The organism is Flavobacterium johnsoniae UW101 (genome assembly GCF_000016645.1).
In the GTDB taxonomy this organism is placed as follows: domain Bacteria; phylum Bacteroidota; class Bacteroidia; order Flavobacteriales; family Flavobacteriaceae; genus Flavobacterium; species Flavobacterium johnsoniae.
This window is the reverse complement of the sequence record NC_009441.1, coordinates 5,765,688-5,881,030: the sequence shown is the minus strand read 5'-3', so window position 1 is coordinate 5,881,030 and position 115,343 is coordinate 5,765,688. Positions and strand designations below refer to the sequence as shown.

The 115,343-nt window shown below is 33.7% G+C and carries 94 protein-coding genes and 1 other RNA gene (2 of these 95 cut by a window edge); 44 read left to right on the top strand and 51 right to left on the bottom strand.

Going from position 1 to position 115,343, the window contains the following annotated elements; translation table 11 throughout:
- Positions 1-382, bottom strand: partial view of a DeoR/GlpR family DNA-binding transcription regulator gene (locus FJOH_RS25115; RefSeq protein WP_044048597.1) — the 5' portion only. 368 nt of this gene lie to the left of the window's left edge; only the first 382 of its 750 coding nucleotides appear in the window; it begins with the start codon at positions 380-382; the stop codon falls past the left edge of the window.
- 88 nt (positions 383-470) lie between these two features.
- Here FJOH_RS25115 and FJOH_RS25110 point away from each other — a divergent pair, with 88 nt between their 5' ends.
- Positions 471-1,004 carry a 5' nucleotidase, NT5C type gene (locus FJOH_RS25110; protein WP_012026824.1) on the top strand — a complete coding sequence of 178 codons (534 nt, stop codon included), beginning with the start codon at positions 471-473 and terminating at the stop codon, positions 1,002-1,004.
- 74 nt (positions 1,005-1,078) lie between these two features.
- On the opposite strand, the gene FJOH_RS25105 is transcribed toward FJOH_RS25110, so the two are convergent.
- From FJOH_RS25105 to FJOH_RS25015, 16 genes are all read right to left on the bottom strand, one after another.
- A complete protein-coding gene (locus FJOH_RS25105; RefSeq protein WP_012026823.1) occupies positions 1,079-2,833 on the bottom strand; it encodes an ATP-binding protein in 1,755 nt (584 codons plus the stop codon).
- A gap of 56 nt (positions 2,834-2,889) precedes the next feature.
- Complete coding sequence (locus FJOH_RS25100) at positions 2,890-3,072, bottom strand: hypothetical protein (protein ID WP_044048143.1); 183 nt, start codon at positions 3,070-3,072, stop codon at positions 2,890-2,892.
- Positions 3,073-4,080: 1,008 nt separating this feature from the next.
- The gene (locus tag FJOH_RS25085; RefSeq protein ID WP_012026822.1) at positions 4,081-5,433 is read right to left on the bottom strand and encodes a GH1 family beta-glucosidase; all 1,353 of its coding nucleotides are present in this window, start codon (positions 5,431-5,433) and stop codon (positions 4,081-4,083) included.
- Between the two features lie 210 nt (positions 5,434-5,643).
- Positions 5,644-5,853: a hypothetical protein gene (locus FJOH_RS25080; RefSeq protein WP_012026821.1), complete on the bottom strand. Its 210-nt coding sequence runs from the start codon at positions 5,851-5,853 to the stop codon at positions 5,644-5,646.
- Positions 5,854-5,863: 10 nt separating this feature from the next.
- Entirely contained in the window at positions 5,864-6,274 is a 411-nt protein-coding gene (locus tag FJOH_RS25075) for a hypothetical protein (protein WP_012026820.1), read from the bottom strand.
- A gap of 37 nt (positions 6,275-6,311) precedes the next feature.
- A complete protein-coding gene (locus FJOH_RS25070) occupies positions 6,312-6,677 on the bottom strand; it encodes a DUF4359 domain-containing protein (protein WP_012026819.1) in 366 nt (121 codons plus the stop codon).
- A 126-nt stretch (positions 6,678-6,803) separates the two neighbouring features.
- Complete coding sequence (locus FJOH_RS25065) at positions 6,804-7,010, bottom strand: hypothetical protein (protein ID WP_012026818.1); 207 nt, start codon at positions 7,008-7,010, stop codon at positions 6,804-6,806.
- 111 nt (positions 7,011-7,121) lie between these two features.
- Positions 7,122-7,631 carry a hypothetical protein gene (locus FJOH_RS25060; RefSeq protein WP_012026817.1) on the bottom strand — a complete coding sequence of 170 codons (510 nt, stop codon included), beginning with the start codon at positions 7,629-7,631 and terminating at the stop codon, positions 7,122-7,124.
- 2 nt (positions 7,632-7,633) lie between these two features.
- Positions 7,634-9,376 carry a hypothetical protein gene (locus tag FJOH_RS25055; protein WP_012026816.1) on the bottom strand — a complete coding sequence of 581 codons (1,743 nt, stop codon included), beginning with the start codon at positions 9,374-9,376 and terminating at the stop codon, positions 7,634-7,636.
- A gap of 3 nt (positions 9,377-9,379) precedes the next feature.
- Positions 9,380-10,924: a DUF4407 domain-containing protein gene (locus FJOH_RS25050; protein ID WP_012026815.1), complete on the bottom strand. Its 1,545-nt coding sequence runs from the start codon at positions 10,922-10,924 to the stop codon at positions 9,380-9,382.
- Positions 10,908-12,152 carry a DUF4407 domain-containing protein gene (locus FJOH_RS25045; protein ID WP_012026814.1) on the bottom strand — a complete coding sequence of 415 codons (1,245 nt, stop codon included), beginning with the start codon at positions 12,150-12,152 and terminating at the stop codon, positions 10,908-10,910. The genes FJOH_RS25050 and FJOH_RS25045 overlap by 17 nt, the downstream gene beginning before the upstream one ends.
- Positions 12,153-12,764: 612 nt before the next feature.
- On the bottom strand, positions 12,765-13,046 hold the full coding sequence (gene yidD, locus FJOH_RS25035; RefSeq protein ID WP_012026812.1) for a membrane protein insertion efficiency factor YidD: 282 nt from the start codon (positions 13,044-13,046) through the stop codon (positions 12,765-12,767).
- The gene (locus tag FJOH_RS25030) at positions 13,043-13,276 is read right to left on the bottom strand and encodes a hypothetical protein (RefSeq protein ID WP_044048134.1); all 234 of its coding nucleotides are present in this window, start codon (positions 13,274-13,276) and stop codon (positions 13,043-13,045) included. The genes yidD and FJOH_RS25030 overlap by 4 nt, the downstream gene beginning before the upstream one ends.
- Before the next feature lie 155 nt (positions 13,277-13,431).
- On the bottom strand, positions 13,432-14,100 hold the full coding sequence (locus FJOH_RS25025) for a response regulator (protein WP_012026811.1): 669 nt from the start codon (positions 14,098-14,100) through the stop codon (positions 13,432-13,434).
- A 6-nt stretch (positions 14,101-14,106) separates the two neighbouring features.
- Positions 14,107-15,813: a tetratricopeptide repeat-containing sensor histidine kinase gene (locus tag FJOH_RS25020; RefSeq protein ID WP_012026810.1), complete on the bottom strand. Its 1,707-nt coding sequence runs from the start codon at positions 15,811-15,813 to the stop codon at positions 14,107-14,109.
- Between the two features lie 63 nt (positions 15,814-15,876).
- On the bottom strand, positions 15,877-16,074 hold the full coding sequence (locus FJOH_RS25015) for a hypothetical protein (protein WP_044048132.1): 198 nt from the start codon (positions 16,072-16,074) through the stop codon (positions 15,877-15,879).
- Between the two features lie 354 nt (positions 16,075-16,428).
- On the opposite strand from FJOH_RS25015, the gene FJOH_RS26385 reads away from it, so the two are divergent.
- Positions 16,429-17,538, top strand: a complete 1,110-nt coding sequence (locus FJOH_RS26385; RefSeq protein WP_012026809.1) for a hypothetical protein — start codon at positions 16,429-16,431, stop codon at positions 17,536-17,538.
- 133 nt (positions 17,539-17,671) lie between these two features.
- Positions 17,672-18,088, top strand: a complete 417-nt coding sequence (locus FJOH_RS25005; RefSeq protein WP_012026808.1) for a lipocalin family protein — start codon at positions 17,672-17,674, stop codon at positions 18,086-18,088.
- A 78-nt stretch (positions 18,089-18,166) separates the two neighbouring features.
- Here FJOH_RS25005 and FJOH_RS25000 read toward each other — a convergent pair whose 3' ends face one another.
- Positions 18,167-22,186 carry a PAS domain S-box protein gene (locus FJOH_RS25000; protein WP_012026807.1) on the bottom strand — a complete coding sequence of 1,340 codons (4,020 nt, stop codon included), beginning with the start codon at positions 22,184-22,186 and terminating at the stop codon, positions 18,167-18,169.
- Positions 22,187-22,197: 11 nt separating this feature from the next.
- The gene (locus FJOH_RS24995) at positions 22,198-22,647 is read right to left on the bottom strand and encodes a response regulator (protein WP_012026806.1); all 450 of its coding nucleotides are present in this window, start codon (positions 22,645-22,647) and stop codon (positions 22,198-22,200) included.
- Positions 22,648-23,197: 550 nt separating this feature from the next.
- Here FJOH_RS24995 and FJOH_RS24990 point away from each other — a divergent pair.
- A complete protein-coding gene (locus FJOH_RS24990; protein WP_012026805.1) occupies positions 23,198-24,634 on the top strand; it encodes a glycosyltransferase in 1,437 nt (478 codons plus the stop codon).
- A gap of 77 nt (positions 24,635-24,711) precedes the next feature.
- Here the strand turns inward: FJOH_RS24990 and FJOH_RS24985 are convergent, their stop codons facing one another.
- On the bottom strand, positions 24,712-25,455 hold the full coding sequence (locus FJOH_RS24985) for a hypothetical protein (protein ID WP_012026804.1): 744 nt from the start codon (positions 25,453-25,455) through the stop codon (positions 24,712-24,714).
- 299 nt (positions 25,456-25,754) lie between these two features.
- Between FJOH_RS24985 and FJOH_RS24980 the strand changes: the two genes are divergently transcribed.
- From FJOH_RS24980 to FJOH_RS24925, 12 genes are all read left to right on the top strand, one after another.
- Complete coding sequence (locus tag FJOH_RS24980) at positions 25,755-26,144, top strand: hypothetical protein (protein ID WP_012026803.1); 390 nt, start codon at positions 25,755-25,757, stop codon at positions 26,142-26,144.
- Positions 26,145-26,336: 192 nt separating this feature from the next.
- Positions 26,337-26,639: an urease subunit gamma gene (ureA, locus tag FJOH_RS24975; RefSeq protein WP_012026802.1), complete on the top strand. Its 303-nt coding sequence runs from the start codon at positions 26,337-26,339 to the stop codon at positions 26,637-26,639.
- A gap of 18 nt (positions 26,640-26,657) precedes the next feature.
- Positions 26,658-27,026, top strand: coding sequence for an urease subunit beta (gene ureB, locus FJOH_RS24970; RefSeq protein ID WP_012026801.1), 369 nt, complete (start codon positions 26,658-26,660; stop codon positions 27,024-27,026).
- Between the two features lie 2 nt (positions 27,027-27,028).
- Positions 27,029-28,750: an urease subunit alpha gene (gene ureC / locus FJOH_RS24965; RefSeq protein WP_012026800.1), complete on the top strand. Its 1,722-nt coding sequence runs from the start codon at positions 27,029-27,031 to the stop codon at positions 28,748-28,750.
- A 149-nt stretch (positions 28,751-28,899) separates the two neighbouring features.
- On the top strand, positions 28,900-29,397 hold the full coding sequence (gene ureE / locus FJOH_RS24960) for an urease accessory protein UreE (RefSeq protein ID WP_012026799.1): 498 nt from the start codon (positions 28,900-28,902) through the stop codon (positions 29,395-29,397).
- A 29-nt stretch (positions 29,398-29,426) separates the two neighbouring features.
- Positions 29,427-30,113 (top strand): urease accessory protein UreF, encoded by a 687-nt coding sequence (locus tag FJOH_RS24955; protein WP_012026798.1) that lies wholly within the window; start codon positions 29,427-29,429, stop codon positions 30,111-30,113.
- A gap of 70 nt (positions 30,114-30,183) precedes the next feature.
- Positions 30,184-30,822, top strand: coding sequence for an urease accessory protein UreG (gene ureG / locus FJOH_RS24950; protein WP_012026797.1), 639 nt, complete (start codon positions 30,184-30,186; stop codon positions 30,820-30,822).
- 33 nt (positions 30,823-30,855) lie between these two features.
- On the top strand, positions 30,856-31,689 hold the full coding sequence (locus tag FJOH_RS24945; RefSeq protein ID WP_012026796.1) for an urease accessory protein UreD: 834 nt from the start codon (positions 30,856-30,858) through the stop codon (positions 31,687-31,689).
- Positions 31,690-32,391: a membrane protein gene (locus FJOH_RS24940; RefSeq protein WP_012026795.1), complete on the top strand. Its 702-nt coding sequence runs from the start codon at positions 31,690-31,692 to the stop codon at positions 32,389-32,391.
- Between the two features lie 12 nt (positions 32,392-32,403).
- Positions 32,404-33,264, top strand: a complete 861-nt coding sequence (locus FJOH_RS24935) for an urea transporter (protein WP_012026794.1) — start codon at positions 32,404-32,406, stop codon at positions 33,262-33,264.
- 34 nt (positions 33,265-33,298) lie between these two features.
- Positions 33,299-34,561, top strand: coding sequence for a hypothetical protein (locus tag FJOH_RS24930; protein ID WP_012026793.1), 1,263 nt, complete (start codon positions 33,299-33,301; stop codon positions 34,559-34,561).
- A gap of 29 nt (positions 34,562-34,590) precedes the next feature.
- On the top strand, positions 34,591-36,837 hold the full coding sequence (locus FJOH_RS24925) for a TonB-dependent receptor (RefSeq protein ID WP_012026792.1): 2,247 nt from the start codon (positions 34,591-34,593) through the stop codon (positions 36,835-36,837).
- 68 nt (positions 36,838-36,905) lie between these two features.
- Here the strand turns inward: FJOH_RS24925 and FJOH_RS24920 are convergent, their stop codons facing one another.
- The 5 genes from FJOH_RS24920 to FJOH_RS24900 form a co-directional block, all read right to left on the bottom strand.
- Positions 36,906-37,796, bottom strand: coding sequence for a helix-turn-helix domain-containing protein (locus tag FJOH_RS24920; protein ID WP_012026791.1), 891 nt, complete (start codon positions 37,794-37,796; stop codon positions 36,906-36,908).
- Between the two features lie 325 nt (positions 37,797-38,121).
- Positions 38,122-38,517, bottom strand: coding sequence for a DUF5367 family protein (locus FJOH_RS24915; protein ID WP_012026790.1), 396 nt, complete (start codon positions 38,515-38,517; stop codon positions 38,122-38,124).
- Positions 38,518-38,522: 5 nt separating this feature from the next.
- On the bottom strand, positions 38,523-39,353 hold the full coding sequence (locus FJOH_RS24910; protein ID WP_012026789.1) for an NAD(P)H-binding protein: 831 nt from the start codon (positions 39,351-39,353) through the stop codon (positions 38,523-38,525).
- Between the two features lie 74 nt (positions 39,354-39,427).
- Entirely contained in the window at positions 39,428-40,306 is an 879-nt protein-coding gene (locus FJOH_RS24905) for a helix-turn-helix domain-containing protein (protein ID WP_012026788.1), read from the bottom strand.
- Between the two features lie 50 nt (positions 40,307-40,356).
- Positions 40,357-41,847 carry an aminotransferase-like domain-containing protein gene (locus FJOH_RS24900; RefSeq protein WP_012026787.1) on the bottom strand — a complete coding sequence of 497 codons (1,491 nt, stop codon included), beginning with the start codon at positions 41,845-41,847 and terminating at the stop codon, positions 40,357-40,359.
- A 66-nt stretch (positions 41,848-41,913) separates the two neighbouring features.
- Here FJOH_RS24900 and FJOH_RS24895 point away from each other — a divergent pair, with 66 nt between their 5' ends.
- Positions 41,914-43,779 carry a TonB-dependent receptor plug domain-containing protein gene (locus tag FJOH_RS24895; RefSeq protein WP_012026786.1) on the top strand — a complete coding sequence of 622 codons (1,866 nt, stop codon included), beginning with the start codon at positions 41,914-41,916 and terminating at the stop codon, positions 43,777-43,779.
- A 107-nt stretch (positions 43,780-43,886) separates the two neighbouring features.
- Here FJOH_RS24895 and FJOH_RS24890 read toward each other — a convergent pair whose 3' ends face one another.
- The 7 genes from FJOH_RS24890 to FJOH_RS24860 form a co-directional block, all read right to left on the bottom strand.
- Positions 43,887-45,158, bottom strand: a complete 1,272-nt coding sequence (locus FJOH_RS24890) for an acyltransferase family protein (RefSeq protein WP_012026785.1) — start codon at positions 45,156-45,158, stop codon at positions 43,887-43,889.
- A gap of 83 nt (positions 45,159-45,241) precedes the next feature.
- A complete protein-coding gene (locus FJOH_RS24885) occupies positions 45,242-48,235 on the bottom strand; it encodes a glycoside hydrolase family 3 N-terminal domain-containing protein (protein WP_012026784.1) in 2,994 nt (997 codons plus the stop codon).
- A gap of 77 nt (positions 48,236-48,312) precedes the next feature.
- The gene (locus FJOH_RS24880) at positions 48,313-49,818 is read right to left on the bottom strand and encodes a sodium:solute symporter (RefSeq protein WP_012026783.1); all 1,506 of its coding nucleotides are present in this window, start codon (positions 49,816-49,818) and stop codon (positions 48,313-48,315) included.
- A 328-nt stretch (positions 49,819-50,146) separates the two neighbouring features.
- A complete protein-coding gene (gene murQ, locus FJOH_RS24875) occupies positions 50,147-50,974 on the bottom strand; it encodes an N-acetylmuramic acid 6-phosphate etherase (protein WP_012026782.1) in 828 nt (275 codons plus the stop codon).
- Between the two features lie 131 nt (positions 50,975-51,105).
- On the bottom strand, positions 51,106-52,305 hold the full coding sequence (locus FJOH_RS24870) for an exo-beta-N-acetylmuramidase NamZ family protein (protein WP_012026781.1): 1,200 nt from the start codon (positions 52,303-52,305) through the stop codon (positions 51,106-51,108).
- A gap of 257 nt (positions 52,306-52,562) precedes the next feature.
- Positions 52,563-54,296, bottom strand: coding sequence for a RagB/SusD family nutrient uptake outer membrane protein (locus FJOH_RS24865; RefSeq protein ID WP_012026780.1), 1,734 nt, complete (start codon positions 54,294-54,296; stop codon positions 52,563-52,565).
- 24 nt (positions 54,297-54,320) lie between these two features.
- The gene (locus FJOH_RS24860; RefSeq protein ID WP_012026779.1) at positions 54,321-57,608 is read right to left on the bottom strand and encodes a SusC/RagA family TonB-linked outer membrane protein; all 3,288 of its coding nucleotides are present in this window, start codon (positions 57,606-57,608) and stop codon (positions 54,321-54,323) included.
- 274 nt (positions 57,609-57,882) lie between these two features.
- Between FJOH_RS24860 and FJOH_RS24855 the strand changes: the two genes are divergently transcribed.
- The 10 genes from FJOH_RS24855 (at position 57,883) to FJOH_RS24810 (ending at position 75,269) form a co-directional block, all read left to right on the top strand.
- The gene (locus FJOH_RS24855) at positions 57,883-58,548 is read left to right on the top strand and encodes a DeoR/GlpR family DNA-binding transcription regulator (protein WP_235023038.1); all 666 of its coding nucleotides are present in this window, start codon (positions 57,883-57,885) and stop codon (positions 58,546-58,548) included.
- A 193-nt stretch (positions 58,549-58,741) separates the two neighbouring features.
- Positions 58,742-60,670, top strand: coding sequence for a glucosamine-6-phosphate deaminase (gene nagB / locus FJOH_RS24850; protein WP_012026777.1), 1,929 nt, complete (start codon positions 58,742-58,744; stop codon positions 60,668-60,670).
- Positions 60,671-60,904: 234 nt separating this feature from the next.
- On the top strand, positions 60,905-63,820 hold the full coding sequence (locus FJOH_RS24845) for an FAD-binding and (Fe-S)-binding domain-containing protein (RefSeq protein ID WP_012026776.1): 2,916 nt from the start codon (positions 60,905-60,907) through the stop codon (positions 63,818-63,820).
- 138 nt (positions 63,821-63,958) lie between these two features.
- Positions 63,959-64,780, top strand: coding sequence for an alpha/beta hydrolase (locus FJOH_RS24840; protein WP_012026775.1), 822 nt, complete (start codon positions 63,959-63,961; stop codon positions 64,778-64,780).
- 281 nt (positions 64,781-65,061) lie between these two features.
- Positions 65,062-66,543: a glycoside hydrolase family 10 protein gene (locus FJOH_RS24835; protein WP_012026774.1), complete on the top strand. Its 1,482-nt coding sequence runs from the start codon at positions 65,062-65,064 to the stop codon at positions 66,541-66,543.
- Positions 66,544-66,555: 12 nt separating this feature from the next.
- Positions 66,556-69,060 (top strand): beta-N-acetylhexosaminidase, encoded by a 2,505-nt coding sequence (locus tag FJOH_RS24830; RefSeq protein WP_012026773.1) that lies wholly within the window; start codon positions 66,556-66,558, stop codon positions 69,058-69,060.
- A gap of 3 nt (positions 69,061-69,063) precedes the next feature.
- Positions 69,064-70,368, top strand: a complete 1,305-nt coding sequence (locus tag FJOH_RS24825) for a serine hydrolase domain-containing protein (protein ID WP_012026772.1) — start codon at positions 69,064-69,066, stop codon at positions 70,366-70,368.
- Between the two features lie 293 nt (positions 70,369-70,661).
- Positions 70,662-71,801, top strand: a complete 1,140-nt coding sequence (locus FJOH_RS24820) for an exo-beta-N-acetylmuramidase NamZ family protein (protein ID WP_012026771.1) — start codon at positions 70,662-70,664, stop codon at positions 71,799-71,801.
- Between the two features lie 900 nt (positions 71,802-72,701).
- Positions 72,702-74,108, top strand: coding sequence for an MFS transporter (locus FJOH_RS24815; RefSeq protein ID WP_012026770.1), 1,407 nt, complete (start codon positions 72,702-72,704; stop codon positions 74,106-74,108).
- A gap of 48 nt (positions 74,109-74,156) precedes the next feature.
- Complete coding sequence (locus FJOH_RS24810) at positions 74,157-75,269, top strand: acyltransferase family protein (RefSeq protein ID WP_012026769.1); 1,113 nt, start codon at positions 74,157-74,159, stop codon at positions 75,267-75,269.
- A gap of 90 nt (positions 75,270-75,359) precedes the next feature.
- Here the strand turns inward: FJOH_RS24810 and FJOH_RS24805 are convergent, their stop codons facing one another.
- From FJOH_RS24805 to FJOH_RS24780, 6 genes are all read right to left on the bottom strand, one after another.
- Positions 75,360-76,391 carry a hypothetical protein gene (locus FJOH_RS24805; protein ID WP_012026768.1) on the bottom strand — a complete coding sequence of 344 codons (1,032 nt, stop codon included), beginning with the start codon at positions 76,389-76,391 and terminating at the stop codon, positions 75,360-75,362.
- Complete coding sequence (locus FJOH_RS24800) at positions 76,382-77,605, bottom strand: hypothetical protein (RefSeq protein WP_012026767.1); 1,224 nt, start codon at positions 77,603-77,605, stop codon at positions 76,382-76,384. Before FJOH_RS24800 ends, FJOH_RS24805 begins: the two co-directional genes overlap by 10 nt.
- A gap of 330 nt (positions 77,606-77,935) precedes the next feature.
- Positions 77,936-78,652, bottom strand: coding sequence for a 6-phosphogluconolactonase (pgl, locus tag FJOH_RS24795; protein ID WP_012026766.1), 717 nt, complete (start codon positions 78,650-78,652; stop codon positions 77,936-77,938).
- Complete coding sequence (gene zwf, locus FJOH_RS24790) at positions 78,636-80,165, bottom strand: glucose-6-phosphate dehydrogenase (protein ID WP_012026765.1); 1,530 nt, start codon at positions 80,163-80,165, stop codon at positions 78,636-78,638. The genes pgl and zwf overlap by 17 nt, the downstream gene beginning before the upstream one ends.
- 33 nt (positions 80,166-80,198) lie before the next feature.
- Entirely contained in the window at positions 80,199-81,608 is a 1,410-nt protein-coding gene (gene gndA / locus FJOH_RS24785; RefSeq protein ID WP_012026764.1) for an NADP-dependent phosphogluconate dehydrogenase, read from the bottom strand.
- A gap of 432 nt (positions 81,609-82,040) precedes the next feature.
- Entirely contained in the window at positions 82,041-82,394 is a 354-nt protein-coding gene (locus FJOH_RS24780; protein WP_012026763.1) for a helix-turn-helix transcriptional regulator, read from the bottom strand.
- A 377-nt stretch (positions 82,395-82,771) separates the two neighbouring features.
- Here FJOH_RS24780 and FJOH_RS27115 point away from each other — a divergent pair, with 377 nt between their 5' ends.
- From FJOH_RS27115 to FJOH_RS24735, 9 genes are all read left to right on the top strand, one after another.
- Positions 82,772-82,948: a hypothetical protein gene (locus FJOH_RS27115; RefSeq protein WP_159436637.1), complete on the top strand. Its 177-nt coding sequence runs from the start codon at positions 82,772-82,774 to the stop codon at positions 82,946-82,948.
- A gap of 217 nt (positions 82,949-83,165) precedes the next feature.
- On the top strand, positions 83,166-84,722 hold the full coding sequence (locus tag FJOH_RS24775; RefSeq protein ID WP_012026762.1) for a vitamin K epoxide reductase family protein: 1,557 nt from the start codon (positions 83,166-83,168) through the stop codon (positions 84,720-84,722).
- 11 nt (positions 84,723-84,733) lie between these two features.
- Positions 84,734-85,564: a DUF6625 family protein gene (locus FJOH_RS24770; protein ID WP_012026761.1), complete on the top strand. Its 831-nt coding sequence runs from the start codon at positions 84,734-84,736 to the stop codon at positions 85,562-85,564.
- An 11-nt stretch (positions 85,565-85,575) separates the two neighbouring features.
- The gene (locus FJOH_RS24765) at positions 85,576-87,801 is read left to right on the top strand and encodes a peptidase domain-containing ABC transporter (RefSeq protein ID WP_012026760.1); all 2,226 of its coding nucleotides are present in this window, start codon (positions 85,576-85,578) and stop codon (positions 87,799-87,801) included.
- Between the two features lie 3 nt (positions 87,802-87,804).
- The gene (locus FJOH_RS24760; RefSeq protein WP_012026759.1) at positions 87,805-89,097 is read left to right on the top strand and encodes an HlyD family secretion protein; all 1,293 of its coding nucleotides are present in this window, start codon (positions 87,805-87,807) and stop codon (positions 89,095-89,097) included.
- 430 nt (positions 89,098-89,527) lie between these two features.
- Positions 89,528-89,812, top strand: a complete 285-nt coding sequence (locus FJOH_RS24750; protein ID WP_073408601.1) for a hypothetical protein — start codon at positions 89,528-89,530, stop codon at positions 89,810-89,812.
- A gap of 33 nt (positions 89,813-89,845) precedes the next feature.
- Positions 89,846-90,451, top strand: a complete 606-nt coding sequence (locus tag FJOH_RS24745) for an RNA polymerase sigma-70 factor (RefSeq protein ID WP_202944871.1) — start codon at positions 89,846-89,848, stop codon at positions 90,449-90,451.
- A gap of 17 nt (positions 90,452-90,468) precedes the next feature.
- Positions 90,469-91,422, top strand: coding sequence for a FecR family protein (locus FJOH_RS24740; protein WP_159436638.1), 954 nt, complete (start codon positions 90,469-90,471; stop codon positions 91,420-91,422).
- Between the two features lie 11 nt (positions 91,423-91,433).
- Positions 91,434-93,197, top strand: a complete 1,764-nt coding sequence (locus FJOH_RS24735; protein ID WP_012026754.1) for a peptidase associated/transthyretin-like domain-containing protein — start codon at positions 91,434-91,436, stop codon at positions 93,195-93,197.
- A 42-nt stretch (positions 93,198-93,239) separates the two neighbouring features.
- On the opposite strand, the gene ssrA is transcribed toward FJOH_RS24735, so the two are convergent.
- Positions 93,240-93,637: a transfer-messenger RNA gene (ssrA, locus tag FJOH_RS26690) on the bottom strand.
- Positions 93,638-93,792: 155 nt separating this feature from the next.
- On the bottom strand, positions 93,793-94,995 hold the full coding sequence (locus FJOH_RS24730; RefSeq protein ID WP_012026753.1) for a serine hydrolase domain-containing protein: 1,203 nt from the start codon (positions 94,993-94,995) through the stop codon (positions 93,793-93,795).
- Positions 94,996-95,236: 241 nt separating this feature from the next.
- Between FJOH_RS24730 and FJOH_RS24725 the strand changes: the two genes are divergently transcribed.
- Complete coding sequence (locus FJOH_RS24725; RefSeq protein WP_012026752.1) at positions 95,237-96,439, top strand: NAD(P)-dependent oxidoreductase; 1,203 nt, start codon at positions 95,237-95,239, stop codon at positions 96,437-96,439.
- Positions 96,440-96,552: 113 nt separating this feature from the next.
- Here FJOH_RS24725 and fumC read toward each other — a convergent pair whose 3' ends face one another.
- Complete coding sequence (fumC, locus tag FJOH_RS24720) at positions 96,553-97,938, bottom strand: class II fumarate hydratase (RefSeq protein WP_012026751.1); 1,386 nt, start codon at positions 97,936-97,938, stop codon at positions 96,553-96,555.
- A gap of 346 nt (positions 97,939-98,284) precedes the next feature.
- Here fumC and FJOH_RS26755 point away from each other — a divergent pair, with 346 nt between their 5' ends.
- Positions 98,285-98,458, top strand: a complete 174-nt coding sequence (locus tag FJOH_RS26755; protein WP_044048118.1) for a hypothetical protein — start codon at positions 98,285-98,287, stop codon at positions 98,456-98,458.
- Between the two features lie 123 nt (positions 98,459-98,581).
- Here FJOH_RS26755 and FJOH_RS24710 read toward each other — a convergent pair whose 3' ends face one another.
- Positions 98,582-101,050, bottom strand: coding sequence for an outer membrane beta-barrel family protein (locus tag FJOH_RS24710; RefSeq protein WP_012026750.1), 2,469 nt, complete (start codon positions 101,048-101,050; stop codon positions 98,582-98,584).
- A gap of 93 nt (positions 101,051-101,143) precedes the next feature.
- Positions 101,144-101,488 (bottom strand): arsenate reductase (glutaredoxin), encoded by a 345-nt coding sequence (arsC, locus tag FJOH_RS24705; protein WP_012026749.1) that lies wholly within the window; start codon positions 101,486-101,488, stop codon positions 101,144-101,146.
- Between the two features lie 111 nt (positions 101,489-101,599).
- Here arsC and FJOH_RS24700 point away from each other — a divergent pair, with 111 nt between their 5' ends.
- Both FJOH_RS24700 and FJOH_RS24695 read left to right on the top strand, forming a co-directional pair.
- A complete protein-coding gene (locus FJOH_RS24700; RefSeq protein ID WP_012026748.1) occupies positions 101,600-102,553 on the top strand; it encodes a CPBP family intramembrane glutamic endopeptidase in 954 nt (317 codons plus the stop codon).
- Between the two features lie 8 nt (positions 102,554-102,561).
- The gene (locus tag FJOH_RS24695; protein ID WP_012026747.1) at positions 102,562-103,608 is read left to right on the top strand and encodes an AMP-binding protein; all 1,047 of its coding nucleotides are present in this window, start codon (positions 102,562-102,564) and stop codon (positions 103,606-103,608) included.
- Between the two features lie 183 nt (positions 103,609-103,791).
- Here the strand turns inward: FJOH_RS24695 and FJOH_RS24690 are convergent, their stop codons facing one another.
- The 3 genes from FJOH_RS24690 to FJOH_RS24680 all read right to left on the bottom strand — a co-directional run bounded on the left by FJOH_RS24690 (position 103,792) and on the right by FJOH_RS24680 (position 108,543).
- Complete coding sequence (locus FJOH_RS24690; RefSeq protein ID WP_012026746.1) at positions 103,792-105,006, bottom strand: RsmB/NOP family class I SAM-dependent RNA methyltransferase; 1,215 nt, start codon at positions 105,004-105,006, stop codon at positions 103,792-103,794.
- Between the two features lie 150 nt (positions 105,007-105,156).
- Complete coding sequence (locus FJOH_RS24685; protein ID WP_012026745.1) at positions 105,157-107,130, bottom strand: KUP/HAK/KT family potassium transporter; 1,974 nt, start codon at positions 107,128-107,130, stop codon at positions 105,157-105,159.
- Positions 107,131-107,265: 135 nt separating this feature from the next.
- Positions 107,266-108,543: a hypothetical protein gene (locus FJOH_RS24680; RefSeq protein WP_012026744.1), complete on the bottom strand. Its 1,278-nt coding sequence runs from the start codon at positions 108,541-108,543 to the stop codon at positions 107,266-107,268.
- A 239-nt stretch (positions 108,544-108,782) separates the two neighbouring features.
- Here FJOH_RS24680 and FJOH_RS24675 point away from each other — a divergent pair, with 239 nt between their 5' ends.
- Positions 108,783-109,844 carry a WD40/YVTN/BNR-like repeat-containing protein gene (locus tag FJOH_RS24675; protein WP_044048588.1) on the top strand — a complete coding sequence of 354 codons (1,062 nt, stop codon included), beginning with the start codon at positions 108,783-108,785 and terminating at the stop codon, positions 109,842-109,844.
- A 74-nt stretch (positions 109,845-109,918) separates the two neighbouring features.
- On the opposite strand, the gene FJOH_RS24670 is transcribed toward FJOH_RS24675, so the two are convergent.
- The 4 genes from FJOH_RS24670 to FJOH_RS24655 form a co-directional block, all read right to left on the bottom strand.
- Positions 109,919-110,377, bottom strand: coding sequence for a hypothetical protein (locus tag FJOH_RS24670; protein ID WP_012026742.1), 459 nt, complete (start codon positions 110,375-110,377; stop codon positions 109,919-109,921).
- A gap of 19 nt (positions 110,378-110,396) precedes the next feature.
- Positions 110,397-110,810 carry a hypothetical protein gene (locus FJOH_RS24665; RefSeq protein WP_012026741.1) on the bottom strand — a complete coding sequence of 138 codons (414 nt, stop codon included), beginning with the start codon at positions 110,808-110,810 and terminating at the stop codon, positions 110,397-110,399.
- Between the two features lie 33 nt (positions 110,811-110,843).
- Positions 110,844-111,386, bottom strand: coding sequence for an RNA polymerase sigma factor (locus tag FJOH_RS24660; protein WP_012026740.1), 543 nt, complete (start codon positions 111,384-111,386; stop codon positions 110,844-110,846).
- Between the two features lie 75 nt (positions 111,387-111,461).
- Positions 111,462-112,643, bottom strand: coding sequence for an SRPBCC family protein (locus tag FJOH_RS24655; RefSeq protein ID WP_012026739.1), 1,182 nt, complete (start codon positions 112,641-112,643; stop codon positions 111,462-111,464).
- 345 nt (positions 112,644-112,988) lie between these two features.
- On the opposite strand from FJOH_RS24655, the gene FJOH_RS24645 reads away from it, so the two are divergent.
- From FJOH_RS24645 to FJOH_RS24635, 3 genes are all read left to right on the top strand, one after another.
- Positions 112,989-113,369 (top strand): pyrophosphohydrolase domain-containing protein, encoded by a 381-nt coding sequence (locus FJOH_RS24645; protein WP_012026738.1) that lies wholly within the window; start codon positions 112,989-112,991, stop codon positions 113,367-113,369.
- A 255-nt stretch (positions 113,370-113,624) separates the two neighbouring features.
- Complete coding sequence (locus FJOH_RS24640; protein WP_012026737.1) at positions 113,625-114,002, top strand: hypothetical protein; 378 nt, start codon at positions 113,625-113,627, stop codon at positions 114,000-114,002.
- 3 nt (positions 114,003-114,005) lie between these two features.
- Positions 114,006-114,371 carry an Imm8 family immunity protein gene (locus FJOH_RS24635; protein WP_012026736.1) on the top strand — a complete coding sequence of 122 codons (366 nt, stop codon included), beginning with the start codon at positions 114,006-114,008 and terminating at the stop codon, positions 114,369-114,371.
- A gap of 53 nt (positions 114,372-114,424) precedes the next feature.
- Here the strand turns inward: FJOH_RS24635 and FJOH_RS24630 are convergent, their stop codons facing one another.
- Positions 114,425-115,343, bottom strand: the 3' portion of a protein-coding gene (locus FJOH_RS24630; RefSeq protein ID WP_012026735.1) for a branched-chain amino acid aminotransferase. 152 nt of this gene lie beyond the right edge of the window; only the last 919 of its 1,071 coding nucleotides appear in the window; its start codon lies beyond the right edge, outside the window — the gene reads right to left on this strand; its stop codon occupies positions 114,425-114,427.

The following is a 115,343-nucleotide window of genomic DNA, read 5'->3' as shown; positions in this document are numbered from 1 at the left end:
CCAATGTCGCAACCGGAAAACTGTTGGTAATTACGGTTAATTTTAAATCATAAGGAAAACTGGCAACTAATGCTAAAGAAGTCGTTCCACCGTCAATAAAAACAACTTGTCCGTCTTTTAAATAAGAAATCGCTTTCTGCGCAATAATCTTTTTGTTTTCAATATCATGCTTTTCTCTCTTTCTGTAATGTAATGGAATAGGGGAAGGAGCAACCGCACCGCCGCGAACAGCTTTTAAAAGTCCCTGATCTGAAAGTTCTTTTAAATCACGTCTGATAGTATCTTCAGAAACACTTAGGTATTCGCTTAATTCTATGGAGGTTACACGATGTTCTTTAGATAAATATTCTAAAATTGCCTTTTGACGTTCTTCCTTTTTCATTTTATTTGCGGTTTTATATTGCAAAAATAAGTTAAAAATTGCAATAATTTGCAATTTTTGCATAATTTTACCGCAAAATAGAATTACAATGAAAAAGAAAACAATTGCAATAGATATGGATGGTGTTCTCGCTGATGTCGAATCGCAGATAATAGACCATTACAATAAAGCCTACGGAACCAATTTAACAAAAGAAGGTATTCAGGGATTAAGTGAAGAGGAAGCTTTTAAGGAAAGAGAATTGTTATTTGAAATTCTAAACAAGGATAATTTTTTTAGAACACTGCCTGTAATGCCAGATGCTGTTGAAAGTGTGCGTGAACTGCAAAAGAATTTTGAGATTTTTATAGTTTCTGCTGCAACAGAATTCCCAATTTCATTAGCTGAAAAAGTAGCCTGGCTTGGCGAACATTTTCCTTTTATTAAATGGGAAAACATTGTTTTATGCGGCAGTAAAAGAATCATCAATACTGATTATTTAATAGACGATCACTGCAAAAACCTAGATTACTGTATGGGTAAACCTATTATGTTTACTGCATTTCACAATATAAACCAAACGCATCATTTAAGGGTAAACAACTGGAAAGAAGCGGTTGCAGTTTTAAACGAAACATTATAAACTGAAAGGGTTATAATAGTTGTTTTTTGAAGATAAAGGCCTTTCGGGAATTCCTGAAAGGCTTTTTTAATTTGCTAAGAGGCAAACTTTTCTTTTACTTTAATATGAGTTTGCTGAGGCATGGATATTTTCACTTTAAATCCTTTACCGGGTTCTGTGTCAATATCAATAGTTCCATTAGCAGACAGGATGCGGTTTGTCATGTTTTGAAGACCGTTTTGCACGATCATGTTTTTATCACAGCCTTTGCCATTGTCCTTATAATTTATTGAAATTGATTTATGATCACTTTCAAATTTTATGACTACAATTTTTGCTTCACTGTGTTTTTTCATATTTACCATTAATTCCTGTAGAATTCGGCTGATGGTAATCTTTTTAATATCGTCAATGTTTTCCCAATGTATGTTTTCTAAATTGGTTGCCATGATATTTCTTTCACGTGTGTTATAAGCTGAGAGCATTTCTTTTATAGTGCGTGTAAAATTTGCTCCGGTATCTATACTATTATTCTCTCTGGAAATTCCTCTTACGCGGCTGTAAATATCATCTAATTTTTGCAGCAGATTTTCCTTGGTATTTTCTGCAGCTAAGGGCTGAGATTCAGTAAAAGCAATTACCTGGAAAACATCGTTTGCTAATTCATCGTGGATTTTTTTAGCAATTCGGGTTTCTGTGTTGTACGAAGTTTTAAATTCGATGGCTTTGTTTTTATTTTTATAATAGCGTATTAAGATCACTATTAGAATGACTAAAAAAACAAAAACAATCGCAAAAACAATTCTCAGATACTTGGCTCTTTGAAGTGACAATTGATTTTCTGCTTTTTCTAAACGAAGTTTTTCGTTTTCATCTTTTTCTTTTTTGGCATCATATTTAATTTTAGCAGACTTGTTTTTAAAATTATTTCGAACCTTGATGATGCTGTCATTTAATGTAAAGTACTTCTGAGTATACTTTGGAGTATTAGAAGTATTGTCGTTTGAAATTAGTATTTGCAGTGCTTCTAATCTTTCGTCAATGCTGTTCAGTTTTGTAGCAGCTTTGTAGGCTAAAAGAGCATTTTCATCCGATTTTTGAATATCTTTTTTAGAGTAATAATCGGCAAAGTGCAGATAGCTTTCTATGCTACCGTAAGTATCATTATTTTCAATTCTGTTTTGCAGACCTTCATTCATCAAATTGAGTCCTTTAACTTCGTCTCCGTTTTTAAAATAAGCATAACCCAAATTATCAAGTAGTACAGATTCATCACTTGTTTTAACTTTCTCCTTTAAATCTTTACTGGAAAAAGATTGTAAAAGAGAATCTAATATAAGGATAGCTTTATCGTACTTTTTTTGGTGAATGTAAACAGCTGCAATATTTTGTATAGGTGCTTGCTTTAAGAGAGGGTCAGTATATTCACTTGCTGCTAGTTTGTAGTAATAAATGGCATCATCATAAAGAGAAAGTTCTTTGTCTGCAACTCCAAGTTTGGTATTAATGCTGGCAGTGTAATCTCCCTTTTTTTTAATATATGGTAATGCTTCGGTGACAATCTCTTTACTGCCATAATAATCACCATTAATCTGATGAATTTCTGCAATTCGAATAAGTATATAGGAAATATTAGCACTGTCTTTTATGGTTTCATAAAGAGCTTTTGATTTATTAAACTGATAAAAAGAAGTATTGAATTTCTGTTGATCAAAACTTTCAATTGCTTTATTTCGCAAAGCAAAAGCCTCCTTTTGTATAGATTTATTTTTAAGGTTAATGGTTTCTTTTTCTTTGCAGGAAAAAAGAAAAAGCAAAATAAAAAAATAAAAAAACGGGGATCGTAACATTTAAATTTACTTTCCCCGAAAATAGTAATTAATTTGATACTAAAAATATTTTTTTATCATGGAGCTGGTGGAGGTGGAGGCGGTGCTCCACCTGGAGTATCACCAGGACCATTGGGCTCGTAAGCCGATGGTGTACCAACTTTTTCATTTTTTTTTGTTGTAGTCTCATACTCATCAGGAGTACAAGAAAATATCGTGAACAATAACGCAAAAGCGATAAATAGTATTAGTTTTTTCATTTTGATTTATTTTAAGAAATTAGACATAGGTATTGCTGTCCGGAATGACCCAGAGGCTTTTGTGACAATACCAAATTGATTTTGGGAAGTGCAGTGTGCAGAACAGTAAGACGTTATTTATACTTCCCGAATAAACTCGGTCTTACGGTTTTTTACACTCTTAATTAGAACTAGTTTTAACGATTGTTTTAGTCTGCAGACAAAACTTGAACTAATTTCTTGGTGCAAAGTAAAGGCGGTTTCAGGCCTTTACAGGCAAGGGATTCCCAGAATTCCCGCGTTTTCCCGGGATTCCCGGAAATTCCCGCAAAAAAGGATACAAAGTCTAGTTTAAATTATTAAATGGTATTTAAGCTTAAATAAATCTCTATACTATATAGATGGAATAAGTCCGCTAAAAGTTGGGTGCGAACGATTAAAAAATGCAGAAATAATACAGAATTAAAGTAAAAATTGGAGAGGACGATAAGAAGTTAATTTCAGAAACCGTAAATATTGGCATATAGAAATAATGTTTTGGTGAAAAATGAAAATGAAGACTCGAAAGAGATTCCTAAAAAGGAAGTCTTTGGGGGAAATTTTAAAATCTGTTTTCTAAAAAAAGCTCAGAAAATAGATTTCCGTAAAATAATTATAATTACGGACAGAGTTTGTCCCGATGTTTTCTGCGTGATTGTATTTTACGCAGACGAAAGATTAGAAGAAATAATTTCGAAATGAAATTCGAAGGTATTTTAAAAAATAAAATGCTTGAAGAGATAAAAAGAATAATTTTTTGAAGTGAAATTTTGGCATGTATTTGTTGTTATTTACATAATAAAGATAAGAAAAAAATACCGAAAAACCTAATAAAACCGGTGGTTTTTGTCGTTTTTTTGAGTCTTTTTCTAATTTTATATTCACCTTATTTCATAATCAAAACGTATTATCTTAAAAACAAAAAATCCCGCCTATTAACAGCGGGATTTTTTGTTTTTCGATAAAATGAAATATTTTTATTGACAGAGTTTAAGATAAAAAATCTTTAAACCATAATCCTGAGTTTTTAATGGTTCTTTTTTGAGTTTCGAAATCGACATGAATTAGTCCGAAGCGAGCGTTGTAGCCTTCGGCCCATTCGAAGTTATCAGTTAAACTCCACACAAAATACCCTTCTACATTTAGACCATTTTTTTTGGCCTTTAAGATTTGTTCTAAATGGTCCTGAATATAATGTGTTCGTTTAATGTCGAATACTTTTCCGTTTGTAACCGTATCTGGAAAAGCCGCGCCGTTTTCGGTAATAATGATTTTTTTGATTTTATCGTATTTATTGAATTTCTCCAGAACATGGTACAATGCCGGAGGATATACTTCCCAGCCCATTTCGGTAGAAATTACATTCCTTTTTTCGGCACTCACTAATTCGGCACCAATGTAGGGAGTAAGGATAGAAGATTTTACAACTTCGCGGGTATAACACTGTAATCCAATAAAATCAAAGTCGAAATCGAGATTGTTTAAATCGTCTTCTAAAATATAATTGTTGAGTTTTTTAAGTACCGGAAGATCTTTTTGCGGATATCCTAATCCTAAAATAGGTTCGATAAATGTTCTGTTGAGTAAAGTATCGACACGTTTTGCGGCTTCAACATCTTTCGCGCTTTCTGTTGCCGCTTCAATATGCGTACATGAAAAAGTCGTTCCTATGTTTGCTTCTGGAACCTTGTTTCGTAATATCCTGGCGCCGGCAGCTGTCGCTAAAGTAACGTGATGCATGGCTTTTAGATAATTTGTGATTCCTTTTTTTCCAGGAGCGTGAATTCCTAAGAAATAACCAGCTCCGGTAAAAACAGATGGTTCATTGATTACCATCCAGTTTTTGACACGATCACCAAAATACTGCGCACAAACTTCTACATATTCTGAAAACCAGTTAACCGATTCACGGTTAGTCCAGCCTCCTTTTACTTCTAGAGCGTGCGGTAAATCCCAGTGGTAAAGCGTTATCCAGGGTTCGATTCCAGATGCCAGCAGAGAGTCTATAATTTTATTGTAATAATCAATTCCTGCCTGATTTACCGGATGAACTCCAGTTGGCATAATTCGGGGCCAGCTTATAGAAAACCTAAAATTTGGAATATTCAATTCCCGAATCAAGTCTATATCATTTTGGTACGAGTTATAGAAATCGCAGGCAGTCAGGGCATGATGTCCGTTTTTTATTTTTCCTTTTTGAGAAGTAAAAACGTCCCAAATAGAAGAACCTTTTCCATCAGAATCATGTGCTCCTTCAATTTGGAAAGCAGCGGTAGAAACACCCCACAAGAAATCTTCCCCAAATTGGTTTTTGTTCAAAAATGAGTTTTCAATTTTATTCATTCAATAGTGCTTTCCTTTATTTTTAATGGCTTATTAGTGTAGGAAAGAAGATTGCATAGCTCTTAAAAAAAGCCATTCTTTGAATGATACCAGGAATTTTAGATTAAAGAATTTCATAACGATTAGTTTTATATCAAATTAATAAAATCAATGTGAATTTATTGTAAAGTCATTATTATCAAATAATTAAATATAAAAATGGGAAGATAATTAATCTTCCCATCCGCATAATGTTAAACCAAGCCCCTGAGCTTGTTTAAGCGATGTTTTTACTATTTCGCTGCGACAGCTCGATAAACCCCGGCAGTTTTCTTTTAGATGATATTTTTTTGCTCCGGTCGATCCGCAGATAAATACGCTGGCTGGCGGCGGAGTAAAAGATACGGTAAAAACAAAAAGTAAGAGTAAAGTGTATTTCATGAGATCGTTTTTATTTTACGATTAAATTGTATTCGTTTCCTTTTTTATCGAGCGCTTTTAATTTTCCGTATGAAATCCATTCGGTATTAATTTCAATCTCGGCAACGGTGTCGCCAATTAAAATTCCGGCGCCGTATTTTCCCTGAACATTTATATTGCCAAAAACCGAATCGCCATTGATGTTTATTCCTTTTACATCATAATTGTATTTATAATTTCCGGGATTTCCGGTTCGGTATTCGTACTTGTAAGTGTTATTAACATGATACGTTTTGGCTTCTTCCGGCGTAATCGTTTTACGGTCATCTGCTGTAATTGCTGATTGGTAAAAAGTATTTATCTGGGCTGGAAGAGGAGCAGATGCTTTTTCGCAGGAATAAAATATAAAAAGCAACAGTAAGATGAGGTAGTTTTTTTTCATAGGCGCTTGTGGTATTTGGTTAGTTTTAAAATCTTTTTTACTGTTTTATTGCTTCATCAATTTTACTAGATAAAAAGATATTTCCTAAAATACCAAAACCAATAGTTTTAGTTTTTCCTTCAACGGTAACATTTGTTGTAGAAAAAAGGATGTAATTTGAAGATGAAACCATATTATCTACCATCATGTTTATCATCGATTTTGCTAATGCATTTCCCATTAAGCTGCCAGCTGCGGATAATTCATCATTTTGATTCGTTTTTTCTTTGCTCATTTCTTTTTCCAGAAACGCATTCATTTTCAATTTTACTTCTTCTTTGTGTTTTTCAGTACTTGGGTTTGTTAACGCTGTAATTAATAAGAATATACAAACTCCGATAATTGCATAATGCTTCGTTTTCATGGTGCTTTGGTTATAGATTAGTATTTCATTATATCAATAAATCTCTTTAACTATAAATTTAATATTTGAGAGATTTTCTTCCCTCTCATGTTTAATTTAAGAGGGAAGAATAAAGTTCATTCTAGTTTAACTAGTATGACATTCTTTGCAACAAGTTTTACATCCATTTGATTTGGTATAAGTTTTTTTTGCTTCAGTAACAGCATCCTTACAGTTCGAAAAGATTCCTAAATATTTTCGATTTTCAGGTAATGGTAAATAAATACAATCTCCAGTATGAACTTCGTGATCACCATTTGATTGAGCGTTTTGATTTACATAATAATTTTTCATGATTTTAAAAATTTAATTAAAAAAATATTTGTTTTATTCAAATGTAAAACCGATTAAAATCAGTATTTTATGGAAAACCATAATGTGATAAATTTACCACTTCATTTATAATTAATGATAAAATGGAGCATCTACAGTTGGAACAAACCATTTTAAGAAATGTTCGAAAATGCTAATTAGAGAAAAAGTAAATAGGATCAATAAAAATCCTTTTATAAGGTAATAACCAATGTTTTCCTTTTCAATCTCAATACTGTCTAATCTTTTACCAAATGATAATTGCTGTATTTTTTCAACTGTAAAATAAGATGTGAAAGTGAAGAAAAATGTAAAGCCAATAAAAAGTGTAATTTTTTGCATTGATGTCAAAAATGTATTTTCTATTGTTTTAGAGTAAATGATTATTTCAATAGAATTTTCAATTAATTCTAAAGCCACTTTTAAAAATAGAAAATAACTAATTAAAATAGAGACATACCATATTGTGTATGAAATTTTTATTTTTTCTTGTTCCTCATGTTTAATATTTAATTTTTTGGTTAAAAATTGGATTGACATTAACATTAATAAAGTTGAAACTATTGCTACAAGGCAAGTGAAAAATAAACTTTGTTTGTCCATGATTATTTTGATTTTAGGGAGATTCTCCAGTTATTTAAATTTGAAATTTCATTTGGTATATTTCCGGGTTTAGCATTTGGAGCTGTTGTTTCCCACAGAATATATTTTTGGCCATTATAGTCATAGGTAGCACCATTAATTGGTAAATTAATCCCAATTATTGAGTGTCCGTAAAATTCACTACTCATAAGTGCAATATCATAATTATAATGGCTTAAAATACCGTATAATAATAATGTGCGTGTGTCGCAATCTCCTTTTAGATTGACTAAAAATTCTATGGGAGTATTGATCCCGAACCGTTGGTTTCCACTGCAATCTCCTTTATTGTTTAAAAGATAATTTTTTGTAAAGCGATCACTGTATAAATTAGAATTGCAGTCTTTATCAAGTACTATAGCATATGGTATATCTTGAACAAATGTTACAATCATTTCAGCAAATTGTATCTCGTTTAATTTTTTTGCTTTACCAATACTATCAAAAAGTTTAAATAGACTATTAAAATTATTTTTATCAAATTCTTTTAAATCAAAAATAACCTTATCATAAGCATTTATAGTATTTGAGCTTAAAGGAAGACTTTCTTTGAACAAATGTGCTTTCTTATAATCGCTTAACTTGATTTTATATTCACCTTCATATTTGTTTCCAGAATAATCTCTCCAAGATCTATATCTTGTTATGATACTATCATTTTCAATATTTTGGTCTTCATGTCTAGTTTCGTCAATAGGAATATATGGGGCTACTTCTCTTGGTGAATCAACAATTAGAGGTTTTGGATTATATGTATGTGATTGTTTACTAATAGAATGGATTAGAGAGGCAATAAATCCGATTAAAAATAATATTCCAATTATTCTAAAGAATGGTTTGAAAAATGATACAAGATTACCCAAAACTAGAATAATTATGAAAAGAGCAATAATATATAAAATGCTTGGTAATATAAATATAAGAAATGCTAATCCGAATAAAATACCAAGAATTCCAAAACCTTGACTTGCACACCCTGGATTGCTGTTAGTATTATGAGCTCTAAAATTTAATGGTTGACTATTTTTTAAATATTGCCAATTACCCCAAACATTATGATTATGATTTTTGCATTTATATTCTCTTCGGATATAATTGTTTTTAATTTCTGTTCTGCCTGTTTCAATATTACTACATACACAAATTGAGGGAGATTCTGAAATACTAGTTACTTCATCTTGAACTAAAATAACTTTCTCTTCAATTTCACTTGTTTCATCAATAATATATCCTGTAATGTAAGCATTAAATGATCCAAAAATTTCATCACCTTCTGTTTGATGAAGTTTTCTTATTATTTCAAATTCAAATAATTCAGGTTCTAACAGATTTACTCCAAATAACTTTTCATTCGCATTTATTGTTACGGCAAGATCTCTAGGTAATTTTTCTTTTGGAAATTTTTCACCTTTTATTCTTTTCCTCTTAATAACATTTTCAAAATCTTTAGGAAAAATGAAAGGTTTGTTAGCTCTAAAGTCATCTCGACTTTCAGTTATTACATTTGCTTCATAAATTTCAAAATCAAATAAATCAGCTTTTTCATAATCGTCATCGATTTTAATCCCTCTGTATTTTCCTGAAATAATTCCTTTCAAATATGTTTTTCTTGGTATTAGAATTTCATATGTGATTTTTTTATAGGCTAGATTATCTTCTCCTATAAAAGTTTCTTCATTGATGATATTTACTATTTTATCTAGCATTTTCTAATCGTTTTCAGGTTTTTGATCGTAGAGGAAGTCTAGTAGTCCTTTTTCATTATTTGAAATCTTTGTAATTAATCTCATTTTAGTTCTAAAAGGAGAATCTAACCAATATTCATATTTACGCATTTCTTCATCAGTATATTCTTTATTAATTGATCTTTCGATTACACTATACTTTTGAAAATTAAAATGCTTTAATTTGTCTAATAATGGCCTTAGTCTTTTTAAAGATTCTTTGTTGAAAGATGATATATTATGAGAGAGGATTTTTGTAAATACCTTTTTTGAATTTTCGTACTCTTCTAGAATAATTCGATGCTCGATTAACATTCGTTGGAAATAATAATCTGACGTATTAATACTGTTTATATTAACTGATTTTATTTTACTTTCTAGCCAATTAAAATCTGTTGTCTTTATAAGTTCTTCTCTTAATTTAACAATATCACGTTCATTTCTTTCATTGGTTTTAAATATTCTCGAACATAAATTACGTGCTTTGTATTTAGAGTAAATTGGGAAAACAAATACTAAACAAACAATTACTGTAATAATCCATGAAATTGGATTTCCAGTAAATAACAATTGAATTGTTTTTACATAAAAATTGCTTTTATTTAAAAGATTATTTAAAGAATTATAGTTATCAATCTTATTTGTGACTAAAGTATTTAAATTGTTTTTGAAATTATCAAAATCTGATTTTAGTGAACCACCTATAGCTATAGAATTAATATCTATTATAAAATTCTTATCTGATGTTAATTCATTGGCTAATAAATTTTCGAGGTCATTTAATATTTTTATTTTCTGTAATTCCTCTTTATTACTTAAACTAAATTTTCTGTCAATTTTATTAAATTGAGTTAATTTCTTTATTGTGTTGATAACGAATAAACTATCTGTTTTAATTTTTGAATTTATTATGCCAATTTGATTTTGAAGGGATTTTGTTTCTGCATAATTTAACTGACTAATAACCTTGTTATTAAATTCTTTTCGATTAATAAGTTCTTCTTTAATTAATTGACTGTTTGTTAATGTGTATAGTTTAATTCTTTCCGAGATTTTATGTTTTTCAATATCATTTTGTACGGAGTGTGAGAGCAGATATACGCTTAAAGGTTGAGCAATAATGATCGCTAATAAAGTCATGAAGCCAATTCTCAAAATCATGGAAAGATTTACAAAACTGTTTTGGTTCGTATTTATTTCGACATTGTTATTGGAGTTTTTGCTCTTTTTTCTTTTTGATGATAAAGGAATTATTGCTGGTGAGATAGTATGGAGTAATAATAAATACATATTTACAACTACTGCTCCCCAAATAAAACCAATTGTGATGCCAAAAAAATGAGCTCCATTAAATAATGAAATAATAAAAAAAGTTGCACTGAAAAAACATCCAATAAATATTAGAAGAACAAAAAAGCCAAGCAATGCAAATCTTGTCTGGATTCGTTTATTACATCTTTTTAAAATGTAATTATCTTCTCCAGAACATGTAAATAAAAAAAGCCGAATTTCGTTAACTGCTTTGTTCATTTTTTTCGATTGAATTTATATAAGCATCCAGATTGTTATCTATTTTACTCATTTCTCTTTCTTTATACTTTTCAACAGCATATTTTGTAAGCTCCTTTTGAATTTCTGTAACTTTCATTTTTTCAAAAATTAACTTTTCAGCCTCATGATTAATCACTAAATGTTTTTCTACTCCCTGTTTATCTTTGTAGTAATCATATTTTACCTCAATTCCGTATTCTGCCTTAATTAATTCATCACGGTTTTCAGCCAAATAGTCATAAGTCGTTTTGGTTAACATTAGCTTGAAAAAAATAGGAGTAAGTTCTATTGCCATGAATAGTAAAGTGATAAAAAGAGAAATCCAAAAACCGGCTACTTCATGAGCAATTTTTATGCGTTCAAGTAAACCATCGAGACCATTCGCTATTTTTGTATTATCTGCTCTGGCTTTGTCTTTTTCTATTCTTAGAATATCTTTTCTTTTATTTAGTTCAGCTAAATCTTTTCCATTTTGTTTGTCAAAAGTTGCTAATTGATTGGTTAGATCATCTAATTGCGATTTTAATGCTCGTGATAAAGGGCCATTTCCAGCGGGTACTTTTTCTCCTTTACCCATTAAATTATCAGTATAAGCTTGTTCTGCAGCTTTAATTCGTTCATTTAATGCAGTCCTTTCTTTCGCAATAGTTCCAAATTCTGCAGTTAATAATTTTTCTCGATCTGAATAAGTTTTATCTACTTTTTTTTGATATTCAGCTTGTTGTTCAAGTTGTTTTTCTCGTAGTTTTATGTCAATTTCGGTTTTAAACATTCTAATTTCAACAGGTTTTGAAATTGTCATAGCGATGATCATTCCCATTAAAATTCTAGGAAGTGCACTTTTTAGTTCGCCTATAGTAATAGCTTCAGTTCCATCTCCTTTACCAGTACTTGTCACAATGAAACGATCAATGTTGAATATCATTAATCCCCAAACAATTCCAAAGAAAAATGCTATACAAATAGTTTGTAAATCAATAGGATTATCAATTGCAGATCCTCTTGGCTCAAATATGGTATAAAAGGCATACCCGCCTGCAATCCCAGCCAAAGCTCCAGTTGCAAAAACAATTCCTCCCAAACACATGTATTTTATTTGGTCAGAATAGGTAGCTCTTTCAAGTAAATAACGATCTCCTCCAGCGCATTTCCACAGAAATCGCATTATTGCACTAGACTCAGGTAGTTTGTAATATTCTCGTGTCATATAAATTCGTTTTGGTTATAAGTATTATGATTGAAATTGACTGCTTGATTTTTTATACTAACTTTTGATGTTTTTATCTCCGGTTTTGAAATAGAAATCTCTATTGAAGGATGAGTTAATTGAGGAATTTGATTATGTTTCAGATTTAAAGAAAGATTTGAAAAATTCGTTTTGAAACTTTGATTTTCTATTTTTAAAGAGGGCTCAAATGTTAACGAATATTTCTTTTTCCTAAAGAAACCATGAACTATTATATCCATGTTTGGAGAGATATTTTCAAGATTGAAAATTTTGATGCTTTTTTCTAAAGTTTTTTTATTGTTAAATGAATACCACAAGGCATTATTGAAATCGTACTCAATGATAATAAAACTGTTTTTGAACAAGTAATTTGTTCCGTAATTCAATTTTAAAAGTTCAATATTTTTATTTCTTTTAAAGAGAACAATAAAGAATCTTACCAATACTATTTTAGTAAAGGTGATCTCTTTGAATAAATATTTTAGATATTGTGAAAGCAAAATTTCAAAGCTTTAGGATAAATGATATTCGATAAATCTAATTAGAATTGGCTCCTGCTGAAAGAGTACAAATACCTGATTTTGTTTGGACTTAAGTAATTAATCTTTCGGCAATTTCTTCCTTCTCAATTATTATTTGTGAAGGAAGAATCATTTGAATTTTGTTGTTGATTGGATTTTGAAAAATTGAAAAATTTCCTCTACAGTTTTTGTATCTAAATTGAAATGCTTTTATGCCTTTTAAGAATCCTTCTTTTCTGGTTGTTTCAAATACATAATGGGAACAAGATTTTTTAAAAATGCATTTTCTTCTGCTCGATTGTGGAATTAAAAACCAATACAATCGAATAATTAATAGAATTAAATATTTCATTTTTTCTGAAAAACAACCATTTGGCTATTTGTTGTGTAACCTGGTTTGGCTCCAAATCCAAAACAGCCATTATCTGGGTGGACAAATGTTGATACGCTTTCTAAACGTACATATTCCCAACTTTGATTTGTGTAATTTTTTATTAAGCTTTCAAGTTGCTCAGCTACGTGATTTGAAGTTCCTTTTTTTGGATCGATTGAAGCTACGAATGGTACTACTTTGTATTCCATAATTTTTGATTTTAATTAATATTTAAATTGTTTTGTAATTCAAAAGTAAAACCAATCAAAACCAGTATATTACGGAAAACCATAATCTGAAAATTTTAAATTTCAGGAATAAAAAAAGCTCCCGAAGGAGCTTTGAAAATGAAGTAATTGGGAGTTTAAATAATTCCCATATCTTTTGTAATCGAAACCAAATGAACGGTATTATTGGCTTTAAAAAAGTCTTTGAGTTTTGCTAATCTTTTTTCCATGGCACTTTTACTGTTTGGTTTTACATCGCTGTTTTTAAAAATTTCGATAATTTCATCCTGCGACGTTCCGGCTGATAAATATTTTAGAATTTTAATATCGACATCGTCAATTTCGAAATTGTTTTTTTCCAGTAATGCCGAAGCAACTTCCGGAGAAATAAATTTTTGATCGGAAGTTGAAATAATACTAATCGCTTTTTTTAACTCTTCGATACTATTTAAACCTTTTAATACAAAAGCATCTATTTCGGCATCTTCAAAAAGTGATTTAATGCGGTAACTTTTATCTTCTACCGAGTAAGCAATGATTTTAATATCCGACTGCAGTTCTCGAACTTTTTGAACCAGTTCGTCTCCACTGGTAATGTCAGATTTGCGATGATCTGTTTTAAAAGAAAGATCGCTGATTAATAAATCATAAGGTTCATTTTGCTGAATTGCAGCGCGTATTTTTAGAAATGCATCATCGCAAAATCTGGAATGTTGAAAATTGACAATATTTAAATCTTTTAAAACTTGTTGAATTCCTAAATTCATTGCGTCGATATCTTCAGCAATTATTACTTTTTTAAACATAGGCTTTTATTTAGGCATTGTTATTTTTACTTTAAAACCTTTATCTGGTTCAGTTTCAAAAGTAATAGTTCCCTTTATGGCTAGAATACGGATTTCCATATTTTGCAGACCATTTTTGATAATTTTTGATTTTTCGCAGCCTTTTCCATTATCCGAGTAATTTATAAATAAGGTATTTGAACTGCTTTCAAATTTTATAACAACGATAGAAGCTTCGCTGTGTTTTTTCATATTAACCATTAATTCATGTAATACACGCTGAATGGCAATCTTTTTTAAATCTTCAACCGAATCCCAATTTATTTTTTCGATACTATTAATAATAACGTTTGTTTGAGGACTATTATAGGTAGAAAGCATTTCCTTTAAATAATTGGGGTAATTAGGTCCGGTATTGATATCATTATTTTCACGAGAAATTCCGCGTACTCGTGAATAAATATCATCGAGTTTTTGTAACAGGTTTTCTTTGTTATTGTCGTTGGTTAAGGGCTGAGTTTGTGTATATGTTATCGCATGAAAAACATCATTTGCTAATCCGTCATGAATGTCTTTGGCAATTCGGGTTTCGGTGTTATATGCTGTTTTTATAGCAACAAGTCGAGTTTTGTGTTTGTAACGTTTTCTTAGATAAAGACCTAATGACACAAGAGAAATTAAAGTGGCAATTATGGTGGCAAATAAGATTACTTTATCTTTTTCGGCTTCTTTCAGCGCTACTAAATTTTCAGCTTTTTCTAGTCGAAGTTTTTGGTTTTCATCTTTTTCCTTTTTCGAATCGTATTTAATTTTTGCGAATTTGTTTTTAAAGTTGTTGCGGATATTTGTGATGCTGTCGTTTATTGCTATATATTTTTTTGAATATATTGTACCTGATCCATTAGAAATTAAAATTGCGAGCGATTTTAGACGTTCATCTACGCTGTTTAATTTACTGGCTGTTTGATAGGCCTTTTCAGCATATTTATTTGATTTTTGGAGATCGGTTTCTGAGTAAAATTCTGCCAGATGTAGGTAACTTCCAATACTTCCATAAGAGTCATCAGCTTGTATTCTTAATTTTAATGCTTCATTTAGAAACTGAAGACTTTTATCCTTAATTCCTTTTTTAAAATAAGCAAATCCAAGATTGTCCATAACTCTCGATTTACTTTTTACAAATTCATCAAGTGCTTTTGTGTCTAAAATGGATTCTAAAATTTTAATTGCCTTATCGTATTTTTTCTGCTTAATGTAAATAACGGCAATATTGTTTAACGGAGATTGTCTTGATGCCTCATCTTTAGCATCTTTTAAAGCTTCATTGTAATAAAATACGGCATCATCATAAAGTGAAAGTTCTTTGTCTGCAATACCAAACAGATTATTAACTGGAGCTTTATAGTCATCGTTTTTTTTAAAGAAAGGTAATGCTTCGGTTAAAGTCTCTTTACTGCCATAATAATCACCATTTATTTGTTGAATGGTGGCCATTTGAAGTAAGTTGAAAACTATATTTGAGCTGTCTTTTGCGGCTTCAAATATTACTTTTGATTTATTAAAATAATAAAATGAGCTGTTGTAATTACTTTTTTCAAGTTCATTCAGTGCTTTTTCCTGCATAAGTTTAGCCGTTTTTTTGGAGATATTGGGCTTAATCAATGCAGGTGTTTTCTCTTTGCAAGAAATAAAAGAGAGTATAATAACTACATAAAAAAACGGGGAACGCAGCATAAAAGTTACTTTCCCCGAATTTAACAATATTTAGTAATTAATTTAATATTGCGGCTTTATTTATTATTTTTTTGGTGGTTTAACATTAATTGGATCATCATCTGGTCCTGGAGGAGGTGGATCGCTGGCTTGACCGCCATTAGGAATTACCTCTTTTTTTACCTCAGTCTTTTTTGTTTCATTTTCGAATTCGTCAGCAGTACAAGAAAATAATGTAGTTGACAACAGCGCGCACGCTCCCAATAGATATAATGTTCTCATTTTTTTTAATTATTAAAGGATTAAACATTGGGTATTGCCTGCCGGAACTTTTCCGGATTTTGTGTTAGGAGCAATACCAAATTTGTTTGGGAAGTGAAGTGCGTAGAACTATAAAACATTATTTATACTTCCCGGATAAACTCCGTTTTACGGTTTTCCACACTTGTTGATTGAACTAGTTTTGTACATTTGTTTTTGACCTGCAGATCAAAACGTTAACTAATTTTGTTGAAGCAAAGTAACAACGGTTTAGAGCCTGTATTGATACGGATTTCCGGGATTTCCTGATTCTCCGATGACGTCCGATAAAAACTTGAAAAAACCGATAATAAATCCTGAAAATCCTAATAGCTTATGAGAAAAATTACTCAAGATGATATTCAAAGTGACTATAAAGAAGCGATTCGAGAGAAATATAGAGTTGAAAAAAATGAAGGAAAATATTCTGATTACTTAAGCAATCCTTCACAAGCAGCTTTAAGAGATTTATGCTGGGAAATTTTCAATTTAGAACCTACAGTCGATGACCTTGCAGTATATCGTAACTTTTTTAAAGCTGATTTTATCCCAAGAGAGGTAGATACTTCACAGCAATACACAGATAAGTTTAAAAAGGTAGGTGCTTTTTTTAAAGCGGAAAGAGAAACAGCTAAAATTAGTACGGTTGAATTAGCAGCAATTTTGGTAGATTTTCAACCTAGACCTTTTAATAAGTTTAGAAAAGAAATTGATCCACAGAATTTGAAATTGATAGAAGAACTAAGAAAAAACAAACATTACAAGCCTGAAATTTCTTCTAATGGTTTTATTGATGAGGTCGAAATTAAAAAAAAAACTAATTTAAAAACCGAGGAAACAGAAAAAGAAAAAACATACGTGCCTCTCCCATTTATAGCAAAAGACAGTTATGGTGCTAATATAAAAGAATATGAAATTACACAGACTTCTCAATCTGAAACAAATCCTACCGAGAGTAATTGTGATGAAACAGATAAATCTAAAGCACAGGAATCTAAACCAAAAAGGGAAAAGCTTTTTAGGAGAATTAGACAGATTTTATTTGAAAATTTCCTAAAACGATTAGGAAAAACAGCTGCGGTTATTATTTTAATTTTTTGTTCAATTGGTGGAGTAGTTTATTTTGCCTTCTTTAAAAAACATTGTATGCAGTGGACAGGTGATCATTATGAAATTGTAGATTGTTCTTCTAAAATAACACCAGGTTCTTGTGTAATAATTCCACTTGATGAAAGCCTATTAGATTTTAGAAAATTAAATGCTTGTGACACTACAACTTGTTTTAAGAAAAATGGAGAAGCTTTTGTTTGGTATGGGAAAACAGCAAATGGTGTTGATTTTTTTAATGATAATGGCAACGGAAGACATCCAGAAACAAATGTATCTTTAAGACCGGTAACAAATTATATGTTTAATAAATATTTAAAGGGCAAGCCATGTGAGTAGCAATTTTTAAAAATAATTTTATAAATCTCTAAAATGCGATTTATGTAATAAATTCTTTAAATCATGAAATTTTTTGTAAGTATATCCTTTTAATTTAGCATTATTAAATTAAATCAATAAAAAACAAATCAACATGAAAAGTAGAAGTATATTATTCGTATTAGCCTTAAGCGTGGGAATGTTCGCAACATCTTGTAGTAACGATGACAATGAAGGAGAAACAATAGTTCCAATTCAAGGGAAATATAACTTGCGCCAAACAGGGACAATTATTAATGGACAGGAAGTTTTGGTAGATGCACCGCAAAATCAAAGTGGATGTCCTGGAGATTATTTAGATCTAAGATTAAGTAATACTGCTGTAATGGGGGATTATAATGGGTCTGATTGTGCTTTAACAGAAACTACAGGTACTTATGTAAGATCTCATAACGATTTAACGATTACTGTTGGTAATGTAAGTTCAACAAGCGATATCATGAATTTAACTAATAAAGAGTTAAAAATTAAAGACAAAACTACTGGTGTAATTACAGTTTACAGCAGATAGTTAGATTGAATTAGTGGAAATAAAAAACGGAAATAACAATAAAGTTATTTCCGTTTTTTTATGATTTATATTTTAAGATTATGATACCGGAATATAAATATCAAAAGATGCTCCTTGGTTTTGTTCGCCTTTGGCAGTTATAATTCCGTTGTGGTTTTCAACAATTTTTTTTACGATTGCTAGACCTATTCCGGTTCCGTTATATTGGTCTCGTCCATGTAAACGCTGAAAAACATCAAATATTTTTTTACTGTACTGCGGTTCAAAACCAATTCCGTTGTCAGAAACTTTAATATGGCAATATTGAGTTTCACTTTCTAATGACTTTTCTTCAAACTCAGAACCTTTTGCGATTTTGCTTTCAATTTTTATTAAAGCAGGTACATCTGGTTTTGAAAACTTAAGCGAATTGCTGACCAGATTATAAAGCAGCTGTCTAAACTGAAATGGTATAATACTTACATCTGCAATTTCGTTACTTTCAATTACGGCATTTTTTTGTTCGAGTTCTTCACGGAGATCTTCCTTTACTTCTTCAATAATTTTAGAAAGACTGGTTTGCTCAAAAGTTCTATCCTGAATGTTTGTTCTTGAATACGATAACAAATCATGAATTAAAGTCTGCATGCGTTTAGCCGCATTTTGCATTCTTTGAAATTTATCTTTTCCAGAATCAGATAAATTTTCAAATTCTTTTTCAATAATCTGCGAAGCAAAAGTCTGAATTTTTCGAAGCGGTTCCTGTAAATCATGGCTGGAAATATAAGCAAAGGACTGAAGTTCTTTGTTCATGTGTTCCAGTTCTGCATTTTTTTGTTCCAGTTCGAGAGCATTCAGTTTTATTTTATCATCGGCTCTTTTTTTCTCGGTTAAGTCATGCGTTACTTTTGAGAATCCAATAACCTCATTATCTTTATTATGAATGGCTGTAATTACTACACTGGCCCAAAATAAAGTACCATTTTTGCGCACGCGCCAGCCTTGCTGAACTGCTCTTCCTTTTTCTCTGGCGAGTTCTAGTAAAGTACTTGGAATATTGTTTTTTTGATCTTCGGGAGTGTAAAATATGCCAAAATATTTTCCGGTAATTTCCTGTGCTTTATAACCTTTAATTTTTTCAGCACCAATATTCCAGTTTTCTACTATTCCGTCGCGGCTTAAATATAAAATGGCGTAATCTTGTACTTCTTCGACCATTAAATGGTAACGTTCTTCGCTTTTTTTAAGCGATTCGTACATTTGGCTTAATTCCCGCGTTCTTGCTGTAACTTGTTGTTCCAGCTCGTTTGTAAAAGCTTTTTCGGTATGAATATCAGTAAAGGCGCCAACCCATTTTACAATTTTATTATCGGCATCTAAAACTGGTTCACCCAATACGGTATGCCATCTGTAACTGCCGTCTTTTCTAAGTACTCTGACATCAGATCTAAAAACTTGTCCTGTATGCAAACTATGATTCCAGATTTTTATATTTTCTTTAAAATCTTCGGGATGAATCATAGATTTCCATTCAGCATCGCCAGTTGGTTTTATTCCGGTATATTCAGCCCATTTTCCAGAGGCAAATAAACCATTTCCTTTTTCATCGGTTTCCCAAATTAACTGTGGAATACTTTCGGTTAAAGAACGGAAACGCTTTTCGCTTTCGGCGATTTTGTTTCGTGCCTGGACTTTTTCTGTTACATCAACAATTGTGGCTCTAATTCCGGATATACTATTATCGGTATCGTACATTGGAGCATATTCAAAATCAATATAAAACAAATGCTCACCATCGTCGCCATTGATAAGAATAGGAGATTCTATTTCAGAATGTACTTCTCCGGAAAGATATACTTCATTTAATATTCTGCCATATTTTTGAGAAGAGAGTTCCGGAAAAATTTCTAAGAGTTTTTTACCCTGAACGTCGCTTTCTTTTTTCTTCCAAATGTTTTTAAGCAAAGCTAAATTGGCTATTTCAATAACCATATCGCTCCCTTTTAAAATGGCTTTTGGGATAGGGGACTGCATTACCAGATTTCTAAATCTTTTTTCGCTTTGTTCTAATTCCTGCTGATGATTTTTTTCGCTTGTAATATCGCGTACCGTTCCAATTAACTTGTCGGGATTATCATTTTTATCATAAAAAACTTTTCCTTTTCCTTCTACCCAGTGAATAGAATTGTCCGGCCAGATAATTCGAGCTTCATAATGAAGATTTCCGGATAAAATAGCTTCTTTAAAAGCTGCATTTCGAATTTGCATATCATCCGGATGCAGGTGTTTTAATATTTCTTCGTGAGATAATATAATAGGATCCTTGTAATTGCCCAGAATTTCCAGATATCTTTGAGAATAATGAAGTTCGCCGGTTTTTACGTTTAAATCCCAGGTTCCTAATTCGCTGGCTTCAACTATAATATTTAAGCGGTCTTCGTTTTGCTCGATTTTTTTTCGGGCATCGACTTTTTCGCTTACTTCTGTTACCGTTACAATAATTCCGGTTATTTCGCCGTCTTCTTCTCTAAGCGGATAATACAGAAAATCAAAATACCAGATTCCTTGTTTTCCATATCGATTTAAAGGAACAGGAACTTCATTTCCATGATAGGGAATACCCGTTGTTAAAACATTTTTTAATAAAGAATCTACCGTTTCTCTTACTTCTGGAAGAGAATCAAACAAAGGTTTTCCAACAAAACTATTTTCTTCTTTGTCAACTAATTTTAGATACGCTTCGTTTGCTGATTCTACAATATATTCTGGTCCGCGGAGAATTGTAATTCCAAGAGGCGCTTGTTTTACGGTATCACGGAAACGTTTATCGGCAATTTCAATTTTTTTAGATGCCAGATGCAAATCAGTAACATCGGCTGCAGTGTTCATTACAGCATATACTTTTTCGTTTGTGTCAAACAAAGGCGTAAAACTGTAATTGAAATAAAAAGTTTCTAGTTTATTGTTAATCATTATATCAATCCGGGCATTTTTGTTGTGAAAAGATTTTCCGGTATTTAAAACACTTTCAACCTGTTCAAAAACCGATTGATTATTAAGTTCTGGCAGAATTTCTCTGTATGATTTTCCAATAACATCCGGACCTTTTCCCCATACTTTTATGATAGAATCGTTGGCAAGTTCGATACGCATTTCTCTGCCAACATAAACTCCAATAGGAAAAGGAGCATTTTCTACAAGCTGTCTGATTTTTTGTTCACTTTGCTGTAATTTTGATCGGGCTTCAACCTGATCTGTAACTTCTATTGCAATAGCGACAACGCCCGAAATACTTCCGGTACATTCGGTTAAGGCTTCATAAATAAAATTGACATAAGTATGTTCTGTTTTTCCATCTCGAGAAAGCTCAACCAAACGTTCATTGGCAATAAACTTTTTTCCGGTTGTGTAAACGTTTTGAATAAGCTCTTCTAATCCCTGATCTTTAATTTCGGGCAGAACTTCAAAAATAGATTTGTTGAGTACTTTTTCTGAAGTGGTTCCCCAGAGCTGTATCATTTTTTCGTTGGCAATTTCTACAATATGATCTTTTCCTCTAAAAATACACATTGCCAATGGCGCCTGCATGATGTTGTTTTTAAAACGCTCATTTTTTTCTTTTAAAAGATCAGCAGCTTTTTTCTTTGCAGTAGTTTCAATTACGGTTACTAAAATACCGCCTACTTTGCCATTTTCTATTCGTATTGGTGAATAAGAAAAATCGAAATAACAGGTTTCAACAACGCCATTTCTGTTTAGCGGAACAACAAAATCTGGAAAACTGATTGATTTTCCGTTCATTACTTCCTCAAACATGGGATTTGTAATATGCCAGATTTCAGAAAATGTTTTTTCTGGAGAATTTCCTAAAGCATCAGGATGTTTATCTGAACCAATAATTTTACGAAAAGCATCATTGTATAACTGCGTAAATTCATTTCCCCACGCTATATACATTCCAAACGGGTTATTGAGCATTACCGAAGTTATGGTACGCAGACTTTGAGGCCAGTTTTCAGGATCACCTATGGGAGTTTTGCTCCAGTCTTTGGAGCGTATTAATTCGCCCATTTCTCCGCCATCGGCTAAAAAATAATGTTCCTTATTGGCGTGGCTCATTACAAAAGGATTTAGGGTTGAATTATAAAATGTGCTCGTGCAGGTTTTTTGAAATTATTTTCGGAGGCAGTAATAAGGGCATTTTCTATAACCGATTTTAATTTTGAAAAATCGCCGGGTTTGCGAATATAATATGTAGCATCTTTATCGTACATAACGTCTACGATTTCGCTGTCGAGAGAAGTCGAAAAAATTACTATCGGAAAATCTTTTAGTTTTTCAATCTGTCTAATTTCTGTAAGACATTCTGAACCGTTTTTTCTAGGCATATTCAAATCTAAAAAAAGAATATCAGGTAAATCATTTCCAGATTTATCTGCCAGAAAGTCCATTAATTGAACTCCGTCATTTACAGTTACAAGAGTTGTGGCAAGCGATAATTCATCTAAAGCTTCTTCAAAAAAAGAGCAGTCGTCCTCGTCGTCATCAGCTAGTAAAATGTTGTAAATCTGTTTGTTCATTCAGTATAAAATATTTTGGGTATTCTGCTTAGGTTTAAAAAGTAAAAGCGAAAATGAATGTTTTCTTGCTAAGATAAAATTAATTTTCGCAGTATAATTAAATAAATACCTATAAAATTAACGTATTTAATCGATAATTTAAAAACATTTATGGCAATACTTTTTGTTTAAGGCTTTTTTGTAAGTAAAGTTTTTACTTTTTCTAAAAACAAAAAAACAAGATCATTTCTTTGAAATAGAGATACAATTTTCGATTCAATTTTGCGTTTTTATATTTTAAGGCATCACTTCGCCACAGCAAAAATCCCTTATTTTACTACTGTTTACACACTAAAAACTGTATAAACATTCTACAAAGTGTAAAATTTTTACACACATCAAATCTGTGTAAAAAACGTAAAACGCTTAAAGTCAGTTTAAAACCTAAATGGCACGTCGCTTGCAAATTGGGATAGTGTCACTCTTTAACTTTTAATTGTTTACTAAACAAAATACAAAAGAAAGAGAGCATTTGATAAAAGCCATTTTAGAGAATTAAAACAAACAGGACATGGAAAGCGAAACAATTATCTCGAAACAATTTTACACTGGCAGCAATAGCGCCGATGTACAAATAAGCCCTTCTATTTTTAAAATAAACAACAACTCAACCAAAAAACATATTGAAAGACCAAAAAGTGCTTTCGGATTTATGATCCTTGCAGGTACATTTTTGTTACTGCTGACCGGAGCTTTTTTCGTTTTTCAATTTCAGCCGGATTTTGATCAGCTTCATTTAGAAAGATTAAATTCTACAGGCGGAATTATTTTTCTTGCCGTAACGGTAGCATTATTTCTTTTTAAAGGCGGTATGTTTCTTTACAATTTATACCTTTATTTTAAATACAAACCAATTGAATCAGTTTCTGATGAATTACTGCCAACTTGTACCGTGATTGTTCCGGCTTACAACGAAGGAAAATTGGTTTACGAAACTTTAATGAGTTTAGCAGAAAGTGATTTCCCAGCACACAAATTAGAGCTTTTAGCTATTGATGATGGAAGTAAAGATGATACATGGTACTGGATTCAGCAGGCTAAAATTAAATTGGGAGATCGTGTTTCAATTTTTCAACAACCTCAAAATAAAGGTAAACGCCACGCATTATACCGTGGATTTAACTTAGGAAAAGGAGAAGTTTTTGTAACAGTTGATAGTGATTCAATTGTGAAAAAAGATACTTTAAGAAACTTAGTAAGCCCGTTTGTTGTTGACGAAAAATGCGGTGCCGTTGCAGGAAATGTTCAGGTTTTGAACAACGAAAAAGCAATTCTGCCAAAAATGCTTAATGTAAGTTTTGTAATGAGTTTTGAGTTCATGCGTTCTGCAGAAAGTTCGTTAGGTTCAGTACTTTGTACTCCGGGAGCTTTGGCTGCTTACAGAAGAAATGCCGTTTTTGCCTGTCTGCCAGAATGGATCGACCAGACTTTTATGGGACAGCCGTCTGATATTGGTGAAGACCGTGCCATGACAAATATGATCTTAAAACAAGGACACCATGTATTGTTTCAGCGTAATGCTTATGTTTTAACAAATGTTCCTGAAGATTACAAAGGTTTATACAAAATGTTCATTAGATGGGGAAGAAGTAATGTTCGTGAGAATATTATGATGGCAAAATACGTTTGGAAAGATTTTAGAAAAGAATCTAAAGTTGGAGCAAGATTATTGTTTACAGAACAGTCTATCAGAATCATCATGACGTATCCTTTCTTTATCTTTATGTTCTATTTTATTGCAACGCATCCATTATTATTTATTAGTTCAGCGTTATTAGGAATATTAATTGTATCAAGCTTTTCAGTATTGTTTTATGCAAAAAGATATTCTTTTACAGAAGCATTCTGGGCGTATTCATATAGTGTTTTCTACACTTTCGGATTGTTTTGGATCGCTCCGTATTCAATCATTACAGCTCATAAAAGAGGCTGGCTGACTAGAGGTTAAGAAATTTCCACAACTACTATTTTATATTTAATCCTGAAAAACTCCTGTTCCACTAAGCAGGAGTTTTTTTTATGCTTTTATTGCAGCGAGGCTATTACGTTTTCTCTAACTCCGGTTTTTAAATCAATTACTTCAAATCTTTTGGTAGACGAAAATGATCCTACATCGCTGTCGCTGTTGATTAAAATAGCGCCAACTAAAATAATATATTTACAATTATATCTTGTAGAAGCAATAAGTTCCTGAATTCGTTGGTCGATAGCTTCATAAATTACTTCAGTTGCTTCATACAAAGGAATTTCAGAATTTAAAATCTTATCTTTTTGATTATAAAGAATTTGTTCAATTATATTCATTTGATAATCAAGTTCAGTAATATTATTTGGCTGAATACCATTGTGCGTCAGTTTGTTCAATGCTCCTTTAGCGGCTCCGCAGCAAAGCGAATTATTGTTTTGCCCAAAACGATTTATTTCTCCCACTATACCTTCTTTTGAAATACCAATATGAGGCCCGTAATAAATAAATACGGCGCCATCATCGGGTACATGGCTGGCAAAAGCGGCCATACCTGTTAAACCAGTAAAAGGAAATCCGTCTAATCCTCCCATTTTAAACGGACCTAAAAATTCCAGAGCCCTTGCTGGATATTGAATACTATTAACATCATCACTGCAAATGCTGTCTGCCAATATTATCTGTGAAGGTTCTAAATCTAATTTGTCTTCAACATAATCAATTATCTTATTTATGTAATCAATCGTAGTTAATGCATTTGGATAATATTGACGGATGATGTCAAGTTTCTCTCTTTTTTTCATGTATCAAAAATTTATGCAAAGTTTTTATAATTATCTGTTGATAATGAGTGTTTTATGGGGTATAATTCTTAAAAATGAATAGTATTAAAATCTATTTTAGAAGTTGTAAGCGGGCAAAAGTAGGTTTTTTTTTACGACAAAGTCATTTTTTTCGTACAATAAAAGAGGATTTTTTTTCAAACTAAAAAAACATATTAAAATTACAGAAAAAGGATACAAAAGTCGTGATTTGTGAAAGCAAAACAGTTGAGCTCTTTCATAATTTTGTTTCTGGTTTTTAAAAGGAACTATTTAAAAGAATGAAACGATTACTGTATATAACTTGTTTTTTATTATTGGTGTTTTTTGCAGCTGCAAAAAATGTCCAAAAAGTTCATATACACAACAATCAGCATTTATCCGGCAGTCATATTTTGGGTAATGATCAGTCTGTATCTCAAAATGATTCAGCTGTTTTTGCTGATATTAACGATGAGTCTTATTCTGAAGATATTGAAGATATTGATTTGGGCGATTATGGTTTTGATCATTTCGCCTTTCTAGATTCTAATGCAGTATTTAGTTTTATCTTCAGCCAGCAGTCTTATAAGTCAGCTTTGTATGCAAATGGTTCTCACCAAATAGTGCATGCAGCAACAATTCCCCTTTACATTTTATTTCATTCCATGATTATTCCTTCGGCGAATTAAATCGGGTTTTACTATTACTTCTTTTTTTTAGGAAATCATTTCAATTAGACAGATTATGATCTCATAATCATATTCTTCTGTTGTATTTCTTCCAAAATCGTATAGTCTATATTTTCTCAGCATTGACAATTTTAGTGCTGTTAATGGGACTCTATTTTTAAAAATTGTTAAACATTTTAAATTTTAAACACTATGCATCTTACACCAAGAGAGAGTGAAAAACTGCTATTGCATCTAGCCGGAGAGTTAGCGGCAAAAAGAAAGGCAAGAGGTCTTAAATTAAATTACCCAGAAACGATTGCTTATATCAGCAGTCATTTACTGGAGGCAGCAAGAGACGGAAAATCAGTAGCAGAACTGATGAATTATGGAGCTACCCTGCTGACCAGAGATGATGTTATGGAAGGTATTGCTGAGATGATACATGATGTTCAAATCGAGGCAACATTTCCTGACGGAACTAAATTAGTTACAGTTCACAGTCCTATTCGTTAAACTCAAAAAATTAAAATTATGATTCCGGGAGAATATTTTATCAGTAAGGGAGACATTGAGTGTAATGTTGACCGAAAAACAACTAAAATAAAAGTAATCAACACAGGTGACCGTCCAATACAAGTAGGATCTCACTGCCATTTTTTTGAAATCAATCGTATGATGAGTTTCGATCGCAGTGAAGCTTTTGGAATGCGTCTTAACATTGCCGCCGGAACAGCAGTTCGTTTTGAACCCGGCGAAGAAAAAGAAGTAGAATTAGTTGCATTTAGTGGAGCAAGACGTGCATTTGGTATCAACAATATCGTGAACGGAGATACTACACTAGAAATAAACAAACAACATAGTTTGGCAAAACTGAAAACTGAAAACTTTAAAAATAAATAATTATGAGCCTGAAAATAAATAAGCTGAAATATGCCAGCATGTATGGTCCTACAAAAGGAGATAAAATTAGACTGGCCGACACAGATATCATTGTTGAGATAGAAAAAGATTTTACCGTTTATGGTGATGAAAATAAATTTGGCGGGGGAAAAACAATCAGAGACGGTATGGCTCAGTCTAGTACTGCTACGCGCGATCAGGGAGTTTTAGATCTTGTAATTACCAATGCTACTATTATTGACCACTGGGGTATTGTAAAAGCAGATATTGGTATTAAAGATGGTAAAATAGCAGGAATTGGTAAAGCTGGTAATCCAGATACAATGGATGGTGTTGAACCTCACATGATTATAGGTGCGAGTACAGAAGCTCACGGTGGTGAAAATTTAATTGTTACTGCTGGTGGAATTGATACCCATATTCATTTTATCAGCCCTCAGCAAATTGAAACTGCTTTATATAGTGGTGTAACCACAATGATTGGCGGTGGTACTGGACCTGCTGATGGTACAAATGCTACTACTATTACACCTGGTAAATGGTATATTGAAAAAATGCTGCAAGCTGCAGAAGCATTCCCTATGAATCTTGGATTTTTTGGAAAAGGAAACTGTTCAACCGAAGCGCCATTGGATGAGCAGATTGAGGCTGGTGCTTTAGGTTTAAAAATTCATGAGGATTGGGGTGCTTCGCCTGCAGTAATTGATGCTTCATTAAAAGTTGCTGATAAATATGATGTTCAGGTGGCAATCCATACTGATACTCTTAACGAAGCAGGTTTCCTTGAAGATACAATGAATGCAATTAACGGACGTGTGATTCATACTTTTCATACAGAAGGTGCTGGAGGAGGTCACGCTCCGGATATTATTAAAGCTGCAATGTATCCTAATGTATTGCCGGCTTCAACAAATCCAACCCGTCCTTATACTGTAAATACAATCGACGAACACTTAGATATGTTGATGGTATGCCATCACTTAAGCAAAAATATTCCTGAAGACGTTTCATTTGCAGATTCTCGTATTCGTCCGGAAACCATTGCAGCAGAAGATATCCTGCATGATATGGGAGTGTTTAGTATCATGAGTTCAGACTCACAAGCTATGGGACGTGTAGGTGAGGTGGTTACCCGTACTTGGCAGACTGCTGACAAAATGAGAAAACAACGCGGTGACCTTGCAGAAGATAAAGGAAACAAAAATGACAATTTCCGTGCAAAACGTTACGTGGCTAAATATACAATTAACCCTGCTATTGCACATGGTATTTCACAGTATGTGGGATCTATTGAGGTAGGAAAAATGGCAGACCTTGTATTATGGAAACCAATGCTGTTTGGTACAAAACCTGAAATTATTATTAAAGGAGGGATGATTATTGCAGCTCGTATGGGAGATCCAAATGCTTCTATACCTACGCCGCAGCCAGTTCTTTATCGTAATATGTTTGGAGCTTTTGGAAAAGCACTGTCTAAAACATGTGCCACTTTTGTTTCTCAGGCTTCTATTAAAAACAATATTGCAGAAGAGTATGGATTAGAAAAAATGATTTTACCAGTAACAGGCTGCAGAAACATTTCAAAAAAACATCTGATCCATAATGATAAAACTCCTGAAATTACTGTGAATCCAGAAAATTATGAAGTACGTGTTGATGGTGAGAAAATCATCTGCGAACCAGCAACACATCTTCCAATGGCACAGCGCTATTTCTTATTTTAATTATTAGAGTTTAAAATAGCGGTTCAGCCTAAAATAGAAAGAAACGCTGCTGGTTAATCCGGCAGCAGTTTCTATCTAATTGAACCTTTAGAATGATATGAAAAAGAAACAAGGCATGCTTGAAAAATGTATGATTTAAAATAGAAGATATGATTATAAATGAAATTGAAGGAAGCCTTAGGGAATTTGATATCACAAACCGTGTTGTAGATTATCTGGAAATAGAATGGTTTGAATCTACTAAACGAATTCAGCGGAAAAAATCTAAAAACGGACAAGAAGTTGCCATTAAATTTTTGAAAGAAGGACAGCGGTTAAAACATGAGGATGTAATATATGCAGATGATCAAAAAATAATAGTAGTTGATATTATTCCCTGCGATGCAATTGTGGTAAAACCAAAATCATTGCTTGAAATGGGCAACGTATGCTACGAGATTGGAAACAAGCATCTTCCAATGTTTATACAAAATGATGAGGTATTGCTTCCTTTTGAAGAGCCTATTTTTAAATGGCTTTCGGCGAGCGGTTATCATACAGAAAAAGTCTTTACAAGATTAACTAACATAGTAAACTCTACTGTGCAGCCGCATGGACATTCAGAAAGTAGTTCGCTGTTTTTTAAAATTATGAATATCGCTAAGTAAAAAGGGATTTATTTTTAATAAAATATATAATGAAAAATTTTATAGGCAGCTTATTACACCTAAGTGATCCAACATTGCCAATTGGAGGTTACACACACTCAAACGGACTGGAAACTTATGTACAGCAGGGATTAGTAAAAGATAGGGAATCTGCTATGTTATTTGTTCACAATATGCTTACAAACAATTTATTATACAATGATGCAGCATTTGTAAAACTCGCTTATGAAGCTGCACAGTCTAAAAATACCAGCGCATTGTTTTTACTTGATGATGAGTGCGCAGCATTAAAAACGGCCCGTGAAATTAGGCAGGCAAGCCAAAAACTAGGAGTAAGACTTATCAAAATCTTTAAACGCCAGGTTGCAGATGAGATAATTAACGAATACGAAAAAGCAATTTTTGAGAAAAAATCCGAAGGACATTATTGTATCGTTTTTGGAATTTATGCAAGCTTATTAAATATTCCGTTGTATGAAGCTCTTTTTGCATTCTTATATAATGCAGCTGTTGGAATGGTAACCAATGCTGTAAAGCTTGTTCCGCTGGGACAGCTGGATGGACAAGATATACTGCATGATATGCAGGAAGTAATTGAAACTGTAGCCGGAAAGACCATTGAGCTTGATCGAAATCATGTGGGCTTATGCAATATTGGTCTGGATGTAAGATGTATGCAGCATGAGCAATTGTATTCAAGATTATATATGTCTTAAAAAAAACAATAAAAATAAAGTAGTAACCAAGAGCTAAAAACTCAGTGTTACAATTAAAAAATTAGAAAAAATGAAAGAAAGAAATTATATCAAAATTGGAATAGCCGGACCAGTTGGTTCAGGAAAAACGGCTTTAATTGAACGTTTGTCTCGCAAATTGATGAACGAATACAGCATTGGAGTAATCACAAACGATATTTATACAAAAGAAGATGCTGAATTCCTTACTAAAAATAGTATGCTTCCTAAAGAGCGTATCATTGGTGTAGAAACAGGAGGATGCCCGCACACTGCCATTCGTGAAGATGCAAGTATGAATCTGGAAGCAGTAGAAGAAATGGCTTCACGCTTTCCTGAAATTGAAATTATATTAATTGAAAGCGGCGGTGATAACCTGTCGGCTACTTTTAGTCCTGACCTGGCAGATATAAGCATATTTGTAATTGATGTTGCCGAAGGAGATAAAATTCCACGTAAAGGGGGACCTGGAATTACAAGATCAGATTTACTTGTAATTAATAAAATTGACCTTGCTCCTTATGTAAATGCAGATCTTGGAGTTATGGAACGTGACGCCAGAAAAATGCGAAACGGACAGCCTTTTGTTTTTACAAATCTTATGAGTCTTCAAGGACTTGATGTTGTTATAGGCTGGATTAAAAAATATGCCTTACTGGAAAATATAGAAGAACCGCAGCTGGTTCGATAATTCTATTTAGTGTACAACATTCAACTATTTTAAATGATCAATAAACTAAATATTGTTAGTGGATTTAAAGAAGGACGTTCTTATCTAAAAGATGCCTTCTTTACCCGCCCTTTTCGCATAGCAGATATAAAAGAAGACAAAACAGATCCTTCTCTTTATCTGATGCTGATGAGCTCTTCTCCCGGAATACTCGATAATGATCATTATGATATAAACATTCAAATCGAATCTGAAAGCCGTTTAATGCTAGAGTCTCAATCGTATCAAAGATTGTTTAATATGCAGAACGGTGCTGTACAGCAAATGAATGTTTCATTAGCAGACAAAAGTACTTTTAGTTATGTGCAGCATCCCATTGTACCTCACGAGCAGTCTATTTTTAAAGCATATAATGTCTTTAATCTTACAGATAATTGCAGTCTGACTGTGGGAGAGATCATTACTTGCGGCCGAAAACATTCTGGAGAAGTATTTCTTTTTTCAAAATTCCAAAATCTAACCGAAGTATTTCATAATGGAAAATTGGTAGTTAAAGATAATGTGCTTTTGCAGCCACTTTTGGCAGATGTTCAAACTTTAGGACAGATGGAAGGTTTTACACATCAGGCAACTCTTATGTATATCAATACTGGAATTGAGGATGTTGAATCGTGTATTGAATTGGCTTATGCCGAACTGCAGTCTGAAGAAAATATTGCTTTTGGAGTTTCCAAGCCTTTTGCAAATGGCATGATAGTACGTGTTTTGGGCAATGGCGGAGAACAGCTTTATAATGCATTTCGTAAAATACAGCGTAAGCTTTGGATAGCAGAAGAGAAATTGAATATTAAAAGTCAGGTGACTGATCTTGCTGAAAATTATATCTAAATGGATACTACATTAACTACGCTGGTATTATCAGCTATTACAATAAGCTGTCTGCACACAGCATCAGGGCCGGATCATTATCTGCCATTCATTGTATTATCAAGATCCAGAAAATGGTCCATAACAAAAACGGTCTGGCTTACTATTGTCTGCGGTCTTGGACACATATTAAGTTCTGTTGTACTGGGACTTATTGGGGTTGTGGTAGGCTGGCAGTTATCAAAATTGTCTATGTTTCAGGATGTGAGAGGAAATGTTTCGGGCTGGTGTTTACTGCTGTTTGGTCTTGTTTATTTTATCTGGGGATTAAGAAGCGCTTATCTAAACAAACCCCACAAACATTTTGAGGTATATAATGATGAGGATATATATGTGTATGAACATAGACATGGCGAAGTAGTTGCTCCTCAAAGCCGAATCAAAATTACACCCTGGATTTTGTTTGTTATTTTCGTTATGGGACCCAGTGAACCTCTTGTACCGTTATTATTTTATTCGGGAGTGCGCCGATCTTCAATAGAAGTAATCATTTTAATTGTTGTTTTTGCAGTCTTTACAGTTCTTACCATGCTTATCATGGTGCTGATAGGGTGTTATGGTTACTCTTTTTTCAAAACAGACAAACTAGAGCGTTATGTGCATGCAATTGGCGGCGGAGTCGTGACAATATGCGGTATTGGAATGGTATTTCTAGGATGGTAAAATTTTAAAATTATGAAATCAAAAATTAGTCTTTATAGTAAAACAATTTTGACCAGTATAGGTCAAATCATGCTGCAGGAAAATCCGTGGACAGGATTACTTTTTCTAGCCGGTATATTTTATGGATCTGTGGTAATGGGAATTGCGGCAATTTTATCTGCAGTAACAGCATTAATTACAGCTTTGTTATTAAAATTTGATAAAAATGAGACAGAGCAGGGGCTTTATGGTTTTAGTGCCACCCTTGTAGGAGTTGCGTTAACCTTCTTTTTTAAACCAGAACCTGTAATATGGATTGCTATTATTGCAGGATCTTCATTAGCGGCTATTTTACAGCATGTTTTTATAAAAAGAAAAATACCGGTATTTACATTGCCATTCATAATTATTACCTGGATTGGGTTGTATATTTTTCACAATGTATTTATTATTGGGGGGCCTGTATCAGGATCAGAACTTTTAAATGATCAAAACGAACTGGCTACAGTGGCCCACGGCTTTGGAGAAGTAATTTTTCAGGGCAGTATTCTTGCCGGAGTTATCTTTATTTTGGCAGTATTTATCAATAATCCTGTAGCGGCTTTGTATGCTATAGCATCAGGAGTATTGAGTGCTTACATATCGCTTCAGTTTTCAGAACCGCAAACTGATATACACATGGGATTGTTTAGTTTTAATGCGGTGCTTTGTGCCATAACTTTCTCAGGAACCCGCGTTAGAGACGGAATTTATGTACTGTTTTCAATTTTGGTTTCAACCTTATTCGATATTTATATGGTAAAAATGGGATGGGCTCCTCTTACTTTTCCTTTCGTGGCCTCCAGCTGGATTACTCTTTTGCTTAAAAAAAGTGTTCCTGCAAAATATAGATAATTGAAAAATCTTCAAATTAAATAATCAAATTAAAATGAAAAAATATGCCTTATTAAGCACATTGTTTTTTGCAGTGTGCTATTCAGCCTGCGCTCAGGTTTCGTTTGAATCTAAAGCAACGGCAGGAGATAAACCACTTTATGAAATGGAATTTTCACCTCGTTTAAAATTAAACGGTTATGTAAATTTAGGAGGAAATGATGCCAGCGCCTCTCAATCATTAAACTTAAATTCAGCAGATCCGTACAATTCGCTGAAAGACAAAAATGCTGACGCCAATATGTACCAAACACAGCTGGCTTGGAAAACTACTTATAACGGTTTTGAAAAAGGACCATTAGAAACCTATATTGAAGGGCAATGGTGGGGAGGGCCTGGATCTGGAGGAAATCTGCAATTGAGAGTAGCCTATGTAGATTATAACCATTGGCACGTTGGTCAGGATTGGAGTTTCTTTGGCGGCGGAGTTCCTACATGGTACAATACCTTAGATTGGGAAGGGCCTAATTCAGGAACATGGGCAAGACACCTTCAGGTAAAATACTATAATAATTTTGGAAAAGATAAATTATGGAGATTTGAAGGAGGAATGGAAACATCGGCACAATACCTAAAAGTGGCCGGCGGTAATGTTCCCGGACAATTTTCTGTAGACCCAATTGCAGCATTTACTAAATATACACAGGATGGAAGTTTTATTCGTCTGGCATTAATGGGACGAAGCATTCGTTACACCAAAGAAAATTCAGAAAATGCACTTCAAATGGGATGGGGTATTAATGCTAACTTAAAAAACAAACTAAGCGATAAAAGCTATTTTATGGCTCAGGGACTTGTAGGTTCTGGTATTGCAGGATCATATACTTTATCCGGAGCATTATTTAGTAATAACGGCGCCGCAGTTATGTATGATGGTATTTACGATCAAAATGGCAGTTTTAAAACAGTTCCAGTATATGGAGGTTCTGCGGGAATTGAATATTTCTTTGGAACAAAAAAGAATCTGCATTCTAATTTAGTACTTGGATATACTAATATGGCGTATCATGCATCACCTCTTTCATTAGTTCAGAATAAAGTAATTAATGATAATGCTGCTGGTGATTTTTTAAACAAGAATAACGAATCTACAACACATACCGCTTTGACTTACGGCTCTATAAACTTGATGTATGATATTACAAAAATATTTACAATGGGTATTGAGTATGATGGCGGAGCAAAACAAATCAACAATTCAATTTCTCAAAGTTCTATGGTTAATCGTATTGCTGCGGGTATAAAGGTTGGTTTTTAAAAGTAAAACAAACACAGTTGTTTTTCAAAATGAAAAATGATAAAAGAGATTACATGAAGAAGAATTTCATTTTTATATTCCTATTTTTAATTACATCATTGCCGCTTTTTGCGCAAAAAATGGTTAGCGGAATTGTTACTGACGAAGATGGATTACCAGTTAATGCAATAATTAACAGCAAAGACAATTTCAGTCAGGCCAATACAAAGAAAAACGGCAGTTTTGCGATAAGTTTAAAAAAACTGCCGGATACGTTGACAATTACCTCTACGGGATTTAAACCACAGTTTTATGCTGTGACAAACGAGAAATATTTAAACATAGTTTTAATATCACATATAGGTACACTGGATGAGGTAGTTATAAAATCGAAAAAAGTAGATAAACAACTTATAAAAATAGACTTAGAAAAAACTCCAGTAAATACAGCCCAGGACCTGCTTCGTAAAGTGCCCGGTCTGTTTATTGCACAGCATGCCGGAGGAGGAAAAGCCGAACAGATATTTCTGCGCGGGTTTGATAATGACCATGGAACGGATATTGCAATTAGTGCTGATGATATGCCTGTAAATATGCCTTCCCATGCACATGGACAGGGATATTCTGACTTACACTTTTTAATTCCGGAGACTATTCAAAACATCGATTTTGGAAAAGGATCCTACTATGCAGATAAAGGCGATTTTAATACCTCAGGTTATGTAAACTTTCACACCTACGACTCTATAAGTCAGAGTTACGTGAAAGCCGAAGCAGGAAATTTTAATACCATGAGAATAATGGGAATGGCGGATTTGCTTAAAGGTAATTCTTTACAGCAGAACGCTTTTATTGCCGGAGAATACAATTATACAGATGGACCATTTGATGTAAAACAAGATTTTAAAAGATTTAATTTATTTGGAAAATACAATCAAAAAATTGGTTCACAAGGACAATTGAGACTAGAAGCTTCCTGTTTTAATTCCAGCTGGAATGCTTCTGGTCAGATTCCTGAAAGAGCTGTTGCAGAAGGTCTCGTGGGCAGATTTGGTTCTATCGATCCTACAGAAGGAGGAAACACGCACAGGACAAATCTTTTAGCTTCATACACGTACAAAGCCAGCGAAAATCAGACATTTAAAACTACTTTTTATTACATCAATTATTTATTCAATTTATATTCAAATTTCACTTTTTACCTCATACATCCAGATGCAGGAGACGAAATAAATCAATATGATAACAGGGCGGTATACGGAATGAATACTATTTATACCAATTATTTTACATTTGATCGTTTTCATCTCAACCTGAATGCAGGATTTGGAGGCAGATTTGATGATATAAAAGACTTAGAACTAAGTTATGTAACGGCAAGATATACACTAAATGAACGTCTTGCCTGGGGAGCCGCCAAAGAAGCCAATGCTAATTCTTTTATTTCTGCCGATTTGAGTACTGGAAAATGGAGATTAAATGCAGGTTTACGTGCTGATTGGTTTTATTTTAATTATTACGATAAATTACAACCGGATTACGCCGCTTCTTCCTATAACAAAGCTCGAATCAGCCCTAAACTTAGTCTTTTTTATAATGCGTCAGATCAGCTTACATTGTATGTTAAATCTGGTTTAGGATTTCATTCAAATGATGTACGCGATGTAGTATTACAGCAAGGAACCAATATACTTCCTTATTCATTTGGAGTAGATGTTGGATGTATTTTAAAACCAGCCAAAGGTTTAGTTTTACAGCCCATTTTATGGAATAGTTATTTAAATCATGAATTTGTCTGGAATGGCGATAGTTACGGAACCAGCGATGCAGGAGCAACCAGAAGATATGGGGTAGATATTTCTACGCGTTATCAAATTCTTCCTTTTCTCTATCTCGATAATGATATTAATTGGGCTGTGCCTCGTGTTGTAGGCGCGCCTAAAGGAGATAATTATGTTGAACTCGCACCTACATTAACCAGTACAGGCGGACTTGGTTTTCAGTTTCAAAATGGTTTTTATGCTAATTTACGTTATCGTTACATGCACGATCGTCCTGCTGTACAAGATGCCAGCATTGTCGCACAAGGATATTTTGTTAATGATTTAATCTCAGGATATCAGGCAAAAAAATGGGGAATAAATCTACAGATACAAAACCTGTTTAATACAAAATGGAACGAAGCAATGTTTGCTCAGGAGACAAGATTAAAAGGAGAATCGGCTAGTGTAGAAGAATTGACATTTACGCCAGGAACGCCATTTATGGTTAAAATAGGACTCACTTACAAGATCTAAATTTTTAGAAAAAAAGATAAAGGGAATTCTGCCAATCGAGCCGAATTCCCTTTTTTTATCTATGTTAACTAGTATTGATTTAATACCTGCAAACGAAATTCTGATGGAGAGAGATGAGTTACTTTTTTAAAAACTCTTGAAAAATGAGATAGAGAATGAAAATTAAGTTCATAAGCTACATCTGCAATTTCGCGTCCTAAATCACGAAGCAGAATTTGACTGTGCTGCACGCATATTTCATTAATCCATTGTTTAGGGGGTTTTCCTGTTGCTTTCTTGATACACTTGTTTAGATAAGTTTCAGAAATATTCAGCTGCTGGGCATAAAAAATAACATTTTTATGTTCCTTGTGTTCCTGTTGCAGTTTCTCTCTAAATTTATAAGTGATATAAAGTTCTCTCGCCATAGATAATAATGGTTTATGAGAAGTTTGTCTGCTGATTTTAAGCATAATTGCCTTAAAAAAAGTCAGGCATATTTCCTCCTGTACGTAATCTGTATGAAGTTCCGCATCCAGAAGTTCAAAAGTCTTGACCATGCAGTTGTAAGCACTCTCCTGAAGCAGAATAACAGGATCTGAAGTAAGAAAAATTTGGTCCTGCCTGCTTAAAGAAATAGAGGATAAAATATCATTTTCATAAATCAGATAAAAACCTTTTACATCGGGAGACAATTCATGACTTCTCGTAATACTGCCTTGTTTAATGTTTAATATTTGTCCAGGACCTATTAAGTGATTTTCTGATTCTAACTGCTGTTTTACATAACCTTCAGAAACAAATAATAAAAAATTAAAAGAGGTTCTGTAAGGAGCAACCGGTATTACAATTTGTTTAAGATACTCTTCTATTTTATACAATTGAAGCTGCGATTTATCTTGTAAAGTAACACTGTTTATACATGGCAAAAACTGTAACTTGTACTCATAAGCACTAAGAATTTGAATAGGTTTTTCCATTTTATGGCTATACTGTATTAATTGTATTTTTAGTGAAAAATTTCAATGTAAAACTAATACAAAAATGAAGTCATTAAACAGCTGTTCTTATGTTTTATAAGTATTTTCTCTCTTTTAAAGCTTATAGCAAATAATTTGAACTTAATTTGACATAAATAAATCTTCTAGGGGCTGTTTTAAGTCCCTTTCAGCTTCAATTTTTAACTAAATGTTAGGAAATTTAAGACTTTAAGAGGTGTTTTTGGGTAAATTCAAACCAAAAGAAAAAGGAAAAACGTCGGATAGTCTTTCCTTTTTCTGATAAGTTTTGATAAAAAAACAGTTTTTATAAGCTGACTGATTTTTTGACTTTGCTCCCTTTTTTCCAGAGAAAGACTGAAAATGCATTTACAAGAGCCAGAATCCATAAAACGGGACTGGTAAAAAAACTTTCGTAACTTCTTCCGTTTGGAATTTCTACAAAAGGAACTGTAATAATTACATCCAGAAATAAAGCAGTAAGTGACATTATAATGCCAAGCTGCAAACCGCTCATTTTATAATTTTTCGAATAATAAAACTTCGCAGAACCAATGGCGAAAAATACAATCCAAATTGTGACCATAAACGACTGCCAGAAAAAAGAATCTTTTACAAATAGAATTTGTTCTAGAATATAAAAAGACAAACTAACTGCAATCCAAACCAAAATACCCGAAAAAATGGCTCTGATGTATTTCATCTTTTTTAATTTTCAGGATTCCAGATTCCGGTTTTGGCTGTTTCTTTCGCGTAAGCGCTAAAATCTTTCGCCTTTCTTCCCAAAACTTTTTCAATGTCTGAAGTAACGCTCGAATTTCTTCCGTCCAAAACCTGTTCAAAAAGATAATTTACCAGCCAGATATGATCGTCAGGAATCTGATATTCTTTCAGCATCTGCGTGTATTCTTCTAAACTTAAACCCTGAAAACTAATATTTCTGCCGCTGGCGTTGGCAATTTCATTTACCGCTTCTTTAAAAGTTAATAATCTTGGCCCAGTCAATTCATAGGTTTTTCCGTTATGATTTTCGTCTAAAAGAGCTTTTGTAACAACATCGGCAATATCATCCGCATCTGTAAAAGGTTCAAGTGCTTCGGCTCTTGGCAAAGCAACGATTCCGTAAAGAATTGGATCTAAGAAAAAGCTTTCGCTGAAATTCTGATTAAACCAGCTCGCACGGACAATCGTCCAGTTTTTGGCATTTTTCTTTACGATTTCCTCGCAAACCTGAGCTTCTTTTTCGCCTCTGCCCGAAAGTAAAACGATTTTTTCTACTCCCGATTTTACTGCAAGTTTTGTGAAATTTTCTATAGCTTCTGCAGCAAAAGGAACGGCAAGATCCGGCTGAAAAGTTATATAAACCGTATCAATATCTTTTACAATATTTTCCCAGGTTTCAGGATTTTCCCAGTCAAACGGAATTTTTTCGTTTCGTGAACCTAAACGAATTTCAAAATCTGGATTATTTTCTAATCTGGTTACAACTCTGCGTCCTGTTTTTCCATTAGAACCCAGAACTAAAATTTTCTTTTTCATATCAGTAGTTTTTTAATGATGATTACTGATACAAAGTTGTTGAGATTAAAACACAATCATTTGTCGCAAAGGAATTATGATTTGTTTGAAAAGAACTGCTGTTTTACATCGTTGGGACGCATGCCAAATTTTTTATGAAAAGCATTCGAAAACGAACTCAAACTTTCGTAACCCACTTCCCAGGCTGATTCCTGAACTGTTTTTTCGCTTTCGCGGAGTAGTTCATACGCCTTGTTTAATCGTTCTTCCTGAACAAATTTAAAAACCGGAATCCCAAAAAGTTCCTTGAAATTCTTTTTTAATTTATTGCTGTTGAGCCCAACCATTTGTGACAACTGCGTTATAGACGGCGGTGTCGAATAATTGATGGTAACAATTTCTTTGGCCTGAAAAAGTTTGTTTTTATCTGTTTCAGACAAATCCAGTTTTTTCTCAGAAGCTAAAAGCGCATAAAAATGTGCCAGAAGTTCATTGACCTGACTTTTTAAAAATAACAAACGTGTATTTCCGGTGTAGGTTGTATTAAAGATTTTTTGAACCGCCAGCTGCATTTCGAGTGTCATGTAAAACGACGGACCTTTTACAAAATGTTCTTTTGGGTTTAATAATTGTGGTAAATGATTTTCGAAAATCTCTTTTTCGGCTTGCGGTAATGAATTAAGATTTTTCAGTTTGGTAAAAATACTGATGGACTGTAAAGGTCTGTCGGGTTCAATTTTATGTGAGAATTCGACTTTTTGGTTTCCAAAAAAACAAATTGCCAGCCCTGTTGTATTTACCAAATATTTAGTCTGTTTATTGTGTTTAATTTCTAACTCAACATTTCCCGAACCATAAAAGGCAAAACCCAGCGCATCGCCGTCGATTTCACATTTTTGAACAATTGTTTTTGTGGTATTCGAATGCTCGATTAAAACAATACAATCATGTAATTCTAGAATATCTGTCGTCATAATTGAAGTTGAGGTTAGAATAAAACTTATGAAAAGGTACTATTATTTTTTTAAATGTTTGAAATCGCTTCTACCGATTCACATAAAATAGAAACCGCTTTTTCCATTTCTTGTTTTTCCAAATGCCCAAATCCCAACCTTGTAGCCGTAAGATCTTTGGTTTGGTATAAAATGGTTTTAGGCAGGAATAATCCGTTTGCTGCACATTCTTTTTGAAGCGTTATTAAATTAAATTTATCAAGCCATTCAATCCAAACGGCTAATCCTCTAAGCGGTACTTTAAATTTAATTTTAGAACTTAATTTTTCATTTAATAAGGAAACAAAATAATCCCGACGTTCCTTATAGATTTTTTTGTTCTTTTTCGAAAGTCTGTGCACTTCGCCTTCATTAATCCATTCAGATAAAACCTGCTCTTTAAGAACATCAATTCCGGGTTCGAGAATGTTTTGATGTTTTTCCAGTTCTAATATAAATTCAGAAGGCGCGGCCACAAATCCATAACTAAATCCCGACGGAAGTGATCTTCCAAAAGAGCCTATGTAAACTACTTTTTGGTTAGAATCAAATGCAGCTAAAGGCAAAATTGGATTATTATCGTAATGAAAATCAAAATCGTAATCATCTTCTAAAATCACAAATCCATATTGATTCGCCAATTCCAAAACTTCCATTCGTCTTTTGGCACTTAAAGAAATGGTTGTTGGATAATTATAGTTTGAAGTAAGGTATAATATCCTGATTTCTGTTTCTTTACAAATCTCTTTCAATCGGTTTGTATCAATTCCGTCCTGATCAACCGGAATTGTAATAATCTGCGCTCCTGTATTAGTCAAAGTCATATTCGAAATATAATAACCCGGCGAAGCCACTACAACTTTATCCCCCGGAGAAATAAGCGCTTTGGTAACCAGATACAAACTAATTTCATGACTGCTTGCCGTAAGCAGATTCGAAGTAGAAATACGTAAACCCCTCGTAAGATTTAAGTAATTCGAAAAATGAGTTTTAAAATTTAAGTGCGACTGAATCTGAATCTGCTCGTAAGTTTTAGAAGTTTTCTGCCTTTTTAATTTTGAAACATACAATCTGGCCAAAATCTCATTTTGAACCAATCTTAAATCAGGCATTCCGTCATTAAACTGATACGGAAGAGTACTGGTTTCTGTTGGATTTTCAAGTATTGTTGATTTTTTAAAAGTAAATCCAATATTATTTTCTGAATGTTTTTGATTGGAAGGAGCAATAAATTCATCTTTGCTTTTTTGCTTATGCTGAGACAATATAAATGTCCCTTTGTTTGGCAGAGTTTCAATCCAGCCCTGCGATTCCAGATCCTGAAAAGCTTTAATTAACGTATTTCGGTTTACAGAAAGCTGTCTGCATAATATACGCGTGCCCGGAAGTTTAGTTCCTTCGGGAAGAAATCCCGTTTGTATCGCTTTTATAAATTCAAAAACGATTTGCAGATAGATTGCCGTATTTTCTTTGGGCTTAAGCTCAATGAAGCTTTTAAAAGGAATTTGAACCGGACCACTCATAATTACAAAACTGGTATACTTTATTAGTACGGCAAGATACTACTTTTGCAAAAATTTTAAACCAAAATGAAAAAAATCTATTTTGCAGTCTTTACATTAGTTTGCACAAATTTTTATGCCCAAACCAAAAGGGATTCTATAATAGAAATTGATGAAGTGATTATTAACGAAAACCGTTTAAGCACACCAATTTCTAAACAAAACAGAAACGTATACGTTATAAACAGCGAAACAATAAAAAAATTACCGGGCCGTACTTTACAGGAAGTATTGCAATATGCTAACGGAGTTGATATTAGACAAAGAGGTCCTTTTGGCGGTCAGGCCGATGTAAGTGTCGACGGCGGAAGCTTTGAACAAACTGTAGTTTTATTAAACGGAGCCAAAATTATTGATTCGCAAACGGCTCATAATATGTTAAATCTGCCTCTTCCGGTAGAAGTTATTGAAAGAATTGAAGTTTTGCGTGGTCCGGCTGCCAGAATTTTTGGAATTAACAGTTTAACGGGAGCCATTAATATTATTACCAAAAAACCAACCGATTCAGGTTTTATGGTAAGTACTTATGCAGGTTCTAATTTTGAAAAAGATACAGAAAACACAGGCGATACTTTTTACGGAACGGGCATTCAGGCAGGAGCTGTTTTAGGAAAAGAAAAACAACAGCATTCGATTTTTGCATCGCATGATAAAAGCAACGGATACCGTTACAATACGGGTTTTGAAAACAATAAATTATTGTATCAGGGAAATGTTCAAATCAATGATTCTAACGAAATTTTAGGTTCATTTGGTTATGTTAAAAACGGATTTGGTGCCAACGGATTTTATGCTGCACCGGGCGACAGAAATTCTACTGAAATAGTACAGACTACTTTTGCCAACATTCAGTCGAAACATGCTATTACAGACAGATGGAAAATTATGCCGAGAGTTACCTACAGATATAATTATGACGATTACAGGTATTTAGGAAACGGAAATTTAAATGCAGGAAGAAGCCAGCATTATACGAATTCTATTGCAGCAGAATTAAACTCGTCTATTAAAACAGAAAATGGCGAAATTGGTTTTGGTGCCGAATTTAGAAATGAGGATATTCATTCGTCTAATATTGGAGATCATGATCGCGAAAATGTTGGAATTTATGCCGAATACAGAACGTATTTGTTTGAAAAATTAAATGTGAATGTAGGAACGTATTTAAATTACAATTCAGATTATAAATGGCAGATTTATCCTGGAATTGATGCGAGTTATGAATTAACGGAGGAATTTAAAATTATTGGAAACATCGGCACAAGCCAAAGAATTCCGTCTTTTACAGATTTATATCTAAACCAGCGTCCGGGAAATATTGGAAATCCTGATCTTGATTCTGAAAATGCTTTTCAAAGTGAAGTAGGGTTTAAATTCAACAGAAAGAATTTGAATTTAAATGTGAATTATTTCTACAGAGAAATCAGCAATTATATCGATTGGACCCGTATGACTACAGCAGTGCCGTGGCAGAGTCAAAACTACGGGGATTTGATTACAAACGGAATCAATATGCGCGGCAGTTACAGAATTGATTTTTCTGCAGATTCTAAATTAAATTTCACTTTAGGTTATTCGTATTTAGATTCTAAATTTAAAGACACTCGTTCTGAGCCATTTTCTAAATATTTGATTTCTTCTTTGAAACATCAAATTACTAACACAATTGATTTCCAGCATAAAGATTTTTCAGTTTTGTTTGCCACTCGTTTTAATGAAAGAGTAACGGGAGCTTCTTACTGGATTAATGATTTTAGAGTAAGTCAGTCAGTTAAAAAATTTACATTTTTCGTAGATGCTCAAAACATTTTTAATACAACTTATTTTGAAGTTGGAGCATTTCCGCTGCCGTCAAGATGGTTTAGTGCAGGTGTAAAATTTGTGAGTTTTTAAATTATAAAGGTTAGTTATATAAAAAGGGAAGACGTTTAATGTCTTCCCTTTTTTGTTTACCATAATTTTTATTGTGAGAAGAAACGAAATATTCTCGGTTGAAAATCTTAAACCTTAAATATCAATTTCTTTTTATAGAAAATCCAAAGTATTACCGACCAGAAAACAGCGTATGAAAGCGCATAAGCTAATGATGCATTTAATGGATTTTCAAAACAAGGCGCAATTCCATGTTTGTAAATTAAAGTTAATACACTGATTTCTTCTCCGCCTGTTTCCGGATTTTGAACTTGAATAGAACCAAGAACCCTCGGTATTATTCCCGAAAAGAAAAACACAATCATAGGATTTACTCCCCAGATTAAAAACAGTTTAGCCCATTTTTTATAACCCTGAATGTCGATTATATAATACAATAAACTTAAACACAAAGTTGCGATTCCGGCAGTGTATAATACATAAGAACTAGTCCAAAGTGATTTATTGATTGGGAAAATGATATTCCAAAGCAAACCTCCAATTAATAAAATAACTCCTGTAACTGCTGTCTTTTTTAGAATTTCAGTTCTGTTTGTCTGTAAGTTCAATAACTGGCCAATATACATTCCAAGAATTCCGGTGCCAATAGCTGGTAGTGTACTTAAAATTCCTTCAGGATCCCAGGTTTTAGAAACGCTCCATAAATGTCCGTTTAAAACCAAGTTATCCAGCCATGCAGCAAGATTGGTTCCTTTATCAAAATTAGCCGGACCAAATCCCGGAACGGGAACAAAAGCCATTAAAAGATAATAAATAACTAAAATTGACGCCACGACCCAAAGCTGTGTTTTTAAATTTGTTTTTAGATATAGAATAGAAGCAAAGAAATAGACGATTGCAATTCGCTGTAAAACGCCCGGTATTCTGGTATCTTCAAAATGTTCCAAACCACTAAACGCTAAAGAAAGCAGTATAATAAAAATTCCAACCGCAAGAATGGTTTTTACTTTCATCGAAAAGTTACCTAAAAGGGCATAAGCGACTGCAAATGCAATAACCAGTCTTACTCCTAATAACGGAATTCCTTCGAGACCAAATAAATGGATTCTGCTGAAAACGCTCAAGAACAATCCTAAACAGAAAATTCGCAGTGAACGAACCAAAATTTTATTAAAAACCGCTCCGTCAAAATGTTTTACCGGCATTGCAAATGGTATTGCAGTTCCCATTATAAAAACAAAAAAAGGAAATACTAAATCAGTTGGTGTACAGCCGTGCCATTCGGCGTGTTCTAATGGCGGATATATTGAAGACCAGCTTCCGGGATTATTTACTATCGTCATCAATAAAATAGTAAATCCTCTAAATACATCCAGCGAGGTTAAACGTTCTTTTGTCATTGGGTTAATATTTTAGATGTTAGATTTTAGAATTTAGATTTTTTGAAGAAGAAAGAATAAAGAAGCAAGACTTTTGGCTTGAATTATTTTATTATTGCTTCCTGGATTATTTTTTGAATTTCTTCTCTGATTTTTCCTTTCGCTAATTTATTTTCATCATTGACTACTTCTGGATAGGTTCTGTTAGATAGAAATACATACACAATTTCAGTTTCGGGATCAACCCAGGCCATGTTTCCGGTGAATCCGGTGTGACCAAAACTAGATTCTGAAACACAGCCGCAGGTTGGTCCGTCTTTTCCAATTCTTTTATCAAAACCCAAACCTCTTAAAACGCCTTTGTCTTTGTAATAGCAGGTATTAAAAGCATCGAAAGTCTGCGGTGAAAAATACTCAATACCGCCATAATTTCCTTTTTGTAAAAACAACTGCATCATTTTAGCAACGTCCATCGCATTAGAAAAAATTCCGGCGTGGCCTGCAGCACCGCCTTCCATTGCTGCTGCCATATCATGAACATAACCCTGAATAGTCTGATGTCTAAAATAATTATCGATTTCAGTAGGAGCAATGCTGTTTTTTTCGAATTTATCCAGCGGATTGTAAAGCGTATAATTCATTCCCAGCGTGCTGTAGAAATTCTCTTTGCTTAAATCTTCCAGTTTTTTATGCGTTTTTCTTTCTAAATATTCTTTTAGAATGATGAAAGTAAAATCACTGTATTTGTATTCAATTTTAGGAGATACAGGACTATCGGCAATAATTTTCATAATCGTGTCGTGATAGTCATTTCGAATATAAAGATTGTCGGCTACTTTTGTAGTAAAGCCATTTTCGGCTGTTTTTCGATAGTATTTTTCAGAAGGATTAGTATTGCTGTCTAATGTTGCTTTGTAAAACGGAATCCATGCCTGAAGTCCTGCGTAATGGTTTAACAGGTCTTTAAAAATGATATTTTCTTTGTTTGTTTTAGCAAAAAAGGGCAGCATGTCTTTCAACTTGGTATCCAGCGTCACTTTGTTTTTATCATACAACTGCATCACATTTGGCAGTGTCGAAATCATTTTTGAAATTGAAGCTACATCATACAAATCAGTATTGGTCACTTTTCTTCCGTTATCGTAGGTTTGAGATCCGTATGATTTCTGGAAAATCACATTTCCTTTTCTGGCAACCAAAACCTGCATTCCCGGTGCCATTTTTCCGTCGATTGCTTTTTGCGCGACAGCATCAATTTTTGAAAGAATTGCAGGATTCATATTGACATTTTCAGGAGCGGTAAAAGCCAGACGATTTAGTTTTTCAGTCGTCAATCCGTCATTTACTTTGAAAGAATTATTAATCGAAACCGGCAGTTTTCCTTTGGCATCTATTGCTCCAAAAAGTAATTCGGCAGAAACAACCTGACTAATATCTGAATTTTGGTAAGAAACCACTAAACCTTCAATATCATCAAAATCAGTAATTGACAATAATGAATACGGTTTTGCAAAAACATCCAGAATTACTTTGTTGTGTTTGGCGATTTCTTTCAGCCAAAGCATTTCAGTTAATGTAAATTCTTGCTTTTCCCAAGGTTTGTTTACTTTATGGAAACTGATAATAACCTTGTCAAACTTTTTTAATTCCTTATTCAGACTGTCAAGATTGGTATCTTTAACCTCTGTGATTTCGGTATATTTTTTTAAGGTAGAAATAAAAGCGCTGTTTGTGTCGTCGCCTAATTTTATATAGGCAATTTTCTGATCCAGTTCTTTTATAGGAAGTATTTCCTTTTCATTCTTTAAAACGGTAACGGCATTTTCATACAATTGATAATGCAGCGCATCATTTTGCGGCGGATTAAGATCATTGTAAATGTTTGCCATATCAATAGGCTTGTAATGATTTAATCCGGCTTTGTATTTATAGTGCAGAATTTTTTTAACCGAATGTGCTAAACGTTCTTCGGTTATAATATTATTGTTATAAGCTTCTTCTAATTTTTGAACCGCAACCGGAACATTTTCAGGACACAGTAAAATGTCATTTCCAGCCAAAAGCACCGCAATTTCTAAATCGCCGGGACCTTTAAAATTTGCTGCTCCTTTCATGGCTAAACCATCGGTAAAAATTAAACCATCAAAGCCTAATTCTTTTTGAAGCAGATTGGTAACGACATTATAAGAAGCCGAAGACGGCAGATTTGGAATTGGTTCTAAACTTGGAATATTAAGGTGTGCTACCATTACAGAAACCAAACCTTCATCAAACATTCGTTTGTATGGATATAATTCGACCAAATCAAGACGTTCTTTAGAGAAATTAACGGTTGGTAAAGCATGATGCGAATCTGTTGCTGTATCGCCATGTCCGGGAAAATGTTTTCCGGTACAGAAAACGCCGTTCCCTTGTATTCCGTTCATTAACGCAATGGCTTTTTCGCTTACATTTACTTTGTCTTCGCCAAAAGAACGGTTTCCAATAATAGGGTTTTTAGGATTGGTATTGATGTCTAAAACAGGAGCAAAATTGAAGTGAACGCCAATTCGCTTGTTTTCATTGGCCATATTTCGGCCCACTTTTTCAATTAATTTTAAATCTTGAATTGCACCCAAAGTCATATTCCACGGATAGCGGTATGTAGAATCTAAACGCATGGCTAATCCCCATTCGGCATCAATTCCTACGAACAAAGGTACTTTTGCTTTTGACTGATATAAATTGGTCAATTTTGCCTGACGAACCGGACCGCCCTGAAAAAAGATAACGCTTCCTACTTTGTATTCTTCAATTAACTTTGAAACTTGATTGACATGAATGGAGTCTTTGTTTGAATAAGCCGAAACCATAAATAATTGGCCTACTTTTTCGCGAAGCGGCATTTTACTGTAAATGCTGTCAACCCAGGCCGTTTCTTTATCAGAATCTTTGAAAAAGGTTTTTTTCTCTGATTTATCTTCTTTGTAAACAATGGTATCTTTTAACGGAATGTCTTTTTTTGAATCTGTAACTGTGTTGTTTTTTTTGACAGCACAATTGGTGATTAAAAATAAAAATGAAGCACAAAGGCTGATCTTTATGATGTAATCTTTCATACTATTTTTTTTGAATCAATTGAAGTTTTGTTTTAAACGTCAATTGGCTGGGTAAATTATTTGCGTTTTTAAACCGATTAAAAACTTATTTTTTCGTGGCTTCGAGAACTTGTTATATATAATCCTAAATAGGTGATTAATCCGTTCAGTACAATTAACTCATTGTCAAAAACATATCCTGAAAATAATAGTTTCGAGTTTTCATTTATTAAATAGGTTAGGAAAGGAGCCAAGAGACAAATAAACGGTACTAACTTATCGTTTACATATCTTGATTTTTGGAACAATCCAAAAGCATATAACCCTAATAATGGACCGTAAGTATAAGAAGCAACTTTGAAAATCATTCCCACAACAGAACTGTCGTTGATGGTATTGAAAATAATAATGACAAAGAAAATTAATACCGAAAAACTGATGTGTACTAAATGTCTGGTTCTAACGGTATTTTTTTTGGTATTTTCACTTTTATCCATTCCTAAAAAGTCAACACAAAAAGAAGTTGTTAAAGCTGTTAATGCCGAATCTGTTGTGGCAAAAGTCGCCGCGATAATTCCCAGTAAAAACACAATGGCTGGAACTACTGCTAAATGATTTAAGGCAATTTCAGGAAAGAGTAAATCGGTTCTGGGTTTTCCTGTAACTAAATCAGTTGGAATAGCGATTCCGTTTTTATTAGCATAAATATATAATAGAGCTCCAACACTTAAAAAGAAAATATTAATAACTACAAAGATTCCTGTAAAAGTGAACATATTTTTTTGTGCTTCGCCAATGTTTTTACAGCTCAGGTTTTTTTGCATTAAATCCTGATCCAGACCTGTCATGGCGATGGTTACGAACATTCCGCCTAAAATTTGTTTTACAAAATGGAATTTGCTTCCGAAGAAATCATCAAAGAAAAATATTTTAGAATAGTTGCTGTTTTTTACTTCTTCAAATGCGCTGATGGCACTTAAATCCATACGGTCGCAGATGAAATAAATAGTAAGAAAAACTGATGTTACTAGAAAAAACGTTTGTAAAGTATCAGTAATAATAATCGTTTTTAATCCGCCTCTGTACGTATAAGAGAAAATAAGCAGTAAAGAGATTAATACTGTCAAGGCAAATGGAATATGAAAGTAATCGAATACAAAACGCTGCAATACAATTACAACAAGATAAAGCCTGAATGCTGAACTTATGGTTCTGCTGATTAAGAAAATAGAAGCGGCAGTTTTGTAACTGTAAAGCCCCATTCTTTGTTCAATATAACCATAAATTGAAGTCAGGTTCATTCGGTAATACAACGGCAGCAATAGTTTTGTGATTACAATAAAACCAAGAGCATTTCCTAAAACGAACTGAAAATATTTGAATTGTTCACCGCTTGGTGCGCCAACTTCTCCGGGAACGGATATAAAGGTTACTCCGGAAAGAGCAGTTCCAATCATTCCAAAAGCAACTAAATACCATTTGGAGTTTTTATTGGCTGTAAAAAAAGCATCATTTCCGCTGTCTTTTCTGCTCACTCTGTGTGAGATATAGAATAGGGTTCCGAAATAAACGATAATAAGGAGAAGAATGGTAGTTGGTGTCATTTTATAGTTTTGGTGGTTTTGGTTTTTTATAATTTATTCAAATAACGGATTTTAATTTGACCTGACAGATTGTTAATCGGTCAGGTCGCCGTTAAAAACTCAAAAAATGAAAATTCAGTTTTTGATTTGTATAAATCTATAAAAACGTATTGGATTAATTCATAAAAAAAACATTTAACACATAGGGACATAGGTTTTATATGTGTAAAGAATTTAAAAAGAAACATGTTTCTAACTCATAGCTGTCTCTGTGTGTTTAAATAAGTGAAACGCCTTTTTTATAGTGTTAGATCTATGTTGCTATGTGTTTAATTAAATACTGCAGTTTTTAGATTTCCTGATTTTTGTTTTGAGCTAATAAAACAGCTCTTACGCTTTTGTGTTTGTGCAGTAATTCTTCGGCTAAATCATATTCAATGTTTAGTTCTTCCATAATCATTTTAATGCCTCGCTTTACCAGTTTTTCGTTAGACAGCTGCATATCGACCATTTTGTTGCCTTTTACTTTCCCCAGTTTTATCATTACCGAAGTAGAAATCATGTTTAAAGTCAGTTTTTGAGCCGTTCCAGCTTTCATTCTTGTACTTCCTGTTAAGAATTCCGGTCCTACAATTAATTCAATCGGATAATCAGCTTCCTGAGCAATAAGTCCGTTGCTGATGCAGGAAATACTTCCTGTTTTAATATTGTGTTCTTTCGCTTTTTTCAAAGCTCCCAAAACATACGGCGTGTTTCCAGAAGCGGCAATTCCAATAATCATATCCAGACTTGAAATTTCAAACTTGGCTAAATCCTTCCATGCCTGTTCTGTATCATCTTCAGCATTTTCAACTGCTTTGCGTATGGCGGTGTCACCTCCGGCAATGATTCCGATTATCATATCATGCGGTACGCCAAAAGTAGGCGGACATTCTGATGCATCTAAAATACCAATACGTCCCGAAGTTCCGGCTCCAATATAAAATAATCGGCCTCCAAGCTGCATTTTTTTTACGATCGCTTTAACCAGTTTTTCAATTTTTGGAATTTGTTCTTCAATAATATGGGGTACTTTTTTGTCTTCTGTGTTGATGTTAGTAAGAAGTTCTTTCACGCTCATTTGATCCAAGTCTTTGTACAAAGATTCTTGTTCAGTTTCAGGATTTTTATTTTTCATTTTTCTTTTCTTTTTTGATTTTGAAACAGCAGATTTTGATATTTATGATTTCGATATTTTGTATGAGGTTCCTCTACTTTTGTGTAAAGTAGTCGGTTTGTAATGATTTGGGGAGATTTTAAAAGCTGTGCTTAATAGAGCAGATAAGGTTTTCTCATGATTAGAAAAGCTTCCAGGTCTTTTTTCCAGCCTGCGCGAATGTCTTTTTCTGAAACTCCCGATTCAATTTGCTGCTGCAGTTTTTTGGTTCCGGCAAGTTTGGTAAAAAAAGCATTAAAAAATTTCGTTTTATCGCTGGTATTTTGATAGGCTTTAATGAGCCATTTTAATTCTAATTGGGTTAGTTTAGGATAAGAGGTTAAATCTTCGCCAAAACATTCTTTTCCATTATAAAGAGGATCTTTAGCACCAAAATTTGGTTTTGGCGTAAAGCTGAAATTGGTTTTTGTTAAGTAAGGTGAACCGTAAATTTGAAATTGTTTTTCAGTGCCGCGTCCCATGCTTACATTCGTTCCTTCAAAAAGACACAAACTTGCATATAAATTTATGGATTGATCGTTTGGAAGGTTTGGAGATGGTTTTACCAATAAACTATATGGCATTGTTCGTTTGTAATTCACACACGGAATTACTGTCAGTTTACATTGCGCACCATTTTTCAGCCATTTTTGGCCGTTTACCATTTGTGCATATTCGCCAATCGTCATTCCGTGAAGTACCGGAATAGGGTGCATGCCTACAAAACTGGTAAATTCTTTTTCTAAAAGCGGACCGTCAACAATACTTCCGTTTGGATTTGGGCGGTCCAGAATTATAAGCGGTACATTGTTTTCGGCGCAGGCTTCCATTACATAATGCAAAGAAGAAATATAAGTGTAAAAACGGGCGCCGACATCCTGTAAATCGAAAATCATAATATCGATTCCGGCTAACTGTTCAGGTTTTGGTTTTTTATTATCTCCATAAAGAGAAATGATAGATAAACCGGTTTTAGGATCTTTTCCGTCAACAATATGTTCACCTGCATCGGCAGTTCCTCTAAATCCGTGTTCAGGAGCAAAAATGGTTTGTACTGCAATTTTTTTCTCTAATAAAAAATCTACCAAATGGGTTTTGTCAGACAAAATTCCGGTTTGATTGGTTACAATTCCTATTTTTTTATTCTTTAAAAGCGGTAAATATTTCTCGTAATTATCAGCTCCGGTTTTTATTGCGGGCGGATTTGTTTCTGATGTGTTATTTTTTGCAACTGCTGAAAACGAATTAGAATAAGAAGATGTAAATATGAAAGAAGTTACAATAAGAACACTTTTTGCTATGAATTTTATCATTTTTATTACAGTTATAGTTAAGACAAAAATTGACTAAATAAAATTAGATTATTATTTGATTGCTTTTGATGTTTTTTGATTGTTGTCGTGTGGTTTGTAGAAAATAAATATCTGATTTTGGTCAGATTGTAATTTTATTAATTTGTTTTGTCTCAACTGGTGTTGAAAAAAGATTTTTAAATACTGCCTCCGGTAAGTTTAATTTCCGGAGGCAGTTTTAATATTGGGAGGGGCAAAATGTTATTATGAATTTCGAATTACCAGCCTGGGTTTTGTTTTAACTCTACACCCTGAGCTTTGTATAAGTCGATATCGTTCGTAGGGATATTCATTAAATAATGCTTTGGTTCAAAAGTTCTGGTGCTGACAGGATAAATTTTTACGTATCCGTTTGCATCTACCACAGTTTGTGATCCAACAGGAGTTCCAATTCTTGCTCCTAAGTTTACATCAGGGTTTTTATTAGTATCTAAATAATCACCTTTTTTCCAACGGTAAATATCAGCTTGTCTTAAAGTTGTCCAGCTCATGAATTCGATTTGACGCTCACGACGAACTTCCCAGATTAATGGATTTACAACACCTGTAAGCTGCTCTAAAGAAGAAGTTCTTCTTGGGTCGTTAATTTGCACACCGCCGGCAGAAGCATTTACTCCGTCTGTAGTTAAAGGTGCAATTCCGGCACGAGTACGTACTTTATTGATAGACAAATCAAGATCTGAGTTTGTAGCTGTTCCTAATTCGGCACAAGCCTCAGCATAATTTAAATATACTTCGCTTAAGGTAAATAATGGTGCATCAGTATAGTTACGTCCTCCTGTTGTAACATCAGGACCAGTTGTTGCCGGATTGTTGTACAATTCGAATACATATCCAGACATTGAAACTAAAGCTGTTGTGCCAAAAGGTTTTCCTTTGTAGCCATAATTTGCAGGATTTACAGTTTTACCAAAACGCGGATCTCTGTTAGCAAATGTTTTTGCAGCAGTATCATCTCCTGTAAACTGGCTGTTTCCAGTCTGCTGAATTGGTAATCCGTTTGTTGTTACATAGCTGTCTGCAGCCCATTTTGTTAAACCGTACTGAATAGTTGAGGTATTAGTATAGTTTTGAAGAGAATGCATTAATACGTTTGTTAAGTAACGCTTAGCCAATATCACTTCTGTATTTCCAAGTAATTCAACTGAGTTATAAAGTCCTTTCCAGTCAGCATTTAATTTATATGAAGGATTATTCATAATCGCTAACGAAGCTGTTTTTGCTTTGTTAAGATAAACACTTCCATCTTGTCCCAAATGATATTTTCTATATGTTCCTTCATACAGGCAGGCGTTGCTTAAAGCAGCATAAGCAGTGTATTTGTTAACAGTAACGTTTTTATCATCTGCGGCAAGCATTAAGTCTGCTGCTTCTTGTAATTCAGCAATTACTTTATCCATAATTTCAGCTCTTGGTTTTGCGGGAGCATATACTTCTGCATCTGCCTGAGCTAAAAATTTATCTGTGTAAGGAACATCACCAAATTTTTGCACTAAGCGGAAATAGGTGTAAGCTCTAAAGAATTTAGCAACTCCAATATAGTGGTTCTTTTTTTCCTGAGCCATTGGCACCGTAGGGATTTTATCCAGCATCAAGTTACAACGGCGGATAAGCGTGTAGTACTTGTTCCATGAATAAACATTCGTAGTGGCGGCTGTAACCGGCATTTGATAGAATGTAAAGGCAGACAAGTTATCATCTACTCTGTAATCACTTCCATGATAATAGAAAAAAGAAAGCCCGATTGTTGTTCCGTTACCATAACCGTAAAAAGTATCATAGTTTACCCACGAAAATGTTTTTACGTTGTCTTCTGACTGCCAAAAGTTATCGTTTGTAAATTTATCTGCAGGATCATCTGTAAGATAATCTGAACAGCTTACTGCGGTCATTGATGTTGCAGCAACAGCAAATAGAAGCAGAAATCTTGATTTTATATTTGATTTTTTCATTTTAAAAGTTTTGTATTGTTAGGATTAGAAAGAAAGCTCAACACCAAAAGATACTGTTTTGGTATAAGGATAAGCTCTTCCCCAGAAAACTTCTGTTTCATCAATTTCAGGGTCAACAGGAAGACGTTTGTCAGCCCAAGTCACTAAATTTTCACCCGAAGCATAAATTCTCACTTTCTCTAAACGTGCTCTTTGTACAAGTTCTTTTGGAAGTGAATATCCAAGAGTAACATTTTTTAGACGCAAATAAGACATGTTTAATAAATATCTTGTTGAAGTAACAAAGTTGTTTGAACCCGAAGTACCTGAACCAAGTGTATTGGCTTCGTTTCCATAATATGGATTTGGCCAGTAAGCATCAGTGTTTTCTGGCGTCCAGTAATCAGCCTGGTTTGCATACATTTGCTGTGGTGCACGGAAGAAAGGCAGTACAGCATCTGAAGCCGCCCAGTAATCACGTTTTCCAACTCCCTGGAAGAAACCAGAAACATCAAATCCGCGGTATTTTCCACCTAAAGTAATACCGTATTTGTAACGCGGCGTTGTATTACCAATTTTTTTCAAATCTCCGTGATCGTCTGCAGTTCCTGCACCACGGCTTATAACTCCGTCGCCGTCAAGATCTAAATAATGAACATCTCCTGCTCCGTATTTAAAGTTACCCACCATTGTTTTAGAGTAATCAACACCATTTACTGTTTTACCATTATTCGTAATTACGTCATCAGCCTGAAGAAGTCTGTCGCTGGTTAATCCCCAGATCTGTCCAATTTCGTAACCATCATAATAAGGATATGTAGTTGGTGTAACTAAACCTAATAGTTTAGAAGTATTGTTCCATTTAGTAATTACAGATTTGTAATCAGATAAAGCTACATCAACAAATACAGAAGCCGTTTCGCTTAATTGTTTGTTGAAGTTCAAAGACAATTCCCAGCCTTTGGTTCTCATGTTTCCAGAGTTAGTTTGAGCAGCACTTTGACCAAATGAACCCGGAAGTGTTATACCAGGAGCAAGCATTCCTTTTGTATCACGCTGGTACCAGTCGAAAGAAGCCCCTAACATGTCAAATATTTTAATATCGATACCTACATCTTTAGTATATACTTTTTCCCAAGTTAAAGCAGGGTCAACGTTTGTTGGCAATCCTGTAGAAGGAGGAAGTGTAGAACCGCTGTTTACCCATGAAGGATTCGTTGAATTTAATATCGATAAAAACGCATTGTTTCCTACGTTTTGGTTTCCAATTGATCCAATAGAAGCACGAAGTTTAAGGTCGTTTAGCCAGCTGCGTGTACCTTCCATGAATTTTTCATTCACAATTTTATATCCTACAGAAGCAGAAGGGAAGAATCCCCATTGTTCGTTAGTAGGGAATTTTGAAGAACCATCGTAACGGGCATTTAATTCTAATAAATAAATTCCGTTATAATCATAATTTAAACGAGCAAAGAAACCTGCAATTGAATACGTTGTTTCTGCTGGATTAAGAGAGGTATTTGCAGAACCAGAAACAAATTGTTCTCCTACTGCAAGATTAAATTCTGGTTTTGTTTTGTCTAAAAGTGTATTTCTTCTTGCATAATTACGAGAGAAATCCTGCCATTCTGAGTTAAAACCTCCTAAAACTTTAAAGTTGTGACCGCCTAATTGTTTTTTATAGTTACCATAAATGTTTACCACATTTGTAGTTGACTCAGATTTTGACTGTGCTACATAATCATTTCCTGCTTCAAGAGTTGCAGGTGTAGCAGTCTGAATTGTAGTTGCATCATAAGGCATAGCAGACCAGCTGTCCCAAGCCAGGAATTTACCGCCATTTTGCTTTCTGTTATAAAATTCATACATTACTTTTACTTCGGCTATAACATTAAAATCTTTAGTAATATCTGCTGTAAATTTAGCACTCAGCCTGTTATTACGTTTGATGTTTTCGTTTCTTGATGCATTAGATATATATCCTCCCGCAGTACGGAAATTATATCCTCTATACGTTCCGAAGTTTGGAAAATACTGCCCCCAGCGAAGTGCATAACCAAAATAACCTCCATAACTGGTATCATCTGTACCAGAACCGCCATAGTAGTTAAACGGCTGATCGTAAGTACTGTTAATTGTCATTACTTTGAAGTCTCCCGTTAACCAGTCGGCTAATTTTGTAGTAAAGCCTAAGTTAATATTGGTTCTTTGTCTTTGTTCCTGATTTACTCTTAACATACCCTCTTGGTTAGTAAGGGCAATAGAAGCGAAGAAAGAACTTTTTTCTCCTAAATTACCTTGTGCAGATAAGTTATGTGTTGTTTGCAGAGCATTGCTTGCATATAGTTCTTTATTAGCATCCCAAACTCTGTAGAAATAAGGTGTACCATTTTTAATCTCCCAGTCTTCACCATAAACCATTTCATTGCTGGTACGATTATTTGCATATTTTTCTTTCCAGTTTTTAATTCCGGCTAATAAAGTATTGTAGTTTGCACCAAAAATTTCCGGTACAGCACCATCAGTACGAGTACCTGCAGCAATTAACCCCGGAATTTCTTCTGTTGGATCTAAGAATTTTAAAGTAGAAATTGGGTTTGTAAAAGCAGTATTAGCAGAATAAGAAAATCTCACTTTTCCCTCGCCTGTTTTCCCTCCTTTAGTCGTAATAAGAACCACACCAAAAGCAGCACGAGCTCCATAAATAGAAGCTGAAGCAGCATCTTTAAGTACAGACATTGTGGCAATGTCATTTGGATTAATAAGCGATAAATCTGTCGGTACTCCGTCAACCAATATTAAAGGAGCATCAGAACCATTAATTGTTCCGGCTCCACGTATGTTAATAGTAGCCGTACGATTCATATTTCCAGAGTTAAAACTAACATTTACACCCGGTGTTGTTCCTTGCAGAGCTTTGCTTACATCTGTAAGCGGTCTGCTTCCAATTGTTTTAGCTACATCAATTGAAGCAACAGCTCCGGTTAAATTTGTTTTCTTTTGAGAAGCAAATCCCATGACTACAACTTCGTCTAGTTTTGAAGTACTTTCAGAAAGCGCAACATTAATTTTTTGTTGTCCTTCTACTTTAACTACAGAGGTTTCAAAACCCATATAGCTAAAAACAAGGCTTCGTCCTGGCGCGACGCTGATACTGTAGTTTCCATCAAAATCGGTGGTTGTGCCATTTGATGTTCCCTGAATCAGTACAGTAACTCCGGGAATTGGAATTCCGTCTGCTTTGCCTTTTACATTTCCAGTAATTGTTTTTGTCTGCCCAAATGTTGTTTGAATGAACAAAACCAACAATGAAATAAGAAATAATTTTTTCATGATTATTTGGTTTTTTTAATGGTTGTTGAGCAAATATATTTATTTATTGCATACAAATGCAGTTTTTTACAAAATATTTCAAAAATTAACTTAAATAACGCAAAATAACGCAGATTTTATATGTTAATTTTTTCTGCTTTTACTTTTAAACTTAAAAAACGCAAACTATTGCAGTTTCTGGTTAATCCTACGCTTTCAATAGAATTATTTGATATATTTGTCCTGAATTTTAACTTTTTAAAAAATGCTGAAAGCCGAAAGACATAAATATATAATGACTAAGCTTGTTGAAGAACAGAAAGTTGTCACAACTGATTTAGCTTTGGCTCTGGATTTGTCTGAAGATACCATTAGAAGGGATTTAAACGAACTTGACAGTAAGAAACTACTGGAAAAGGTCTATGGCGGAGCAGTGCAGGTTAAAGAAAAATCTGCAGATGTTTTTGATATTCATATTTCTGGTGAAGAAGAAAAAAAGCAGATCGTCACAAAAGCATTGTCGTTACTTCATGACGACCAGGTTATTATAATGAGCGGAGGAAGTACAAATTTGGTATTTGCAAAACTTATTCCATCAGATTTAAAAGCTACAATATATACGTATAGTCTTCCAATCGCTATGCAGCTGTCTCAGCATCCTAATATAGATTTAATATTTATTGGCGGGAAAATGCAGAAAAACGCAATGGTTACAATTGGTATGGATGTAATTCAGGTTGTGTCAAAAATTAAGGCCGATATTTGTTTTATAGGAGCGAGCAGTATTAATATAAAACAAGGACTTACAGAAGTTGGTTATGAAGTTTCAATGGTTAAAAAAGCAATGATAGAAGCTTCTGATAAGGTTGTGTCGATGTTTTCTTCTAATAAATTAAATACCAAAATGCCGCATGTTGTCTGCGATTTAAATCAATTAGATACTATAGTTACCAATCTGTAACCAGAAGATATAAGACTGGAAGAATATAGGAAATCTGGCGTATTTATACTGTAGTTTAAAAACTAAGTCAAACTTTTCTGCGTTTTTTTGCGTTATTTGAATTTAATTTTGTTAAATAACGCAAAATAATGTATTTGTTATCTTTTTTGTATATATATTTGTTAAAACTAATTTTAACTACAACAGATATATTATGAAAACCACTACTTCTTTGGCTTACGATATTCCGGGAAAATTTGAAGAAACACGATTTGAAAAAAATCATAATGTAATCTTTGAAAACTCTGCCGAAGCTTCAAAAAATGTCGCTCAAGAAATAGCTGAATTAATACGTTTAAAACAAACTAACAACGAATCATGTGTACTTGGCCTTGCAACAGGCTCTTCACCAATTAAAGTATACGAAGAACTGGTTCGAATGCATAAAGAAGAAGGTCTTAGCTTTAGTAACGTAATTACTTTTAATTTGGATGAATATTATCCAATGAATAAAGAAAACCGTCAAAGCTATCATTATTTCATGCATCAGCATCTTTTTAATCATATTGATATTAAACCTGAAAATGTAAATATTCCCGACGGAACAATTGCTTTAGAACAATTAAATCAATACTGCATTGATTATGAATTGAAAATTAAACAAGCAGGCGGACTTGATTTTCAATTGCTTGGAATTGGGCGTACAGGACACGTTGGTTTCAATGAGCCTGGATCACACATTAATTCAGGAACCAGAATTATTACTCTGGATCATATTACAAGAGTAGATGCTTCATCTGACTTTAACGGAATTGACAACGTTCCAAAAAGAGCCATCACGATGGGAGTTTCTACCATTATGAGATCAAAAAGAATTGTATTAATGGCGTGGGGACAAAACAAAGCGTCTATTATAAAGAGAACCATTCAGGGCGAAATAAGTTCTGATGTTCCTGCAACGTTTTTACAAAATCATCCAAACGCTACTTTCGTTTTAGACCAATCAGCAGCATCAGAATTGACACGCTTTAAAACACCTTGGCTGGTTGGAGAATGTATCTGGACAGAAGAATTAAAGAGCAAAGCAATCGTTTGGCTTTGTAAAAAAACAAAACAATCTATTTTAAAACTGACAGATCGTGATTACAACAATAACGGAATGTCTGATTTATTAGCACATGGCAGTTCTGCCTACGATTTGAATATAAATATGTTCAATATTTTGCAGCATACTATTACAGGCTGGCCGGGAGGAAAACCAAACACAGATGATTCACACCGTCCGGAAAGAGCCAATCCTGCCAAAAAACGAGTAATCCTGTTTAGTCCGCATCCAGATGATGACGTGATTTCGATGGGAGGAACTTTTTCAAAATTGATAAAACAAGGCCACGATGTACATGTTGTGTATCAAACCTCCGGAAATATTGCCGTTACAGATGATGAGGCATTGAAATTTGCAGAAGTATGCAACGATTTTGTTGGTGCAGATCTTCCAAAAGACATTAACTTCAAATCAGTGATTGAATTTTTGAATAACAAATCAGAAAATCAGATTGATTCTCTTGAAGTTCGAAAACTAAAAGGATTAATCAGAAGAAGAGAGTCTTACGCAGCAACAAGATACATTGGACTAAAAGATGAAAATACACACTTTTTGGATCTTCCGTTTTATGAAACCGGACAGGTTAAAAAGAATCCGCTGGGTCAGGAAGACATCGAAATTGTAAAAGAAATCATTGCCAGAATAAAACCGCATCAGGTTTTTGCAGCAGGAGATTTGGCTGATCCGCATGGAACACATGAAGTATGTCTGAATGCGATTTTTGCAGCCATGAAAGAATTGAAACCAGAAAAATACATGGACGACTGCTGGTTATGGTTATACAGAGGTGCATGGCACGAATGGGATATCCACGAAATTGATATGGCAGTGCCGCTTTCTCCATCTGAAGTATTGTTGAAACGCCACGCCATTTTGTATCATCAATCTCAAAAAGACAGAGTAATGTTCCAGGGAAATGATTCTAGAGAATTCTGGGTTAGAGCCGAAGACCGAAATAAAAATACTGCAATTCTGTATGATGAATTAGGATTGGCAGAATATGAAGCTATTGAAGCTTTTAAACGTTTTGATTATTAGTAATTAATAAAAAAAATCATTTAATACATAGAAACATAGATTTTATTGTGTGTAAAAGAATATAAAAAGAAACATGTTTCTAACACATAGTTCTCTATGCTTTTTTTAATAAGTGAAACGCCTTTTTTGAAGAGTTAATCTATGTTTCTATGTGTTGAAATTAATTACATCAAATGGTTAACACAATCAAAATAAACTTTTAAAATTACCAACCAAAAGCAATAAACCAAATAAATGCCCAATTCTCTCCAATTACAACAATTATCTGATTCCTTAGAAGGAACGCTTTTTTATGATGAACTTCATAAAAAACTGTATGCCACAGATGCTTCTGCTTACAGAATTATTCCGCAAGCTGTTGCCATTCCTAAAACCGAAGAAGATATTGTAAAAATCATTCGTTTTGCCTCAGAAAACAAAATTTCAATAACGCCCAGAACGGCTGGAACTTCTCTGGCAGGACAAACAATTGGAAACGGAATTATTGTAGACGTTTCGAAACATTTTACCAAAATTGTTGCTTTTGATGCCGAAAAGAAAACCATTACCGTACAGCCCGGAGTAATTAGAGATGAACTGAATTTATTTTTAAAGCCACACGGATTGTTTTTTAGTCCGACTACTTCAACCACAAATAGATGTATGATTGGAGGAATGGTGGGAAATAATTCATCTGGAACAACTTCAATACGTTACGGTGTTACGCGAGATAAAATTGTAGAGATAAAAGCGGTTTTGAGCGATGGTAGTCTTGCCGTTTTTAAAGATTTAACTTCGGATGAATTTATTGAGAAGACAAAAGGTAATTCTTTAGAGAATAAAATTTATAAAACGATTTACGAGGAACTTTCGAATAAAGAAAATCAGGAAGAAATTACGAGAGAATTTCCAAAACCTGAAATTCACAGACGAAACACAGGTTACGCGATTGATGCCTTATTAAAATCAGAACTGTTTTCGGGAACAGAAGATACCATCAATTTAGGAAAATTACTTTGCGGAAGTGAAGGAACTTTGGCATTTACAACCGAAATTACCTTGAAAGTAGACGATTTACCGCCAACAAATAATATCATGGTTGTGGCGCATTTTCATACTATTCAGGAAAGTCTTGAAGCCGTTGTTGTAGCAATGAAACATCATTTGTACACTTGCGAAATGATGGATGATACGATTTTAGATTGTACCAAAACCAATAGGGAACAAGCAAAAAACCGATTTTTTATTGTGGGAGAACCAAAAGCAGTTATCATGCTTGAAGTAGGATCGCATAGCAGCATGGAAGATGCAGAATTACAGGCTGATGCTTTGATTAAGGATCTTCAGGATAATAATTTTGGATATGCATTGCCTAAAATTTACGGTTCCGATATTGATAAAGTAAATGAGGTTCGAAAAGCAGGTTTGGGACTTTTAGGAAGTATTGTAGGCGATGATAAAGCGGCCGATTCTATTGAAGATACAGCAGTTGAACTCAGTGATCTCCCAAATTATATTGCCGACTTTGCTGCAATGATGGAAAGACACGGACAAAGTGCCATTTATTATGCACATGCCGGAGCAGGAGAATTGCATTTGCGCCCGAAGATAAATTTAAAAACAAAAGAAGGTTTACACCAGTTTAGAAATATTTCTACAGAAGTAGCCCATTTGGTGAAAAAATACAAAGGTTCATTAAGCGGTGAACACGGTGATGGAATTTTACGCGGAGAGTTTCTGCCTTTTATGATTGGTGATAAAAACTACGAACTGCTCAAACGAATAAAAAAAGCATTTGATCCTAACACTATTTTGAATGTTGGGAAAATTGTAAATGCTTCAAAAATGGATGAAAATCTTCGTTTTGAAGCGGGAAGAGTTGAGCCGGACATTAAAACAATTCAGGATTTCTCAGACAGTTTGGGAATTTTGCGTGCTGCCGAAAAGTGTAACGGTTCTGGCGACTGCCGAAAACTGCCATCAGCAGGAGGAACTTTATGTCCGAGTTACCGCGCCACCCGAAATGAAAAAGATACCACTCGCGCCAGAGCCAATGCGCTGAGAGAATATCTGACCAATTCTGAAAAAGAAAATAAATTCGACCACCAAGAATTATATAAAGTATTTGAGTTGTGCGTAAGCTGTAAAGCCTGTGCCAGCGAATGCCCAAGTAATGTTGATGTGGCAACTTTAAAAGCAGAATTTTTATACCAATACCAAAAAGCAAACGGATTTTCTGTCCGCAATAAAATATTTGCTTTCAATTCCAAACTAAATAAGTTTGGAAGCATTGCACCATCGATGACCAATTTTGTTGCCAATCTGCCTTTGGTAAAAAAAAGCATGGGAATTGCTCCAAAAAGACAACTACCGCTTTTAGCGCCAAAAACCTTTAAGAAATGGTACGAAAAAAATAAAAAGTCGGCAGAAAACAATTCTTTTAAAAACGGAAAAGTATATCTTTTTTGTGATGAGTTTACCAATTATTATGATGTTTCAGTTGGTATTGATGCGTATGAATTGTTGACCGCTTTAGGTTACGAAGTCATTGTTACAGATCATGAAGAAAGCGGAAGAGCTTTTCTGTCAAAAGGTTTCTTGGAAGAAGCACAGGAAATTGCCAATAAGAATGTGACTATTTTCAAAGATTTAATTTCTGAAAATATACCTTTAATTGGGATTGAGCCATCGGCTATATTGACTTTTAGGGATGAATATCTTCGATTGGCAAAAGATAAAGAAGGTGCCGAAAAACTGTCTAAAAAAACTTTTACCGTTGAGGAATTTTTCAAAAGAGAAATTACAGCTGGGAAAATTCATTCCGGGCAATTTTCGGATACCGCAAAAACAATAAAGATTCACGGACATTGCCATCAAAAATCATTAAGCACCGTTGAAGCTTCGTTTGCTATGTTGAATTTACCAAAAAACAGCACCGTTACAATTTACAATTCGGGCTGCTGTGGTATGGCAGGATCTTTTGGTTATGAAAAAGAGCATTACGAAATTAGTATGCAGATGGGAGAAGATACTTTGTTTCCAAAAATTCGGGCAACGGAACCTGAAACCGCAATTGCAGCGGCCGGAACCAGCTGCCGACATCAGATTTTTGACGGTACAAACAGAAAAGCAATGCATCCCGTAACAATTTTAAGAGATTGTTTGAAATAAATTTCCGAATTTTAAATGAAACTTAATTTTCTTTTTACCATTAAGAGATTAAGAAATTTAAGCTAAGCTTTATGAACTTAATTTCTTAATGGTAAAAGCAAGGAATTTATTTTGACATAATCACTAAAACAAGATTTTATGAAAAAAGCAATCTGCACTTTACTTCTGGCATTCGTATTTTTTTCTGCAAAAGCAGCAAAAATTGACACAATTCAGGTTTTTAGTCCTTCAATGAATAAGAACATAAAAACCTCAGTAATAGTTCCCGATAATTATAAAAAAAGCAAAGATAGATTTCCGGTAGTGTATCTTCTTCATGGTTACAGCGGCAATTACGGAAGCTGGGCAAAAGATTTTAAAGATCTGGCAAAACAAGTTGATCAATACGGTTTTATAGCAATTGGCGTTGACGGAAATTATTCAAGCTGGTATTTTGACAGCCCGATAGATCCAAGTTTTAAATATGAAACTTATGTAATAAATGAATTAGTTCCTTTTATAGATAAAAATTACAAAACTATTTCCAACCGCGATGGCAGAGCCATAACAGGTTTAAGCATGGGCGGACACGGAGCATTGTATTTATCATTTAAACATCAGGATGTATTTGGTGCGGCAGGAAGTATGAGCGGAGGAGTCGATTTTCGTCCGTTTCCAAACAATTGGGATATTAAAAAACGTTTGGGTTCTATAACAGAATTTCCTGAAAACTGGGATAAAAATACCGTTACCAATCTGCTTGATCTGGTAAAAGACAACAAGTTAAAAATGATTATAGACTGCGGTGTTGGTGATTTTTTTATGGAAGTAAACAGACAGCTTCATCAAAAAATGCTGACATTAAAAATAAACCATGATTATATCGAACGTCCGGGAGAACATAATCTGGCTTATTGGGAAAATTCATTAAAGTTTCAATTACTGTTCTTTGATAATTTTTTCAAAGAGAAAAAGAAATAAAAGTTATGTGCTGCGATACGATTAAGCAGCATATAAAATTAGGTTGGTTACCTATCCTAACAGGTTTTTAAAACCTGTTAGGAACTTTTTAACCGCCTCAATATATTTTAGCCGCAGATTAAAGGATTGAAATGATTTTTTATCATGATGGGAAAATAGCAAGAGATTAAAAAAATACAGCTTTAAAAACATTGCGAACCCTGCGTAAACCTTTGCGTTCTTTGCGGTTAAATTTTAAGCCACAAATAAATAACATACTAACTAACCAAAAATAGTAACTTATGAAAAGCCTAAAAATTTTAATTCTAATACTGCTGTTTCAAACGAAACTTTTCAGTCAGGAATCACCAAAAAGAGAAATGCGTGCAGCATGGATTTCTACAGTAGACAATATTGACTGGCCTTCTAAACCAGGATTATCAGACAAGCAGATGAAATCTGAAATGATTGCCATTTTAGATAATTTACGATCTAATAACCTAAACACAGTAATTTTTCAAATCCGCCCAACTGCCGATGCATATTACAAATCGACAAAAGAGCCTGCTTCACATTGGATAACGGGAACTCAGGGCGTTGCTCCGGGATTTGATCCGCTGCAAATGATGATTGACGAAGCCGGAAAAAGAGGAATGAACGTTCATGTCTGGCTCAATCCATATCGAGTGCAAAAAGATACCGTAAAAGATGTATTGACCAAAACGCATTTGTATTTCAAGAAACCAGAATTATTTCTGACCTACGGAAAATCAAGATATTTTAATCCGGGATATAAAGAAACCAGAGATTTCGTTTCGTCTGTAGTAGGCGAAATAGTTCGAAATTATGATATCCAGGCCGTTCACATGGACGATTATTTTTATCCGTATAAAATCGCCGGACAGGAATTTCCGGATGAAAAAGCATTTGCCAAAGAACCGCGCCAGTTTAAAGACAAAGACGATTGGCGAAGAGACAATGTCGATTTAATTATCAAGCAAATCAGAGATACCATAATTGCTAATAAACCAGAGGTTGAATTCGGAATTTCGCCTTTTGGCGTTTGGCGCAATATTGCAAAAGATTCAGACGGATCAAATACGGTGGCGGGTGCAACCAATTATGATGATTTGTATGCCAATATTTTAAAATGGCAGAAAGAAAACTGGATCGATTATGTTACACCGCAATTGTACTGGCACATTGGTTTTGACAGAGCTAATTTTGAAGTTTTGGCAAAATGGTGGGCAGCACACAAATACGGAACCAATGTTTATGTAGGCCACGGCGATTATAAAATTTCGAATACCGCCAAAGAACCAGAGTGGAGAAGTCCGGATCAAATTGTAAAGCAGATTGAAATGATTCGAAAACTGCCTCAAATAGACGGTTCGATGCATTTTACAGCTTCAACTTTTCTTAAAAAAGGCGATACGCTTCGAAATCCGCTTATTCAAAAACCATATAAGTATATCGCATTAACGCCAGAGGCAAACAGAATTACAAGAATAAAACCACAAGTACCTTCAAGTGCTGTGATTGCTAAAAAAGGAGATAAAGCTCTTTTGAGCTGGAAACCAGAATCAGATGATAAGAAATTTGTAATTTATAAATTCCCAAAAGGAAAAATAACCGATTTTTCGAATCCGGCGAATATTTATTACGTAACAACCGCTTCAAAATTAGAAGTTCCAAATGCTGATTTGGAGAATTATATCTACGCCGTTTCCGCTTTAAGTCAGACCCAGACAGAAAGCGCTCCAATAGAATTTTCAATAAAATAAAAAATAAAAGCCATGAAAAGAAGTGTATTGCTGATAGCCATTTTTCTGAGTTCTTTAAGTACCATACAAGCACAGAAACTAGATATAATTCCTAAACCCGTAAAAGTTGAACAAAATGAAGGCGTATTTATTATTCCGTCATCAGTACAAATTATTGTAGACAAAAAAGCAGAAAAAAGTGCTGAATATATTAAGAGTTCTTTTTCGAAATACACAGGGATTAACGCAATCGTTTCTATTGGAAATAAACACAAAAAAAATACCATAGCATTTTTGGTCGATGAAAAAATGAACCTTCCTAATGATGGTTATAAATTGAATATCAACAAAAAAGGAATTTTAGTAAAAGGGAAATCTGCAAACGGAGTTTTAAACGGTCTGCAGACTTTATTGCAAATTTCTTCTGCAAAAGACATTAAAAAAGGAAATATCCCATTTGTAAAAATAGAAGATTATCCTCGTTTTGAATGGCGCGGTATGATGCTCGACTGTTCAAGACAGTTTTTTGATAAACAAACCGTTAAAAATTATATTGACTGGCTGGCGGCGCACAAAATGAATGTTTTTCACTGGCATTTAACCGATGATAACGGCTGGAGAATTGAAATCAAATCGATGCCTGATTTAACTTTAAAAGGTGCCTGGAGAGGTCCGGGAGAAGTTTTACTGCCATCTTATGGTTCAGGAGACAAACGTTACGGAGGTTTTTATACGCAGGAACATATCAAAGAAGTAGTGGCGTATGCTGCTAATCGCGGCATATCAGTTATGCCCGAAATTGAAATTCCGGGGCATTCGCGTGCCGTAACCGCTTCGTATCCGGAAGTGGGCTGTGCGATAACACAGGAACTTAAAAGTGTTCAGGGTGAAGTAAAAAATGTTTGGTGTGTGGGTCGTGAAGAAAATTATGTTCTTCTGGATTCAATCATTAGAGAAGTTTCGGGACTTTTTCCTTTTGAATATATTCATGTTGCCGGAGATGAAGTCAATCGTGCCAACTGGGAAAATTGCCCAAAATGTCAGGCTTTGATGGTGAAAGAAGGTTTTACAGATAGTTTTCAGCTTCAAAATTATTTCTTTAGAAGAGTTCAAAAAATTGTAGATAAATACCATAAAAAAACAGATGGCTGGAACGAAATTTTAAAAGGTGGAGAAATTGATCCAAATACTTTGATTTCTGCCTGGCAGGGAATTAGTTACGGAATTGAATCGGCAAAGAAAGGATACCAGACTATTATGATGCCGGGGCAATATACGTATTTTGATATGGCACAGTCTGAAACAGAACGCGGTCATCGCTGGGCGGCTATTACAGATACGAAAAGAGCCTATTCATTTGAGCCAATTCCTACTGATGATTTAACACCAGAACAGCAAAAAAATATAATAGGTGTTCAGGGCGCTTTGTGGAGCGAATATCTGGATCGTCCAGCCAGAATTATGGAATACCAAAGTTATCCAAGAATCAGCGCTTTATCTGAAATTGGCTGGTCTAAAAAAGAAGATAAAAACTGGGAAGATTTCTACGGAAGATTAACACACAGCCATTTACAGCGTTTGGCTGATATGGGAATTGCTTTTAGGGATTTTCCGCCAGCCGCAATTTATCAAAATGGCACGATTACCGTAACACCGCCTTACGAAGGTGCAGTTGTACGTTATGATGCACAAGGTAATGAACCAACAAGACAATCGGCTTTGTATACAAAACCAATTCAAACGAAGGATTATGAACATTATATGTTCCGTACTTTTTTTAATGAAGATGTGGCAAGTCCGTCGGTAAAAGTAGAAAAACTGCCTGTTGCGGTTTGGAATACTTCAAAAGCAGAAGTTTTGAATATTTCTGAAAATATTTCAGAGCATGTAGACAAAAATGGAATTTGGTATTTAACTTTTACTCCTGATGCAGATGCGAGTGCCAACGGAGTTGTAAAAACAGTTTCTCTTTATGAAAATGATAAACTGATACAGAGTTTTCCGGAAGAAAAAATGCTGAAATCAAAACCTCGCCTGCGATTTGTAATTGAAAATTACAATGAAAAAAATACGTATCGTTTAGACTTTACGGTAGAAAATAAAGAAGCAAAAGAATCAGCAGCAAAAGTAAATTTCAATTGTTCGCCTTATTTAGAGCCGGAAGTAAAAGTAACATCATCGATGGCTGAAAATCCTAAATTTCCGATTTCGAATTTAGAAGATTATAATGTTGAAACTTACTTGCGTACAGATATTGCGTGTGCAAATGGCGACTGGATTTTATACACTTTTACAAATCCTGTAACTTCTTCTAAAATTGATGTGTTAACCGGAATTCCGCATCACCCGAGGTTCATTGTCAATAACGGTTATGTAGAATATTCGTATAACGGAATCGATTTTATAAAAGGAGATGCTTTTGATTATGGCAATGCATCGATTTATCCAAAACAGCCTGTAAAAGCAGTAAAAATTGTCATTACAGGAACCAACAACGAACCTCTTATGGCAGGACAGGACATAAGAATTAATCCGTAGAATATGAAAAAGATAACGGCAGGAATCATATTAATTTCCATGACCTTTTTAGGAATAAATGCTTATTCCCAGAAAAAATCAAAGAAATCTTTTGATGTAAAACGAAATGAAGTTTACATCGATTCGATGATGACAAATGCACTCGAAAAAGGATTTTTTCCCGGAGCACAGATTATAGTGGGAAATAAAGACGCTGTTTTAATTTCGAAAAATTATGGTTTTCAGGATTATTCGAAAAAACAGCCCGTAAAATCAGACGACGTTTATGATCTGGCTTCGATGTCGAAAGTTTTGGGAGCGACACTTGTGACCATGCGCTTAGTTGGAGAAGATAAAATAAAACTTACCGACAAAGTTGGAGATTTGGTTGAAGTTTATAAAAACACGCCAATTGCTGATTTAACGTTTTTTGAATTATTAACGCATACTTCGGGATTAAAAGCGAGTATTACGTTTTACCAAAGTCTGCTTTCAACGCCAGATGGTTTGCCTTTGTTAAGCAAAGAAAAATCAGATGTTTATCCTGATTTGTTTGATACGATGTATGTGAACAAGAATATTGTGTATGATGCCAATTATCTTTCGTTTACTCCCAAAGAAAATTGGGTTCAGATTTATAAAAATATGTGGTTAAATCCGGAGTTTTATAAAACGGTTTATGAGCAAATTTCAACTGCAAATACCAATACAAGAGGGAAATATGTTTACAGCGACCTGAATTTGCTTTTGGTAAAACAAATGATTGAAGCCAAAACAGGTTTGAAATTAGATGAATTAACGAAAGAAATTTATACGGAATTAGGAATCTCAAAAATTGGATATAATCCGTTAAAATGGACTTCTTTAGAAAATGTAACGCCGACAGAATTGGATAATTTCTTTAGAAAAGATACAATAAGAGGTTACGTTCATGATGAAGCTGCGGCGATTTTTGGCGGTGTTTCTGGAAATGCCGGATTGTTTGCTAATGCACAATCAATCTCAGTTATCTGTCAGATGCTGTTGAATGACGGAAAATATCAAGGAAAAGAAATTTTAAAAGCAACAGTTGTAAAAGAATTTACAAGTTCGCCTCTCACCAAAGAAGGGATTTACCGCGGACTTGGTTTTGATAAACGAAAACCTGATGAGTTTTTTAAAGCTAATGATTTTGGGCACACAGGTTTTACAGGAACTTTTTTCTTTATGAATCCAGATACGAACAGATTTCTAATTATTCTGACCAATCGCGTAAACCCAACGAGAACAAACAGATTGATGTATAAAGATGATTTTAGTGCTAAAATTTGGAGGCAGATTAATAATTAATTTTTTTAGCCACAGATTAAACAGATTAGAAGGATTTTTTTCGCCAGAACCCGAGCGATAGCAAACAGTCGAAGCAATTCAAGAATTTCCACGAATTAAATCTGTTCAATCTGCCAAATCTGCGGGCGAAAAATTTAGCCACAGATTATAAATATTAAAATGATTTTTGTTTCACGCAGATCAACACAGATTATAAAATTAAATCTGCCATAATCTACGTGAAAAACTGAGCGTTAACCAAATAAAAAAAACTTTTTAATCTACTTAATCTGTGGCAAATAAAAATAATAACTATGAGAAATTTAATAATCTGCATACTAATTTCAACAGTATCTTTTGCGCAGAAAATAAAAACGGGTGTTGATAACTACACCGTTTATCTGCCTTTGCTAAAAGGCAAAAGCGTAGGCATTGTAACAAACCAAACCGGAATTATGGAAGATAAAACCCATCTGGTTGATTTTTTGGTTCAGAAAAATATTAAGATCAAAACCATTTTTGCTCCTGAACATGGCTTTAGAGGTACTGCCGATGCAGGAGAACACGTTTCTGACGAAATCGATGCTAAAACAGGTTTGTCAATTACTTCACTTTATGGCAAAAACAATAAACCAACTCCTGAACAATTAAAAGATATTGATGTCATGGTTTTTGATTTACAGGATGTTGGGACAAGATTATATACTTACGTTTCTACGATGCACAGAATTATGGAAGCCTGCGCAGAGAATAATGTTCCGCTGATTGTACTGGACCGTCCAAATCCGAATATTGCGATTGTCGACGGTCCGGTTTTGGACATTGCTTTTCAAAGCGGTATTGGGATGCATCCAACGCCTCTGCTTCACGGTATGACTTTGGGCGAAGAAGCAAAAATGATTAACGGACAAAAATGGCTGAAAAATGGTATGCAGTGTAAACTTACTGTTGTTCCGTGTTTGAATTATGACAGAAATATGAGCTACAGCCTTCCAGTTCGTCCTTCGCCAAATTTGCCAAACGACCAATCGGTAAATTTATATGTGAGTTTATGTCTTTTTGAAGGAACGAATGTAAGTATGGGACGCGGCACTGAAAAACAATTTCAGATTTACGGTTCGCCTTATCTGCCAAAAAGTGATTTTACTTTTACTCCAAAACCTAATTTTGGCGATAAAGATCCTTTGTATAATGGCGTAGAATGTAATGGAGAAGATTTGTCATCCATTCCGAGAATTAGCAGACTTGAAATAAAATGGCTGATTAAAGCCTATCAAACTACTTCGGATAAATCGAAATTTTTCGACAAAAGAAAGTTTTCTATCAGAGCCGGAAATGAAAAATTACAGCAGCAAATTGAAGCCGGAACATCTGAAGAAGAAATTAGAAAAAGCTGGCAGGAAGGTTTGAAAGACTTTAAGAAAATGAGAGCGCCTTATTTAATCTATCATTAAAAGAATGCTCTGGAAGAGCAAAATATTTATAGCATAATTATTTCTCCATACATAGAGCTCCAGCGGAGCGACATAATTGATGAATATATATCGCTCCTCTGGAGCTTGAACTCAGGGATGCATAATTGTTATAAATATTTAGCTCCTCTGGAGCTTTTATAGTAAATGAAATTTGTCATTATGCGCAAGGTCATATTAATAAAATTGCAGGTTAGGATAAGAGCAGGAAGGTTTGAAAGACTTTAAGAAAATGAGAGCGCCTTATTTAATCTATCATTAAAAGAATGCTCTGGAAGAGCAAAATATTTATAACATAATTATTTCCCGATACATAAGCTCCAGCGGAGCGGCATATTTATAAATAATATATATCGCTCCTCTGGAGCTTGAAATCAGAGGGTGCTTAATTGCTATAAATATTTAGCTCCTCCGGAGCTTTTATAGTAAATGAAATTTGTCATTATGTGCAAGGTCACATTAATAAAATTGCAGGTTAGGATAATTGCAGGAAGGTTTGAAAGACTTTAAGAAAATGAGAGCGCCTTATTTAATCTATCATTAAAAGAATGCTCTGGAAGAGCAAAATATTTATAGCATAATTATTTTCCGATACATAAGCTCCAGCGGAGCGGCATATTTATAAATAATATATATCGCTCCTCTGGAGCTTTAAATCAGGGGATGCATAATTGCTATAAATATTTAGCTCCTCTGGAGCATAAAATCTAGGGATTATGTATTAATCAATTATACGTACTGTTTACATTAATCAAATTGTAAGTAAGGATAGGATGGATAGACAAGAATGTTTTCGTACCTTTATTTTTAGGATGAAATAGAAGTTTTCGGGTCAATTTTTTTCCTGACAGAATAAAAAAATAAAGTCTTAAAATAAACAGGATGACAGTGATTACAGAGCAAAATAATGAAGCAATAAAAAAGGTATTACCCATTATTTTAGCGACTTCTATTTTTATGCAGATGCTTGATTCGACAATTTTGAATACTTCACTGCCTTCTATTGCCAAAGATCTGCACGAATCACCGCTGGATATGCAGAACGCAATTATCAGTTATGTTTTGACTCTGGCGCTTTTTATGCCTGTGAGCGGTTTTTTATCAGATAAATTCGGGACTAAGAAAGTTTTTATTGTCGCTTTGGTTTTGTTCAGTCTCGGATCCTTATTTTGTTCACTTTCTCAAAACCTGATGCATTTAGTTTTAGCTCGAATTGTTCAGGGAGTGGGAGGAAGTTTAATGACTCCTGTAGGAAAGCTTGCTCTAATTAAAACATTTCCTAAAAAAGAATTACTTAAAGCCATGAACTTTGCTATTATTCCCGCTTTAATTGGGCCGGTATTAGGGCCTTTGGTTGGAGGTTATATGGTTGATTATTTATCCTGGCACTGGATTTTTTTAATAAACATTCCGTTTGGGCTTATCGGTATTCTTTTGAGTTTAAAATATATGCCCAATTATAAATCTAAAATAATCGATTTTGATTTAAAAGGCTTTTTCATTTTTGCAGCGGCTTCGCTTTTATTATCTATTTCATTAGAATTATTTGGCAATACCGTTCGGGTTTCACCTGTTTTAATGATTTTAATGTCGGGATTTTTAATGCTGTATTGGTACTATCGTCATGCATCGAAAGACAACAATCCTATTTTTCCTTTAAACCTGTTTCAGGTAAGAACATTTCGAGTGGGTATTGTTGGTAATCTGGCTACACGTTTGGGAATCAGTTCTGTACCGTTGTTACTGCCCATGATGATCCAGATTGCTTATGGTCAGTCTGCAGTTGTGTCTGGGTGGATTGTAGCGCCAATGGCTTTGACGGCAATGTTTGGAAAATCAGCTGTAATTGGGATTTTAAACACTTTTGGTTATCGAAAAACCTTAATGGTCAATACTTTTATTATTGGGTTTTTAATCTGCTGTCTGGCTATTCCATCAATTCATACTTCAATTTATTGGTACGTTCCTATAATTTCGATTTTGGGTTTCTTTAACTCGATACAGTTTACCTCTATGAATTCTATTTCTATTGCCGATTTAAGACAGTATCATACCAGCAGCGGTAATTCTTTAATTTCAGTAAATCAACAGCTGGCAATTGGTTTTGGAATCGCTTTCGGATTATTGGTTTTAAAGGTTTTTCAAGGAGATGTAAAACTTATTCATCACGAAATTCACAATGCATTTCGATATACTTTTCTGGTAGTGGGCTCTTTAACCATTTTATCCGGATTGGTTTTTAGAAGATTGCATTTTAAAGACGGAGACAATTTAAAACCAGCGAATTAATTAAACCAAATCATAAATTAACTTAACCATTTCGCATAAACCTTAATAATGACTACAAACAATTCTTCAATTCCTATTTTACAAACCAAACAACATTTTGAAATTCTAGACGGACTGCGAGGCGTAGCAGCACTTGCAGTTGTTATTTTCCATTTTATGGAATGGATTTTTACAGACCCAAGCAAGAATTTTATCGGACATGGCTTTTTGGCTGTCGATTTCTTTTTCTGTCTTTCCGGATTTGTAATTGGTTATGCTTATGACGATCGTATTGCAAAAATGGGATTGCGTAATTTTTTTATATCCCGAATTATAAGACTTCATCCGCTTGTTGCGGCAGGATCTGTATTAGGTTTACTGGCTTTTTTATTTGACCCATTTGGCGGTAATCTTGAATTGTACAGCACAGGTAAAATTATTTTAACTTTTATCTGTTCCTTATTTATGATTCCTTTGCCTGTAATTGCAGATCGCGGTTTTAATTTGTTCAGTTTCAATGCGCCGGCCTGGTCGTTATTTTGGGAATATATTGCAAATATTGTCTACGCTTTTGTACTTTACAGAATAGCGCGCAGTTATCTTTTAATCTTGACTATAATTGCTGCAGCAGCGATTTGTTATGTGGGTTATAATTCGGGGAATTTATTAGGAGGCTGGAGCGGGCCTACTTTTTGGGATGGATTCGCCAGAATATCGTATTCATTTTTAGCCGGATTGCTTATTTACCGTTCAAACTGGATTATTAAAAACAAACTTGGATTTGCGGGTTTATCTGTATTGTTGTTATTGGCTTTTATAATGCCTTCTTCGGCAATGAATTGGATAACTGAACCTTTAATTGTATTGTTTTATTTTCCTCTGCTGGTATCTTTAGGAGCCGGATCGGTTTTAAATCAGGGACTGAAAAAGGTTTGTGTTTTCTCTGGCAATATATCTTATCCGTTATACATGACACATTATGCTGCTTTATGGATGTTTGGAAATTATTACACGAATTATAAACCAGATACGACACAATTGACATTTGTTGTTATATCTGGAGTGATTCTGCTTGTTGGATTTGCTTATTTGGTAATGGTGGTTTATGATATTCCGCTGAGAAAATATTTAACTGATAAACGAAAAGAAAAACTGGCAAAGCTTAAGACCGAAAACATATAAAAACTATTTTCAGAATGCTGTAAATAAAGAAAGGGAAGATTTTTATGTCTTCCCTTTTGTTTTTTATAAATCCAGAATTTCTAAAATTGATTAGTTTTTCTGTTCAGCAATTGTAGATTTATTGAGTTTGATGATTCTGATTTTCTTATTGGTATTATCTGATAAGAAAATACGATCGTCCAGTTGAGCATTGCCTACAATAACCCCAAAAGGATTCTGTCCTAAAATATCAGATGCACTCATTACAGCTTTATAATTTTTATTCATAAAAGCTTCTTTTGAATACAAACGCACATAATTTGTGTTTCCTGAATTTTCTGAAGTTACAGCAAAATCATTACTAAAAGTTACAGAAATAGGTTTGTTGTTGGCAAACGGAGCTGTTGAAGGTTCGATTGGAGTTGTTAAAGAGTTTGCGGCATTTGCTTTAATATTGGCAATATCATAGTACAAATAACTTTTAGCATCTCTTCCTGCAACAATTAGATTTCCAGATTGCACATCCATAGAGTAAGCTTCTGTCCATCCGTTTAAGGTATTAAGTTTGGCGATTGGGGTTAAGTTCCAATTACTTGTTTCGGTAATTTGAGAAGTTTCAAACACTTTGATGCTTTTTTCTTTTTCTTTTACAAACACCAATCCGTCTTTTACCACAACACCAAAAACATGAACAAAAGTCTGCCACCATTGTCCGTTTCCAACTGTGTTGATTCCTAAACCGGTAGTTTCATCCAAAACAAAAAGTCTTGATTCTTCGCTTCCTAAATAAATTCGGCCGTTATCAATACTTATCGATGTTAATAAAGTCAATGGTATAATGGTGCTTCCTTTGGTATAATTGGAAATTGTTTTTAAATGTGCCAGTGTTAAAGCATCAAATACTTCTAAAGTACTGCCGTTGCATACATACAGTTTTTCTTTAGAGATTGCGATTCCTTTTGGATCTAATGTTCCTGTACCGTCGCCAATTTGTTTAGCAGTAATTTCGGCGCTTTCGGTAGGATAGTAGTAATCATAGTTTATAGCTTCTATGTCGTTGTCTTTACTGCAGCTTGTAAAAAGACAAAGCAATAATAGTAAAAATGGCAGTTTGTTCATCTTGATTATATTGTTTAGTTCCATTTTCCTTCTCCTTTATATTTTAATAAAAATGGATTTTTTTGACTAATTGTAAACACAGGTTTTTTGTAACTTCCAGACAGATAGCTTGTTTTTGTATATCCTTTTAAAATATCAGGATCTGTAAACGGAAGATCATTTAAATAAATTAAATACTTATAAAAATCAGTAAGCATTTCCTGCTGTCCGCCGCCTTCGCCGCTGTTTGCTAAATTACTGCTGTGGTTATAACCGCTGTGATGTGAGTATTCGTGTGACCAAACCGACATTTCGCCAACCCAGTGTCCGGTTACATAACCAGATTCCCATTGTGAAGCCAAAGGTCCGCCTCCCCAGGCAGAATCTCCACCCACCATTGCCATATTCAGAGTTCGGCTGTCAATGTAAGTTCCGTATGCCTGTTCAATTTGAACTTTAGTTAAATAATCATAAACGCCGTCAGCATCATCGGCATTTCCGTGCCAGTTTAAAGCACCGTTTATTGCTGTACCTGCAGTTTCTGCCTGTTCTTTTTTGTATCGGTCAAAATTCATGAAAGTATCGTAATACATAGGATGACTGATTGCATACGAGAAATTGATAATCATCGTTATCGCTTCTTTTGCCAGAACAGGATTCATTGGCAGGTATTTTCCATATTCGTTTTTGTGATATTGATCGCTGAACTGAACCAATCTAGCCGATTTTATTTTTTTGAATTTCTGGAATAAAGGATCGCTCGATTCAACAGAAAACTCGATTGCTCCAGATGAAAACCCTTCGATTTTATCGATAGTTACCGTATTTCCTTTTTCGAGTTCATAATCATTTTTGCCTTCCGTCAACGGAATTTTATGAAAAGATCTGTGAAAAGCCGGAACTTTAGAAAAATGAAAAAGTACAAATCGTTTGTCATAATTCGGCAGTTTTGCGTAGACTTTTACGTCGGTTAAGCCAACAGGCGAATAAAGAGAAATCTGTACAGAATCTTTTCCTTTTTGAATTACCTGCATAGGCTGATTGACACGAAACCAACGGTCTTTATTGTCGTACATTTTAGATGAATTTTCGTCATCTTCAAACATCGTCATAGGTTTGTTTCCGTCTGGTAAGGCACTTGCGTCGATAGAAGGCAGATAAGTAGGTTTGTATTTGCCGTCTTCATTGTCGTCGCTGCAGGAGCTTAATAGAATACCTGCCGAGAGCGTAAGTAAAAAATAATAAAAGTTTTTTTTCATGTGGTTTTGTTTTGATTTGGGGTTTGTTACTTAATTTTTTTAACGCATTCTTTTTAATTAAATTTTAAAGTTTTATAATAAGATAGGTTGGCAAAAATAAACGATAAAAGGGCTTTTGCATGGTCAAATACGACATATTTGTAATCTTTGCCTGAACTTGACTGCTTTTAAATGTAAAAAACTATAAGATATTACGTATGAGGAGTTTGAATTTTGAATCCTGAAGCTTTACGATTAGCAGATAACTCCAGATTTGATGAAATACGAAAATAAAGGATGAAGATAAAGCATAAAAAAAGTCCGAAAAACATTTTCGGACTTTCTGGTGTTTTAATTGGTTCCTGCAGCACTTTTATCTACGAGAAATACTAATTCTCCAGAGACAGGTTTAATTAGCTGCGTAGGGTAAAGTGAAGGATTGTATTCTCCTTTTGTTACTTCTTTTAAAGCATGTGCTTTTTTCTCTCCAAAAGTGACTACAATAATCTTTTCGGCTTTATTAATTAATGGAGCAGTAAGTGTAATGCGGTGCATGTTCTGCGGTGCCAGAAAATAGGCATCAACCCACTTGTTTTGTTCATTTAATACTGCTTCACCTGGAAAAAGAGAAGCCGTGTGTCCGTCATCTCCCATTCCTAAAAAGATAAAGTCAAATTTTCCTTCTTCTCCTAAAATTTTTCGAATTGATTGTTCGTATGTAACTGCGTAATCTTCTGGTGTTACACCGTCTTTGTACATTTCAAAAATATTTTCAGACGGAATAGGAACGTGGCTTAATAATGCTGCATAAGACATTTTTGCGTTGCTCAAATCATCATTTAGCGGCACCCAGCGTTCGTCGCCCCAGAATATGTAGACTTTACTCCAGTCTATTTTGTTTTTGTATGCATCAGAAGCCAGCAGTTTGTAAATTCCTGAAGGAGAAGAACCTCCAGTAAGAACTGCTGTAAATTTTCCTCTTTTTGCAATTGCATCTTGTGCTGCTGCTGTAAAAAGGTCTGCCGCTGCAGTATTAATTTCTTCTGTAGTATTATATATCTGTATCATCTAAAAGTTCTTCTTTTGTTTGTGTATTTGGAATCCATTTGTGTCCCTGGCGTGCCAATAGTTCATCAGCTTCTTCTGGTCCCCAGCTTCCGGCTTTGTAATTTGGGAAATTTACAGGAGCTGTAGTTTTCCATACCTGCTGGATAGTGTCGATTGCATCCCATGCTTCTTCTACCTGATCCCAGCGCATAAATAGGGTAGGATCGCCCAATAATGCATCTGCAATTAAGGTTTCATAAGCTTCCGGCGACATGGTAGAGCAGGAAAAATAATCAAATATCATTTCTGCCGGTCTTAAAGAAAGTGATAGACCTGGTTTTTTGGTCATAAACTGCAGTTTAATATCCATTGCCGGCTGAATGTTGATAATCAGTCGGTTTGGTGTCATACCTTCTTTTCCATAAGAAAATGAAGAATGTGGAACAGGTTTAAACTGAATTATAATGGATGATTGCTTTTCTTCCATTCTTTTTCCTGTACGAAGGTAAAACGGAATTCCCTGCCATCTCCAGTTATCCAGATAAATCTTCATTGCCACATACGTTTCAGTATTAGAATCTGGAGCAATTCCTTTATCCTGACGATATCCGGGAACAGCTTTTCCTTTTATAGTACCGGCATCGTACTGACCTCTTACTATATAATGATCTACTTCTTCTGGTTTAATGCGTCGGATAGATTTTAAAACATCGGCTTTACGGTTACGAATATCATCGGCACTTAATGATGCTGGTGCTTCCATTGCCGTCATACATAATATTTGAAGCAGGTGATTTTGAATCATATCTTTTAATGCACCAACGCCTTCATAAAAACCGCCTCGTTCTTCTACACCCACTTCTTCTGCTACTGTAATCTGAACAAAGTCAATAAAATTACGGCTCCATAAAGGTTCGAACATTGAATTTCCAAATCGGAAAGCCAGAATGTTCTGAACTGTTTCTTTACCTAAATAATGATCGATTCTGTATATCTGTTCTTCTTTAAAAGTCTGCGAAAGCATTTCGTTCAGCTCAATCGCCGAAGTTTTATCATAACCAAATGGTTTCTCAATAATAATACGATCCTGCTTTGGGTTTGCAGCAAGACCAATTTTCTTGATATTGCTGGAAATAGTAGAAATGAAAGAAGGTGTTATAGAAAGATAGAAAAGACGATTGGCACGTTCTCCAAACGCTTCATCAAAACCTTTTATTTTTTCGTTTAAACTTAGATAAGATTCTTCTTTATCAATATCAAGGCTGTGATATGTTATGTGAGACAGAAATTTTTCTGTTTCAGGATCTGACTTGCCTTTTTTTCTTGAAAAATTTTCTAAATTTTCTAAAACATAACTGCGGAAATCTTCATCTGTTTTTTCTGCTCTTCCAAGTGCAATAATCTGAAATTTTTCAGACATACGTCCGTCAAGATACAGATTTTGAAATGCGGGAAAGAGCTTTCTCTTTGCTAAGTCTCCGGTTCCTCCAAAAATAACAATGATTGTTGGATTTTTAAGTTTATTTTTAGTCATTGTGTGTAGTTGTGTTGCTTTTTTTTAAGTTGCTTATTCAGCCCATTGTGTGTGGAAAACACCTTCTTTGTCGATGCGTTCGTAAGTATGAGCCCCAAAGAAATCGCGCTGTGCCTGAATTAAATTTGTAGGCAGATTAGCAGATCTATAAGAGTCAAAATAAGCTAACGAATTCATCAAACCAGCCGCAGGTAATCCTTTTTGAACGGCAAACTGAATTACAGCTCTCATTCCTGCTTGGTTTTCGGTTAATTTTGAAGCTATTCCAGAATCTAAAAGTAAGTTTGGTAAATCAGATTTTGCGACATACGCTTTTCTGAAATCTTCCAGAATAGTTGCACGAATAATACAGCCTCCGCGCCAGATTTTGGCAACAGTTTCCAGATTTAATCCGTAATTGTATTCTTTAGAAGCAGTATGAAGCTGAGCTAATCCCTGAGCATACGTTACAACAATAGAAAGGTATAACGCCGATTTTAAAGCAGCAATTGCTTCGCTGGTATTTACATTACTTTCAGGAGTATTCCAAACTAAGTTTTTTGCAGCTTCAATTCTTTCAGGTTTTGTTTTAGACATATCGCGCATTATAACAGCGGCGTCGATAGTTGGAACCGGAACCTGCAAATCCATTGCATTTTGTGAAGTCCATTTTCCTGTTCCTTTAGATTTTGCCCAATCTGAAATTTTATTGATAAGAAGGCTTCCGTCTTCGTCTTTTTGTTTTAAAATTTTTCCAGTAATTTCAATAAGATACGATCTTAGATCATCAGTTTGATTCCATTCTTCAAAAGTTTTTTGAATCGTTTCATCGTCTAAGTTATAACCTCTTTTCATAAGGTCATAAATCTCAGAAATTAACTGCATAATTCCGTATTCGATTCCGTTATGAACCATTTTTACATAGTTTCCTGCAGAACCGTTTCCTAAATATTCTACACAAGGTTCGCCGTCTACTTTTGCAGCAATAGCCTCAAAAATAGGACGAAGTCTTTCGTATGCTTTTTGATCACCGCCCGGCATCATAGCAGGACCGAATCTTGCACCTTTTTCACCGCCTGAAATTCCCATTCCGAAGAAATGAATACCTTTTTCAGATAATTCTATAAATCGTCTGTCAGTATCTGTAAAATAAGTGTTTCCGCCATCGATTATGATGTCACCTTTATCTAAATGTGGTAATAAGCTGGCTATAGCGCTGTCGACCGGTTTTCCGGCAGGAACTAAAAGCATAATCGCTCTAGGTTGTTGAATAAGCTCTACGAAATGTTTTACATCTGTTGTCGCTTCAATTGTGTGGGCGGCGTCAGCTTCTTGTTGAAGAGAGTTGACTTTTTCGGTATCTAAGTCTAAACCTGCAGCCGCAAAGTTATGGCTGGCGATATTTAAAAGTAAGTTACGGCCCATTACACCGAGTCCTACAATTCCAAAATCAAATTTGCTCATAGTTTTCAATTAACTAAAATTATTAAAGAATGTTTTTCTGGAAAAAAGTAAGAAAAAAATCAGTAATACTTTTTCAATCAGTTCTTTGCAGAAAAACAAGATTTGTTTTAATCTTACTATTTAAGATTGACTCTGCTAAGTTAGAGAAAAATGATGAAAAACTAGGGGTAAAATAGTCCGCTTTTGGGGGTTTGTTGTGATAGTTTTTAAGTATGAAAAATACACTTAATTTAAAATGCAGAGTATTGAATCTAAAAAACACAATAATTAATTTATACTTTGATAATCATACCTAATTTAAAAGTATTTTATTTTATGATTTATAAAAAAAAGCCTGTAGACTTATTTGTTTACAGGCTTTTTTCTAGAGTTGCTATGCTTACTAAAGGATTAATTATGCTTTAAATTTAAAAATCTTGATTTATTTTAACATTATAATGAGAATTTTTCAAGCTGTGATTTTAGATATCTGTTTTCATACTCTAATTTTTCAATATATTTTTTCATTACATCAAGTGTAAAGTTATTGTAGTCAGTATTTTGGCTGTTTGTATTGCTAGTGTTTTTTTCATTGTTTAGAATATATATGCCGTCTTCAGGTTCATAAATTGCTTCCATATTTGTTCCCAAAATTTTTGCAAGACTGTCCCATTCACTTTTGGTAATTTTAGTTATTCCAGATTCTCTTCGGCTGTACTGCGATTGTGTCATTCCTAAAAGATGCGCAATTTCTTCCTGCGTTTTATTTTTCTCAATTCGTTTAGTAATTAGTTTTTGTTTAATCATAGTGGTTATTGTTTGATATTTTGTTTTTTGGGTTTCTCTAAAAATCACGGGGTTTTTCTGTGTTTTTTCTGACTTTAAGAGAGTGGAAACTTAGAAAATTTTATTTTATCGAAGAAAAAAAAACGTAGGATATATAAGATAAAAAGCACTACAAAAACACATCAAACACCATTAAAAATTTAATATTGGCAATAAATATGTCAGAATAAGCATATTTTATGCTTGAAAAAGCATTGTAGGAGAAATATTTAAATTTCAATTTTGGAAAAAATGTAACAACTGTTAATTTTCTAATGATTTGTGCGCAGAGTCGTTTTTTTATTTTCAATACTACATTTTTTAAATATTATTATTAACAATAACAAAAAAAACAGATTATGAAAACTCAAAAAATGAGCCTTGCTAACGCACAGGGAAAATTATCAAGAAACGAAATGAAAACAATTATGGCAGGAAGCGGATGTCCTTCTGGAACTTTTCCTTGCTACTGTAATGGTAATTATAACGGATGCAGAAGCAGTGTACAAGAATGCTGGGATGCTTGTCCTAGATAATAAGTGACAGTTAACTTCTAAAGTTAATATTTAGTAAAGTGCTTTTAAATTATACTTAAACAAGTCAAGAATTTTTAAATGCTTACTAATTGATAATTTTTTAAGCTATAAGCACTATTTCACAATTTTGCTTATAGCTTATTTAATATAAAGATGCCAGGTAGTCACTGGGCAAATGCTGTTAAATATCCCTTGCCACACAGAAATATAAAATTTTATGAATGAAGATTTTAATTACCTTTTTCAATATTTGGAAAAAGAAAATATAGTTATTGATAAATCTGAATTTGATTTTCAGATACAGTCACATCCGGATTACCCAACTTTATTATCTGTGGTTGATACTTTAAGTTTTTTTAATATTAAAAATGGTGTTCTTCAGGTTGATTATGCAGAAATTGATGCTTTACCGGATCATTTCGTCGCACTCTTAAATCTGGACGGCCAGCAGCTTTGTTTTATAGAAAAAAAAGACGAAAACTATATTTATAAAAAAGTAAGTAATACAACTGATGAGTATACACTTTCACCCGAAGTATGGAGCGGATTTATTTTGTTATTGGAAAAACCAGAAAATGAAGTATTGCCAACAGTTTCTAAAAAAAGTTTTAGCTGGGTTTTACCAGTTTTATGTTTTGTTTTGTTTTCTTCTTATTTGTTTTATACGCCAAGTAATCTGATAACTAAATTGTTTTTTGTTTTTCCTGCTATTGGAATTTTGTTTTCTATTGCGGCGCTTAAGGATTTATTTGGAACAAAAATAAAACTGTTGAATAGTTTTTGCAATATGGCTTCGTCAACAAGCTGTTCGACGGTTGTAAATTCTGATAAATGGAAAATTTTTGAAATCATAAATTTTAGTGATTTAAGTGTAGTTTTCTTTGTTTCTCAATTAACAGGCTTTTTTTCTTTACTGCTTCTGGGTGACACAGCAGCCTATTTTTCAATACAAAAAGTCCTGCTTTTAGGAGCACTGCCTATTTTATTGTTGTCTTTGTACTTTCAAAAAATGGTAGAAAAAAAATGGTGTCCAATTTGTCTCACTATAATGAGTGTTGTACTGCTGGAGTTAACTTATTTGTTTGTATTTGAGAATACTGTTTTTGCTTTTTCTCCTGTTTCCATAATTGTTTTTTCATTGGTTGTTCTGACTGTTGTAACCATTTGGATTTCGCTTAAAGAAATACTTATCAAACAAAAAGAATTAAAAGAATATCAGCTGAAAGCCATTCGATTTGAAAAAAATTATGATGTTTTTAGAAATTCTCTGCTCGCAAAAGAAAAAACAGAGATGCTGCAAAGTCCGCTGCTATTTGGCAACAGAGAAAGTTCAACAAAAATCGTTCTTATCTCAAATCCTTTCTGTGGTTATTGCAAAGATGCACACACTGTAATAGAAACTATTCTGGAAAAATATTCAGATGATGTACAAATAGAACTTGTTTTAAAAGCAGATCTGGAACGCGAAAACGAGCATTCTGTAAAATTGTTTAGAAGTCTGATCAATATTTATATGAATGAAGGCGAAAAAAGCTTTTTAACAGCACTGCAGGCATGGTTTGAAAATACGAACCTGACAGCATGGCTTGAAAGATTTCCTAGAAATATAACATCAGAATTTGATTCAATATTTGATTTTCAATACAAATGGTGTGAAGAAAACGATTTTAATTTCACGCCGGCTATTCTTATAAACGGATATGAATATCCAAAAATGTATGATAGAAAGACTTTGCCATTTTTTATAAAGGATTTCATCGAAGACGAATTTTAAATATTGACAAAATGAAATCAATAGCTGTACTAACATGCTGGTATGGAAAATATCCGTGGTATTTTCCCTATTTTATACACTCCTGTACATTTAATCCAACTGTGGATTTTTATATTATAACAGACAATACTGACTTTATACCCGGTAAACCGGATAATGTTATCATTATATATAAAACAAAAGCCGAAATAATTGCCAATGCTTCTGCAAAATTGGGATTTACTGTAAATATTGACGATCCTTACAAGCTTTGTGATTTTAAACCTGCGTATGGTTTCTTTTTTCCGGAAATTATTAAAGGTTATGATTTTTGGGGTCAGAGCGATTTGGATATTATTTATGGAAATGTCAGGGATTTTATAACAGACGAAATGCTCGATAAGTTTGATTTTATCAGCGTGAGACATGATTATACAACGGGATGTTTTGCTTTATACAGAAATAATGAAGTAATGAATACTTTTTTTATGAGAAGTAAAGATTACAAGAAGGTATTTTCTGAATCAAAACATTTTTGTTTTGACGAATGCAGTTTTGCCTGGGATGCGCTGACAGCCGGAATGTCAATATTTGATTTACAAACAGAGGTTGAAAGTTTTACGCATCTTATTAAAAAAGCCGAACAGGAAAAAGAGATTGAAGCTCATTTCGATTTTATTCTTCTGGAAGGATTAACCGGCAGAATAACTTTTGATAATGGACGGATTTACTATAAAAATCAATTTGAAGGAATAATGTATCATTTGTTTTGGTTTAAAAAGGAATATATACCTGAGAAAACACAGAGAAAAATTCCAAACAAATATTATTTAAGTAAAACCAAAATTTATCATTCAAGATAAGTGTAGAATAAATGAAAAAATTTAAAAAGTTTCCGAATTTTAAACAGGAAGAGTCTAAAGACTGCGGGCCAACCTGCATTAAAATGATTGCAAAATATTATGGAAAAACTGTTAATATTCAGGAACTTCGTGATTACAGTGAGACAAATCGAGGCGGGAGTAATTTATTATCATTAAGTGATGCTGTCGAAAAAATAGGGTTTAGGTCTATAGGTATTAAGTTAAATTTAAAAAGACTTGATGAAATGCCTCTGCCTTGTATCTTGTTTTGGGATAACTGCCACTATGTTGTATTGTATAATATTAAAAATAATTTTTACTACATTTCTGATCCGGCGATGGGTTTGGTGAAATATTCTAAAGAAGATTTTGTAAAAAATTGGCTTGGAAAAAATGCTAATGAAAACACAGCAGAAGGAATTGCTTTGTTTTTAGAACCTACTCCAAAATTTTATCAAAGTGAATTTGATATGGAAGAAAAAAATAGAGTGGGGTTTTCTTTATTAGCCAAATACATACTGCCTTATAAGTCTTTTGTTGTACAGCTGGTTATTGGCTTAATAGCAGGAAGTTTTTTACAGCTTATTTTTCCTTTTCTTACGCAGAGTATTATAGATATTGGTGTACAAAACAGAAGTATTCATTTTATTTATTTAATTCTTTTTGCGCAGTTATTTCTGTTTTTTGGAAAATCAGCTTTAGATCTTATCCGCAGCTGGATACTGCTGCATCTTTCTACCCGAATAAACATCTCGCTTATTTCAGATTTCTTTATTAAATTAATGAATCTTCCCATTTCATTTTTTGATGTAAGAATGACTGGAGATATTCTGCAGCGCATCAATGATCATCACAGAATAGAGCGTATATTAACCACTTCGTCACTTAATGTTTTGTTTTCTACAATTAATATGGTAATTATGGGATGCGTTTTGGCGTATTATAATATCCAGATTTTTGTAGTGTTTTTTCTTGGAAGTTTCTTTTATTTTCTTTGGATGGCGCTTTTTCTTAAAAAAAGAGAAGTTCTCGATTATAAACGTTTTGCTGAAATAAGTAACGAACAAAGTAAAGTTATTGAGCTTGTAAACGGTATGCAGGAAATAAAGCTTCATAATGCCGAAAAGCAAAAACGATGGGGCTGGGAATATATACAGGCAAGACTTTTTAGAGTTTCTATGAAAGCATTAATATTAGAACAGACACAAACTGTAGGTTCAAACTTTATTAATGAATTAAAAAACATAATTATAATTTTCTTCTCGGCAAAACTTGTTATTGATGGTTCCATTACATTAGGTATGATGCTGGCAATTAGTTCAATTGTGGGAAGTTTAAACGGCCCGATAACGCAGCTGGTTGATTTTGTGAGAGAATTTCAGGATGCTAAAATATCGATGGGACGTTTATCTGAAATACACCAAAGAGAAGACGAGGTTGAGCAGGAACAGCATCAGACTCATGATGTTCCAAAAGATTTTGATATGATTATTAATAATTTGTCTTTTCGTTATACAGGATCAGATACTCCTGTTCTTAAAGATTTAAATCTTACCATACCTGCCAATAAAATTACGGCTATAGTAGGAACAAGCGGCAGCGGCAAAACAACTTTAATGAAACTGCTGCTTAAGTTTTACGAGCCGGATAAAGGAGATATAATTCTTGCAGCTCAAAGTGAAAATGCCTTTTCTTCAACATCTCTTTCAATGATAGCGCAAAAAGCGTGGCGAGGCAGTATTGGCGCTGTTATGCAGGAAGGGTTTATTTTTAATGATACAATTGCAAACAATATTGCAATTGGTGAAGACAGAATTGATAAAAAAAGACTGCTGTATGCGGCAGATGTGGCTAATATAATGAGTTACATTAATGAACAGCCTTTGGGATTTAATACTATGATTGGTTCTGAAGGAATAGGAATGAGTACAGGACAAAAACAAAGACTTCTTATTGCAAGAGCCGTTTACAAAAATCCCGAAATGTTGTTTTTTGATGAGGCTACTTCGGCACTTGATGCGAATAATGAGAAAGAAATTATGCAGAAACTGAATCTTTTTTTTAAAGATAAAACCGTTGTGGTTATTGCACACCGATTAAGCACGGTAATGAATGCCGATCAGATTGTAGTTTTAGACAAAGGAAAAATCATCGAAATAGGAAATCATACTACTCTTGTAGAGCAGAGAGGAAATTATTTTGAGTTGGTTAAAAATCAATTACAGCTTGGAAATTAAATTATGGAGCAGGATATTACACTAGAATTAAGAAGTGAAGAAATTCAGGATGTGCTTTCAAAAACACCCATTTGGATGATTCGATGGGGGACGATTGTAATATTTTCAATAATCGTTATACTGTTTTATGTGTCATACATTATAAGATATCCGGATGTTGTAAGTACAGAAATTGTCATTACAACTAATATTCCGCCGGAGAAATTAGTCTCTAAATCATCCGGTCGAATAGAAGCTATACTAATAAGCGATAAAGCAACAGTTAAAAAAAATACGATGCTGGCTGTTATTGAAAATTCGGCAAATTATAAAGATGTCTTTTTACTCAAAAAGATTATTGCTGATTTTGATATTAATGATACAAAAAAAGAATTTCCTTTTGCCGTAATGAAAAACAAACAACTGGGTGAAATTGAAAGTGCTTTTGCTATTTTTCAAAAAGACTATGAAGTTGAAAAACTAAATGAAAATTTACATCCTTTTGATGTTGAAAATAAAGCACAGGTTTCTGAAAAAACTCAAATTAAAGAAAGGTTAGAAATTTTACAGCAGCAAAAAGAAATTAATGAAAGCGAGTTACAGCTTCAAAAAAACGAAATAGGCCGATTTGGAATTCTTTTTAATAAAGGCATTATATCGGCTCAGGAAATGGAAACTAAAAAGCTCAGCTATCTGCAGGCTCAGAAAAATTACAAAACCTTATTGTCATCGATTTCTCAGTTAAAATCTTCTTTGATCGATAATACAAAAATGGGGCATAATTTGCAGATAAGCAGCACTAAAGAAGAAGTGAATCTAAACAGGAACATGGCACAGTCTTTTTATCAGCTGAAAAAAGTGATAAAGGAATGGGAGCTTACGAATACCTTAAGATCTTCGGTTAGCGGCGTAGTTACTTTTTTGCAGGTTTGGACAGAAAACCAAACGATTAATGAAGGAGATAATGTTTTTTCGATTATTCCGGATAAAGAAAATGGTTTTGTTGGAAAAGTAAAAGCAACACCTTTAAATTCAGGAAAAATAAAAGTTGGTCAAAACGTAAACATAAGACTGGCTAATTTTCCTGATAGAGAATTTGGAGTATTAAGAGGTAAAATTCATAATATTTCGCTGGTTCCGGACAAAGATGGAAACTTATTATTAGACGTTTCTCTTCCAGATGGTTTACAGACATCTTACAGGAAAAGAATCCCATTTCAGCAGGAAATGAAAGGAAAAGCAGAAATCCTGACAGAAGACTTAAGATTAATTGAAAGGATTTTATATCAGTTCAAAAGTATTTTTGAGCAGGTTTAGTCTTCTGCTTATTTTATATAAAGAGCCTGTAAGCTTAATGTTTACAGGCTTTTTTATGCATTAATGAGATTGTAATTGAGTTTCTAATTCTAGTCATTTTATAAAAACTTGAAAAAAACAAAAAAATAGAATAGGGGTAAAATAAGATTCGGTTGTATTACTTCTGTAACAAAAGCAGAATTAATTAAAACCTATTCTCGATCATGGTTAAAATCATTAATTATCTATTTTTTAAGTTGACATTTTTTGGCTCACAGCCTTATGCAATAGAAAAAATCTATGAAGTCGAAAAAAGCAATCCAAACGTAATTGTTTATGCACTGCCGGTTATTTTGCTTTTTGCTGCTCTTGATTTTATTGTCTTTTATTTTCTGGAAAAGAAAGACCACGATAAAAACAAAACTGATCAACCCATAAATGTAATTATACCATGCAGACAAGTCAAAAACAAAAGCAGCAATTTCAGCAGCAGTTATTCGAATACTTTAGCCAAAAAGATAATAGTGTAACCATTCTGGAGAATGAAATGGTAATTACAAAAGGAACGGATAAAGGATTAACGTTTACGTATCTTTCTGATCACAGCTGTATTATACATTGTTACGAATTTAGTTTGAATACTGATCTTGATATCGATACAACGATTGATACTTTTATTAAACTTCTGGTTAATCACAATTTAATTCATCAACAGTCTGATTCAATTTTCAATTAATCAAAATATATTAAATATAAAAAGTATCTATCTTTGATTGAATGTCAAACTGTTTTTGTGAAGTATAGTAATACAGATCATATTAATTTTATGAATAACAAAAATGAAGCTGCTTTTGAAAAGGTTTTTAAAACCTACTTCAAAAGCCTTCATGCATTTGCCTATACTTTTATGAAAGATGAAATTATTGCAGAAGAAATCGTGCAGAATGTATTCTTTCGAATTTGGGAAAAAAAGGAACAATTGCAGATTGATGATTCATTAAAGTCTTATTTGTATCGATCTGTTCATAACGAAAGTTTAAATCATATTAAACATTTAAAAGTAAAAACTTCTTTTCAATTAGAGTATTCAGGTAATATGGAACCTTCAAATCAAGATGCATCAAATCAAATGATTGCCGCCGAACTTGAAACCGAAATTCAAAAAGCAATTAATGAATTACCACAGCAGTGCCGTATCATTTTTCAAATGAGCCGTTTTGAGCAGCTTAAATACCAGCAAATTGCAGATCAATTGAATATTTCCATCAAAACAGTTGAAAATCAGATGGGCAAAGCTCTTAAAGTAATGCGTTTAAAACTAATAGAATATCTTCCTTTTTTATTGTTTTTAATCAATTTAATTCGAAGATCATGAGCCAAAATAATAGGAATATGAATGATGATATACTAGTGAAATATATAGTTGGCGAAACTGATGCAGACGAAAATGCAATGGTAAAAAAATGGCTGGATGCCAGTGATGACAATTTAAAATACTACAACGATTTTAAGAAAATCTGGGAAGATAGTCTTTTAATTGCAACAAAAAATACAACTGTAAATGAAAATGAAGCATGGGAGCGATTTCAAAATCGTATCCATAAAAACGACACATCGGTTATTCTAAACAAGTCATACCCTTATTGGCAGATAGCTGCTTCGATTATCTTAATTATTGGCTTAGGATGGTTTGGTTATTCTTATTTTGAAAATAAATCAGATGATACAATAATTCAGATATATGCATCAAACAGGGCTAAAAATGATACTTTACCAGATGGTACAATTGTCACACTGAACAAAAACTCGTTATTGTCTTATAAAAAATTTACAGGCAATACCAGACCTGTTACTCTAAAAGGTGAAGCTTTTTTTAAGGTTTCTCCCAATAAAACAAAACCTTTTATTATTCATATTAATGATGTCACAGTAAAAGTAATAGGAACATCTTTTAATGTGAAAAGCAAAAACGGAAAAACCACCGTAAATGTTGAAACTGGAATTGTAAAAGTGAGCAGAAATAAAGATGAGGTAGAATTAATGCATGGAGAAAAAGTAGTCATTGCCAATCAGCAGGCAGGATTATTTAAAAGTGTCAGCAAAGGGCGTTTATACAATTTTTACCGCAATAGAGAATTAGTCTGCGATGAAACACCGCTGCAGGAATTAGCAGATGCTCTTAACGAAATATACAATGTTAACATTGTTATTAAATCAACGTCTTTGCAGGAAAAAACATTAACGACAACATTTAAAGATCAATCATTAGATCAGATTTTAGAAGTAATTCAGGAAACATTTACCATTAAAATCGAACGTACAAATAATCAAATACTATTAGAGTAATTCTTTTTTATATGCTCAGCAACACAAAGTTTATTTTTGCACCCATTTTGTTTCTACTTATTTCGGGTGTTTTTTTTAAAGTAAATGCTCAATCTATATTAGATAACGAAATATCTGTTCATGCAGATAAGAAACCATTAGGCAGTATTTTGGACTTAATGGAAGAAAAAGGAAATTTTAGATTTGCTTATTACAGCAAATTAGTTGTAAAGGATAGTGTTGTCAGTATTCATGCCGATAAATATACCATAAAAGGAGTTTTAGACCAGCTGTTAAGCAATAAATACGAGTACAAAGAATCGCCGGGGTTTATTATTGTACGTTATGCTCCATTAGAGCTGGCTCTTGAGCTAGAAAAGAACAATAGTACCAGCGACGGACAGCAGATCGTCAGTGGCTATATTATAGATACACAGACTAACAATCGTATCGAAAATGTGAGTGTACTGGAGAAGAATGTGCTGCAGTCTACATTAACCAATAAAGATGGAGCTTTTGAACTCCGATTAAAAAATGCTCCCCAGACTATCGAGCTTACGGCTGTCAAAGAAAATTATAAAACCGTAACGATGCTGTTTCTTTCTGAAATTAAGATTCAGATGGGAAATAGAAAATCAACATCAGATTATATCGATGGGGATTTTTCGGCAATAGAAAGATCAGGAATTGGCCGTTTTTTTATTTCTTCTAAACAAAAAATACAATCGCTTAATTTGGGAGGATTTATTTCTAAAGTTCCTGTACAGGCTTCTCTAATTCCGAGTATCAGTACACGAGGTATGATGAATACGCAGATTGTCAACAATTTTTCTTTAAATGTGTTAGGCGGTTATAATGCCGGCGTGCGTGGATTAGAAATGGCAGGGCTTTACAATATTAACCGTATGAATGTCGAAGCACTTCAAATGGCAGGAATATTTAATACTGTTGGAGGATCTGTAAACGGACTTCAATTGGCCGGAATCTATAATAATGTTTTTGGCAATCTTAACGGTTTACAAATAAGCGGAATTCATAATAGTGTAAAAGGTTCACAAATTGGTCTGCAAATGAGTGGTATCTATAACAATGTTTATAAAGATTCAAAAGGACTTCAAATTGCAGGAATTCATAATACTGTAAATGGCTCTCAAAACGGATTGCAGTTATCCGGTATTTATAATATTGGAAAAGATACCGTACGTGGTGCTCAAATTACCGGACTTTTTAATTATGCCAAAGAATTACATGGAGTTCAGTTTGGATTGGTAAATATCACAGATTCAGAATCTGGATATAGTTTTGGTTTATTAAACTTTAAAAAAGGCGGTTATAAAAAAATTAGTATTACAAGTAATGAAATTTCAGATATAAATCTCTCTATAAAAACCGGAGATCATAAAATGTATACTATTTTGATGGCGGGAGCAAGCGAACAAAAAGAAGAAGAAAAAATGTTTTCTTTTGGAATTGGAGTAGGAAAAAGCATTCCGTTAGGGAAACGTTTTACTTATAATCCCGAATTTAGTTCACAATATCTTTATTTGGGAAATTGGGATCGATACAATTCCTTATCTAAATTTGATTCTGCTTTTTCTTTTCAATTATTCAAAGGTTTAGCTATATCTGCAGGACCTTCTTTTAATTTATACTGGTCTGAAAAGAAAGATAAAAATGGCAGTGTAAATACTTCTACATTTGTTCAGGATCGTACCAAGCGTTATAATATAATTAATAATAACAGCAAAGACATTATTGGATGGATAGGCTGGAGTTTTGGAATAACGTTGTTTTAATGATATAAAAAAAGCGGAAAAACATATTGTTTTTCCGCTTTTTTGTGGAGTCGCCGGGAATCGAACCCGGGTCCAAACAAGCAACTAAAGAGCTTTCTACACGCTTATTTCCTGATTAGATTTTCGATGTTAAGCTAGGCCAGAAACAGCCACCGAACACTTATCTTCTTAATTTTCGAAACCCACCCGAAGCTCATGGATATCTAGGTTTATTTTTACGGTTCCCCTGAACGGAACGCCACAAACCAAGGCTTTCCAGGAGAATCCAGCTTCTCTACCTTGTAGAGACGTGGCGCAATCTTACTATGATTCGGATTATGCAGCTAAAGCGTAATTATTTTCGCCGTGTAAAAGTTTGAGATCTTATATTTACGAGCAAGGTCTCAATGCTCGACGTGCTTACTGTTCAATTCGACTTGCTGTCAAAACCAGTCGACCCCAAAAAATAAGTCTGCAAATTTAGAGTATTTGAAATTACTTTCTGCTAAAATTTTTAAAAAAAAGTCATAAAGTCCAAACTCGAAAGTCCAAAGTCAGCATTGGCAATGTTTTTAAGACTTTACGACTTTTGACTTTCGTCTTTACGACTATAATTTTACTCTTCGTCTTTAAAATTAAAAGGATAATCGCCAAAAATAGGAGCCAGTTTACGTACTGCATAAGTGTTTCTTGTCATCTTATTAGACAATGCAATTATCGTAACATGTTCTTTCATCAAAGTAATATAAGATGAGGTATTTCCGTGCCACCAGCCATTATGGAAATAAAAATTCTGACCGGTTTCCCAATTAATCATTCTAATTCCTAAACCGTAATTTTTTGTTCCTTTGCGTTCGTTACTGTAGCCGGTATATACCTGTTTCAGTAATTCAGGTTTTAAAAAGTCAGGTGATTGTCTGGCGCGGTCAAATTTTAACAAATCTCGTGCAGTCGAGAAAATGTTTTTATCTCCGTAAACATTATCTAAATAATCAAAACCTATTTCTACACCATTTCCTTTGTAAGAAGGAACAATTTTTTTTCTGTCTTTATCATCATCAAAAACATAGGTATGAGTCATTCCTAAAGGTTTAAAAATCATTTCAGACATTGCTTCCTTATAACTTAAACCTGTAATTTTCTCAATAATAAGTGCCAGCATTGCATAATTAGTATTGCAATAGCTGAAACGTGTTCCTGTTTTAGATTCTAAACCAATATCTTTCGTGGCAAGAATATCTAAAATATCTTTGTTAGTAAGCTGGTTATGTCTGTCCCAAATAGATTTATCTCTATCTGTAAAATAAGCATAATTACGCATTCCGGTACGGTGATCTAAAAGCATTCTAATCGTGCAGTCTTCGTAAGGAAACGTTTTTAAAATCGTATTTACTTTTTGATCTAATTCTATTTTTCCGGCATTAACCAGTTTTAAAACTGCTGTAGCTGTTAGAACTTTACTAACAGAGGCAATTTGCACCGGGGTTTCGGGCGTTATTTTTGTCCCTTCGTTTTTATTAGCAAAACCATTATATCTTTCGAAGATAATCTGACCATTTCGGGCAACTAAAAAGCTTCCGTTCATGTTATTATTAGGCCAGTTTTTGTTGTAAAAGTGGTTTATTCTTCCAACAACGGAGTTTTTATAAGCTTGTGAAACTTTAGGTTCAGGACCTAACGGCTTCATTTTAGGTAAAGTATCTTCGACTGTTTGGGCAGCAGCTGTTTGTGTTTTTTTGTCATTACCACATGAACTTAAAACTAATACTGTAAAAAGTATTTGTGGTATCTTTGTTTTTTTAAGGAAAATCATTTGCATCGTTCTTTAAAAACAAATATATCGAATTCAATTTTGTTGTTTTCTCAATTTTGAGGCTTAAAAACGTATTTTTTAACATAGTTTTAACATGTTGTTTTTTTAGCGCTTTGTTTTTCAGCTACTAACGGTTTCGAAACATTCTAAATTACATTTTTGAAACAAAATTTTAACTATATTTGTTATATTTGAAACAAATAACCTTTAAAAAGTTATATTATTAAACTATCAAAAACCTATTTAAATGAAGTTTGGAATTATTAAAGAAAGAAAAAATCCGCCGGATAGAAGAGTTGTTTTTTCTCCTAATGAACTGACAAAATTAAAGCAGTCTTATCACGAAGCATCTGTTGAAGTAGAAAGCTCAGATATCAGGATATTCTCTGATGAAGCGTATAAAAATATGGGAATAACGGTTACTGATGACATTTCGAACTGTGACGTTTTATTTGGAGTAAAAGAAGTTCCTGTAGAAAATTTAATTCCAAATAAAGCCTATTTTTTCTTTTCGCATACGATTAAAAAACAGCCTCATAACAGAAAATTACTTCAGGCAGTTTTAGAGAAAAATATTGATTTATACGATCACGAAACCATAGTTGATGCACATGATCATCGTTTAATTGGTTTTGGGAAATATGCCGGAATGGTAGGGGTTTACAACGGAATCCGTGCTTTTGGAATTAAGTTTGAATTGTTTAAACTGCCAAAAGCTGAATCTCTTTCAGGAAAAGATGCATTAATTGAGCAGCTGAAACGTATTACAATGCCTGCTTTAAAATTTGTAGTTACCGGAACTGGAAAAGTTGGGAGCGGAGCAAAAGAAATTCTCGATGCTATTAAAGTAAAAGAAATTACAGTTGATAATTATCTGACGAAAAAATATACACAAGCTGTATATGTTCAGTTAGATGTTTTGGAATATAATAAACGTCTTGACGGACAGGTTTTAGATTTTAAAGATTTTGTCGAACATCCGCAAGAGTATACTTCAGATTTCGAGAAGTTTACAAAAGTGTCTGATATTTATTTTGCAGGGCATTTCCATGCAAATAACGCTCCAATGATTTTAACGAGAGAAATGCTGAACGCGAGCGATTGTAAATTAAAAGTTGTAGCCGATATTTCCTGCGATGTAAACGGACCTATTGCCTGTACAATTCGTTCTTCGACAATTGAAGAACCTTTATACGGTTATTTTCCTTTTGAAGATAAAGAAGTTGATTTTTTTCATCCTGCAGCTGTTGCTGTTATGGCGGTTGATAACCTGCCGTGTGAAATTCCAAAAGACGCCAGCGAAGGTTTTGGTGAACAATTTATGGAACATGTTATTCCTGCTTTTTTCAACGGAGATAAAGACGGAATTTTAAAACGTGCCAAAATCACTGAAAACGGGAAATTGACGGAGAGATTTAGCTATCTGCAAGACTATGTTAATAATGGTTAATTGTAAATTGTTAATTATAAATTGAAAACGAGCTTTCTAAATTTTAGAAAGCTCGTTTTTTTAATGATCATATAAGATAATTAACAATTCACCATTAACAATTCACAATTAAATTAAACCATATCTTCCGGTTTAACCCAGGCTTCAAAATCTTCTGGTGTTACATAGCCTAAACGAACCGCTTCTTCTTTAAGAGTTGTTCCGTTTTTGTGAGCGGTTTGAGCGATTTCGGCAGCTTTATAATAGCCAATTTTAGTATTCAAAGCCGTAACCAGCATTAGTGAATTGTCTACCAGTTCTTTGATTCGTTTGTGATTTGGTTCGATTCCCTGAGCGCAGTGTTCATCAAATGAAACGCAGGCATCCCCCAATAATCGTGCAGATTGTAAAAAGTTGGCTGCCATAACAGGTTTAAAAACATTTAGTTCATAATGTCCCTGCATACCACCAACTGCAATTGCCATATCGTTTCCAATAACCTGAGCACAAACCATTGTCAAAGCTTCACATTGCGTTGGATTTACTTTTCCAGGCATAATAGAAGATCCCGGTTCGTTTTCGGGAATGTGAATTTCGCCAATACCGGAACGCGGGCCAGATGCCAGCATTCTAACATCATTTGCAATTTTATTTAACGAAACTGCCAGTTGTTTTAAAGCGCCGTGTGTTTCTACAATTGCATCGTGTGCTGCAAGTGCTTCAAATTTATTCTCAGCTGTTACAAAAGGATGATTTGTAAACTTTGCAATATATTCGGCAACTTTTACATCGTAACCTTTTGGAGTATTTAGTCCGGTTCCTACAGCAGTTCCTCCAAGAGCGATTTCAGACAAATGTGCTAAAGTATTTTTTAAAGCTTTTAATCCAAATGCTAATTGAGCTGCATAACCTGAAATTTCCTGTCCTAAAGTTAAAGGCGTTGCGTCCATTAAGTGTGTACGACCAATTTTTACAACATCTTTAAATTCAGCTGCTTTTTTAACTAAAGTAGCGTGCAGTTTTTCAACTCCAGGAATTGTCGTTTCAACTACCATTTTGTAAGCAGCAATATGCATTCCGGTTGGGAAAGTGTCATTTGATGACTGTGATTTATTGACATCATCATTTGCTTTGATGAATTGCTCGCCTTCACCAATTTCAAAACCTTTAAGAACCTGAGCGCGGTTAGCAATTACTTCATTAACATTCATATTACTCTGCGTTCCTGAACCTGTCTGCCAGATTACAAGAGGGAATTGATCGTCCAGCTTTCCTTCCAGAATTTCGTCGCATACAGCAGCAATAGCATCTCTTTTTTCTATTGGCAGTACACCTAGATCATAATTGGCATAAGCTGCCGCTTTTTTTAGATATGCAAAACCTTCGATGATTTCCTGAGGCATCGATCCTGAATTTCCAATTTTAAAATTATTTCGAGAACGTTCTGTCTGCGCACCCCAATATTTATCGGCTGGGACCTGAACTTCGCCCATGGTGTCTTTTTCTATTCTGTATTTCATTTTGTTGTAAATATGTTGTTTGTAAAAATGTATTCAGTTAAATTTTTGATTTTCTGAGTTGAAAAAATGAAGTTCTTTTGAAAAAAGCAGGTCTAGCCCTGATGGAAGCGGCATCCTTTTGTGGCGGTGTTCGCCGCAAAAGATATAGCAGACAGCAGGTTTCAGCTCCTTAAAATACTCATGTTCTTCTAATTTAGATAGTTGAATAATATGCGGAAAAAATCCTTATTTAAAATGAGTATAAATATACGGATAAATGTTATTTCACGAAAATTGATTTAGATTTTATTGCTGAGGAAAAATATATACCCTACATTTGTGGTAACATTCAAAAATTCCGGAAAACATGTTTGAATTTTCACAGTACTTAGGCTTTTTACTTTTCTTAACCATACTAACTATAGGGTTTTGGTTAATGTTTTTCTTGGTTGGTTTCGTATCTTATTGGGTTACGGGAGCTAGCTGGGAAATGATCAAAGAAAAGAGAGCTAAAAAAAGACAAGAAGAACAATCAATTTAATTAAAATTGATTTCATTAAAAAAGAACCCATTTGGGTTCTTTTTTTTTGTGCAAAAAAAATCCAAATTCCAATGAGAGTTAATCAATTGGAATTTGGATTTTTATATTGGAATTTAGCAAATGTTATCCAGGGAAATCTCCGCTGCCTTCACCGCCGCCATCATTTTTAGGCTGTGCGTTTTTGTCTCTTTCGCTTTTCGGTTTGTTGAAACGATAGGTAAATGACAAGTTAAATTGACGTTTACGGAACTGCATTTCACTATACGATTTTTGACTTTCAAGAGTAGTATCATTTTGAAGATACGTATATGATCTCATAATTCTTGAATTAAAGATATCGCTGATGTTAAAAGCAATAGTAGCTTTGTCTTTTAAAATATCTTTGCTTAAAGCTGTATTCATTGAAAACTGATCAAGATTTTTTCCTTGTGCAGTTTTTTGTTCTCCATTGTAAGTTCCGTTTAACTGCCAGTCAATTTTGTATGGCAATGTAACTTTTGAATTGATTCTTGCAAACCAAGTGTTGGCTTGATTGTCAAGATTTTGTACAACTAAGTTATTCTGAGTATCTGTATAAGTGTTTTCTCCGGTTGTTTTTACATTGTAAAGATTGAAGTTACTGTTTAATCTCCACCATTTAAACGGAGTGTAATTAAACGTAAATTCGAAACCATATTTTTGCTCTCTTCCTAAGTTAATAGGACGGCTTAAAATAACTGGAATTCCGTCTACATTATCACCATTTGGCGTTCTGACAAAACTGAAAACATCTTTTGTATTTTCAAAATAAGCAGAAGTGCTGAAAGTTACTTTCTCCCATCTTTTAATATATCCTACATCATATTTGTCTGTTAATGATGGATCTAAGTCAGGATTTCCCTGAAAAATATTAATGTTACTTGAATAGTTAAGCGCCGGATTCATGAAACGTCCTCTTGGTCTGGTTAAACGTTTACTATAGCTCGCAGTCAAGTTACTTTGATCTGAAATTTCGTAGCTGATAAAAGCGCTTGGGAACAGATTGTTGTATTTTTTTGTATTGAATTGACTGTTATCTAATAAGTTTACCTGAATATTTGTGTCTTCCCAGCGTAAACCAAATAAATATGAGAATTTGTTCACTTTTAAACCATATTGTGCATAAAGTGCATTGATGTTCTCTTTGTATTCTAAAGTATTTGATTTGTTTGGATCTTTAACATAGTTTTCGTCTGTAACGTAATATTCGTTGTTTAAGTCTCCAAAACTTCCTTTATAACCTGCTTCAAACTGGCTTCCTTTTCCTAAAGGCAGTACATAATCAGCTTGTAGTAAAACTTGTTTTTGTACCTGATCGTTTAAAGTTGTATTAAAACTTGGCGAAGCTGTAATGATACCATCACTGTTGTCTGTGTTTCTGGAAACTGATAAATCAGCAGTAAGTTTATGTCCTTTATCGTTGAAGTTTTTGATTAAGTTCGACGTAAATTCTACGTTCTCGCTTCCAGTATCAGTATTGTTTAATCGATAAGTACTTCCTGTAAAAGCACGTGCAGCATCAAAATTATTATAATTGATCAGGTCTTTGTCTTCTCCTGTGTTTTTTTGATAATTAATAGCGTTTGTCCAGAATGTAGTAGGAGTAATTGTCCATTCAACACCGCCTCTGGCATTAAAACCGTTTCTAATTCTTTTAGTGTCGCGATCTTCATCTAAATATCCTTTAGGAGATCCGTCGGCATTATAATAAGATGTATTTGTTAAACCGCCGCCTTCGTTGGTTCTGTAGTTATAACCAGCAGTAGTAAAGTAGTTTAATTTTTCGGTTTTATAATTTACGTTTGCACTTAAACCATACGTTTCAGGAAGTCCTGTTGAAGCAATAAAAGTTCCGTTGAAACCTTGATTTTTACCCTTTTTTAGAATAATATTGATAATTCCTGATCCACCTTCGGCGTCATAACGCGCTGATGGATTGGTGATAACTTCTACTTTTTCGATTGCATCTGCAGGAAGCTGACGTAGTGCCTCAGCTACGTTTATGGCTTGTGAAGGTCTTCCGTCAATTAAAATACGAATATTGTCACTTCCTCTTAAACTTACATTTCCTTCAGAATCGACAGAAACAGAAGGTACGTTGTCTAAAACATCACTTACTGTTCCGCCTTTTACCATCATGTCCTGACCAACATTGTAAACTTTTTTATCAAGTTTTATTTCTACCGTCGATTTTTCGGCACGCACCACAACTTCATTTAGCTGTGCAGCATCTTCAGATAAGTTTACAACACCTAAATTAGTATCGTCCTGAATGCTTTTTTGTTTAATTTCAGTAGATTTAAACGAAATGAATTCTACTTTTATATCGTAAGTTCCCGGAGCAACGGCAACTTCAAATTCTCCTTTAGGGTTGGTTATACCGCCTGCAATAACTTTTGTATCATTTGGAGCCATGATCGAAATCGTAGCATATTCTAGAGGCTGTTTAGTTACTTTTTCAAAAACTTTTCCGGTAACCTTAACCTTGTTTTTTGCAGGAGGTCCTTGTTGTGCATAGTTGTAAAAGCCTGTTAAAAACAGCACAAGCATTACAGCAAAATTGATTTGTTTCATTTTTTTCTGGTTTCTTTTTCTTCTTAGACGGCAAATGTACCTTTTGGTTTAAAGAGAAAGATCACAAAAAAATGTTAACAGTGTATTTTAGAATCAATCTAAAAAAGAAGCAACTTTGTCTAAATCTCGTCCAATAATAGCTTTTCCGTCTTTTACAACAATAGGTCTTTCAATTAAAATTGGGTTATCGACCATAGCCTGAATCGTTTCATCTTCAGTTAAATTTTTCCCTTTGTAGTTTTCAATCCATATTTTTTCTTTTGTTCGAACTAATTCAGCTGGTTTTAAATTTAGTTTTTTAAGAAGTTCTTTCAGATCGTCAAAACTTGGGGTTTCTGTTAAATAAGGAATTATTTCATACTCTTGTTTTGTATCTTCAACAAAAGCCAGACAATTTCTTGATTTTCCACAGCGTGGGTTATGGTAAATTTGTATCATTTTCTTATATTTAAAGTCTACTAAATTGATTTATTAAAAATTACATTTTAGGAATAACAAAAATAGAACTTACTATTTAAATTAAAATCTCATTTTAAAACTTTTAATTATATGTTTTTAGAGCAAGGAATTAAACCAGAAAATAAATTTTGGAAATATCTTATAGGATCAGTTTTTATTATAACAGCCTCATTTATTGGTCAGATTCCTTTTTCGGCAGCAGTTCTTCTTAAAAATTTTAAGGACAAAAAAGGTTTTCCAACAGATAATGATGCTGCATTAAAAATATTTGAACCTAATTTGACTTTGTTTTTAGTTATGATTTCGTTTCTTTTTGCATTTGCCGGAATTTATTTTGTGGTAAAATATCTGCACAATCAAACGCTGTTGTCAGTAACAACGTCAAGAGCAAAAGTAGATTGGGGCAGAATAGCTTTTTCTTTTTTGTTATGGGCATTTTTCTCGATTATAAGTTTTTCAGTTTTATATTTTCAATCTCCTGAAGAGTTTGTGTGGAATTTTAAACTGATTCCTTTTTTGATTTTAGTAGTGTTAGGTACAGTTTTAATTCCTATTCAAACCAGTACCGAAGAATATGTTTTTCGAGGATATTTAATGCAGGGATTTGCTAATCTGGCCCGTAATAAATGGTTTCCTTTAATAATGACTTCGGTTATATTTGGTTCAATGCACATTCTGAATCCTGAGGTTGAAAAAATGGGATATGTGGTTATGGTTTATTATATAGGAACCGGATTGTTTCTTGGAGTAATTACATTGATGGATGAAGGAATGGAACTTGCTTTGGGGTTTCATGCTGCTAATAATCTTGTTGGAGCCTTATTAGTAACCTCAGACTGGTCTGTTTTTCAAACGCATTCTATTTTTAAAGATATGTCGGAGCCTTCTGCTGGCGCCGATGTCATTTTACCGGTTGTTATAGTTTATCCTATTTTGCTTTTTATTTTCAGCAAAAAATACAAATGGACAAACTGGAAAGAAAAACTAACCGGAATAATTGACGAAAAAAATAATGAAACAGCAGAATTTTTAAACTTAAATTAAAATTTATTATGCTAAACTTAACTCATAAAAACGTACATAACTATTTTAAGCTCGACGGTTATCATTTAAATGCAGCTGATTTATGCCGAATTGGCTACAGTTTTATTAAAGAAGGCGATGCCTATGAGCGCGCAATTGGTGAATTTTTTCTGGATTGGTTCGATCATAAGGACTATATCGAAATGACAACATCAGGAACAACCGGACTTCCTAAATTAGTAAGATTAGAAAAACAAGCCATGATTCAGTCTGCATTGGCAACAGGAGATTTCTTCGGATTAGAGCCGGGAAATAAAGCATTATTGTGTCTGCCGACTCAGTTTATTGCAGGAAAAATGATGCTTGTGCGCAGTTTGATTTTAGGTCTGGAATTAGATGTTACACTACCAAGTACTGAGCCTTTGGCTTACAATAATAAGCAATATGATTTTGTAGCAATGGTTCCGTTACAAGTTCAAAATTCAATTGAAAAGCTGGGAAATATTAAAAAGCTGATTATTGGCGGTGCAAAAATGGATAGTGCTCTCGAAGAAAAGCTTTTGCCATTAAAGAAAACAGAAATTTACGAAACCTACGGAATGACAGAAACAATTACGCATATTGCGGCTAAAAAAGTAGGTGAAACTGCTTTTACGATTCTGCCAAATGTTAAAATTGAGAAAGATGACCGAGGCTGTTTAGTTATTTATGTTGCTTCGATTTCTGATGAACCAATTGTAACCAATGATTTAGTTGATTTAGTAAATGAAAATCAGTTTGTTTTTTTGGGAAGAATCGATAATGTCATTAACAGCGGGGGAGTAAAGCTGATTCCTGAACAGATTGAAGCTAAATTAACAGGCAGAATTACAAACCGATTTTTTGTAACTGGTGTTCCTGATACAGTTTTAGGAGAAAAATTGATTTTAGTAATTGAAGGGGAGAAGTATGATTTTTCGGCTGATTTTTTTGATGTTTTAGGAAAATTTGAAAAACCCAAAGAAATTGTTTTTGTTCCGAAATTTAAAGAAAATGAAAACGGAAAGTTATTACGCAAATCTAGTTTGAAAGTTTAAAACTTTAATTTGAGGAGTATTCTTTTTTATTAATATGTAATCTCTAAGAGATATTTGAGAACTCCTTTTGGAGTTGTAGATCTAGACAAGAACCACATAAAAAATAAATCCCAAATTTTAATTTTTACAATTGAAATTTGGGATTTGTTGTATTGGGATTTTCCAGTAAATTGGAATTTAATCTTATTTTTTTCTTTCCATAAGTGCCATATAAAATCCGTCAAAGCCAGATTCTGAAGCCAGTAATTTACGATCTTCAATAAAAGTAAACTGCTGTCCTATTTCTGTTTTTAAGAATTTTTCTACTTGTTCCTGATTTTCAGATGGTAAAACAGAGCAAGTTGCATAAACTAATTTTCCTCCTGGTTTTACAATTTTAGAATAGCTTTCTAAAACTTCACTTTGAACTTTGCGAATGTTATCGATAAATTCAGGCTGTAATTTCCATTTAGAATCAGGATTTCTTTTTAAAACACCTAATCCGCTGCAAGGCGCATCGATTAAAACACGATCAGCTTTTTCATGCAGCTTTTTGATCACTTTTGTAGTGTCAATAATACGGTATTCAATATTAAAAGCACCATTTCTTTTGGCTCTTAATTTTAACTGTTTTAGTTTGCTTTCGTACAAATCCATTGCAATCAACTGCCCTTTATTTTCCATTAAAGAAGCGATATGTAATGTTTTTCCTCCGGCTCCTGCACAAGTATCTACAACACGCATTCCAGGTTTTACATCAAGGAAACCGGCAACTAATTGTGAGTTAGCATCCTGAACCTCAAAAAGTCCTTGTTTAAAAGCGTCTGTTAAAAATACATTTGCTCTTTCTTTTAAAACTAAAGCTTCCGGCTGATCTTTTAAATATTCTGTTTCAATGTTTAAATCCATCAAAGTATTTCTAAGACTTTCTTTAGTTCCTTTAAGAGTATTTGTTCTTAAAATAACTTTAGCCGGCTGATTTTGAGCCGTAATTTCTTTTGACCAGATTTTTTCTCCAAGTTCCTTTACGCCCAATTCGTCCATCCAGTCCGGAATAGATTCCTTTAAAGCTCTAACTTTCGAAAGCTCGTCAAAACGTCCCTTGATTTTTCTTTCAGGAGTTCCTTCTAATTGTCTCCAATCAGGAATTGGATATCCTCTTAAAACTGCCCAAACCGCGAACATTCTCCATAAATTATCTCTGTCGTAAGGTTCTTTTACTTCGGCAATTTCTGCGTATAAACGTTTCCAGCGAACAATCTCATATATCGTTTCAGCAACAAACTTCCTGTCAGAACTTCCCCAACGTTTGTCTTTTTTTAATGCTCTGGCTACCACTTTATCTGCATATTCTCCTTCATTGAAAATAGCATTTAAAGAGTCGATGGTAGTATAAACTAAATTTCTGTGTAATCTCATTTCTAATATTTGAGCTGCAAAGGTACTATTAATTGGTTGAAAGTTAAATTTTTAATTGGGATTGTTGTTTAGCTTTCATTCTCAAAACAAAAAAACACTCTGATAAAGTTTTAAAAGAGTGTTTTGTAAATAGGTTTCTGCAGGCAGTTTTTATTTTGTTATTCTTGTCAGTCCAATGTTTTCCGGAGCATGAAGCACCATTGGGAATTTCTCTATTTTTACAGAGCTGCTGTCTAAGCCAAAAGCTCTTTCTTCAGATAAACTCAGTTTTTTAATGAAGAAATAAGAGTTCATAATAATATTTTCGTGCCATCTTAAATCATTGTCATTAGATAAGAATTTCTCAGACAATACAAATTTAAAGTCTCCAATAATATTGTTTTTATTTAATGACTCATAACGGCTGGTAATATCCACTTCGCCGCGTTTTACCATGTCACGAATTACTTCTCTAAACATTAAATTGATTTTAGTTGGTTCTCTAAAACCTAAGTTAAAATCGATTCTGTAAATATCGTCTTTAGCAATTTCGGTAACTTTATATTGTGTTTTATAAGGTTCCGTAAGGATGTTTACGTGTACAAACCAATAAATATCGGCTCTTTTTGGGCGTTTTTGTAAAATAGAATAAATTACTTTTTCCTCCAGCTCATCAACACTATTTGCATTTGTCATGTATACTAAATGCGTAGCATATTTAGGAATTGATAAGTCTTCACTTAATTCCATTAATACCTTTTTATAATCGTCAATTTTGATAACTTTTGTATAGTTTTTATTGATTTTCTTAGCTAAATACCAAATCGTCATGATTGAGATAAGCAAGATCGCAATGATTAAAGTTACGTAACCGCCTTCAGCAAATTTGGTGATGTTGGCAATAAGGAAACTAAATTCGATTAATAAATAAATCGTAATAAGCGGTACCATAAAGTACAGTTTTACACGCTTCATAATTAAATAATAATTCAGCAAAATGGTCGTCATGATCATACATAATATGATGGCAAGACCATAAGCATGTTCCATATTTCCTGATTTTTCGAAGTGTAATACAATTCCAACACAGCCAAAAAACAACAGCCAGTTGATTGACGGAATGTATAACTGTCCTTTAACTTCGGTAGGGTATTTAATTTTTACTTTAGGCCAGAAATTCAAACGCATTGCTTCGTTGATCAAAGTAAATGATCCGCTTATAAGAGCCTGAGATGCAATTACGGCTGCTAAAGTTGCTACAACAATTCCAAATGGTAAAAACCAATGCGGCATAATAAGGTAAAACGGATTTCCGTTTTCTCCACCTAATTGCTGTAATGTACTTCCTTCGTGATGAATTAAATAAGCAGCCTGACCAAAATAGTTTAATACTAAAGTTGTTTTTACAAAGATCCAGCTGATTCGGATATTTTTTCGTCCACAGTGTCCCATGTCTGAGTACAAAGCTTCAGCTCCGGTAGTACATAAAAATACAAAACCTAATACGAAGAATCCGTCAGGGTGAACCGAAAGAAGATGATAAGCATAATAAGGATTTATAGCTTTAATAACTTCCGGAAAATGCATAATTTGGATAAAACCTAAAGTCCCAAGCATGGCAAACCAAATCAGCATCATTGGAGCAAAGAACTTTCCAACAAGCTTTGTTCCAAATTGTTGTATGGTAAAAAGTATAAAAAGGATTGTAATTACAATGTAAACAATAGTTTGTGTCTGCATTGTTGGATAAAACGCCCTGATTCCTTCAACAGCAGATGAAATTGAAATTGGCGGCGTAATAATACCATCGGCAAGAAGTGCGCTTCCTCCAATTATGGCGGGTACAATGAGCCACTGAATTTTAGTTTTCTTGACTAAGGCATAAAGTGCAAAAATACCACCTTCGCCATGATTATCAGCACTTAAAGTAATAAGAACGTATTTTATTGTAGTTTGTAATGTTAAAGTCCAAAATACACATGAAATACCTCCTAAAACAATGTCGGCATTAATTGTATGATTGCCAAGAATGGCTTTCATTACATATAATGGAGAAGTACCAATGTCTCCATAAATTATCCCTAATGTTATCAATAAACCCCCTATAGACAACTTACTATGTAAGTTTTTATGCGATGCGCTCATGTATATTTTTAATAAAAGACGGTTGCAAATTTACTGTTTTAAAACAAATTAGCGACAATAATAATTAAAAAGATAAAAAAAAGCACAATCCCCAAATTGTGCTTTTAATTTTAAGTAAAAATTGAAATATATTTATTATCCTCTTCTCCCGCCTCCTCTAGAACTAGAACCGCTTTCTCTTTGCGGCTGGCTGTTTCCTCTTGACTCCTGGCTTGCACGAGGAGATTCAGAACGCTGCATATTTTGAGATCTTGATGCATTTGATCTGTTTTCAGAATTTCCTCTGCTTTCAGAATAGCTTCTTGGAGATTCTGATCTTTGAACTGGTGCAGCAGATGAAGATCTGTTAGTGTTTCTGTTTTCAGAATAACTTCTTGGCGATTCACTTGCTGATGAAGATGTTCTGTTAGTGTAATTTCTGTTTTCTGAATTTCCTCTTGGCGCAGTTGCATTAGAATTATTTCTTCCGTAATCTGCTCTTGGAGTATTATCAGTTCTTGGTGTGTTTACAGCCGCAGAATTTTCTCTGCTGGTTACACGATTTGTATTATTATAACTTCTGTTACTTGTTGATCTGTTATCAGTATAATTTCTGTTTTCTGCAGAAACTCTTCCTGAGTTAGATCTGTTATAGTTGTACGTATTTTGAGTTCTGTTTAGGTCTCTGCTGGCAACTCTTCTTTGATCTAAGTCATATCTGTTGCTTACATTTGAGTGTCTGTCAGCAAAGCTGTAGTTTGGTCTCATTCTTTCGTAACCATATGTACGTCTTGTTTCATAAATAACAGGAGCTCTGTAGCTTCTTCTTGTATTTACATAGTTATAGCTGTTATGAACATTAATACACACATTTATGTTATTTCTGTATCTGTAAACAGGATAAGGTCTCCACGCTGTGTAATAAGTTGGGTAATATCCCCAATACCATGTAGAATAATAAGGTCTGTAATTTGTAACCCAAAATGAAGTATAAATTACCGGAGCAACACTGTAAACAGGTTCGTAGATGTAATTATCACCATATAAATAGGTATTACCTACAACCTGAACACTTACTTTGTTGTAGTTGTCTCTTTCTACATCAATTGTAGCTACGTCCTGATACACATCACGATCTAAAACCGCTTGTATAATTACAACGTGAGTTCTGTCTTCTACAGATTCGATTACACGTAAATAATCTACCTGGTCATCACCGTTTAAGTCAAGGTTAGAAATTTGATATTTAGGATCGTTTAATCTTCTTTCAAAATCCTGAAGATTTGCAGATTCACCAAACATAGAAGCAACGGCTCTTAAATCTAAATTATCGCTTATATCTGAATTTTTTGCATACACCGTAGTTTGATTTTGTGCGGCACAAGAACCAAAAACTAATGCTGTAAAGGCTATTAAAAGTAATTTCGTTTTCATGATAAAATCATATTAAATTATTTGTATTAGGAGATATCCAATTACTGTGCCACAATTTTATCTATAGACTTTTGTGGTGTTAACTATCATGTTTTTAATATGTTATTGATTTGTTGAATTTTGAGCTTGATTTTATTGAACAAATAAGGTCTGAAAATTATTATTTTCTGAAAAAAAAGGAAACCTATTTGAGATGTTATAAATAATCGTATTTTAGCATGAAACAAATTTTAATTTATATGAAAAAACTGATTTTATTTTGTGGTCTTTTTGTTTTGTTAATGTCTTTTACTTCATTTAATTACAATAGTAAAAAAGCATTTTACGGCGGATTTACCTCTATGACAATTGATACTTTGTTTAATGATAGAATTAGTATAAGAGCAATTGTAATAGACAAAAATAAAGTTTGGTATGGCGGAGATAACTCTCGTTTTGGATTTTATGATTTAGATAAAAAAGAAAAATTTGAAGAGCACATTTACCGTGATACGCTTAAATTAGAATTTAGAAGCATTGCACAAACTTCTAAAGATATTTTTTTGCTGAGTGTCGCAAATCCTGCACTCCTATATTCTGTTTCCAAAAAAGATCATAAAGTTAAATTGGTTTATAAAGAAGTTAACCCAAAGGTGTTTTACGACAGTATGCAGTTTTGGAACGATAAGGAAGGAATTGCTATTGGCGATCCAACAGAAGATACTTTTTCAGTAATTGTAACTCGCGATGGGGGTGAAACCTGGACAAAATTATTGTCAGATAAACTGCCGACTAATGCAGTCGGTGAAGCCGCTTTTGCTGCAAGTAATACCAATATAGTGATAAAAGGAAACGATACCTGGCTGGTTTCGGGCGGAAAAAAAGCACGTGTTTTTTATTCTCCTGATAAAGCAAAAACATGGAAAGTGGTTGAAACTCCAATTGTTCAGGGCAAACAAATGACTGGTATTTTTACAGCAGATTTTTACGATTCTAAGCAGGGATTTATTGCAGGAGGAGATTACGATAAACCAAATAGTAAAATTAATAATAAAGCTTTTACTAAAGACGGCGGAAAAACCTGGGAGCTGATAGGGCAGGAAATGGGCTTTGGTTACGCATCATGTGTGCAGTATGTTCCGGGAGGAAATGGAAGAGAAATCATTTGCGTAGGTTCTGAGGGGATACAATATTCTCAAAATGGAGGAGAAAACTGGACACAGCTTTCTACTGATTCAAAGTTTTTTACGATTCGTTTCGTAAATAGAAATACTGCAATTGCAGCCGGATATAACAAAGTTGTCCGTCTTAACTTTAAATAAAAAAACAAGAACCCTAAATAATAAAGTAAGTATTATTATATAGGGTTCTTATCGCTGTTGTATTGTAATGACAATTAATTTTTGCCTGCTTTATCTCGGTATTGCTTTAGCAATTTTCGATTAAAATCATCTTCAGATTTTTTAAGCTTTAATATCTTTTTTGCTGGAAGCACCTTTTTTAGGTTTGACATGAATTTTTCGCGTAAAAGATATAATTCTTTGTCTGTGCTTTCAATTTGTGACAGCAATACTACCGCTTCTTTTTCTGAAAGAGAATTCAAATTATCATCATCCAGTTTACGCAGATACGTTTTCATTTTATCATGACGCAGTTCAAACTGTTTGTCATCGTATGCATTGTAAATTGGCCAGAATTTTTCTGCTTCTGTCGAAGTAAGCTCAAGTTCTGTTGTCAAAAATGAAACTTTAAACGCTTTAACTTTTTCTCGCTTTTCATCGATTTTATCACTTTGAGCATAAAATGATAAAGTCGCTAAAAACAGAACTACCGTTAATATATTTTTGATTTTCATATTTATATAATTTTGTTTTTTATTCAGAAATTAAATTTTCAATATTTGGATTTGTTGCTAAAATATCCTCTAAGGTTTCTTCTTCTAATGCAACATTTTTATTTAGTTTGTCAATGTCTTTTGTGTCTAATTCTTTAATTAAATCGTATTGATTTAAATTTGACTGATAAGCAAGGTAAGTTTCTAAAGTTGCTTCGTCGAGTTCTTTTGATGCTTTATAATAATGGTTCGCAGTTGGAATCATAAAGGCAATAAATATTGCGGCCGCCGCTGCGATCGAAATGACTTTTTTTCGTTTATAAAGAGGAATTACTTTTACTTCTCTTTCATTTATCTGTTCTAAAACTTTTGCCGAAAAAGTATCAAAATAATGATCTGGAGTTTTAAATCCAGCTGTTATTTTCGGTTCGTTTTCTAATTTAAATTCTTTCATAATGTCTATAAGATAATATTAGCTATAAAAGGTTTAATTTGACGTAACATATAATTCAATTTTTTTTACCGCATGGTGGTAAGATGCTTTTAAGGCGCCAACTGACGTTCCTAAAATTTCTGCGATTTCTTCGTATTTTAATTCTTCGAAATATTTCATTTTAAAAACCAATTGCTGCTTTTCGGGCAGTGTAACAATTGCTTTTTGAAGTTTGATCTGGATTTCATCGCCGTCAAAATAAACATCAGACTTTAAATTGTCGATAGTTTTATTTTGTAAATCTTCAGAAGTTATGCCTTTTAATTTTGCTTTTTGATTTAAAAAAGTCAACGCTTCGTTTGTTGCAATTCGATACATCCACGAGAAAAGTTTACTTTCTCCCTTAAAGTTTTTTAAGTACTGAAATACCTTTACGAAAGTATTCTGCAAAACATCATCTGTATCATCATGATTCAAAACAATGTTTCGAATATGAGAATACAAAGGTTTTTGATAATCAGATATAAGTTTTTGAAACGCTGTGTTCTGCGTTTTAGGATCTAATAATTGTTGTATAAATTCCTTCTCGTCGATCAAACTTCTTGATTTATCAAACTTTATAATCAGTTAGAATACAATTTATACAAAAGGTTTAATCAACCTTAAAAAAAATTAAAATTCAGACTGTTCTTCTTCTGGTTTTGCGGCTGGAGTAGCCGCTGCAGGTGCTGCTGGCTTTTGTGTAACAGGTTTTTGCACCGCTGGTTTTGCCGGAGCAGTTTCGGTTCCTGTCTCTGTTGAGTAATCTGGTGTGGTAACCGCAGCAGGAACCACTTTTGGTTTAATTGGGAAATAAATATCTGTAATTAATTTAGATGGACTTTTTACATCTAGTCTGCTTGCTTCTAAAACTTCCAGATGCGACCAGCTTAATTCAGGGATTATTTTTTCATTGTTAATATAAGCTGTTGTTTTTGCAATTGCTTCATTTGTATGGCTGTAGTCGCCTTTTAAAGTAGTTTTTACAGCATCAAAAGCATTTAGTTTTCCAGATAAAATATCACTTCCAGAACTAATAGAAATTTCTTTGTTTATTGGTAAACAAATAGAAATTTTCGCCAGTCCTTTTGCAGTGTCATAAGTATGGTAGATAATGAAGGGTTTCCCGCTTGTACTTAAGCCGTTAGTTTCGCTAAAGTGAATAAGTTTTGGAATTACAATTCGGGCATTTTTATTAATCTTTGGGATTTCACTTGTAAAAGTCTGTTTGATATAAGGAGTTTCAGTTTTCTTTACTACTCCGTTTACCTGTACGGCATATGTTTTAGTTTCGTAATCCAGATTCTTGTCGATGTTGGCAAGACTCTTTTCATAAATAGTTCCAATAACTTTATCAGAACCGCCGTTTAAAGCTGCATAAACTTTAAATAAAAAGCTCATTGTTCCTTTTGCTTTCCAGGTAACTTTTGTTTTTCCTGCTAAAGTATCTTTAAAAGTCCAGGTAACATCAGCTTCTGTACCGTCGTATTTCATTTTTTGCTCAATGCTTTCTCCGTCTTTTGTTTTTAGGGTAACAGCGTTTCCTGTTCCTTCTTCGCCAGACCAGTAAAAAGAACCTCCGTTACCGGAAGTTTTATTTGGGAAAGTAAATTGTAGTGTTGGATCTTCAACTGCCCACGATTCAAAATCTTCGTAATTTCTAAAATCATTTACATAATTGTATACAGCAGCTTTTGGCGAATTGATGACTTTGCTTCTTTCTACAGAAAAAATCCCTTTTTGGGTAGCAACAAAAACGGTAAGGGCAACTAAACTTAGTAATAGTAAAAGAAATAAGTATTTTAAAATCTTCATCGTGCAGGTTTTTCGTAAAGTTATAAATTTTATTGGGAGACTAAACTAATAACTAAAAATTAAATAATAGATTGTTATCTTTTTAAAAATATTTTGATGACAAACAAAAGAGCAATAAAAAGCAGAAATACTAATAATACCTTATAATTTCCTTTGTAAAAAACTTTATGAAGTTTAAGATCTCTGCGGTAAGCAAAAATCATAACGATTACAAATGCAATAAAAAAACAGACTCCGAATATTAATTGTCCCTGACTAAACATAGTTAAAAATTATTTTTGACAAATTTAGAGAATTGTATACGATTTGCTGCTAATTTGCCGTCTCATTTAATAGAATAAAAACATGAAAAAACAACTTGATGCAGTTACTGAATTTCATACTGCTTTTAAAATAGGCCACAGCCAGACTCCAATTGCTGATTTGGGAGAAACTAAAAAACTGCTTCGTTATAATTTAATGAAAGAAGAAAACGAAGAATATCTGGAAGCGGTTAAAAATAATGATTTAGTTGAAATTGCTGATGCTCTTGGAGATATGATGTACATTTTATGCGGTACTATCATTGAACATGGCTTACAGGATAAAATTGAAGCTGTATTTGATGAAATCCAACGCAGTAATATGAGTAAATTAGGTGAGGACGGACAGCCTATTTATCGTGAAGACGGAAAAGTAATGAAAGGACCGAATTATTTTAAACCGGATTTTTCGAAGTTGTTGTAATTTAGTATTTCGTAAAAATAAGACCCTTAATGATGTAATTTATTAAGGGCTTTTTATTTAATGATATAGAATTTTATAATAGTGATTCTATATAATGATAAGTACAAAATTGATATTACTCGAAGTAGTTTGTTATTTAAGTTATATATTTGTAGGATTAATCTCTTATTTTAAAGATTTTTAGCTATGCCAATTAGGAAGGATTAAATGGTTTTTTAGTCCTATAAAAAATAGCTTTTTGTTAAAATTGATTCGATGAGTAAATTATACGTATATAACCTTGGTTATGGTCTTTTTCCTTTGGATTGGGAATTTTGTTTTTTGACTGTAGATGAATATAAGGAAAAATTAAAGGAAAAATATTATCAGAATGAAGAGTATAATCATCATATTGCAGGAGATTTATCGGAAACTTTTTCTTTGATAGATAAAACTGTTGCGAAGGCTAAAAAACATTTTAAAAAAGAATTTCATGGGGATGAAAATCTACGTTGCCTTCCAATGGTTTTTCCTATACCTAAAGGGGATCATACAAATGGAGTTGCATTTTGTGTTATATTGAAAAGGGATGAGGACGGTGATACCCTAGTTTATTCTCCAATTCCGTTGCAATATCTAAATGAAAATATATAATATATGATAAAATTAGCACTTTATTCAGCTTGTGTAGGTGGTTTTATAAATTTACGTAAATGGCAGCCAGAAAATGAGGAAGTTGTCTCAGAGCTGATTAATTTAGAAATTGGTATAAAAAATAAAAAAGGAAGTGATGGGTTTACATTCAATTTAGTTACTCCTCAGGGATTTCAGCTTTTGCTTAGAGAAAAGGGAATAATAGCTACACGTCGACCATTGCTAATAGTTGAAAGATACGACTTCGGTCAAATTTGGAATTCTTTGGAAGAAATAATTGCATCATGCCAAGATGATAGCTGGTCTTTGTGCGTAGAGAAACTTAAAAAATATTTTGATTGGGAATATGATAATTATAAAGAAAAATAAACCCGACAAATTTTTTAAAATCTGTCGGGTTTATATTTTAAACTAATTATGGATTATTGAACTTTAACTGTCCATCCGTAAGTATCTTCAGAAAGTTTGTTTTGAAGACTTGTTAATTTTTCTTTTAAGAATGAAGCATATGAATTCTCGATTGGAGTTAATTCAAAATACTCATCTTTGTATGAGAAGCCTTTAATAACGCTGATAACAGCGGCAGTACCAGCTCCGAAAATTTCTTTTAAAGATCCGTTTTTAGCAGCTTCTACTAATTCTGAAACAATTACAGGGCGAACTTCAACATTTAATCCTTCTTTTTCTGCCATAGCAATTAAACTTTTTCTGGTAACACCATCTAAAATTCTTTCGCTTGTCGGCGCAGTTAATAAAGTATCGTTAATTCTGAAGAAAACATTCATTGTTCCAGCTTCTTCTAACTTTGTATGAGTTGCATCGTCAGTCCAGATAACTTGCTGGAAACCATCTTTGTTTGCTAAATTAGTTGGGTAAAACTGTGCAGCATAGTTTCCTGCAGCTTTTGCAGCACCAATTCCGCCATTTGCAGCGCGGCTGTAATGCTCAGCAATAATAACTTTTACTTCGCCTCCGTAATATGCTTTTGCAGGAGAAAGTAAAATCATGAACTTATATTCGTCAGAAGGATTAGCAATTACTCCAGGTCCTGTAGCAATCATAAAAGGACGGATATACATACTTGCTCCGTTTCCTCTCTGAATCCATTCTTGGTCAATTTTTAATAATTCATTTAAACCGTCCATGAAAATATCTTCCGGAACTTCTGGCATTGCCATACGAACAGCAGAATTGTTAAAACGTTTGTAGTTTTCATCAGGTCTAAACAACCAAACATCATTATTTTCATCTTTATAAGCTTTCATTCCCTCAAAAATTGCTTGACCATAATGAAAGACTTTAGAAGAAGGATCCATTAAAATAGGAGCATAAGGCTTAATG

Bases quoted from the DNA above. Each gene is read 5' to 3' on its own strand.
- FJOH_RS25110 (WP_012026824.1), top strand. From the start codon at position 471: ATGAAAAAGAAAACAATTGCAATAGATATGGATGGTGTTCTCGCTGAT.
- FJOH_RS25105 (WP_012026823.1), bottom strand. From the start codon at position 2,833: ATGTTACGATCCCCGTTTTTTTATTTTTTTATTTTGCTTTTTCTTTTT.
- FJOH_RS25100 (WP_044048143.1), bottom strand. From the start codon at position 3,072: ATGAAAAAACTAATACTATTTATCGCTTTTGCGTTATTGTTCACGATA.
- FJOH_RS25085 (WP_012026822.1), bottom strand. From the start codon at position 5,433: ATGAATAAAATTGAAAACTCATTTTTGAACAAAAACCAATTTGGGGAA.
- FJOH_RS25080 (WP_012026821.1), bottom strand. From the start codon at position 5,853: ATGAAATACACTTTACTCTTACTTTTTGTTTTTACCGTATCTTTTACT.
- FJOH_RS25075 (WP_012026820.1), bottom strand. From the start codon at position 6,274: ATGAAAAAAAACTACCTCATCTTACTGTTGCTTTTTATATTTTATTCC.
- FJOH_RS25070 (WP_012026819.1), bottom strand. From the start codon at position 6,677: ATGAAAACGAAGCATTATGCAATTATCGGAGTTTGTATATTCTTATTA.
- FJOH_RS25065 (WP_012026818.1), bottom strand. From the start codon at position 7,010: ATGAAAAATTATTATGTAAATCAAAACGCTCAATCAAATGGTGATCAC.
- FJOH_RS25060 (WP_012026817.1), bottom strand. From the start codon at position 7,631: ATGGACAAACAAAGTTTATTTTTCACTTGCCTTGTAGCAATAGTTTCA.
- FJOH_RS25055 (WP_012026816.1), bottom strand. From the start codon at position 9,376: ATGCTAGATAAAATAGTAAATATCATCAATGAAGAAACTTTTATAGGA.
- FJOH_RS25050 (WP_012026815.1), bottom strand. From the start codon at position 10,924: ATGAACAAAGCAGTTAACGAAATTCGGCTTTTTTTATTTACATGTTCT.
- FJOH_RS25045 (WP_012026814.1), bottom strand. From the start codon at position 12,152: ATGACACGAGAATATTACAAACTACCTGAGTCTAGTGCAATAATGCGA.
- yidD (WP_012026812.1), bottom strand. From the start codon at position 13,046: ATGAAATATTTAATTCTATTAATTATTCGATTGTATTGGTTTTTAATT.
- FJOH_RS25030 (WP_044048134.1), bottom strand. From the start codon at position 13,276: ATGGAATACAAAGTAGTACCATTCGTAGCTTCAATCGATCCAAAAAAA.
- FJOH_RS25025 (WP_012026811.1), bottom strand. From the start codon at position 14,100: ATGTTTAAAAAAGTAATAATTGCTGAAGATATCGACGCAATGAATTTA.
- FJOH_RS25020 (WP_012026810.1), bottom strand. From the start codon at position 15,813: ATGCTGCGTTCCCCGTTTTTTTATGTAGTTATTATACTCTCTTTTATT.
- FJOH_RS25015 (WP_044048132.1), bottom strand. From the start codon at position 16,074: ATGAGAACATTATATCTATTGGGAGCGTGCGCGCTGTTGTCAACTACA.
- FJOH_RS26385 (WP_012026809.1), top strand. From the start codon at position 16,429: ATGAGAAAAATTACTCAAGATGATATTCAAAGTGACTATAAAGAAGCG.
- FJOH_RS25005 (WP_012026808.1), top strand. From the start codon at position 17,672: ATGAAAAGTAGAAGTATATTATTCGTATTAGCCTTAAGCGTGGGAATG.
- FJOH_RS25000 (WP_012026807.1), bottom strand. From the start codon at position 22,186: ATGAGCCACGCCAATAAGGAACATTATTTTTTAGCCGATGGCGGAGAA.
- FJOH_RS24995 (WP_012026806.1), bottom strand. From the start codon at position 22,647: ATGAACAAACAGATTTACAACATTTTACTAGCTGATGACGACGAGGAC.
- FJOH_RS24990 (WP_012026805.1), top strand. From the start codon at position 23,198: ATGGAAAGCGAAACAATTATCTCGAAACAATTTTACACTGGCAGCAAT.
- FJOH_RS24985 (WP_012026804.1), bottom strand. From the start codon at position 25,455: ATGAAAAAAAGAGAGAAACTTGACATCATCCGTCAATATTATCCAAAT.
- FJOH_RS24980 (WP_012026803.1), top strand. From the start codon at position 25,755: ATGAAACGATTACTGTATATAACTTGTTTTTTATTATTGGTGTTTTTT.
- ureA (WP_012026802.1), top strand. From the start codon at position 26,337: ATGCATCTTACACCAAGAGAGAGTGAAAAACTGCTATTGCATCTAGCC.
- ureB (WP_012026801.1), top strand. From the start codon at position 26,658: ATGATTCCGGGAGAATATTTTATCAGTAAGGGAGACATTGAGTGTAAT.
- ureC (WP_012026800.1), top strand. From the start codon at position 27,029: ATGAGCCTGAAAATAAATAAGCTGAAATATGCCAGCATGTATGGTCCT.
- ureE (WP_012026799.1), top strand. From the start codon at position 28,900: ATGATTATAAATGAAATTGAAGGAAGCCTTAGGGAATTTGATATCACA.
- FJOH_RS24955 (WP_012026798.1), top strand. From the start codon at position 29,427: ATGAAAAATTTTATAGGCAGCTTATTACACCTAAGTGATCCAACATTG.
- ureG (WP_012026797.1), top strand. From the start codon at position 30,184: ATGAAAGAAAGAAATTATATCAAAATTGGAATAGCCGGACCAGTTGGT.
- FJOH_RS24945 (WP_012026796.1), top strand. From the start codon at position 30,856: ATGATCAATAAACTAAATATTGTTAGTGGATTTAAAGAAGGACGTTCT.
- FJOH_RS24940 (WP_012026795.1), top strand. From the start codon at position 31,690: ATGGATACTACATTAACTACGCTGGTATTATCAGCTATTACAATAAGC.
- FJOH_RS24935 (WP_012026794.1), top strand. From the start codon at position 32,404: ATGAAATCAAAAATTAGTCTTTATAGTAAAACAATTTTGACCAGTATA.
- FJOH_RS24930 (WP_012026793.1), top strand. From the start codon at position 33,299: ATGAAAAAATATGCCTTATTAAGCACATTGTTTTTTGCAGTGTGCTAT.
- FJOH_RS24925 (WP_012026792.1), top strand. From the start codon at position 34,591: ATGAAAAATGATAAAAGAGATTACATGAAGAAGAATTTCATTTTTATA.
- FJOH_RS24920 (WP_012026791.1), bottom strand. From the start codon at position 37,796: ATGGAAAAACCTATTCAAATTCTTAGTGCTTATGAGTACAAGTTACAG.
- FJOH_RS24915 (WP_012026790.1), bottom strand. From the start codon at position 38,517: ATGAAATACATCAGAGCCATTTTTTCGGGTATTTTGGTTTGGATTGCA.
- FJOH_RS24910 (WP_012026789.1), bottom strand. From the start codon at position 39,353: ATGAAAAAGAAAATTTTAGTTCTGGGTTCTAATGGAAAAACAGGACGC.
- FJOH_RS24905 (WP_012026788.1), bottom strand. From the start codon at position 40,306: ATGACGACAGATATTCTAGAATTACATGATTGTATTGTTTTAATCGAG.
- FJOH_RS24900 (WP_012026787.1), bottom strand. From the start codon at position 41,847: ATGAGTGGTCCGGTTCAAATTCCTTTTAAAAGCTTCATTGAGCTTAAG.
- FJOH_RS24895 (WP_012026786.1), top strand. From the start codon at position 41,914: ATGAAAAAAATCTATTTTGCAGTCTTTACATTAGTTTGCACAAATTTT.
- FJOH_RS24890 (WP_012026785.1), bottom strand. From the start codon at position 45,158: ATGACAAAAGAACGTTTAACCTCGCTGGATGTATTTAGAGGATTTACT.
- FJOH_RS24885 (WP_012026784.1), bottom strand. From the start codon at position 48,235: ATGAAAGATTACATCATAAAGATCAGCCTTTGTGCTTCATTTTTATTT.
- FJOH_RS24880 (WP_012026783.1), bottom strand. From the start codon at position 49,818: ATGACACCAACTACCATTCTTCTCCTTATTATCGTTTATTTCGGAACC.
- murQ (WP_012026782.1), bottom strand. From the start codon at position 50,974: ATGAAAAATAAAAATCCTGAAACTGAACAAGAATCTTTGTACAAAGAC.
- FJOH_RS24870 (WP_012026781.1), bottom strand. From the start codon at position 52,305: ATGATAAAATTCATAGCAAAAAGTGTTCTTATTGTAACTTCTTTCATA.
- FJOH_RS24865 (WP_012026780.1), bottom strand. From the start codon at position 54,296: ATGAAAAAATCAAATATAAAATCAAGATTTCTGCTTCTATTTGCTGTT.
- FJOH_RS24860 (WP_012026779.1), bottom strand. From the start codon at position 57,608: ATGAAAAAATTATTTCTTATTTCATTGTTGGTTTTGTTCATTCAAACA.
- FJOH_RS24855 (WP_235023038.1), top strand. From the start codon at position 57,883: ATGACTAAGCTTGTTGAAGAACAGAAAGTTGTCACAACTGATTTAGCT.
- nagB (WP_012026777.1), top strand. From the start codon at position 58,742: ATGAAAACCACTACTTCTTTGGCTTACGATATTCCGGGAAAATTTGAA.
- FJOH_RS24845 (WP_012026776.1), top strand. From the start codon at position 60,905: ATGCCCAATTCTCTCCAATTACAACAATTATCTGATTCCTTAGAAGGA.
- FJOH_RS24840 (WP_012026775.1), top strand. From the start codon at position 63,959: ATGAAAAAAGCAATCTGCACTTTACTTCTGGCATTCGTATTTTTTTCT.
- FJOH_RS24835 (WP_012026774.1), top strand. From the start codon at position 65,062: ATGAAAAGCCTAAAAATTTTAATTCTAATACTGCTGTTTCAAACGAAA.
- FJOH_RS24830 (WP_012026773.1), top strand. From the start codon at position 66,556: ATGAAAAGAAGTGTATTGCTGATAGCCATTTTTCTGAGTTCTTTAAGT.
- FJOH_RS24825 (WP_012026772.1), top strand. From the start codon at position 69,064: ATGAAAAAGATAACGGCAGGAATCATATTAATTTCCATGACCTTTTTA.
- FJOH_RS24820 (WP_012026771.1), top strand. From the start codon at position 70,662: ATGAGAAATTTAATAATCTGCATACTAATTTCAACAGTATCTTTTGCG.
- FJOH_RS24815 (WP_012026770.1), top strand. From the start codon at position 72,702: ATGACAGTGATTACAGAGCAAAATAATGAAGCAATAAAAAAGGTATTA.
- FJOH_RS24810 (WP_012026769.1), top strand. From the start codon at position 74,157: ATGACTACAAACAATTCTTCAATTCCTATTTTACAAACCAAACAACAT.
- FJOH_RS24805 (WP_012026768.1), bottom strand. From the start codon at position 76,391: ATGGAACTAAACAATATAATCAAGATGAACAAACTGCCATTTTTACTA.
- FJOH_RS24800 (WP_012026767.1), bottom strand. From the start codon at position 77,605: ATGAAAAAAAACTTTTATTATTTTTTACTTACGCTCTCGGCAGGTATT.
- pgl (WP_012026766.1), bottom strand. From the start codon at position 78,652: ATGATACAGATATATAATACTACAGAAGAAATTAATACTGCAGCGGCA.
- zwf (WP_012026765.1), bottom strand. From the start codon at position 80,165: ATGACTAAAAATAAACTTAAAAATCCAACAATCATTGTTATTTTTGGA.
- gndA (WP_012026764.1), bottom strand. From the start codon at position 81,608: ATGAGCAAATTTGATTTTGGAATTGTAGGACTCGGTGTAATGGGCCGT.
- FJOH_RS24780 (WP_012026763.1), bottom strand. From the start codon at position 82,394: ATGATTAAACAAAAACTAATTACTAAACGAATTGAGAAAAATAAAACG.
- FJOH_RS27115 (WP_159436637.1), top strand. From the start codon at position 82,772: ATGAAAACTCAAAAAATGAGCCTTGCTAACGCACAGGGAAAATTATCA.
- FJOH_RS24775 (WP_012026762.1), top strand. From the start codon at position 83,166: ATGAATGAAGATTTTAATTACCTTTTTCAATATTTGGAAAAAGAAAAT.
- FJOH_RS24770 (WP_012026761.1), top strand. From the start codon at position 84,734: ATGAAATCAATAGCTGTACTAACATGCTGGTATGGAAAATATCCGTGG.
- FJOH_RS24765 (WP_012026760.1), top strand. From the start codon at position 85,576: ATGAAAAAATTTAAAAAGTTTCCGAATTTTAAACAGGAAGAGTCTAAA.
- FJOH_RS24760 (WP_012026759.1), top strand. From the start codon at position 87,805: ATGGAGCAGGATATTACACTAGAATTAAGAAGTGAAGAAATTCAGGAT.
- FJOH_RS24750 (WP_073408601.1), top strand. From the start codon at position 89,528: ATGCAGACAAGTCAAAAACAAAAGCAGCAATTTCAGCAGCAGTTATTC.
- FJOH_RS24740 (WP_159436638.1), top strand. From the start codon at position 90,469: ATGAATGATGATATACTAGTGAAATATATAGTTGGCGAAACTGATGCA.
- FJOH_RS24735 (WP_012026754.1), top strand. From the start codon at position 91,434: ATGCTCAGCAACACAAAGTTTATTTTTGCACCCATTTTGTTTCTACTT.
- FJOH_RS24730 (WP_012026753.1), bottom strand. From the start codon at position 94,995: ATGCAAATGATTTTCCTTAAAAAAACAAAGATACCACAAATACTTTTT.
- FJOH_RS24725 (WP_012026752.1), top strand. From the start codon at position 95,237: ATGAAGTTTGGAATTATTAAAGAAAGAAAAAATCCGCCGGATAGAAGA.
- fumC (WP_012026751.1), bottom strand. From the start codon at position 97,938: ATGAAATACAGAATAGAAAAAGACACCATGGGCGAAGTTCAGGTCCCA.
- FJOH_RS26755 (WP_044048118.1), top strand. From the start codon at position 98,285: ATGTTTGAATTTTCACAGTACTTAGGCTTTTTACTTTTCTTAACCATA.
- FJOH_RS24710 (WP_012026750.1), bottom strand. From the start codon at position 101,050: ATGAAACAAATCAATTTTGCTGTAATGCTTGTGCTGTTTTTAACAGGC.
- arsC (WP_012026749.1), bottom strand. From the start codon at position 101,488: ATGATACAAATTTACCATAACCCACGCTGTGGAAAATCAAGAAATTGT.
- FJOH_RS24700 (WP_012026748.1), top strand. From the start codon at position 101,600: ATGTTTTTAGAGCAAGGAATTAAACCAGAAAATAAATTTTGGAAATAT.
- FJOH_RS24695 (WP_012026747.1), top strand. From the start codon at position 102,562: ATGCTAAACTTAACTCATAAAAACGTACATAACTATTTTAAGCTCGAC.
- FJOH_RS24690 (WP_012026746.1), bottom strand. From the start codon at position 105,006: ATGAGATTACACAGAAATTTAGTTTATACTACCATCGACTCTTTAAAT.
- FJOH_RS24685 (WP_012026745.1), bottom strand. From the start codon at position 107,130: ATGAGCGCATCGCATAAAAACTTACATAGTAAGTTGTCTATAGGGGGT.
- FJOH_RS24680 (WP_012026744.1), bottom strand. From the start codon at position 108,543: ATGAAAACGAAATTACTTTTAATAGCCTTTACAGCATTAGTTTTTGGT.
- FJOH_RS24675 (WP_044048588.1), top strand. From the start codon at position 108,783: ATGAAAAAACTGATTTTATTTTGTGGTCTTTTTGTTTTGTTAATGTCT.
- FJOH_RS24670 (WP_012026742.1), bottom strand. From the start codon at position 110,377: ATGAAAATCAAAAATATATTAACGGTAGTTCTGTTTTTAGCGACTTTA.
- FJOH_RS24665 (WP_012026741.1), bottom strand. From the start codon at position 110,810: ATGAAAGAATTTAAATTAGAAAACGAACCGAAAATAACAGCTGGATTT.
- FJOH_RS24655 (WP_012026739.1), bottom strand. From the start codon at position 112,643: ATGAAGATTTTAAAATACTTATTTCTTTTACTATTACTAAGTTTAGTT.
- FJOH_RS24645 (WP_012026738.1), top strand. From the start codon at position 112,989: ATGAAAAAACAACTTGATGCAGTTACTGAATTTCATACTGCTTTTAAA.
- FJOH_RS24640 (WP_012026737.1), top strand. From the start codon at position 113,625: ATGAGTAAATTATACGTATATAACCTTGGTTATGGTCTTTTTCCTTTG.
- FJOH_RS24635 (WP_012026736.1), top strand. From the start codon at position 114,006: ATGATAAAATTAGCACTTTATTCAGCTTGTGTAGGTGGTTTTATAAAT.